86 protein-coding genes, 1 tRNA gene and 1 pseudogene are annotated in these 83,798 nt (G+C 47.5%); 24 read left to right on the plus strand and 64 right to left on the minus strand.

The window, feature by feature from the left end; genetic code table 11:
• Positions 1-165: 165 nt before the first annotated feature.
• On the minus strand, positions 166-312 hold the full coding sequence (locus Q0393_RS03035) for a hypothetical protein (RefSeq protein WP_298977819.1): 147 nt from the start codon (positions 310-312) through the stop codon (positions 166-168).
• A gap of 67 nt (positions 313-379) precedes the next feature.
• Here Q0393_RS03035 and Q0393_RS03040 point away from each other — a divergent pair, with 67 nt between their 5' ends.
• Complete coding sequence (locus Q0393_RS03040; RefSeq protein ID WP_298977820.1) at positions 380-781, plus strand: hypothetical protein; 402 nt, start codon at positions 380-382, stop codon at positions 779-781.
• A gap of 45 nt (positions 782-826) precedes the next feature.
• Here the strand turns inward: Q0393_RS03040 and Q0393_RS03045 are convergent, their stop codons facing one another.
• The 3 genes from Q0393_RS03045 to rplU all read right to left on the minus strand — a co-directional run bounded on the left by Q0393_RS03045 (position 827) and on the right by rplU (position 2,147).
• Positions 827-1,297: a hypothetical protein gene (locus Q0393_RS03045; RefSeq protein ID WP_298977822.1), complete on the minus strand. Its 471-nt coding sequence runs from the start codon at positions 1,295-1,297 to the stop codon at positions 827-829.
• 273 nt (positions 1,298-1,570) lie between these two features.
• On the minus strand, positions 1,571-1,828 hold the full coding sequence (gene rpmA / locus Q0393_RS03050; protein WP_298977824.1) for a 50S ribosomal protein L27: 258 nt from the start codon (positions 1,826-1,828) through the stop codon (positions 1,571-1,573).
• 10 nt (positions 1,829-1,838) lie between these two features.
• A complete protein-coding gene (gene rplU / locus Q0393_RS03055) occupies positions 1,839-2,147 on the minus strand; it encodes a 50S ribosomal protein L21 (protein WP_040303368.1) in 309 nt (102 codons plus the stop codon).
• Between the two features lie 220 nt (positions 2,148-2,367).
• Here rplU and Q0393_RS03060 point away from each other — a divergent pair, with 220 nt between their 5' ends.
• Both Q0393_RS03060 and Q0393_RS03065 read left to right on the plus strand, forming a co-directional pair.
• Positions 2,368-2,796 (plus strand): hypothetical protein, encoded by a 429-nt coding sequence (locus Q0393_RS03060; RefSeq protein ID WP_298977825.1) that lies wholly within the window; start codon positions 2,368-2,370, stop codon positions 2,794-2,796.
• 158 nt (positions 2,797-2,954) lie between these two features.
• A complete protein-coding gene (locus Q0393_RS03065) occupies positions 2,955-3,416 on the plus strand; it encodes a DUF411 domain-containing protein (RefSeq protein WP_297894454.1) in 462 nt (153 codons plus the stop codon).
• Positions 3,417-3,578: 162 nt separating this feature from the next.
• Here Q0393_RS03065 and Q0393_RS03070 read toward each other — a convergent pair.
• The 18 genes from Q0393_RS03070 to Q0393_RS03155 form a co-directional block, all read right to left on the minus strand.
• Positions 3,579-3,652, minus strand: a tRNA-Gln gene (locus Q0393_RS03070).
• 923 nt (positions 3,653-4,575) lie between these two features.
• Positions 4,576-5,634: an HAD family hydrolase gene (locus Q0393_RS03075; protein ID WP_298977826.1), complete on the minus strand. Its 1,059-nt coding sequence runs from the start codon at positions 5,632-5,634 to the stop codon at positions 4,576-4,578.
• 66 nt (positions 5,635-5,700) lie between these two features.
• Positions 5,701-6,723, minus strand: a complete 1,023-nt coding sequence (locus Q0393_RS03080; RefSeq protein ID WP_297941712.1) for an OmpA family protein — start codon at positions 6,721-6,723, stop codon at positions 5,701-5,703.
• Positions 6,724-6,822: 99 nt separating this feature from the next.
• Positions 6,823-7,212 carry a 30S ribosomal protein S9 gene (gene rpsI, locus Q0393_RS03085; RefSeq protein ID WP_005869670.1) on the minus strand — a complete coding sequence of 130 codons (390 nt, stop codon included), beginning with the start codon at positions 7,210-7,212 and terminating at the stop codon, positions 6,823-6,825.
• Between the two features lie 2 nt (positions 7,213-7,214).
• A complete protein-coding gene (gene rplM / locus Q0393_RS03090; protein ID WP_298977829.1) occupies positions 7,215-7,640 on the minus strand; it encodes a 50S ribosomal protein L13 in 426 nt (141 codons plus the stop codon).
• A 115-nt stretch (positions 7,641-7,755) separates the two neighbouring features.
• Positions 7,756-10,674 carry a RecB-like helicase gene (locus tag Q0393_RS03095; protein ID WP_298977831.1) on the minus strand — a complete coding sequence of 973 codons (2,919 nt, stop codon included), beginning with the start codon at positions 10,672-10,674 and terminating at the stop codon, positions 7,756-7,758.
• Positions 10,661-13,573, minus strand: coding sequence for a PD-(D/E)XK nuclease family protein (locus tag Q0393_RS03100; RefSeq protein WP_298977832.1), 2,913 nt, complete (start codon positions 13,571-13,573; stop codon positions 10,661-10,663). The genes Q0393_RS03095 and Q0393_RS03100 overlap by 14 nt, the downstream gene beginning before the upstream one ends.
• 275 nt (positions 13,574-13,848) lie before the next feature.
• On the minus strand, positions 13,849-14,574 hold the full coding sequence (locus Q0393_RS03105; protein WP_298977833.1) for a response regulator transcription factor: 726 nt from the start codon (positions 14,572-14,574) through the stop codon (positions 13,849-13,851).
• Positions 14,575-15,452: 878 nt separating this feature from the next.
• Positions 15,453-16,571 (minus strand): glutamine-hydrolyzing carbamoyl-phosphate synthase small subunit, encoded by a 1,119-nt coding sequence (gene carA / locus Q0393_RS03110; RefSeq protein WP_298977834.1) that lies wholly within the window; start codon positions 16,569-16,571, stop codon positions 15,453-15,455.
• Positions 16,568-17,122, minus strand: a complete 555-nt coding sequence (locus tag Q0393_RS03115; RefSeq protein WP_298977835.1) for a DUF507 family protein — start codon at positions 17,120-17,122, stop codon at positions 16,568-16,570. The genes carA and Q0393_RS03115 overlap by 4 nt, the downstream gene beginning before the upstream one ends.
• 91 nt (positions 17,123-17,213) lie before the next feature.
• Positions 17,214-18,464, minus strand: coding sequence for an adenylosuccinate synthase (locus Q0393_RS03120; protein ID WP_298977836.1), 1,251 nt, complete (start codon positions 18,462-18,464; stop codon positions 17,214-17,216).
• A complete protein-coding gene (locus Q0393_RS03125; protein WP_298977838.1) occupies positions 18,461-19,324 on the minus strand; it encodes an ATP phosphoribosyltransferase regulatory subunit in 864 nt (287 codons plus the stop codon). Before Q0393_RS03125 ends, Q0393_RS03120 begins: the two co-directional genes overlap by 4 nt.
• On the minus strand, positions 19,321-23,388 hold the full coding sequence (locus tag Q0393_RS03130; RefSeq protein ID WP_298977840.1) for a diguanylate cyclase: 4,068 nt from the start codon (positions 23,386-23,388) through the stop codon (positions 19,321-19,323). The genes Q0393_RS03125 and Q0393_RS03130 overlap by 4 nt, the downstream gene beginning before the upstream one ends.
• Positions 23,389-23,439: 51 nt before the next feature.
• Positions 23,440-24,129: a molybdate ABC transporter permease subunit gene (gene modB, locus Q0393_RS03135; protein ID WP_298977842.1), complete on the minus strand. Its 690-nt coding sequence runs from the start codon at positions 24,127-24,129 to the stop codon at positions 23,440-23,442.
• A gap of 1,017 nt (positions 24,130-25,146) precedes the next feature.
• On the minus strand, positions 25,147-25,995 hold the full coding sequence (locus Q0393_RS03140; RefSeq protein WP_298977844.1) for an ABC transporter ATP-binding protein: 849 nt from the start codon (positions 25,993-25,995) through the stop codon (positions 25,147-25,149).
• Positions 25,982-26,374, minus strand: coding sequence for a hypothetical protein (locus Q0393_RS03145; protein WP_298977847.1), 393 nt, complete (start codon positions 26,372-26,374; stop codon positions 25,982-25,984). Before Q0393_RS03145 ends, Q0393_RS03140 begins: the two co-directional genes overlap by 14 nt.
• Complete coding sequence (modA, locus tag Q0393_RS03150; RefSeq protein WP_298977849.1) at positions 26,374-27,141, minus strand: molybdate ABC transporter substrate-binding protein; 768 nt, start codon at positions 27,139-27,141, stop codon at positions 26,374-26,376. Before modA ends, Q0393_RS03145 begins: the two co-directional genes overlap by 1 nt.
• Positions 27,142-27,243: 102 nt before the next feature.
• Positions 27,244-28,032 (minus strand): TOBE domain-containing protein, encoded by a 789-nt coding sequence (locus Q0393_RS03155; protein WP_298977850.1) that lies wholly within the window; start codon positions 28,030-28,032, stop codon positions 27,244-27,246.
• Between the two features lie 183 nt (positions 28,033-28,215).
• Here Q0393_RS03155 and Q0393_RS03160 point away from each other — a divergent pair, with 183 nt between their 5' ends.
• The 4 genes from Q0393_RS03160 (at position 28,216) to Q0393_RS03175 (ending at position 33,345) form a co-directional block, all read left to right on the plus strand.
• The gene (locus Q0393_RS03160; RefSeq protein WP_298977853.1) at positions 28,216-28,935 is read left to right on the plus strand and encodes a VacJ family lipoprotein; all 720 of its coding nucleotides are present in this window, start codon (positions 28,216-28,218) and stop codon (positions 28,933-28,935) included.
• 2 nt (positions 28,936-28,937) lie between these two features.
• The gene (locus Q0393_RS03165; protein ID WP_298703598.1) at positions 28,938-29,522 is read left to right on the plus strand and encodes an ABC transporter substrate-binding protein; all 585 of its coding nucleotides are present in this window, start codon (positions 28,938-28,940) and stop codon (positions 29,520-29,522) included.
• A 23-nt stretch (positions 29,523-29,545) separates the two neighbouring features.
• A complete protein-coding gene (locus Q0393_RS03170; protein WP_298977855.1) occupies positions 29,546-32,353 on the plus strand; it encodes an MMPL family transporter in 2,808 nt (935 codons plus the stop codon).
• A gap of 266 nt (positions 32,354-32,619) precedes the next feature.
• Complete coding sequence (locus Q0393_RS03175; RefSeq protein WP_298977858.1) at positions 32,620-33,345, plus strand: hypothetical protein; 726 nt, start codon at positions 32,620-32,622, stop codon at positions 33,343-33,345.
• 157 nt (positions 33,346-33,502) lie between these two features.
• On the opposite strand, the gene trxB is transcribed toward Q0393_RS03175, so the two are convergent.
• The 19 genes and pseudogenes from trxB to mqnP all read right to left on the minus strand — a co-directional run bounded on the left by trxB (position 33,503) and on the right by mqnP (position 46,935).
• Complete coding sequence (trxB, locus tag Q0393_RS03180; RefSeq protein ID WP_298977860.1) at positions 33,503-34,447, minus strand: thioredoxin-disulfide reductase; 945 nt, start codon at positions 34,445-34,447, stop codon at positions 33,503-33,505.
• A 110-nt stretch (positions 34,448-34,557) separates the two neighbouring features.
• Positions 34,558-34,872 (minus strand): thioredoxin, encoded by a 315-nt coding sequence (gene trxA, locus Q0393_RS03185; RefSeq protein ID WP_005869718.1) that lies wholly within the window; start codon positions 34,870-34,872, stop codon positions 34,558-34,560.
• Positions 34,873-34,942: 70 nt separating this feature from the next.
• Entirely contained in the window at positions 34,943-35,281 is a 339-nt protein-coding gene (locus tag Q0393_RS03190) for a YraN family protein (RefSeq protein ID WP_298082047.1), read from the minus strand.
• 1 nt (position 35,282) lies between these two features.
• A complete protein-coding gene (locus Q0393_RS03195; protein WP_298977863.1) occupies positions 35,283-36,551 on the minus strand; it encodes a homoserine dehydrogenase in 1,269 nt (422 codons plus the stop codon).
• The gene (locus tag Q0393_RS03200; protein ID WP_298977865.1) at positions 36,551-37,756 is read right to left on the minus strand and encodes an LL-diaminopimelate aminotransferase; all 1,206 of its coding nucleotides are present in this window, start codon (positions 37,754-37,756) and stop codon (positions 36,551-36,553) included. The genes Q0393_RS03195 and Q0393_RS03200 overlap by 1 nt, the downstream gene beginning before the upstream one ends.
• Positions 37,757-37,990: 234 nt before the next feature.
• Positions 37,991-38,149, minus strand: coding sequence for a hypothetical protein (locus tag Q0393_RS03205; protein ID WP_298977867.1), 159 nt, complete (start codon positions 38,147-38,149; stop codon positions 37,991-37,993).
• Positions 38,150-38,287: 138 nt separating this feature from the next.
• Positions 38,288-39,310, minus strand: a complete 1,023-nt coding sequence (locus tag Q0393_RS03210; protein WP_298977869.1) for a hypothetical protein — start codon at positions 39,308-39,310, stop codon at positions 38,288-38,290.
• Positions 39,282-39,983, minus strand: a complete 702-nt coding sequence (rlmB, locus tag Q0393_RS03215; RefSeq protein ID WP_298977871.1) for a 23S rRNA (guanosine(2251)-2'-O)-methyltransferase RlmB — start codon at positions 39,981-39,983, stop codon at positions 39,282-39,284. The genes Q0393_RS03210 and rlmB overlap by 29 nt, the downstream gene beginning before the upstream one ends.
• Before the next feature lie 35 nt (positions 39,984-40,018).
• Positions 40,019-40,834 (minus strand): 16S rRNA (cytidine(1402)-2'-O)-methyltransferase, encoded by an 816-nt coding sequence (gene rsmI, locus Q0393_RS03220; protein ID WP_298977873.1) that lies wholly within the window; start codon positions 40,832-40,834, stop codon positions 40,019-40,021.
• A complete protein-coding gene (gene rpmE / locus Q0393_RS03225; RefSeq protein ID WP_177387662.1) occupies positions 40,835-41,035 on the minus strand; it encodes a 50S ribosomal protein L31 in 201 nt (66 codons plus the stop codon).
• Positions 41,036-41,373: 338 nt separating this feature from the next.
• Positions 41,374-42,030, minus strand: coding sequence for a 16S rRNA (uracil(1498)-N(3))-methyltransferase (locus Q0393_RS03230; RefSeq protein ID WP_298977942.1), 657 nt, complete (start codon positions 42,028-42,030; stop codon positions 41,374-41,376).
• Positions 42,030-42,512 carry a hypothetical protein gene (locus Q0393_RS03235; protein ID WP_298977874.1) on the minus strand — a complete coding sequence of 161 codons (483 nt, stop codon included), beginning with the start codon at positions 42,510-42,512 and terminating at the stop codon, positions 42,030-42,032. The genes Q0393_RS03230 and Q0393_RS03235 overlap by 1 nt, the downstream gene beginning before the upstream one ends.
• A 377-nt stretch (positions 42,513-42,889) precedes the next feature.
• Positions 42,890-43,111: a hypothetical protein gene (locus Q0393_RS03240; protein ID WP_298977876.1), complete on the minus strand. Its 222-nt coding sequence runs from the start codon at positions 43,109-43,111 to the stop codon at positions 42,890-42,892.
• Positions 43,111-43,692: a 6-carboxytetrahydropterin synthase gene (locus Q0393_RS03245; RefSeq protein WP_298977878.1), complete on the minus strand. Its 582-nt coding sequence runs from the start codon at positions 43,690-43,692 to the stop codon at positions 43,111-43,113. Before Q0393_RS03245 ends, Q0393_RS03240 begins: the two co-directional genes overlap by 1 nt.
• Positions 43,689-44,432 carry a hypothetical protein gene (locus Q0393_RS03250; RefSeq protein WP_367179168.1) on the minus strand — a complete coding sequence of 248 codons (744 nt, stop codon included), beginning with the start codon at positions 44,430-44,432 and terminating at the stop codon, positions 43,689-43,691. Before Q0393_RS03250 ends, Q0393_RS03245 begins: the two co-directional genes overlap by 4 nt.
• Positions 44,421-44,654 (minus strand): annotated as a pseudogene (locus tag Q0393_RS03255) (7-carboxy-7-deazaguanine synthase QueE); the annotation flags it as partial. The pseudogene Q0393_RS03255 and the gene Q0393_RS03250, both read right to left, overlap by 12 nt.
• On the minus strand, positions 44,651-45,616 hold the full coding sequence (gene moaA / locus Q0393_RS03260; protein WP_298977879.1) for a GTP 3',8-cyclase MoaA: 966 nt from the start codon (positions 45,614-45,616) through the stop codon (positions 44,651-44,653). The gene moaA and the pseudogene Q0393_RS03255, both read right to left, overlap by 4 nt.
• Positions 45,617-45,696: 80 nt before the next feature.
• A complete protein-coding gene (locus Q0393_RS03265) occupies positions 45,697-46,056 on the minus strand; it encodes a hypothetical protein (protein WP_298050929.1) in 360 nt (119 codons plus the stop codon).
• Positions 46,057-46,065: 9 nt separating this feature from the next.
• Positions 46,066-46,935 carry a menaquinone biosynthesis prenyltransferase MqnP gene (gene mqnP / locus Q0393_RS03270; protein WP_298977880.1) on the minus strand — a complete coding sequence of 290 codons (870 nt, stop codon included), beginning with the start codon at positions 46,933-46,935 and terminating at the stop codon, positions 46,066-46,068.
• 96 nt (positions 46,936-47,031) lie between these two features.
• On the opposite strand from mqnP, the gene miaA reads away from it, so the two are divergent.
• On the plus strand, positions 47,032-47,937 hold the full coding sequence (gene miaA / locus Q0393_RS03275) for a tRNA (adenosine(37)-N6)-dimethylallyltransferase MiaA (protein WP_298977881.1): 906 nt from the start codon (positions 47,032-47,034) through the stop codon (positions 47,935-47,937).
• A gap of 147 nt (positions 47,938-48,084) precedes the next feature.
• Here miaA and Q0393_RS03280 read toward each other — a convergent pair whose 3' ends face one another.
• The 15 genes from Q0393_RS03280 to Q0393_RS03350 are packed head-to-tail and all read right to left on the minus strand — an operon-like array spanning position 48,085 to position 63,455.
• A complete protein-coding gene (locus Q0393_RS03280; RefSeq protein WP_298977882.1) occupies positions 48,085-48,687 on the minus strand; it encodes a hypothetical protein in 603 nt (200 codons plus the stop codon).
• Between the two features lie 54 nt (positions 48,688-48,741).
• Positions 48,742-50,532 (minus strand): NADH-quinone oxidoreductase subunit N, encoded by a 1,791-nt coding sequence (locus Q0393_RS03285; protein ID WP_298977884.1) that lies wholly within the window; start codon positions 50,530-50,532, stop codon positions 48,742-48,744.
• On the minus strand, positions 50,522-52,051 hold the full coding sequence (locus tag Q0393_RS03290; RefSeq protein ID WP_298977886.1) for an NADH-quinone oxidoreductase subunit M: 1,530 nt from the start codon (positions 52,049-52,051) through the stop codon (positions 50,522-50,524). The genes Q0393_RS03285 and Q0393_RS03290 overlap by 11 nt, the downstream gene beginning before the upstream one ends.
• A gap of 7 nt (positions 52,052-52,058) precedes the next feature.
• On the minus strand, positions 52,059-53,906 hold the full coding sequence (gene nuoL, locus Q0393_RS03295) for an NADH-quinone oxidoreductase subunit L (RefSeq protein WP_298977889.1): 1,848 nt from the start codon (positions 53,904-53,906) through the stop codon (positions 52,059-52,061).
• Positions 53,899-54,222, minus strand: coding sequence for an NADH-quinone oxidoreductase subunit NuoK (gene nuoK, locus Q0393_RS03300; protein ID WP_298977891.1), 324 nt, complete (start codon positions 54,220-54,222; stop codon positions 53,899-53,901). The genes nuoL and nuoK overlap by 8 nt, the downstream gene beginning before the upstream one ends.
• 1 nt (position 54,223) lies before the next feature.
• The gene (locus Q0393_RS03305; RefSeq protein ID WP_297900582.1) at positions 54,224-54,751 is read right to left on the minus strand and encodes an NADH-quinone oxidoreductase subunit J; all 528 of its coding nucleotides are present in this window, start codon (positions 54,749-54,751) and stop codon (positions 54,224-54,226) included.
• Complete coding sequence (nuoI, locus tag Q0393_RS10740; RefSeq protein WP_367179167.1) at positions 54,748-55,956, minus strand: NADH-quinone oxidoreductase subunit NuoI; 1,209 nt, start codon at positions 55,954-55,956, stop codon at positions 54,748-54,750. Before nuoI ends, Q0393_RS03305 begins: the two co-directional genes overlap by 4 nt.
• Positions 55,957-55,966: 10 nt before the next feature.
• A complete protein-coding gene (gene nuoH, locus Q0393_RS03315; RefSeq protein ID WP_298977893.1) occupies positions 55,967-56,962 on the minus strand; it encodes an NADH-quinone oxidoreductase subunit NuoH in 996 nt (331 codons plus the stop codon).
• Entirely contained in the window at positions 56,959-59,628 is a 2,670-nt protein-coding gene (locus Q0393_RS03320; RefSeq protein WP_298977894.1) for an NADH-quinone oxidoreductase subunit G, read from the minus strand. Before Q0393_RS03320 ends, nuoH begins: the two co-directional genes overlap by 4 nt.
• 1 nt (position 59,629) lies before the next feature.
• Entirely contained in the window at positions 59,630-60,337 is a 708-nt protein-coding gene (locus Q0393_RS03325; protein ID WP_298977895.1) for a hypothetical protein, read from the minus strand.
• Positions 60,334-60,564 carry an NADH-ubiquinone oxidoreductase subunit E family protein gene (locus tag Q0393_RS03330; RefSeq protein ID WP_177386790.1) on the minus strand — a complete coding sequence of 77 codons (231 nt, stop codon included), beginning with the start codon at positions 60,562-60,564 and terminating at the stop codon, positions 60,334-60,336. The genes Q0393_RS03325 and Q0393_RS03330 overlap by 4 nt, the downstream gene beginning before the upstream one ends.
• Positions 60,561-61,787: an NADH dehydrogenase (quinone) subunit D gene (gene nuoD, locus Q0393_RS03335; RefSeq protein ID WP_298977896.1), complete on the minus strand. Its 1,227-nt coding sequence runs from the start codon at positions 61,785-61,787 to the stop codon at positions 60,561-60,563. The genes Q0393_RS03330 and nuoD overlap by 4 nt, the downstream gene beginning before the upstream one ends.
• On the minus strand, positions 61,787-62,575 hold the full coding sequence (locus Q0393_RS03340; protein ID WP_298977897.1) for an NADH-quinone oxidoreductase subunit C: 789 nt from the start codon (positions 62,573-62,575) through the stop codon (positions 61,787-61,789). Before Q0393_RS03340 ends, nuoD begins: the two co-directional genes overlap by 1 nt.
• Entirely contained in the window at positions 62,575-63,084 is a 510-nt protein-coding gene (locus tag Q0393_RS03345) for an NADH-quinone oxidoreductase subunit B family protein (protein ID WP_298977898.1), read from the minus strand. The genes Q0393_RS03340 and Q0393_RS03345 overlap by 1 nt, the downstream gene beginning before the upstream one ends.
• Complete coding sequence (locus Q0393_RS03350) at positions 63,066-63,455, minus strand: NAD(P)H-quinone oxidoreductase subunit 3 (protein ID WP_005869774.1); 390 nt, start codon at positions 63,453-63,455, stop codon at positions 63,066-63,068. The genes Q0393_RS03345 and Q0393_RS03350 overlap by 19 nt, the downstream gene beginning before the upstream one ends.
• Positions 63,456-63,628: 173 nt before the next feature.
• Between Q0393_RS03350 and Q0393_RS03355 the strand changes: the two genes are divergently transcribed.
• The 11 genes from Q0393_RS03355 to Q0393_RS03405 all read left to right on the plus strand — a co-directional run bounded on the left by Q0393_RS03355 (position 63,629) and on the right by Q0393_RS03405 (position 71,523).
• On the plus strand, positions 63,629-65,191 hold the full coding sequence (locus Q0393_RS03355) for an inorganic phosphate transporter (RefSeq protein WP_298977900.1): 1,563 nt from the start codon (positions 63,629-63,631) through the stop codon (positions 65,189-65,191).
• Positions 65,192-65,411: 220 nt separating this feature from the next.
• Entirely contained in the window at positions 65,412-66,170 is a 759-nt protein-coding gene (locus Q0393_RS03360) for an AzlC family ABC transporter permease (RefSeq protein ID WP_298977901.1), read from the plus strand.
• Positions 66,170-66,517 carry an AzlD domain-containing protein gene (locus Q0393_RS03365; protein ID WP_298977903.1) on the plus strand — a complete coding sequence of 116 codons (348 nt, stop codon included), beginning with the start codon at positions 66,170-66,172 and terminating at the stop codon, positions 66,515-66,517. The genes Q0393_RS03360 and Q0393_RS03365 overlap by 1 nt, the downstream gene beginning before the upstream one ends.
• Positions 66,518-66,586: 69 nt before the next feature.
• Complete coding sequence (locus tag Q0393_RS03370) at positions 66,587-67,939, plus strand: coproporphyrinogen III oxidase family protein (RefSeq protein WP_298977905.1); 1,353 nt, start codon at positions 66,587-66,589, stop codon at positions 67,937-67,939.
• Between the two features lie 114 nt (positions 67,940-68,053).
• A complete protein-coding gene (locus tag Q0393_RS03375) occupies positions 68,054-68,407 on the plus strand; it encodes a hypothetical protein (RefSeq protein ID WP_298977907.1) in 354 nt (117 codons plus the stop codon).
• A 91-nt stretch (positions 68,408-68,498) separates the two neighbouring features.
• On the plus strand, positions 68,499-68,774 hold the full coding sequence (locus Q0393_RS03380; RefSeq protein ID WP_177388176.1) for an Imm53 family immunity protein: 276 nt from the start codon (positions 68,499-68,501) through the stop codon (positions 68,772-68,774).
• 17 nt (positions 68,775-68,791) lie between these two features.
• Positions 68,792-69,064, plus strand: a complete 273-nt coding sequence (locus Q0393_RS03385) for a hypothetical protein (protein WP_298977909.1) — start codon at positions 68,792-68,794, stop codon at positions 69,062-69,064.
• Between the two features lie 23 nt (positions 69,065-69,087).
• Positions 69,088-69,624, plus strand: a complete 537-nt coding sequence (locus Q0393_RS03390; protein ID WP_298977911.1) for a hypothetical protein — start codon at positions 69,088-69,090, stop codon at positions 69,622-69,624.
• A 67-nt stretch (positions 69,625-69,691) separates the two neighbouring features.
• Positions 69,692-70,324 (plus strand): hypothetical protein, encoded by a 633-nt coding sequence (locus tag Q0393_RS03395; RefSeq protein ID WP_298977913.1) that lies wholly within the window; start codon positions 69,692-69,694, stop codon positions 70,322-70,324.
• A 67-nt stretch (positions 70,325-70,391) separates the two neighbouring features.
• Positions 70,392-71,087 carry an Imm45 family immunity protein gene (gene imm45, locus Q0393_RS03400; protein WP_298977915.1) on the plus strand — a complete coding sequence of 232 codons (696 nt, stop codon included), beginning with the start codon at positions 70,392-70,394 and terminating at the stop codon, positions 71,085-71,087.
• Between the two features lie 163 nt (positions 71,088-71,250).
• Positions 71,251-71,523, plus strand: a complete 273-nt coding sequence (locus tag Q0393_RS03405) for a hypothetical protein (RefSeq protein ID WP_298977917.1) — start codon at positions 71,251-71,253, stop codon at positions 71,521-71,523.
• A gap of 474 nt (positions 71,524-71,997) precedes the next feature.
• Here Q0393_RS03405 and Q0393_RS03410 read toward each other — a convergent pair whose 3' ends face one another.
• The 7 genes from Q0393_RS03410 to gltX form a co-directional block, all read right to left on the minus strand.
• Positions 71,998-72,729, minus strand: coding sequence for a DUF4197 domain-containing protein (locus tag Q0393_RS03410; protein ID WP_298977919.1), 732 nt, complete (start codon positions 72,727-72,729; stop codon positions 71,998-72,000).
• Positions 72,730-73,220: 491 nt separating this feature from the next.
• Complete coding sequence (gene gdhA / locus Q0393_RS03415; RefSeq protein ID WP_298977921.1) at positions 73,221-74,579, minus strand: NADP-specific glutamate dehydrogenase; 1,359 nt, start codon at positions 74,577-74,579, stop codon at positions 73,221-73,223.
• Positions 74,576-75,268 carry an MqnA/MqnD/SBP family protein gene (locus Q0393_RS03420; RefSeq protein WP_298977923.1) on the minus strand — a complete coding sequence of 231 codons (693 nt, stop codon included), beginning with the start codon at positions 75,266-75,268 and terminating at the stop codon, positions 74,576-74,578. The genes gdhA and Q0393_RS03420 overlap by 4 nt, the downstream gene beginning before the upstream one ends.
• A 76-nt stretch (positions 75,269-75,344) precedes the next feature.
• Complete coding sequence (locus Q0393_RS03425) at positions 75,345-75,716, minus strand: hypothetical protein (RefSeq protein WP_298023340.1); 372 nt, start codon at positions 75,714-75,716, stop codon at positions 75,345-75,347.
• Positions 75,709-77,157, minus strand: a complete 1,449-nt coding sequence (locus Q0393_RS03430) for a nicotinate phosphoribosyltransferase (protein WP_298977925.1) — start codon at positions 77,155-77,157, stop codon at positions 75,709-75,711. Before Q0393_RS03430 ends, Q0393_RS03425 begins: the two co-directional genes overlap by 8 nt.
• 479 nt (positions 77,158-77,636) lie before the next feature.
• A complete protein-coding gene (locus tag Q0393_RS03435; protein ID WP_298977927.1) occupies positions 77,637-78,884 on the minus strand; it encodes a malic enzyme-like NAD(P)-binding protein in 1,248 nt (415 codons plus the stop codon).
• Position 78,885: 1 nt separating this feature from the next.
• A complete protein-coding gene (gene gltX, locus Q0393_RS03440) occupies positions 78,886-80,265 on the minus strand; it encodes a glutamate--tRNA ligase (RefSeq protein ID WP_298977929.1) in 1,380 nt (459 codons plus the stop codon).
• Positions 80,266-80,349: 84 nt separating this feature from the next.
• On the opposite strand from gltX, the gene Q0393_RS03445 reads away from it, so the two are divergent.
• From Q0393_RS03445 to Q0393_RS03460, 4 genes are all read left to right on the plus strand, one after another.
• On the plus strand, positions 80,350-81,243 hold the full coding sequence (locus Q0393_RS03445; RefSeq protein ID WP_298977931.1) for a peptidylprolyl isomerase: 894 nt from the start codon (positions 80,350-80,352) through the stop codon (positions 81,241-81,243).
• A gap of 117 nt (positions 81,244-81,360) precedes the next feature.
• Positions 81,361-81,531: a hypothetical protein gene (locus Q0393_RS03450; protein WP_298977933.1), complete on the plus strand. Its 171-nt coding sequence runs from the start codon at positions 81,361-81,363 to the stop codon at positions 81,529-81,531.
• Between the two features lie 117 nt (positions 81,532-81,648).
• Entirely contained in the window at positions 81,649-82,053 is a 405-nt protein-coding gene (locus Q0393_RS03455) for a hypothetical protein (RefSeq protein ID WP_298977936.1), read from the plus strand.
• Between the two features lie 107 nt (positions 82,054-82,160).
• Positions 82,161-82,568, plus strand: coding sequence for a hypothetical protein (locus Q0393_RS03460; protein WP_298977937.1), 408 nt, complete (start codon positions 82,161-82,163; stop codon positions 82,566-82,568).
• Positions 82,569-82,570: 2 nt separating this feature from the next.
• Here the strand turns inward: Q0393_RS03460 and Q0393_RS03465 are convergent, their stop codons facing one another.
• Complete coding sequence (locus Q0393_RS03465) at positions 82,571-83,137, minus strand: hypothetical protein (protein WP_298977938.1); 567 nt, start codon at positions 83,135-83,137, stop codon at positions 82,571-82,573.
• 413 nt (positions 83,138-83,550) lie between these two features.
• Here Q0393_RS03465 and Q0393_RS03470 point away from each other — a divergent pair.
• Positions 83,551-83,798 (plus strand): hypothetical protein (locus Q0393_RS03470; protein ID WP_298977940.1); only part of this gene is annotated, 248 nt, incomplete at its 3' end.

Genomic DNA, 83,798 nt, shown 5'->3' on the forward strand with positions numbered 1-83,798 from the left:
TTGGCGGATTATTTCCGCGACCTTTACCGCTAGGTTTACCGGTAGTGCTTGGACCATTCGGCGGTCTAACTTCTGATTTTGCCATCTTTTCTCCTTTATAAGCCAAATCTGGCTTTTGATGCAAATTTGGCGACCTAAAAAATTTAACCGGTCGCAACTGTAAAATCACTCATTCTCGTCGTCGACACCCAAATAATCGTCGTTATTTGGGTTATGTGCATCTGCCCAATCGTCCATATCGGCATCATTGTTTGGATTATTTATATCCGACCACAAATCAAGCTCATCTTGGCTCACATCTGACGTATTCATTTTAATCACCTCCTTTCTATGAAATTTGATATAATTAGTGTAATTTTACAATAAGGTTCGGCGACAAATGGCGACAGAAAATTATGATCGTGAATGTAAGGAACTTGTAGAAAGCATACAAAACGGCGTAAGCCAAATAAGACTTGGGCTTACGAATTTTTTAGTTTCTTTTGTGGAAGTTAGTGAGAATTTAGATGACGAAAGCTATTTAAAAACACGAGCAAAAACATACGAAAAACTTATGCAAAGAGTTAAAAACAAAAATTTAAGTTCCCAAAAAGTGGCAGATAAATTAAAAGCGATTTACAAATTCTTGCTTGATCATGATGAATATAAAGAGCTTAAACACTATAAGACGCTTATAGACGATAGCTTCGAGAGAAAAATTTTAGGCGATGAAATTTGCGAAAATATACAAGAGAACTCAAAAATAGTTTTTGGTGATACAAACGAGCCAAGCGATGCATAGTCTATTGAATATGGATATAGCGTGATGGGAAATCGGTTGCCGCTTCTAGTGACCCAACAGTCCGCGAGAACATTCGCCAATCTTTTTATCGTCCTTTAAACACTTTTTTAGTTGCCCAACACAATAGTCTTTTTTATACTTATCGCCCTGTTCGCCGACGCACTCAGAGATAAAAGCGTATTCTTGATCTATCGAATAACGTTCCAAAAACATATCGTATCCACCGCAAGCTATCGCTCCCGTTATGATAACACCAAACCAAAATCCGCCACCCGATTTAGTCGATACTTGATCCTTTTTTACCGCTTCGCTTATCAAGGTTTTAAATTTATCGCTACTTTGTATATCTTTTACAATTTTTTCCGCATCACTCGGACTTATTTTATTACCATCCGTCTCGATTTTTAATGACTTAATACTTTCGTCGATAAAAGCGTTTATGCCTCTTAATAGGTCTTTATCTATTATGTTATTTATGAGATATTTTAGAATTTCGCTTTTGTCTATTTTTATCATAGCCAACCCCGTTAGAATTTAAATAATTCCCCATGCACCGTTATTTACGCAAATAATATTCGGTAAAATTTCAAAATTAGAGCTAAACTTTAAAGCCTGAGGAACGGCGCGCCTATCGTTTCTAACTCGTAATTTTTTGATAAATTTTAGATCTCGTCGTAGCGAGTTTTTATAACGAAATTTTTTCACGCAAGAAAATTCTTTCGATTTCACAGCAATTTTTCGAATTTTTATTTAAAAGAGGGGCTTGCGCCCCCGAAGATTTAGCGATATTTACGCAGCCGGATAAACCGATACTTTTTTGCGATTTTTGTCTTTTCGCTCAAATTTTACGACGCCGTCGATCAGCGCGAAAATCGTATGATCGCTGCCCATGCCTACGTTGCAGCCCGGGTGCATCGCGGTGCCGCGCTGGCGGATGATGATGTTGCCCGCGCGAACGAACTCGCCGCCGAATTTTTTGACGCCCAAGCGGCGTCCGATACTATCTCTATTATTTTGGGTTGAGCCTTGACCTTTTTTGTGTGCCATTTCCTATCCTTTATGCATTAATCGAAACGACTTTGACGCGGGTGTATTGGCGTCTGAAGCCGCGTTTTACTTTTGAATCTTTGCGTCTGCGTTTTTTAAAGATAACGACTTTTTTATCCTTGCCTTCGCAAACGACTTCCAAAACCACCTTGGCACCCTTTACGAACGGTGCTCCTACCTTTAACTCGCCGTCGTTTAGCGCTAAAACTTCGCTAAGCTCGAGCTTTGCTTTCGGCTCAGCATTAAAATGGTCTAAATTTAGGTAGTTACCCTCTTCGACCTTATACTGCTTGCCGCCGTGTTTGATGATAGCATACATCAAAAATCCTTTAAAATTTGGTAGCCAAAAAGGCATTTGCCGTGCAAAATTTAAAAGCCCGTTTGGTATGAAAGGTTGCAATATTATCTCAAATTTTATAAATTCCTACTGAAATGCCTCGCAAAATTCCTGCGAAATTTCAAATTTCAAGGGCTCGGATTTATTTTAAACTAAAGATAAATGTGCTACTATCGCAACGAAATTTTTGAAGGAGAATTTTATGAGAAATTTAATAGCTGCGCTCGTAGCAGCGGTATTTTTTATCGGTTGTTCCAACTGGAATATATCCAACGAACCAAGCGGAGTACGCAATCAAACAAAATCCCAAAACAGCAAAACAAATATCGGCGGCGCAAATGATAAAGTCCAAGAGGTCTCCACCGCAGGCACCACTGATATGGTCGAAACGACCTTGCCCGATAGCACAGGTATGACTAATGCGCCGAAAGATCGCAGCGATGCATTTCATATCAATCAAGTAATTTCTGCGTGGAATAAACAGCCAGACTCCATCAAAACAACCGAAGACAATGGCAACATCTACACCTGGAAAAACTATAAGCCAGGCTGCGACGTATCGCTTACCAGCGACTCGGAAGGCTACGTATCAAAATCCGCTATCAAATCAGCACTGTCTCAGTGTCTATAACCAACTTATCCGCGACACCGAAATTTTAAAATTTCTTAAAATTTCGGCTTACGAGCGGGTCTGCTTCGTCAAATTTAATCCTAGAATTATATGGTTCGCTCTTAAAAATTTACTATTCGTATTGTATAATCGAGGACTTTCAATCACTGGAGCAAAATATGAAGAAAATTTTATTTGCAGGTGCGCTTTTAGCGGCATTAGGTAGCTATGCGGCGGCGGGTGAACACATCAAGGTCTATCACGGCGAGAGCTGCGGCTGTTGTCACAACTGGGCAAAATACATGGAGCAAAACGGATTTGAAGTCGAGATGATTTCACTGGCCGATGAGCCGCTTATTCAGAAGGAGAATGAGCTTGGGCTTCCGCTGGAGCTCGCTAGCTGCCACACCGCGATCATAGACGGATATGTAGTCGAAGGGCATATGCCAGCAAGTGAGATCCGCACGTTATTAAAAAATAAGCCTAAAGACGTCATCGGCATAGCAGTACCTGGCATGCCACTAGAAGCGCCAGGTATGGAGCAGGGCTCTCAGCCCGAGGTCTATGATGTGGTAGCGTTTAAAAAGGATGGCTCGTATCAAAGCATCGCCACTTACAAAGGCAAAGAAAAAATCAAATAATCCGCCGCTTTAAAGCGGCAACTTACTTATTGGCTCGATAAAATTTTGCCTATTTATGGCTTGGCGCAATTTGCTTTAGCCGGCGAATGCTGCCACTATATGCAAAAATGACGCGCAAATTAATTTCAAAAACTAGCATGATAAAGGAAATTAAAATTCGGATGGATGGGCTAATAGGGGTCGAACCTATATTCACAAATCCAGAGTTTGTTGTCCTGCCATTAGACGATAGCCCATTGCGGAAGCGGTATTTTATAGAATTTTGCTTTAAAAAAGCATAAGAGCGGGCGGAATTTTAAAATTTTGCAAAATTTTAATTAAATTTAAAGCCCTGCTGCGCCTAAACGATAAAACTAAAACGCAAAAGCTAACGCTGCTTTCATCGGCTCCGATAAAAGAATATGGCTACTCGCCGCGGAGCTAAATTTTAAAATTTGGCTAGTTTATCCTATATTCGCGCCTTTTGCGAGCTTATTTATTCCGGGATGAAATTTTGACAAATAAGCCTACCACAAAACATATACTATTTAATACTTGCCAAGTGAACGAAGCTTTAAAATAAGTGTCAAATAGACTTGCGGCAAGATCGCACAAAAAGCCTGTCAAATACTTGCCTCAAGCGGAACGTAGAATTTATCGCTACTAAATGGGGTCTAAACTAAAATCAGAATTAAAATTTAGGTGCGAGACGCTTGCATTAAATTTCTTGCAAAATCCGTTCGCAAACTCAAAAGATATTGCGAAATTGCGTAAAATTTGACTGCGGTAAAATTTTCTCATACATTGTGTTAATACAAACCGAAAATGAATAAAACACAATTACTCGAGGTAGCAAAATTTTCCCATACGTCGTTAATACCGAACATTGACGAATCAGATCAAGTACTATGGACAAAGTGAAATATTCCCGTACATTGTTAGTTCGGCACAGGCTATTGCTAGACCAGAGCAGAAATGTGCGAAATTAACTCCGCGTATCGTTTGAACACCTAGAAAGCACCTTGCTTCCCGGCTAAATAGCACGAGCAAATTCATATCACGCGCTGTTTAAAACGCAAAATTCATTGGAATTTCAAATTTTAAATTTCGGGCACGGGTTCGCTTATAAGTATTTGCAAAAATAGTGCATCGAAGCTAGAAAAATTTCGCTCCGTCGCGCCTAAAATTTCGATGAAATTTCGCGTATCAGCTCAACCGCCTCTTTTGCGTCCGCACATACGAACTCGAAATGCGCCCGTAGCTCCGAGGCACTGCCGTAGCCGCAGCTTACGCCCACGCTTCGCACCGCTGCCGACTTTGCCGAGATGGCGTCAAGCGACGTATCACCGATCATAAAGATATTTTGGCTAACAGAAGGCGTGATTTTGTCACTGCAAATTTTGTCATAACAAGGAGTGGAATTTAGCTCATGTGCATCATAAATTTTACCGCCGCGCGCTCCGCCTTTATCGCTCTCGCCCTCGATACTGACACCGCTCTTTTGGCCCTTGTCGCCAACCTCGTGTCTATCGCTCTTTACTTCGCTTAAATTTTTAAACGAAATTCTATCAGAATTTTGACTCGCGATGCTGCTTAAATTTTGCTCGAAAACTTTGCTAGAATCAGGATCAAGCGCAGGAAGGCTCTTTAAATCAGGCGCTGAAATTTCACTCAAAATCGCGTTCCTGCTAGCAACGCTTGTGTTTTTATTGACAGTAGTATAGCAAGCTTTACTGCTAATTGTATTTGAACTTTTGCTAGTGGTCGCGCCGCAAATTCCTAAATTTTCGAGCGCCTTTAAGATCGGTTCGGCGCTTGGTTTGGGATCTTGCACGTCCTCTCGCCCGACGATGGTGCCGAAAAATTCCGCGATACCCAGATGCTGCAATAAAATTTTAGAAAATTTCGACGTTTTAGTGGTTACGACGCCTAAATTTGCAAACTCGCTCGCCGCACGAACCGCCTCATACGCACCGCTTAGCAAAACGGTCTGGTCCAAAAATATCTGCGCGTATCGCTGTTTGTAGGCGAGCACGAAATTCTGCACATCGCGCGTCACACCTAGACGTTCAAACATAACTTCTAACGGATACCCGATAAGCCTTTTAATCGCTTCGTCGCTAGGCTCTGCAGTGCCCAAATGCGCAAACGCGTAGTGAAAGCCGTCCAGTATCGCGGGCGTGGAGTCTATGAGCGTGCCGTCCAGATCGAAAAGCAGTGTAATTTGGAATTTTGGCATTTTAAAATTTAATTTGGATATAAAAAAAGCGGAGCCGAAGCTCCGCTTATGTGGATCTAGAAAAGATTATTTTCTAAATTTAGCATCAACGCGTCTATTTTGAGCGCGGCCTGCTTTAGTAGCGTTTGTAGCGATAGGCTTAGTCTCACCGTATCCTACAGTAGTGATTCTGCTAGCATCTACGCCGAAGCTCTTAAGCGCACCTCCAACTGCAGCAGCTCTGCGCTCGGAAAGCTTTTGATTATATGCATTCGAACCGGTGCTATCGGTATGACCCTCTAGGATTACTTTGTAATCAGGGTGAGCTACTAGCACGTCGCTTACGTTTTTGATCTGGTTCATAAACTCAGGAGAAATTTTTGAGCTATCTGTAGCGAAATTTACGCCCAAATTTAATCTAATAACCTTCTCGCAACCATATTCATCTACAACTACGCCAGCAGGTGTGCCTGGGCATCTATCGACATTATCGCATACGCCGTCGTTATCTGCGTCTTTGCAGCCTGTAGGAGCCGGAGCGGCAGCTGGGGCTGCGTCAGCATATCTCTTGCCAAAATCAACGGCAAAGCCTAGAGTATAGAATAATACGTGATTGCCGTCGTCAAATCTGATAGCATCGCGTGCTTCAAGTTTTGTAGCAAAGTTGTCGGTGATATAGTATTTTAGACCCAAGCCGTATTGACCGAAGCCGCTATCTTGATCGCCATCGTTGTAAACGTCTTTAGTGTAATCCATATAGCCAAGACCTAGCAAGCCGTATAATTTGAAATTATCGGTGAAATTTACCAAGTCTTTTACAGCATTGATGTGATAATATTTAGCGTCAGGCTTATCGTTGCCTACTCTGTGAGCTAAATCCTCTACGCCGATATTGCGAGAGTAATCAAAACCAACCTCTACTTGATCGATAAACGAATCTTGTAGATTTTTGGCAAGACGTAGACCGAACATAAAATTCGAATCCAAATCCATATTGCCTTCATGAGTCATTCCACCAATAGTAGGGGTGATCTCCCAGTGATAATCAGCATCGCTAGCGAACAATGCGCCGGATGCACATAAGCTTAATGCAAGTAGAACTTTCTTCATTAAACATCCTTTCAAATAAAGTTGTAATTCGATATTACCATAAAATTTTTAAAGAATTTACAAATTCGTGACAATTTCGTCACAAATTTGTAAAAAACATTATCTCTTAGAAAACTGCGGACTTCTACGCGCTTTGCGGCGACCGAATTTCTTTCGCTCGACCACGCGGCTATCGCGAGTTAGCAGACCTTTTGGCTTAAGAGCCGCCCTAAAATCTTTGTCCATCGCGGCAAGCGCTTTTGAAATTCCGTGCTTTAGCGCATCTGCTTGAGCCGAATATCCGCCGCCTAAAGTCTGCGCGGTGATATCCATCGAAGTCTCTTGCTTAGTCGCCAAAAGCGGCTGAACAACCCTTAGTTTGATCGCTTCGTGACCGCCTAGCCAGGTGTTTAGATCCATACCGTTTACTACGATCTTGCCGCTTCCAGGTTTTACCCAGACCTTAGCTACGGCAGTTTTTCTCTTTCCGGTTGCATAAATTGTCGCCATGATTATTTTCCTTTTTTAGTTGTTTGCGCAGTATGAGGGTGCTCGCCGCCTTCATATACGAATAGCTTTTTGATCATCGCCTTGCCGAGCTTCGTCTTAGGAAGCATACCGCGAACCGCAAGTCTGTAGAGCTTTGCGGGATTGTTTTTAAGCAGGTCTTGAAATTTCACGCTCTTTACGCTTCCGAAATAGCCCGAGTAGCTGTGATAAAATTTATCGTCGCCTTTGTTATTGCCGGTAAATACGGCTTTTGAAGCGTTGATGATAACGACGTAGTCTCCGCAATCCACGTTTGGAGTGTAGCTTGGTTTGTGTTTGCCGCGTAGCAATACCGCAACTTCGGTAAGCATCCTACCGAATCTTTTGTCGGTCGCGTCGATAACGACCCAGTCGCGCTTAACTTCGCTAGGCTTTGTAATTTCTGTCATGGTTTCCGCCTTATTAAAATTTGAGCTGTGATTATATAGAAATATCCTTACGTATAGCTTAATTTAAGCTATCTTTAATATATCTGCGCTCAAATTTCATCTAAGCTTTAAAATTTTATCCATCCTCATCCACTTCGATCAGCTTAGCGCCCGCAGCTTCGAGAGCCAGCACGAAGGCACGCAGCCGCGCATGCGGATAAAACTCGCGGATCACGCTTTTATATCGCGCCACTTGAGCTTTGTTTTGTGCGAGGTATTTTTCGGAGCTTTTGTAATCAAAAAGCAAAATTTCATCCTGCCTAAAGCACGCCAGATCCACGCGCAAAAGCTCACCCTCCGCGCTTTTGATCGGCATCTCTTTATAAGCTTGAGCGCCCTTTATCAGAGCTAAAAATTCCTCGTTTTTGCTTAGTCCTAGCGCCCGCGCCGCTATATTTTCAAAATCCGCATCGTTTAAAAATTTAGCGTAGCGACCTCTTGCTAAGCTCACTCCTCGTAAAATTTCATCCGCCACAAAGCCTTCGCTCATCTCCAGAGCATAGTGCAGCGCCTCGCCGAAATATATCGCGCTTAGCGCCTCCGTTTCGCCACCGCCTGCTTTTTCTTGCGCGCCTTGAGGCTCGCCCGCTACTAGCGCGATCTTTTTGCGCGGCGGCTGCTCTTCTGATTTTACGGAGCTTGGGATTACGTAGCCGTATTGAAAATCCGGAATATCCAGCCACTCCACGATGCCCGCACCCTTAGTCTTTTTGGCGTAAGGCGAAAAAAAGCTATAATTGTATTGATCTATTTTTGCCTCGGAGCGTTTTACGATGATGAGCGAGCGCTCGGCGCGGGTAAAGGCGACGTAGAGCTTATTTATATCCTCTTCATGCGCAGAGCGATCGTTTTCATCCATTAGCGCCGCAAATTCCGTATCCAGGCTCTTTCTGCTCGCAAATTTATAAAAAATTCTCCACTTATGCGTGGCAAAATCATAGTCCGTCGCGAGCTTTGAGCTCTCGCCCCGATCTTTTCCTCCGATGCGGTCGCAGACGATTACGTGCGGGAACTGAAGCCCCTTGGACTTATGCACGGTCATAATTTTAACGCCACTTTGTTCCTTGGCAAATACCTCCGTTTCGTCGTTTGCAAACAGATACTCGCTAAAACTATTAAATTTTGCCAGCGTCTCAAAAAACAGCAGTAGATCTGGATCGACAAAATTTAATTTCAGCGCACTAGCTATAAATTCTGCCGTTTTTTGCGCATTTTTATGCAGATCGACCGCTATCTTTTTAAGCCGCCTACCCAAAATCGCTTCGGCGTTTCGCAGATAAATTTCATCGCCACCTACGCAAAATTTCGCGTATTGAATTACGGCATTTACCTGCTCGCTGCAACGCAGAGCCTTATTTGAGCCGCTGCAAACCTCGCAAAATTCCGATAGCATCTCTTTTAGCGCGCTTACGTGCTCATTTTTCCAGCATAAAATCGCAATATCATCAGCTCTTACGCCGCACTCCTCAACAAGCCTGCGCGCTTGCTCCGTAGCCCCCTTTAGCACGTCGTCGTATGAAAACGCTGCTACGTAGCCGTAATCGTCGCTTTGTACCTCAAATAGCGGCATTTGCGGATGGGAAAGCGGATAGTCCTTGATTTTTTGCAGCACCGAAGCGGGCAGATCGCTATCTAGCTTATTTGCTGCGATTTGATCTTCATAAGACGCAAATTTATCGCGCAAGATCTCATTTACAAATTTTACGATAAGTTTTAAGCTACGATAATTGCGCGGTAGGCTCTGCGTTTTGATTTGGCTAAACTGCTCGCGCAAAATATCAAAAATTTTTCTCTCCGCGCCGCGAAATTTATAGATGCTTTGTTTTTTATCGCCTACGTAAAAAAAGCTGCCGCAGCGCTCTTCCGCCCCTTTGCCGGCAAGCGCTTCGGAGATTAGCGGCAGCATGATTTCATACTGGCAAATGTCGGTATCTTGGAATTCGTCGATTAAAATATGCGTGATTTTAGAATCGAGCCTGAAATACAAAAGCTCGCGGTTGCCCCGCAACGTCTCTGCGCTTGGATTTAGCAGCGAGTGCACGGCTGCAGTGACATCACCGAACGTGAGCTTGCCGCTTTTGCGCTGCACCGATTTAAGCGCTTCGGCATAAATTTTAATTAGTCCTGCCAGCTTAGCCGCATATGTCGCATCCATCCACGCTATTTCGCGAGCTATGGCGTCTTTTAGCCTTGCTAACTCGCCGTCAAGATGCGAAATTTTTTTAAGCTGCGAGCGCGAATAATCAAAACTACCGTTAGCAAGAGCCGAAAGAATGAAGCCCGAAGATAATTTTGACAGATCACTAACAGGGCTTAGCCCATTTACGGCTCCAGCGCTTACGCCCGCATCTCTCGTCGCTTTTTGCAAGCAGGATAAAATTTCATTTATCTCCGCTAGCGCCGAGCTTGCAGGAAGCGTGGGCGGATTTATGCTTATATCGCCTCTCCAAATGCTTTGCAAGCTATTTAAAAACTCGCTCTTTGTCATTCCTGAGTCGCTTACATAATCCACGACCTCTCTTAATAGCGCTTCGTTTTTACAAATCGCGCCTAAAAACGCCGCCTGCTGCACACTCAAAATCCCTTCATCGTTTTCAAAACCGGGATCGATGCCGCTGTTTAGCGCAAAGGAGCGCAGAGCCTTTGCAAAAAACGCATCAAAGGTAAAGACGTTTAGGCTCTCGCTTAAAAATTTAGGCAGTAGGCGCTGCTGCGCCGCCAAAACCTCATCCGCGCTCATATTTAGATCCTCGCAAATTTGCGCTAGCTCGGGGCTTGGCACAAGAGCGCCGTCGCGCGCGATAAGCAAATTTTGAAATTTCTCCACGATGCGCGTTTTCATCTCGGCGGCCGCTTTTTTGGTGAAGGTAAGCGCTAAAATTTCATTGATCGGCTCGCCCTTCAGCACCAGCTCGATGAACCTGACCGCGAGATTGAAGGTCTTGCCGCTGCCTGCGCTTGCTTCAAGCGCCAGATAATTTTCAAATTTTGCCATCGATCTGCCCCTTGCAAATGATTTTATAATCGCAGTATTCACAGCTTTGCACCGCCTCCGTGCGCGTAAAAGCAACCTCGCTTGCAAATTCCTTGCCGATAGAGCTTAGCGTCTCGCGTAGGTTTTCTAAGCTAGGCGTTTTGTCGCCAGGAGTTGCAAACGCGCAATCTTTTAGCGATAGATAGGCGCATTCGCACTCCTGGGCTAAAAGCGCGCGATAAAACGTAAGCTGGAATTTTTCCATATGCTTTTTAGCTGAACCACGTTTGTAATCGATGATAAACTTCCGCCCTGCCTTATCTTCGTCGATGCGGTCGATCCGCCCGCTCAGTCGCACCCCGTCAAGCTCGCCTTTTAGCGATACTTCACTACCGCTAAAGCTCCAAATTCGCTCATGCTCTTCTAAAAGCTTAGCTAGCTTTTCTACAGCTTTTAGCTCAAGCTCCGCATCAAAGCGCGCGGTGCCCGCTTCTCGCGCAAGCTGCGAATAAATAGGGCGAAATTTTTCCATGCTAAATTTAATCCCCGCTCGCTCGTATAAACGCTGAAAACTCGTATGTAAAATTTTGCCCAAAAGCGCATTATCCTCGCCAAATTTTAGCCCCTCTTTTAGCCCGAAAACGTAGCGGTAATAATACTTCCTCTTGCATTCTAAAAACGTATCCAACCGCGAAAACGACAGCTCCTCGGCAAAAAAATCATGGCGAGCCACGGGATCTTCTTGTCCGCATAAGGCGAGCTTAAATTCCTCTCTCCCAAAAAGCCGCAAATAATCCTCCTGCGAAAATTCCGCGTCTTGTTGCACTTCAAAGCTTTTCAAAAACCGCGAAGGCAATTTCTCGACGCTTTGCAGATAGCAAATCGCGCTTTTTTTAGCGCCTCTTAGCAAGCCGTCGTAGTAAAATCTTTGTAAATTTTCGCGATCTGCGTGGCTGATGAGCCCTGCTCTAGCGCGCAAAGCAGAGTTTAAAAACATCTCTCCGCTACTGCGCTTAGGCACCAGATCATCGTTAAAATCGGGGATTATCACGCCGTCAAATTGTAGCCCACGGCTCTCTAAAAGCCCAATTACCGTGACCTTTCCGCCACGAACATCATCGAGCTTGATGCGCGAAATTTCTAACAAAAAAAGATCGATCAGATTGCCCAAGCTTAGGTTTTCGTCCTTAAATTTTCGAAGCAAAATTTTAATTAGATATAGCGGCTCTTTTAGCTTTTCTTGCAGCAGCGCATCGCTAATTTTGGGTAAACAGGCAAGCTTTACAATTAGCGCCTCGAAATGCTCGAAGCTTACTTGCTTTGCAAAATCGCATGCGAACTCACCAAAAAGTGCCTCATCCACGCCCACACTCGCAAAAAACAGATCAAGCTCCTGTGGGTTTGGGCGCTGCGGATACTCATCTGCGTCCTCGCGCATTTTAGAGTGCCTAAAACGATCGCGCTGCTCAGGGCTTTTTGAATACCCATCTTCTTCCTCAAGCTCTATATGCTCCCGCTGCATAGAGTCTCGTAGGCTCCCTTGCTGCTTCCTTGAAGGCTCCTGCCGTTTTGCACTAACCGAATAATCGCGCTGCTGCGCACACTCCAAGGGCTCTTGAAACTCTGCAAGATCTAGCGAAAAGCTTTGCTTCTCCGCGCTATTCGCGCGTTCCGCCGAAATTTCGTGCAGAATTTCAAAATTTTCCGTATTTTCAAACTCTCGCGCAGACATAAAATTTAAATCCGCTTTAGAATTTGAAAAAATTTCGAAATCAAACGCGGAATTTTGCTGTGCGAAATTTTGCGAAATAGAATTCTCCGAAGCGAAATTCCCTAGCGCTAAATTTTGCTGTACCGCGAAATCCTCCGCATTCAAAAATCCTCCATCCGGACTTTTGAATGCGTGGTAATCTACGCCAAATTTCGGCGTGCGCGCTTCTTTTAAGCACTGCGAAATTTTCTCTAGCGTTACATAAAATAGGCTATCTTTAAGCTTCTCTCCCATCGCAAAATTTAGCAGCCTGTGCGAACCGCGAGCCCTTGCGATGCGCTCGTCGTAAAGCCGCAGTGTGCCGGCAAAGCTCTCGTCGGGCAAAATTACTGCGATGCGCTCCGGCGCGATTCCCGCGCGCACGAAGGATGAAATTTTTTCAAAAACATAGCTCGCCTGCAAGCTTCGCAACTCAAAGCCTCTACACACAACCGCTCCGCCCACGCTTAGCAACTCTCGGCTTAGAATTTCACCCGTACCAAGATTTACGCGGTATGCAAAACCTGGCTCTAGGCTTATGCCGCAAAGCTCCTCCACCGCGCGCACGGGCTTGGAATTTAAAGTCGTGGCTCTAAAGCTCAACACAACCTCGCTAAGCTCTGCAGCGCGTTTAAAAATCTCGAACTCAAATGCGCTAGGATTGCCGTCGATGTTGATTTCTATCCGCTCAAATCCGCGCAGATAGGATTCGTTTAGTTCATAAAGCGCGGGCAGCGTGATCTCGTCGTAAAATCCATGCTCACGCAAAATCCTTGCATACGCCCCTGCTAGCTCTCGCAGAATTTCAAAATGCTCGGCGTACCACGCGTAGGTGTCGCTAAGATCGAGCGCATCGATACTCACGCGCTCCGTCGCAAGCTCCTTGAAAAAACCAAAAAGATACTCGCGGTTGCGCATAAACTCGTAAAGCTCGCTAGGGAATTTAAGCCTCTCGCCTGCGCGCTTGCTCTCGTTTACCGCTTGTTTCATAAAAAGCGCGCGGTCTATCTCACCGCAAGCGACAAGATCCGGCACAAAAAGCGCCTTTTCGTAGAATTCCGCCAACGTAATCCTAGGCGCCAGCACGCCGCCGCTCTCGCTTTGCAGCGCCGCGCGTAGCGCACGCGAGCTAGTGTAGACAAAGAGATTTTTAGAGGGCAAATTTTTCAAAACAAATCCTTTAGAGCGATTCGCAGAACGCGGAATTTTGCGATATTTTAGCAAGAAATTTTTAGTTTGGGCTTTTAAGCAAAGAAGTTTTTGAAAAGCTTGAGAGGCTAAATTTTATCAAGTCAAATTTAGCAAGTTGGATGAGCGTAAAATTTTAATCTGCGGCGCTTTGAGCGCGGAATTCTACCTCGCTCCGCATTAATTGCAGCATATTTAAACGCAAAATTTTACGAGTGGATTCCGTAAATTACAAAGCGGCAAAAACGCGATCAAATTTAAGCTGGCTCAGGCTCGATCTTGTATCCCAGGCTCGGGACGTTTTTTATGATTTCGCCACCCACTTTATCGCGGATACGCTTGACGAAAGTGCGAAGCGCCGTATCACTCACGGCTCCTTCGGTCCAGACGTAACGCTTGATCTCCTCGTAAAGCACCAGCTCGCCCACGCGACTGGCTAGCAGCGAGACAAAAGAAAGCTCCTTTTTAGTAAGCACGATCTGCTCGCCATCCTTCAGTAAAATACGGCGAAGCCCGTCAAATACGTAGCCTGCGCCCATATTTACGACTCGCACAGAGTCCAGCTTAGACTTCATCAGCGCACTTATCTCTAGCACAAATGCGGCGATATCTACCGGCTTAAAGTAATACCGCTCGACGCCAATCTCCATAACGCCTTTTAGCTGCTCCTCCCTACTGAAGCCGCTAAGCACCACGATAGGGGCATGCGGAAAGATCTGCTTAATCTGACGTATCATCGCTAGCCCATCTTCAATCGGCATTAAAATGTCGGTAATGACGAGATTAGGACTAAATTTTTTGAATTTTTTCACACCTTCAAGCCCGTTTTGGGCATTATAAACGTTGTTAAAAATACCCTCAAACGCCTTATGCAGCGAGGCTAGCAATTTAGTATCATCCTCGACTAGCAAGACGTCCAGCTCTTTTAAAGCGCAGCTCATAGCAGACCCCTCAAGGCGAAATTTCAAATGAAATTCTTTCAAATTTTCTCTTTTATTGAGCTTAAAACAATGTTAAGTTAAAAATTTAATTTCATAAAGTAACACAACTCTTATTTTAGGTGCAAATATGGGCGGGATTAAAAAAACAAGCGTAAGTAAAAACCGCAGCCTAGGAATGGAGTAGAAATTTAAAGTAACGCGAATTAAATTTATCGGTGCGAAAGAGATTTATAACGGCTGAAAGTAAAATTTTAAAGCTAGCGCAGGTAAAATTTCACTACGCGGCGGAGTGGAATTTTATTTTAGGCAAATGGCTTTTAGAGGGAAATGAAACGGCGCCGATAAGGTTTGAAGGGCAGGTATAATTTATCAAAAACTAGGGCATAACTGGCAAAATTGCGTCAATAAGACTTTAACGGGCGGGCGACGTTAGATAAAATTTTACGGGCGACAGGGCAGCTTACTAGCGCAACTTTTGACGGCAACAAAACGGTTCGTAAAATTTAAAGGGCTTGAAGCTATGAGAAATGTGCCGCAGGATCTGTTTTTTGAAAGGACTAAGCGCGCCAAGCCCAATTTTTAAATTTAAAACGCATAAAATTTATCCGCGCGTGCGCTTAAAAGCTAAGCGGATGCAAAAATCTCACGAATGAAAAGCATGCGGTGCGCAGCCGGTTTAAATTTAAAATCGCAACTAGCACAGATCGCTTCATCCAAAAAGCTGCTTAATCCAAAATCACCGCGGCAATCCTTAGTTCGCAAAAGCGCGCTTTGCGTACTGCTCCAGCCTGCAATTATCCAGGCTGCGACGGGCTTTAAATTTACAATGCAAAGACCGCGTTAGAATTTAAAGCCTTCCGCAAATTTAAAATTTTACCGCACGACCGCGGTAAAATTTCATACAGACAAAATTTCAAAAATCATAAAATTTCAAGAAATTCTTTGAATATATATTTGCTCTCCGTAGGCCCTGCGCTTGCTTCGGGGTGGTGCTGCACCGAAAATACGGGATACTCCTTGTAGCGCACGCCCTCGATCGTGCCGTCGAAAAGGTTTCGGTGCGTGATCTCGCAGATCTGCGCGATGGTCTCTGGAACGTTGTAGTTGTGGTTTTGCGCGGTGATCTCGATCGATTTGGTGCGCAGGTTTTGCACGGGGTGGTTTGCGCCGTGCTGGCCGAATTTCAGCTTGTAGGTCTCATATCCCATCGCGTTGCTTAGCAGCTGATGACCCAGACAAATTCCAAAAATCGGCACGCGCGCTTCGACCATCTTTTTGATCTGCGCGATCTCCTCTTTAAGCATGCGCGGCTCGCCCGGGCCGTTTGATAAAAACACGCCGTCGATCTGCCCCTCTTTAAATTTGGCGATCAAGCTCTCCGCTTTAACGTCGTGCGGGAAAACCTCTACTCCGAGCCCTAGATCGCAAAGCTCGTTTAGGATGTTTCGCTTTACGCCGTAATCGATCACGGCTATCTTTTTGCCGCAGCTTGCGGGCTGAGCGTAGCTTCCGCGCGTGGCGTCCCAGCGACCAGATGTGTGCTTATACGGCGCCTTCGTGCTTACGATGCTTACGTAGTTGATCTCCTCTATGCGTGCAGATTCGCTAAGCGCCTTTTTAAGAGCCGCCTTATCGCTGATCTCGGTAGAGACGAAGGCGCGCAGACTGCCCTGATCGCGCAGCATCTTGGTTAAAAATCTAGTGTCAATGTCGTAAACGCCGAATTTTCCGTTTTGCAGAAAATAATCCTCCAAGCTCATCTGCGAGCGGAAATTTGAAGGCTCGTTGTTAAAATTTCTTACGAAAATTCCGCTGGCATGGATTTTGGAGCTTTCTTTGTCGTTTTCGTTGATCCCTACGATGCCGATTTCAGGCATAGTGAAAATAATAAACTGCCCCGCGTAGCTGGGATCCGAGATGATCTCCTCGTAGCCCGTGGCGGAGGTGTTAAACACGAGCTCGCCGAATGCGCTGCCGCCCTTGCCGAACGCCTTGGCTTGCAGGTAGATGCCGTTTTCTATGTAGATATACGCATTCATTGCAGCATGCCCCGTTTTCTTAGCTCCTCTTCGTAGAGCTTTTCAAACACCAGCTCGTATTCTTCGGTACCTGGGATCAATTTTTGCTTGTAGCCATCGATCTTTTCATAGACCGCATCCTCAATCTTTTGATAATTTTTAAGATATTCGTCGATCGCGTTATAAATTATCGTCTTTAGCCTGTTTTCGGAGACTTTGTAATCGATCAAATTTTTCTTCCAAACGGTTTCTAAAATTTTATGCGATATGGTGCCGTAGCGATCCTCGAAATTTAGCTCAAAATTCTCGTCGTTTGCGATGTGGCGTTTGATGAGCCAAAACATATCTTTTTTATTCACGCTCATCTCATCAAGCTCGCTTATGCGCTCATCTATCAGCTCGTTTGCGCGCTCGTCTATCGCTCTTTCTTTTTGCAGATCGGCCCTTATGATCTCGTCCGCTTCCTTGGCGACGGGCTCTATACCCGCACCGAGCGTAACGCAACCAGAGTTTAGCAGATCCAGCGCTATTTTATGCGCGATATATGGCACGTGTGGTAGTCGTATTCGCATGATCGTTCCTTTAAATTCAGTTCTACGAGCGGTCGCGCCGCCCGCGTTTGCAAACGGCGGAATTTTAAAATTCTTAAAATTCCGCCCGATTTTATAAAATTATCGTGTCGCTTCTTTCGGGACTAGTGGAGATAAAGCCCACTTTCGCGCCGCTTAGCTCCTCTATTTTGCGGATATAATTTTGCGCGTTTTGCGGCAGATCTTCAAATTTTGAAATTCCTTTGACGCTGTCCCAGCCAGGCATCTGCTCATAAACCGGCTCGGCAGCTTCCAAATCGATCGGGAAATAATCGATCTCCTCCCCCTTGTAGCGATATGCACGGCAAATTTTAATACTCTCAAAGCCGTCTAAGACGTCAAGTTTCATAAGCGCGAGCTTGTCGATGCCGCTAAGGCGCACGGCGTATTTCGTAGCCACTCCGTCGAACCAACCGCAGCGGCGCGCCCGTCCCGTCGTAGTACCGTACTCTTTGCCGATCTCGCGCATCGCCTCGCCTTGCGGACCCTTATCCTCGGTAGGAAACGCGCCGTTGCCCACACGGGTGGTGTAGGCTTTTAAAATTCCCATCACCGTGCCGATATCTTTCGGCGCGAGCCCAAGCCCGCTGCAAGCCCCGCCCGCGATAGTCGTCGAGCTCGTGACGTAAGGATAAGTGCCGTGATCGATATCAAGCAGGCTTCCTTGTGCCCCCTCTACGAGCACGCGCTTGTCGTAATCAAGCGCCTTCCACAGCATGTGCGTGGTATCGGCGATGTATGGCTCGAGCGCGCTTTTATAGCGCTTTAGCTCGTCATAAATTTCAAGCTTGCTAGGAATTTTAACCCCCGCTTTTTCAAAAACGCTCTCATGCGAAGCAAAATCGCGCGATAGCGCCTCGGCAAGCCTTTCAGGCTCTAAAAGCTCCGCTACGCGGTGTCCCGTGCGCGCGATCTTATCGGCATACGCAGGCCCTATACCCTTGCCGGTGGTGCCGATCGCGAGCTCGCCCTTGCTCTTTTCGCGCGCCTGATCGATCAGCGAGTGGTACTGTAAATTTAAAAACGCCTTTTCGCTTATGAAAAATCTGCCCTTTAAATTTTCAAACTGCGCCATCTCGGTAATCAGCACGTCGGGATTGATCACGACGCCGTTTCCGATGATGTTGATGATATTTTTGTGAAGCACGCCGCTAGGAACTAGATGTAGCGCAAATTTCTCGCCGTTTATGACGATGGTGTGGCCTGCGTTGTGCCCGCCGCTACTGCGACATACGAAATCGTAATTCGCGCTTATCATATCTACGATCTTGCCCTTGCCCTCATCGCCCCATTGGGCGCCGATTACTACGTTGGCTTTACTCATTTCTCATCCTTTTGCATAATTTTTTCTATCAAAGCATCCACTAGCAGCGCAAAGCCGCTGGATTTTAGCCCGTCAATCTCGTAATTTCCGCCGTTACAATACACCGCGCCCGCGTCTAAAAATCTAAAAAATAGCGCGTCGTAATAGCGCATTTTAGAGTAATATAGCAGCGAAACACAGATACGCTCGTAATCCACGCCTAGGCTTAAAATTTCATCTAGGCACGGCACGAGCTCTTCAGGCACCTGCGCGCGCAGAGCCTGCACGTCCTTTAGCGACGTGGCGCGAGCCGTAGCATCCAGCCAAGGCAAATTTTGCTCAAGCAGCGTCTCGATCTTGCCCTTTTCAAAAATTTCAAGCGGCAAATTTAAAATTTCGCAGATTTTTTTCGGAATTTCTATGTTGCTTAGCTGAAGCGCGGGCACAAGATCAAATTCTTTAAAAAATTCCTGCGCGATTTTGATCGCAAGCGGCAAATTTTTCTCCCCGATCAGCTCCGCGCCGATCTGATAAAACTCGTCGCTTGGGTATTTGAAGGTCGGCTGCACATAAAATAGCCGCCTTAGCTTATCGTCTTTCAGCCGCTTACGCACGATACGCACAACGTCCACGGTGCTGTCTGCGCGAAGCGCTAGCTCGTGGTTTGTGGGATCGGAGAGCTTAAGAAGCTTTTGCGGCGCGACGCTTAGGTGTTGATGATATGAAAAATATGGCGTTAAAATTTCGCTAAAGCCGTTTTTAACGAGGATTTCGCTCGCTTTATTTTCCAGTTCGCGCTTGAGCTGCGCGCTCTTTCCGAAATAAAGCCTCGAGCCGTTGGGTATCTCGTGATCGAAATCGGCGCTAACGCTATCTATCATACTGCCTCCAAATCGCTTATGAACTGATTTAGCCGCGTTTTAAAGCTCTGAATGAAGCTTGCCAAAGCGCGATAATCAAGCGAAAGAATATCTAAAATTTGCTTACGTATTTCTGTATTTAGCGCAAATTTTTCGCTGCCGGCGTTTTGAGTTTTATTTAAAATTTCGCCGAATTTCGCCCTAAAGCCTTCAAACTCTCCCGGGCTCAAATCGCCCGCATCGGCGCGCGAAACGAAGCTTAAAGCAAGCTCTTTGTAATCAAGCGCATTTAAGAAGCTGATAAGCTCATCTTTGTCGATGGCTGCGAGCTTGGGCGTATCTTTAAATCGCGCGATGAAAGCGTCTATCTCTCTGCGATCCAGCGCTTTTGCGATAAAATTTCCCTGCAGATAGTTAAATTTTAGATTATTTAAAAGCCGCAGCGATAGCGCGTTTTCGACCCCTTGAGCACCGAGAGCAAAACCAAACTCCCGCTTTAGCTTACCCGTGATCTCCACCATCGTTCGGATAGCATTTTTTTTCTTGCCTATGTCAAGGCAGAGCTCGCGGTCGATTTTAACGACATCGAAAGGCTGGGCATTCAGGAATGGGATATTGCTTTTATTTGCACTATTAAGAGCAAATTTAACCCCAAGATCTGCATAACGCCCACGTGCAGGGGCGAATTCCTTAAAATTTTGCTCGCTAAAATCGGTTATCTCAAACATCAACTCGCCTTTTGCATTAGCCCTATCTCGCAAGCTATGAGCTACGAAATCGTAAAATTCGTCGTTTGTAAGCACGGCTAGACTTACGTTTATAGAGCAGTTTGCGCCCGTTTGAGCGTTAAATTCCATCATCTTTGAAAACGCAAATTTTGAGATTAGCAACTCAAATCGCGGCTCGCTTAATATCTGCGCAAAATCCTGCGGGGCAAGAATTCCGTGTTTTCCGCGATCCCAGCGTAAAAGCAGCTCATATCCGTAAATCTGCGCGCCGCTAATGATCGGCTGATAGAGCACGAAAAACTCCCCCTCTTCGATCGCCGCAGCAATCCCTTCCTCGCTAGGTTCGTCTGCTTCGGCGCGCTCAAAGATGCAGTAGCGGTTTTTACCACTCGTTTTAGCGCGATACATCGCCCTATCCGCGCGCGATAAAAGTCCTGGAAAATCGATCTTTTCGCTGCCGTCGTAAAACGCTGCGCCAACGCTGATGCTTGCGCTAATTTCGTTGCCTTTAAGATTAAATTTCATCTTTGAAATTCCAAGCAGACGATCTAATAGCACATGCGCGGCATCCTTGCTTTGCAGATCGCCGATGATGGCGCCAAACTCATCGCCGCCTAAGCGCGCTAAGGTATCACCTTTACGCAATAGCCCGCTCATCGCCTTTGAGATCGCTTGTAAAAACATATCGCCGACCTCGTGCCCGTAGGTGTCATTGATCGCCTTAAAGCCGTCAAAATCGATGAAAAGCACCGCCATAAGCTTGGAGTTTTCGCCCGAGTTTGCGGTAAATCTCTGCGCAGCCTTCATAAAATACACTCTATTTGGAAGCCCGGTAAGCGCGTCGTGATGGGCGATCTTGGCTAGCTCGCTCTCTTTTTGCTTGATCTGCGAAATTTCGGTAAACATCAAAATGAAATTTGAGGTAAGCGAAAAATCATCCTTTATCGCAATTGCCGTAAATAGCGCAGGAAAGGTGCCACCACCTCTTTTTAGTCCGTAAATTTCATCTTTGTAAGAGGTCTGTTTGCCGACGAGATTTTTTCTAATCCTCTCCATCACGTCTGCTCCGCCCTCCGTAGGAGCGAAGAAATTTGGAATTTTGCCGATAGTTTGGCTTTCGCTATAGCCGGTGATTTCGTAAAAAGCGTTATTAGCGCGCAGCACGCGACCGCTCTCATCTGTGATTAAGATCGCCTCTAGCGAGCGCGAAAAGACGTTGGCGTTTAAATTTAACTCCAGCTCCGTCTGTTTGCGCGAGCTGATATCTTCGAGCGTAGTTTTTACAAGGCGAGAGCGAGAGTCGTGCTTTTCGGTGACGTAGCCTTGCATACTGATCCAAGTATAGGCATTAGCGGCGTTTCGCAGACGGAATTCGCAGCTAAAATCGCTCCTAAGCCCGGCGGTGCATTCGCGGATCATTTTATTGAAATTCTCTAAATCCGCGAAGTAAATTTCATAACTAAACTCCCCAAAGCTCATCTCAGTATTTAGCCTTTTGCCGCGATATTTTAAAATTTTAAAGTAATTTTTATCAAACGACAGCGTCTGCGCATCAAGATCGATTAAGCAGGTACAAAAATTCCTAGTCTCGATTACGGTGCGATAAAAGTCCAAATCCTCCTGCAAGCCGCGGATCGCCTTAACATCGTCATCAATATTTTGAAAATAAAACGCAGCCCTGGCGGCGGACTTTTTGACATAGATGCTCACTTCGTAGCTATAGCGGATATTGTCGTTGTGGCGAATTTTATAGCTTTGAGAAAAGCTTAGCTCTTCTGAAGGCATATCGGCTAAGCGGTTTAAAATTTCATTTTTAGCCTCATTCGCATCCTTTTCATCCAGCAAATCCCATAGCCTTATCTCGCCGCTTAAAAACTGCGCCGCTTCGTAACCCCAAAGCTCTTTTATATTTTTACTAGCATCTACGATCTTGCCCGAAGTGTAGTCAAACACGAGTGTAACGATAGGCGCGTGATTTAAATACTCATATTTTTGCTTAGTTTCATCGTAAAATCTGCGATATTTTGACGCATCCAGTACCACAAAAAGGGTTGAAATTTTACTTCCGTCGCGGATATAAGATTTTTTAACATAAAGGTCTTTGACGCCATTTTTGGTCTCTTGGCGGGTTACGACATAGTTTTCTTTGACATAGTTTGCGCGCTGGGTTTGATAGGCGTGATCGTAAAACGAGCCTGCTTGCAGCGCGAATATATTCCGTCCTACGACGTCATCGCCGTAAAGCTCGCGTGCGCCGTTGCTAGCGCTTTCGATCGTGCCTGCTACGTTATCGATGCTAAGAACTGAAAGGGAGCTATATTTTAGCGCATCTTTAAAGCTGAGGCTAAAATCTCCGTGGCGCAAATTAGACTTCAAGACCTCGTCTATGGATTTAGAAATTTCTAAGACGGAGCTTAGCGGATTTAGCGCTTCTATGTCGCGGATTTTGGAGTGATAATCCCCTTGGCGCAGCGCGTTTTGAACTGCCGCAAGCGGGATAAAAATGCGCTTTTTTAAAAACGTAAAATTTGAAATTAGAAGGATTAAATAAGCTAAAATAGCCGCCGCTAGCGCTACGACGATAAAATCGTCCGCGCCTAAAAAATAGCCGGCTCGTTCGCGAGCCATTACGAAATTATCTCCAAATTTCGCAAGATAAGCAAAGCCTAGCCCAGATTCGTCTTCGAAGCTTACCACTTCGCCTAGGCGCGAAAAATCAAAATCCTGCCCCAATATATCGGTTACACTGCCAGGAGTGTTAAAAAATTTACCTTCGGCGTTAAAGACCAAAATATCACCCAGCGAAGAAAGCCTGGCAATCGGCCTAGCGGTGTTGGCAAAGCCTAGCAGATACGAATCGGCATTTACGCGCTTGATCAAAAAATACCGCCACGCCCCATCCATCATCATATAGCGCGATACCCATTCATCCTTTTTTAGCTCGCTTGTGATATCCGCAAGCCGTATCTCGCCAAGATCCGAAATACGCGCATCCGATGAAAAATGCGCCAAGCTCTCCTGCTCCGCGCCGCGGGCGCGCAGATAAAAAATAGCGTCAAATCTATGAGAAGATTTTACGACATTACGGATCAAATCCGCATAAAGCTTGCTTTGTGCAGCTTCGTGCCTTGCGTCTAAAGAAAGGATATTTTCTTTTAGAATTTCAAGCTCGCTAAAAAGCGACTCGTCGGTATTTTTAAGTAAAGTAATCGCTGTGCGCGTCCGCAAATCAAGCTGCGTAGCGATCCTAGTACGCAAAAAGCTAATCTCGCAAACTACTACAAGCGTAAGTAGTGCAGCGCCTAGAATCAAGGCGGCGTTAAATCTTTCGGTAACGAAGTCTTTTTTGTTTTTCATGCCAAATTCCAAATTTTGCGGGATTTTAGCAAATTTCGTTTTAAAGCCTATTTAAGCTTTGATTTTTGAGCCGCGCGCACTCAAAAAATGCATGATCAAAAGCACTGCGAAGCTAAAGATAAGCATCAGTGCCGAATACGCGTGAGCCTGCGCAAAATCGAGCGTTTCGGTTGCTTCGTAGATCGCGATGGAAGCGACCTTGGTCTGCTCGCTCACGCTGCCGCCGATCATCAGCACGACGCCGAACTCGCCCATCGTATGCGCAAAGCAGATCACCAAGGCGCTAAGCAGGGAGTGGCGTATCGCAGGCAACGCGACGCGAAACAGCTTGGAAAAATAGCCCTTGCCGAGCGAGTCGCACGCCCAAAAAAGCGAGCGCGGAAGCGAGCGAAAGCCCGAAACCAGCGGTGAAAACATAAACGGCAGCGAGTAGATACAGCTCGCGATCACTAGCCCGCTGAAATTAAATACGAGCCGAAGTCCGAAGTGTTTGTCAAAAAACTCCCCTAGCACCGAATACGGCGATAAAAAAACGAGTAGGTAAAAGCCTAGCACCGATGGCGGCAGCACGAGCGGAAGCGAGATAATCGATTCGATCACGCTTTTGCCGCGGAAATTTTTTCTCGCCATAAAAAATGCGAGCGGCACGCAGATGATAAACAACGCGAGCGTCGTCAAGCTCGCAAGCTTTAATGAGACGAGAAACGGCGTGTAATCGAGCCCCTTTAGAATTTCAAACATTTATCCTCCGAGCCGAGCCACTGGGCCCAAACTATAAAATCTTAAAAGCCTAGCCCTACTTTAAAATTTAGAGGCAAAGCTAGATAGAATTTGCGCAAACCTCATAGTCATAAGGTCTTGCAAAATGAAATTTTGAAAAATTCTGCGCAGACCTAGCTGCGCAAGAGCTTTAGCCAAATGAAATTTTGGAAATTCCGCGCAAGCCAAACTGGGCGGAATTTTATAAATTGCTTGGCTAATAAATTCCTTCAAGCGTGCAAATTCCGTCAGGCATTTAAACTCTACTAAGCTGGCAAATTTTTAAGGTCACGAATTTTGCTGAGCTAAATTTCAAAAAGCTTAGCTTAGCTTTAAAACTTGAGCGGGCAGGATTTATCTGAGCGCAAATTTCACGAAAGATAGGCTAAACGGCACCTTCCGAACGACCTAGTGAAATTACATTGAGCCTGACAAAACAAAATTTTAAAATTTCGCATAAATCTAGAAAACCGGGTTAATGAAAACCTGCCATAGCTCATTAAGCGAGTTTAACGCGCAAGCTTCGAGCCGTTAAAGCTTTTAAAATTTCAAAGCCACAAAATCTAGGCAAAATTCCAAATCTAAACTTTTAAGTTTTTACGAAGCTTCACATTAAATTTTTACCAAGATCGCATGATAGAATTCACGCAACTCCTGCCAAAAAAAGTAAATCAAAAGTCGCTAAATTTAAAAATAAACCTACCGCGCCAATCAATAAATTCAAAGAAGGAATTTAGTGGCGCATGCCCGCGCAAAATCTAAAATTTAAAGCTTAACTTCCCCACGCTATCTAGTCTTACATTGCAATTTTGCTCTAGCCTGCGTTTAAATTTTGTGTTTCATTAAAATCTAAGCGCGATGCGAATGAAATTTTAAAACCTCCCCGTATTTTGCGGACAAATCTAGCTAAAATTTCGCAAAATTCCATAAGAGCCTGTATTTAAATCTCTAATCTAGTTGAAGTTTCTCACTTATGCGAGCCCAAGCTTGCCTGCAAGTTTAAATTTTACGCAGAGTGATATTAAAGGCTTTGGCGCCTGTTTTGACCTCGTCGCCTACTTGCAAGCCCTCGGCTTCTGCACCGCTTAGCACCACTTCGCACAGCTGGCTGCCGATCGCTACGACAGCCACTTTGACCCCGTCGCGTGCTTGCAAATCGACAACCTTGCCCACGAAAGAAAACTTCTGTGAGCCGCTAGTTTTAAGAAAAATTTCCTCCGGCGTACCGGTGCGAACGATCCTGCCGTCCTTCATCTCATAAACTCGCTTGCAAAGCCTATAGATCTCGCTTACGTCGTGGCTTACTAAAATTATGGTCTGATGAAACTGCTCGTGGATCTTTATCAAATACTCTTGGATTTTTTCGCGCATCGTAAAATCAAGCGCCGAAAGCGGCTCGTCAAGTAGCAAAATTTCAGGCTCTTGCATCAGTGCGCGAGCAAGCGCTACGCGCTGCTTCTGTCCGCCGCTAAGACCCTCGACGCCGGATTTCACAAACTCGCTAAGCTCTAAAATTTCAAGCAGCATCGCAGCTTTTTGCGGATCGTTTCTGGCAAAAAGTAGATTACCCGTCACGCTCATGTTTTCAAAAAGTGCGTAGTCTTGAAATAAAAAGCCGATCCTGCGCTTGCCCGCACTTAAGAATTCATTGCCTTCTTGCAGCACACGATCGCCGTCCTTTATGCTACCACTATCTGCGCGCAAAAATCCAGCCAAAATGCGCAGCAGTGTAGTCTTACCGCTGCCGCTGCGCCCATATAGGCACACAAACGAGCCCTTGTTAATCTCTAAGCGAGCATCAATCGAGAAATCATCACTGATTTTTTTCTTACAATCAATCGTTATCATATTTTTCTATATATATCGCAGTGGCGCTAACGTATGCGAAAACCTCGTCGCCCTCGCGTAAAGCAAGCTCCTGCGCAGAATGCGCGCTAATGAGCACATCAAAGCTTATCTTGCCTTCAAACCTGAGCGTGCATAGAATTTCACCTAAGCTTAGGCTCATAATCTTGCCGTGAATTTCATTTTCGCTAGATATACCACTTAGGGCTTCGCGAGATAAAAGCACATCGGTGCTTTTAAAGCCCACGTAAACTTCGCTACCCACCTTAAGCTCGCTACTTAGCTGCAGAAATACGCCACGTAGCTTGATGCCGCCCGCGATAAATCCTACAGAATGGATGCCGTCTTTTTGTAAAATTTCGTTGATTCTCGCTCTAATCATTAAAACTCGTATCCGTATTTAGCAAAGATCGCTCTGCCCTTATCGCTTAGGATAAAATCATAAAACGCCTTGGCTTCGGCATTGTCTTTGGCGCGGTTTAGCACGACCATGCCTTGAGCTATCGGCTCGTAGAGTTTGGTATCGACCAAGACGAAATTTTCGCCCTGCTTGCAAGGCTTATCGTTGCAGCCGTCCTTCGCCATCTTAGGCGCATACATCGCGCTAGCCGCGATAAATCCGACGTCGGAAGCTTTAAGCGCTTGCGAAAGAGCCTCGCCGATCGATTTTGCTTCTACGATTTTACCTTTAATCTCATCGTAAACTCCCGCTTTTTGGAAGGCCTGTACGCTTGCGGTGCCGTAAGGAGCGGTCTTTGGATTTGCTATGGAAATCATTTTAACGCTAGGGTCTTTTAAAATTTCAAGCCCCTTGCTAAGATCTACGCCACGCACGCTGAACATCGCCACTTTGCCTTTGGCGTAAGTTTTGGCAGGCGCCGTCGCAAAGCCATCTTTATGTAGATCGTCTGCAAATTTCATATCAGCCGCCATAAAAATATCAAACGGAGCGCCGTTTTTGATCTGCGTGCTAAGCGCACCGCTAGCGCCCAAGCTCACATTTAGCGTAGTTTGCGGATGCAGCTTGGCAAATTCCGCCTTGATCTCGTCAAACGCATACGTCGTGTTCGCAGCGGCAGCTACGCTGACCTCACCCGCGTTAAGCGCGCCTGCGGTTAAAATTCCTAAAAGCACTGCTTTCAACTTCATTTTATGCCTTTCGTTTCGGCTCTCGCCGAGAATTGAATTCTATCTAAAATTTTAAATTTGCGCCTTAAATTTTAAAATTTTGTGCACCCAATTTTCACCCTATTACGCGCCAATAATGATCTCGCTAGGCTCGATGATCGCCGTTACCTCATCTCCTACTCCTAGAGCCATCGCGGTGGCAGATTCTCGCGTGATGATCGCGGTGATGTTTTGATGCGAGCTTGTGCCTAGACAGATCTCTGCGTTTACCGCGCCGATTTTGACCTCGCTAATCGTGCCCTTGATTTGATTCGCCGTACTAAGTTTTAGCTTCTCCGAGGCTCCTTTAGCGATGATGACGCTTGGAGCCTTAAATAAAAACAGCACATCCTTGCCCACCTTTAGCCCTAAATTTTTTTCGCTCTCTACGGTTACCGTCGCGCATAAAATTTCGCCACCTGCGAGTTTAGCCGTGATTTGAGAATTTACAGCGCCTGTTTGAACATCCGTAATCTCAACACTTAGCTGATTGCGCGCAGAAAGCTTCATACCGATTTTCTCTAAGCTTAAAAGGCTCTCTTCGGTGATCTCGTCAAGCTTTAAAATTTCGCTCAAAAACGTCTCGCCTGCATGGCTGATAGCATCATAGGCGCGGATCAGCTTGTGAGCATAAGGGGTGAGCTCGGAGCCGCTATTTTTCTTTGTGCCTTGAGTGCGAACGATGAGTGGCTTTTTGCTCGCGTTGTTAATTAAATTTAGCGCGTCCCAGCCGTTTTTATACGACACTCCTACGATCTCTGCGGCCTTTGTAATACTTTTAGTTTCGTCCACGGCCTTAAGTAGCTTAATATGCTTAGCTAAAAGCGATGCTTCGTTGCCGAGTAGAAATTCCAGAGCAAATTTTGCATCCATTTTCATCCTTTCTTGTTTACTTTCACGTGATTTTATAATATATCCTCTGATATATTTCTTAAACGGCTACAGGCTTTATTCTGCGATATAAAGAGGAAAATTATATACGAAATTTTACCCTTATTGACAAAATTTCTTTAAACTTGTAAAATCGCCACTTTGATTTATATAGAAGGGTCGCATTTGAAATTTATAAAAATTCTATTCTTAACCGCAGCATTGGCACTTTGCGGTTGCTCGCAAAAGCAAGACGTAGCGCCTAGCGATACGGATGGTTTTGACGAGGAGTTCGCCAAGCGTGAGGTTTTCGATCCGCTTAGCGGCTATAACCGCGTTATGACGAGCTTCAACGACGTATTTTACTCATATATACTAACCCCCGTAGCCAGCGGTTACGACTATGTAATGCCCGATCCGATCCAGGGCGCGTTTTCAAATTTTTTCTATAATATTTTATATCCGATGAGGCTCGTAAACAACCTGATGCAGGGTAAATTTGAAAATTCTTGGGACGAGACGAAACGGTTTTTGATCAATTCGACCGTCGGCTTCGGCGGGCTTAATGATATGGCAGGCAAATACTACGGAATTCCGCGCCACGACGAGGATTTCGGGCAGACACTCGGGTATTGGGGCGTGCCGGCAGGTCCGCATATCGTCTGGCCGATTTTGGGGCAAAGCAATCTACGCGATACTTTCGGAATGGTGGGGGATTATTTTACAAATCCGATAAGCTATATCGAAGACGGTACGGTGCGAAACTCCGTCAACGGATTTAGAATATTTAATGACTACTCGCGCGATCCGAAATTTTATGAAAAAATGACCAAAGATGCGGTGGATCTGTATCCATTTTTACGCGATGCTTACGAGCAAAATCGCAAGAAACTAATAAAGGAATAAAAATGAAAATTTTAAAAGTTCTAGCGCTTTGCGGAGCGCTTTTGATTTCGGCGCACGCTATTAGCGATGCGGATATCGAGCCTGTGATGAGCCAAAAGGTCGCCGAGGCCGTAGGTATTATGCGAAGCGGCGCACCCAAAGATGCAAAGCCCGCGAAAATCTTTGCGCTTTTCGACGGCTACTTCGATTACAAGATGATGGCAAAGCTCTCCCTTGCTAAACATTACGCGAGCCTTAGCCCTGCGCAGATCGCGGAATTTAATAAAGCTTTCGAGGCGCATCTAAAGCGCTCCTTTATCGAAAAGCTTTCGCTTTATACCGATCAGGATATGAAGGTGCTAAGCAAACAAAGCCCGAGCGATAAGCGCCGCGTGCTAAAAACACAGGTCATCGGCGAGCAGAAAAACTACGACATAGATTTTAAATTTTATCCTAACGGCTCTGATTGGCGCATCTACGATGTCGATATCGTGGGCGTTAGCCTAATCCAAACCTATCGCTCGCAGCTAGGCGACGTAACGCAAAATTTGGGCTTTGACGAGCTCATAAAGCGGCTAAATTCCACCGTCATCAATAGCGGCGAATAGCAACGCGCCTAAAAGAGCGGTATTTGAAAAAAATTTTTCGCCTAATCGTCGCGTTTCCGAAAATCACGCTCGCGCTGTTTACGGCGCTGGCGCTCTTTTTCGGATATTACTCCACAAAGCTCGAGATCGACGCTTCGACCCAGACGCTACTGCTTGATAACGACGAGGATCTTCAAATTTGGCGCGAAGTATCCAAGCGCTACGAAACGCCAAATTTCTTAGTCGTCGCCTACACTCCTGCAGGCGATCTTTTAGCGCCCGAGACGATCCGCAAGATAGCGCAGATGGATGCCGCTTTTTCTAAGCTGGATTTCGTCGCTAGCGTCACGGACATCACGAATGTGCCGCTTTTGCTAAACAAAAGCGAGGGCATGAGCGAGCTGCTTAAGCACATACCCACTCTTACCGACGCAGACGTAAATTTAACCGCGGCTAGACGCGAGCTTTCTACGAGCCCCTTTTATGCGTCAAATTTAGTAAGCGCCGATCTTCGCACTACCGCAATTTTAATAAATTTAAAACCGCAGACCCGCTACGAGGAGCTTTTGCGCCTAAGAGACGGAGCCAAAAGCGCTCTAAAGCAAGCGGAGCATGAGGGCAACCGCTCAAAGGTCCAAATTTCACAGCTCAAAGATGCGCTTAAAGCTTCGGAGCAAAATTTCAAATCCTACCGCGACGAGCTGCGCGAAAAGGATCACCGCGACATTGTGGCTTTGCGTGCGCTGATCGCGGGCTTTGAGAAGGAATTTGCGGGCGATCGGCTATTTTTGGGCGGACTAAATATGATCGCCGACGATATGGTAGGCTACGTCCGCTCGGATCTAACGACATACGGACTCGGCGCCTTGGTGCTTCTGTTAGCTTGCTTTTGGCTCTTTTTTAGACAGGCGAAATTTATACTGCTGCCGCTCATCATCTGCGCGTATTCGGTCGTGCTTGCAGCGGGATTATTCGGCTTTTTGAGCTTTGAGGTCACGGTGATTAGCTCAAATTTCATAGCGCTTCAACTCATCATAACGGTTTCGGTCTGTATCCACCTAATCGTCGCCTACCGCGAGTTTAGCGCGCGCTTTCACACATTTTCGCAACGCCAGCTCGTTTACGCGGTGCTGCGCGAGCGCGCAAGACCCTGCTTTTTCGCAATCTTTACGACCGTTATCGGTTTTATGTCGCTAATTTTTTGCGACATAAAACCCGTAATTTCTCTGGGAATTATGATGAGCGTAGGCATCAGTATCTCGCTAGTTACGGCATTTGGAGTATTCGGCGCGGTTATGTCGCTTCTGCCGCGTACGCACAATAATCGCAGCTTCGAGCAACACTTTAAATTTACCCTTTGGTGCGCTGAAACAGCGCTGCGTAGCAGAGGCGTGGTCTACGGCGTGTGTGCTGCAGCGGTGATCTTTGGGCTATACGGTATCTCGCAGCTGCGCGTCGAAAATAGCTTCATCGGCTACTTCAAAAAAAGCACCGACATCCGCGCAGGTATGGAGGTCATCGATACCAATCTGGGCGGAACGATCCCGCTTGATATCGTCGTTAAATTTAAAAGTGCAGGCGGCGCAGATACTGCTAGCGGGAGTGAAAATTCCGCAAGCGGTAGCGCAAATTTTAAGAGCGGCGAAAATTCCAATCCTGCGGGGCAAAATTTTACCGCGCATAATTCCGCTACTCAGAATTCTACCGCCACAGCGCAAAATTCTATTGCAGGAAATTCCATACCTCAAAGTTCTCTTGCCGTGGCGCAAAATTTCAATGATCAAAATTTTATCGCGCAAAGCTCCGTCACGACATCGCAACCAAGCGGCACCGTAAATTTAGATCAAACCCATGCCGCAAATTTAGAGCATAATTCCACCGCGAGCGACGATTTTGGCGATTTTGAAGCCGAATACGCCGCCAACGAAAACAAGCCGCAGTATTGGTTCACATCCGAAAAGATGCGTATCATCGGCAAAATAGATGATTTTTTGAAGGACAAAAACGTCACGGGGCACGAGTTTATCGGCAACGTAAGCTCGCTTGCGTCGCTTTTGAAGCTCGGCAAGCAGATTAATCAGGGGCGCGATCTGGACGATCTGAGCCTTGCTCTAATCTACTCTGAAATGCCGGCAAACTACCGTGAATTGGTGCTTTCGCCCTTTGTAAATATCGAAGCGAACGAGGCGCACTTTAGCGTCCGCACGATAGACAGCGATCCGAATCTTCGCAGGGCGCAATTCCTAGCCGATCTTAAGCGCGATCTGGACTCCCTGCTCGCTAAAGATAATGTCACGGTGCAGATTAGCGGCATAATGGTGCTTTACAACAATATGCTTCAAAGCCTGATGAGCTCGCAGATAGACACCCTGGGTATCACCGTGCTCGTGCTTTTCGTGCTTTTCGTGATCATCTTTCGCTCGTTTTCATACGCGCTTATCGCGATCGTCGTAAATTTAATCCCGCTTTGCGCTTGCTTCGGCATCATGGGCGTTGCGGGCATTCCGCTGGATATCATGAGTATTACGATAGCGGCGATTAGCATCGGTATCGGCGTGGATGATGTTATCCACTATATCTATCGCTACAAGCGCGAGTTTGCGCGCCTTGGCGACGAGGCCGCGGCGATCCGCGCGAGCCACGCAAGTATCGGATACGCGATGTATTATACGTCGTTTGCGATCATTTTAGGTTTTAGCGTGATGATGATGAGCAATTTCTGGCCTACGATCTACTTTGGGATGTTAATATGTCTGGTGATGAGCCTGCTTCTTTTGGGTGCGCTCATAATCCTACCGTCGCTAATAATGAGCCGAAAGGGCTTAAAATTTAGCCTCTTTAAAGCTAAATAAATTTTATCTCGCTATAATTCCCGCATTTGGAGAGGATGGCGACCTGGCGGCGTCTGCGGACTTCAAATCCGATAGGAGGGCGGTTGACCGTTTTCCGGGGGGTTCGATTCCCTCCCTCTCTCGCCGAATTCTTTCATCAAATTTCACTTTTACGATTCTTGATCTCTAGTTCTTCTCGAATTTATCTCAAATTTCAGCTCTAAATTTATCCATTATTAAACAGAGGCGGGTAGCATTGCTCGTTAACTTTTCTTGAAGGAGCGAGTATGAAATACGCATTAGGTGCTGCGCTTGCGGCGTTGATTTTTGCAGGATGCGGCGATGACGATGTAGAGCTTGTCAAAAACTACACCTTGCCAGATTTTAAATCTATGAGTATCGGCGCGGCGATCGAGGGCTCGAAAATCTGCAAAAATATCACGTGGAGCAAAGAGGAAAACGGCGGATTAAAGACGGTTAAAATGGTCTGCGATGTGGATGTAGAGCAGAGGCTTAAATCATATAAACAAGAGATGTTGGACTCGTCTTTAAAAAGAGTTATGACTTTTTATGAGGGCAAGGCTTACGACGCGCAAGGCTTGCTTAAGCTGGCAAAAGAACACTGCAAGTTAAACGAAGCCAAATTCCAAGAAACGCTTAAAACCAAAGGCAAAATAGAATTTGAAGAAGAATGGAAGTCGGTTGATTGCGACAATAAACTAAAAGGGGAGATACTAAAAGAAAGCAATACCGAAATATACATAGACTCTATTGTGGAGCGCTTAAAAGCAGCCGCTTATTACTCGCAAATAACCGCAGAGCAATTGGACGCGAGCTTCGGACATAAAGAAGATGGGTTATCAAAGTTTGCTATCGAGCTAAATTTTATCGTAAATGAGGGTAAAAGCGTAAGTCTGTCTGATAAATTTAAACTTATCACGAACGGCGAAGAAGATCCCGTAAATAAAACGAAGTCAAAAGATGTCATAGCAGGCTTCTACGAAAGGCAATAAGCGCCTCATCTCGCGGCTAAATTTTATGAAATTTTAAAATTTAGCCGCTTTTTTTATATCAAAATTTCATTCAAAATTTCAGGTGCGGTTTTAAATTTAAAGCGCGGCGGAAGCAGTTTCTCCCGCCGCGCCGTGAAATTTTACGCCGAATATAGGCCTATTTATCGTGTCCTTGCAGATACGCGATCGCACTAAGTGCGGCAACCGCGCCGTCGCCTGCCGCGCAAACGACCTGCTTAGGCGCATCTTGCCTCATATCGCCCGCCGCGAATAGTCCGTGTACGCTTGTTTGCATCTTTAAATTTACCGCGACCTGTCCGCCCGGCGTGATATCGCAGATGAACTTGCCGCTTTCGCCTTTTAACACCTCGTTTCGCACGTCAAGCCCCACGAATACGAAGATCCCCGGCAGCTGCAGCTCGCGCGTGGCGCCGCTGGTTTTATCCTTGACTACGACGCCCGTTACGCCGCTTGCATCACCCTTGATCTGCTCTACAAGCGCGTTTGTGATGAGCTCGATATTCTCACTTTTGCGCACCTTTTGCACGGTCGAAGGCGCAGCGCGAAACTCATCGCGGCGATGGATCAGATAGACTTTGGAGCAAATTTTAGCTAGATACAGAGCCTCCTCTAGCGCCGTATCGCCACCGCCGAGGACGGCAACCTCTTTGCCCTTGTAAAAAAACCCGTCGCAGGTCGCGCAGGTACTGACGCCGCGACCGAAAAACTCATCCTCGCCCTCGATCCCCGCGCGGCGCGGAGTAGAGCCCGTAGCGACGATAACGGCACGCGCGCGTCGTGTTTGATCGCCCTCGAGATAGATCGTAAAATTTCCATCGCCGTCTTTTGAGATGCGTAGCACGCGCACCATCTCATGCTTCAGCCCGAAGCGGAAGCACTGCTCCTGCCAAGGCGCCATAAAGCTCATCCCGTCGGTTACTGCGGCGACGCCCGGATAGTTTTCCATCTCGGAGCTTGAGGTGATCTGCCCGCCGGGCATCCCCATCTCAAACATCACGACATCCTTTAAACCGCCTCTTGTAGCATAAAGCCCCGCCGCTAGCCCCGCAGGGCCGCCGCCGATAATTGCTAAATCTAACATTTTTTCTCCTTAATTATTTTATTAAGTAAAGCCGCGAGCGTTAAATTTACGAATTTAATTAATAAAACGATGAGTGGGAGAAAAAAGGGCGAAAGCCGCCCTTTTAAAATTTACAGAAGCGAGTTTAACTTGTCGGCTATGATCTGCTTAGATTGCGCGCCGATGAGCTGAGCTTTTAGCTCGCCGTCTTTGAAAAATAGTATCGTTGGGATCGAGCGAACACCGAACTGCACCGCAAGATCCTGCGCTTCGTCGGTATTTACTTTGCAAATTTTAGCCTTGCCGTCGTAATCGTTCGCAAGCTCCTCGATGATCGGGGCGATCATACGGCACGGTCCGCACCAAGGCGCCCAAAAATCGACTAGCGCGACACCCTCTTTAGTAACATCGAAATTCTCCGAAGTAAGCTCTATATACTTTCCCATAATGTTCTCCTTGTGTTAAAATTCCGCGGATTATAGTTCATTATCTTAAATAAATAATAAAAATTCTAATTTAAAAAGATATGTTGGCGATAAATTTTATCTGCTTTGGATAAACTTCCACGACGTCGATCTGCCACGGCTCGTCTGTATCGCAGCTCATCAGATAAAATTCCGCCGCCTTTAAAATTTTAGCCATCTTGGCGCCCGTCACGCGCTCTGCGGCGTCATAATCGCCGCTCGTGGCCTTTACTTCGACGAAGTGCAAAATCCCGTCTTTGCGCGCGATGATGTCGATCTCGCCGAAGCGGCAGCGGAAATTTCGCTTTAAAATTTCAAACCCTTCGCCGCGTAAAAATTCTGCCGCACGGTCCTCGCAAGCAAAGCCGAAAAGATATTCTTTTAAGCTCAAGTTAGCTTTCTATCCTGATCATAAAAGGCTTTTGCGTGATAAAATTTTCGCCGCTAATTACGCTTATTGCGCGCTTGATATTCTTCTCGCAGCACGTATGCGTCGTAAAAAACAGCGTCACCTCCTCGTCCGTTTTGAGTTTCGGCTTTTGCAAAAAACTATCGATCGAAAGATCGTTTAAGCTCATAATGTTCGTAAGTTTCGCGAGTACGCCCTTCTCATCGCGCACGCGCAGCCTGAAATAATACTTCGTGCGGATCTGCTCGCTAGGCAAAATTTGCATAAAATTTTCGCTCGGCAAAATTTTATATCCCAGCATCGGATTTTTGTTATCGCGCGCAATGTCGATGAGATCGCTTATAACCGCACTTGCCGTAGCGCTTCCGCCCGCGCCGGGGCCGTAATACATACTCTCGCCGACGCAGTCTCCGTAGATGCTCACGCCGTTCATTACGCCATCGACTTTTGAGAGCATTTGATCCTTTGAAATGAGCGCTGGATGGACGCGCAGCTCGACTTTGTTATCGCGCGCGCGCTTAGCTACCGCAAGCAGCTTGATTATGAAATCAAATTCGCGCGCAAAATAGATATCCTCCTGCGTGATCTCTTCGATCCCCTCGATTAGGATATCTTCGGGATCGCCGTGCACGCCGTATGCGATGCTAGCTAAGATCAAAAGCTTATGCGCTGCGTCGAATCCGCCGATGTCAAAGCTTGGATCGGCTTCGGCGTAACCAAGCTCTTGAGCTCGCTTTAGCGCGTCCTCAAATTTCTCGTTTTTTTGCATCATATTCGTAAGGATAAAGTTGCTCGTGCCGTTTACGATGCCGATTATCTTTTCGATAAGATTGGCGCTTAGTCCCTCGCGCAGGGTTTTGATGATCGGAATTCCGCCCGCTACGCTCGCCTCAAAGCCAAAAGGCGTATCGCCCGCCAAAGCCTGAAGCTTGTAGCGATGATAAGCCAAAAGTGCCTTATTTGCGGTAACGACCGCCTTTTTGCGCTTTAAAATTTCACTTACGATCTCATAGGGCTTTTCTACCCCGCCCATAAGCTCTACAAAAACGTCGATATCATCGCGCTCGATAATGCTTTTTGCGTCGCTGCTAAGCGGAATTTGCACGCCTCTTTTTTTATTCGTATCGCGCACGAGCCCGATTACGGGCTCTATGCTAACGCCCGCGCGCGCAAGGATGATATCTTTGTTTTTTATCAAAATGTTTGCAACTTCGCTACCTACGGTGCCGACGCCTAAAATCGCTACCTTCATCAGATCTCTTTCAAATATTTTTTTATATTTCTAGCGGCCTGGCGGATCCTGTTTTCGTTTTCGATAAAAGCGATCCGCACATAATCGTCTCCCGCCGCACCAAAGCCCACGCCTGGGCTTACGGCGACGCGCGCCTTGGTAAGAAGCTGTTTGGAAAACTCCATACTCCTTAGATGAGCCGCCGCGGGCGGTAATTTCGCCCATGCAAACATCGATGCGCTAGGTTTTGCGATCTGCCAACCCGCATCCGCAAAAGTATCGATCAAAAAATTTCTACGCTTCTCATAGCTCGCGCGGATCTGCTCTACGCACTCCTGCGGTCCATCCAGTGCGATCGTAGCGGCTACTTGGATCGGCGTAAACATGCCGTAATCAAACCACGACTTGATCTTTTTAAGCGCGGCTACGAGCTTTTTGTTGCCGCTAACAAAACCCACGCGCCAGCCCGCCATATTGTAGGTTTTAGAGAGCGTGTATGCCTCGACGGCGACGTCTTTTGCACCCTGAACCTCAAAGATCGACGGCGTTTTATAACCCTCAAAAGCGATCTCCGCGTAAGCGATGTCGCTGATGATATAAAACCGCTCCTGCCGCGCCATCGCCACGAGCCGCTCGTAGAAGCTCTTTTGCACGACGACCGTGGTGGGGTTGTGCGGGAAATTTACGACGACGTATTTTGGGCGCGGAATGCTCTCGTCGAAGGTTTTTTGCAGATCGATGAAAAATTTATTCTCATTAAAATTTAAATTCTCATCATAGGCAAGCGGGATTTTAACGACGTTGCCGCCCGCGATGATGAAAGCTTGAGTATGTATCGGATACGCGGGATCAGGCACCACCGCGACATCGCCAGGATTTACGATCGCGCTAGTTAGATGCACGAAGCCCTCTTTAGAGCCCATCACGGCGACGATCTCGCTTTCAGGGTCCAAGATCACGCCGTATTTGCGCTTATACCAATTCGCGCAGGCAAGTCGCAGCTTGTAGATGCCCTGGCTTACGGAGTAGCCGTGCGTCTTGTCCTTTTGCGCGCTTTCGCAAAGCTTGTCTATTATATGCTGCGGCGTCCTGCCGTCGGGATTGCCCATCGAAAAATCGATTATATCCTCGCCGGCTCTGCGTGCAGCCATTTTTATGGCGTTAACCTCGGCAAAAACGTAATTGGGCAAACGCTCGATCTTTGAAAAACGGATTTCGTCAAACATCTCAAACCTCTTATTTTAAAGTAATTTTCAAGCCATATTTAAAATTTCGCGCCTTAAGCGCAGCGATCTGCCCATGCTGTACGGAGGCTAAATTTCAAGCCTTAGCGGCGATACGGCGGCGCTTTTTATATTGCTCGGGCAATTTAAACTTTTACCTCGCTAAAATTTTAAAACCGCGGGGGCATTGATCGTTTAAATTTAGAGCATCACGACCCTTTGCGGCGCTGTTTAAATTTACGTCAGCTCAAAACGATAACGATCAAAGCTGCCGTTTTTACGCCATGTCCTCGAACGATAACCCTTTAAATTTATCGCGCTACCGCAAGCGCCCGCAACGCTTGAAATTTTATCCGCACCGTTAATTTTACCTGCGCCGTTTAAAATTTTATCCAAGGCGGCGCAGTTCAAACCTTTTAAATTTACACTCGCGAATTTAAATTTAAACTGCGTACCATAGCGAGCTAAAATTTTACCCTCTGTCCTCTGCAGAAAAATTCTACGAGCAAAAAACCTCGCACGAGAGCGGATGTTTTACCACTTCTTGCCCTTGTTTAGGCGCAGAAACTCGTCGGCTGAAATTTTAGTGATATTGCCATCTTTAACGTGAAATTTTTGAGTGTTTCTTTCGCTGAAAGTTACGTTGCCATCGGCTTTGCCGAGCTCAAACATCCCGTGACCGGTAGAGATTAGCAGCTCCTCATCCCCTTGCGAAGCGACTACGTAAGGGGCATTGATGACCATCTCACGCTTCTTGCCGTTTTTTAGATCAATGATCCCGATCCACATCTTGCCGCGCGGATTAAGCACGATATCTTTGCTGGGTGCAGGTACGCTTTGCGTGGCGTTTTCGTCGGTGGAATTTTCCTCCGTTTTGGCACTCGCGCGCTCGATTCTTATGGAGCGGTCCAGCGCATTTAGAGAGCTTAAATTTTCATCCGCCGCCAAAGCCGCATTTACATCCGTTTTGATGGCGAATTTATCCTCCGTAACATTATGCGAAACGACGTCTATACCAATATTTTCAAGCTTTTTTTGGGTGTTATTTACGATCGGAGCATCCGAGTAGGTAGTTTTATTCTGCTCGCTGAAAACCGAGCTCCAAAATTCGTTGAAGCCTTTGTAAAGTCCGAAATAAAAGATTGCCGCGATCAGCAAAACCGTGATCAGCAGCCACACGAACCAACTGCTGCTACCGCCTCGCTCGGGGCTTATTTTTCTAGTATAGACCTGCTCGACTTTGGCCTTTTTAACGGGCGCGAAGCTCACTTTGGCGCTCTCAAACTCGCTAAGCCAGTCCGATAGATCCAGCCCGAACTCGCGCTCTAAAATTTTAATGTAACCCCTAACATTAAAATTTGCCAGCTTCTCGAAGTCTTTGTTTATGATGTATTCTAAATTTTGCGCGTCGATGCGCGTCGTGCGCGCAATCTCGATCAGATCCATAGATTTTAATTTATCTAGATCGCTGCTTTTTGGCTGCTGTGTTTGCTCCGGCTTCTCGATTTGTTCCGCCTGCTCGTCCGTATTATTTAACTTCTCTTCTATTTCTTCCATTTAAAATTCCATCGCATAGTATCGCAAATGCCGCGCTTACGTTAAGCGAGTCCCAGCCTTCGCGCATCTTTATCGATACCGCGCAGTCGCATTTTTTAAGCGCCCTAGCAGGTATCCCCTCTTCTTCATTCCCCATTACGAGTGCGTTTTTCGCGCCGAGCTTTAACTCCTTAAAGTTCGTCCCGTCCGCACTCGCGGCGTAAATTTCAAAGCCGCTTTGTTTAAGCTCGTTTAACACGCTAAGCCCGTCTGCGACCTTAACGACGTTTAGCTCATACGCTGCTCCCGAGCTTGCGCGCACTACGCCCGCCATATTTAGATTATTTGCGACGACGATCACGCTGTCCGCGCCCAAAGCATAGGCGCTACGCATTATCGCGCCGATGTTTCCGACGTCGGTAAGCCCATAAAGGATCGGCACGAATTTATCGTCTTTGACGCTAGCAAGATCGCCGAAGCTAAACTCCTCCACCTCGGCCAAGAAGCCTTGATGGTTGCCGCCGCGAGCGAGGGCTTGAGCTTTTTTCGCATCTGCGCGCTCGATTTTTACGCCAGTCGCGGCGATCTTTTTAAAAATTTCTTTCTCGCACTCCTTTGCAAGGATGATGCGGATAAATTTCTGCGGATGCCGGTTCAAAAGGTGCAAAAACAGCTGCTTGCCGTAAATAATCATTTTGGGATTTTAGCGAAAAACGGTTAAAATATGACTTAGCGTATCAAATTTTTATATATTTCTTTGGCGGGTTCGCCGCTGATTTTTGAGAGTAGTTTTGCTTTTATTTTCGGCGCGATCTCAAGCGACAGAATATCTTCCTGAGTGATTTTTTCAAAGCTTTTCTCGCCCGCGCCGTCAATCACTACGCACCATTCGCCGTTTAAATTTGCGCCGTTTAGGCTGGATAGAATCTCTGCGGCGCTACCGAAAAATTTTGTTTCAAATTTTTTCGTAGCTTCTTTGATCGCAAAAATTTTGCGCTGCGCATCGATCCTCGCGATCTGCTCTATTAGCTTTACCACGCGCCTTGGGGATTCGTAGAGTACGCACGGATAGGGGCTTTGCATTAAATTTAGGATCTGGGCTTTGCGCTGCGTGCCGTCATTATTCAAAAAACCTAAAAAGCTAAATTCTTTCTCCACCAGCCCGCTTGCGGCGGCTGCGAGTAGCAGAGCGTTTGCTCCGCTCAGCACCTCGTAAGCTACGCCGCTTCGCTGCGCAAATTTAACGAGCGCAATTCCCGGATCGCTAATGCAGGGCATGCCCGCATCGCTTACGTATGCGCAAGCTTTTTCGCGCAGAAGCGCCGGATCAAAGCTCGCGAAAAACTCCGCTTCGTTGTGCGTGTGCAGAGAGTAAAACTGTGAAATTTTAAATGAAATTTGAAATTTATCGGATAATAAGTTTAGAAGTTTTTTTGAAACCCTCGTATCCTCGCAGATTAGGATTTCGCAGCTTTGCAATACCTCAAGCGCGCGGCTCGAGATATCGCTTAGATTTCCTATCGGCGTAGGAATGAGATATAGCAACTATTTCATTCCGTATTTTTGTTTAAATTTCTCGACGCGGCCCGCGCTATCTACGATCTTCTCGCTGCCGGTGAAAAACGGATGGCAGTTAGAGCAGATGTCGACGCGGATTTCAGGCTTGTTCGAGCGCGTTTTAAAAGTATTGCCGCAAGCGCAGGTAACGGTCGTTTCGACAAAGTTTGGATGGATATCTTTTTTCATTTTTGATCCTTTTTGATGATTTTAAAAGGCAGCGATTATACAACTTTTTTATCTAAAAAGCAAATTTAAAGGGTTTTAAAAAAACTCTCGGCAAAGCGTGGATTTTCTTTTTGAATATGCTTTTTTGGACGCAAAATTTTAAAATTTAGCGCATTTTGCAAGTAAAATTTTGATTTGTTGCAGCCTGCTATGCGTGCAAAATACAGCGCGCGAAGATGCGTCGCGGCAATACGCGCCGCGCGTTAAGCCGCAGATAAAACACAGAGATAGCGCATGCGAAATTTTAAATTCCAAAATTTAAAGCGCGTGGCTTTTAAATTTTAAAATTTTCCGAGCGTTTAAAACATCAGCTTCGCGCAAGTTGCGATCAGCGCTGTGTTTGAGCGCAAAATATAAGGGCTATTAAGCGCATAGGCGTTTTTAAATTTCTCCCTTTCGCGCGGCGAAAATCCGCCCTCGGGGCCTACGAACGCGATCTCATCGCCGCCGAAAATGTCGATGTTCTTGCCGCCAAAATCGATCAGGCTTACGTTTTCATATCTTTGCGCTAGCTCGTCCGAGCCGCTCAAAACCTCGATCTGCATGATGGAATTTCGCCCGCATTGTTGAGACGAGTTGATCAAAATCCGCTCCATTCTCTGCAGATCGAGCCGCACGTTTTTCTGCGACAGATCGGCATAGACCAAAACAAGCCGCCCGACGCCCATCTCGTTTAGCGCAGGCAGGCTCTTTTCGATCACGGCGCTCTCGACGACCGCCCAAGCGACGCAAAAATCGTGGCTCGGCGTAAAAACGGAGCTTTTAAAAACCAAATTTAAAGCCGCACCTTTACGCGAAATTTCGGCGATCTCGTATAGATAACTCGCCCCATCCTTTAGATTTCGCACGTCTATGCGCTCGCCCGCCCTTGCTCGTCTGGCCTTTAGGTGTAAAAACTGATCATTCTGCAAAACTAGGCTCTGTTCGCCTGCAAGCTTATCGTAAAAATATACCATCAAATAACACTCGCTATCAAAATTATCGCTAAGCTTAGCCCCAAAATCACTCGCATTTTGCGCTGATACGGCGCAAAGTTTTGACTTAGATACGCTATTTTCAGCCGTTTGTACGATACCGCGCTAAGCGCGATCATCGCTAGCGATCCGACCGCCATAAAGTAAATTTTAAAGCTCAGATCAAAGCGCAGCACCGCTAGCATCACGCTTCCGCTGATAATCAGCGCCGCGATGCACGAATAATAGATCGGCAAAAACAGCCTGATGCGCCTAAGAAATCTAAGCCCAGATCTGCTCTTTTGCTTTAAATTTTCAGCTTGCGGCGCGGAAGCGGCGGGATTTAAACCCTTGCCGCGAGGGCAAAATTCCGCCGCCGCATCTATTTTAAGCTGAGTAAAAATCAGATAAATTATCGTTAAAATCGCCGCAGCTAGCGCGAAAAACTTATGAAAACCCAGGGCGCTTTGATACAGATAATCCATCACTTCCGCCAGGGGGTTAAATTTGGAGGATAAAATTTTGCGCAGCTAGAGCCGAAAGTACCGAATTTCAACGCAAATTTTTTCGGCGCGAGATAAAACAGACCTGCTCCGCGCTTTTGAAATTCTAAAAACCTTTCAAAGCGGCTGCGGCTATTTATTGCGCCAAAATTTACCGCGCGCGCTCTCAACTCCGGTTTCGAGCCGTATATCTCGCGCCAAGAATAAAATTTCGCAATTAGAGCTTTATAAAATTTAAAATTTCTCTGCGCAGATCGCATAGGCAAAAAAGACGCTAAAATCGCGCTCGCACGCCGCATACAAACTACGCAAATTTTAAAAATTTTCAAATTTAGGCGCAGATTTTTCAATGCTCCGCCCTATTCGGTCACCGGAAGCGGCGGCATATCGGCGTTTATATCGACTTTGGGCTCGCTAGGCGCGATAGGCACGTCCTTTGGCACCTCGCTATCTACCGGCGGCTTTTGCAAAGTGTTTTTTTTCTCATCGTCGCAACCGCCCAAGGCAAGCGCGCAGGCAAAGATCGCGCACGCGGCAAGAACGCGCATAAACCCCGCGCCAAATTTAAAGAAATTTCTCATCAGCAATCCTTTGGATAGATGATTTTTTCGCCACGCAGAAGCTTTCGCCAAAGCTCCGGATGCTTCCACTCCTCGCGCACGGCGGGCGAGAATTCTATCTCATCCAGCGCGATCTTTCCCATCTGCGCGTTATAGGCATCCTCGCGGAAGCACTGCGCGTAGCCGGTGGCCGTTTCGTGCACGATGACGCTGTGAAGTTTTACTTCGCGCTCGCCGTTTTGCATCTGAGTTAGGCTCAAAAGTCGGTCGATTAGAACGAAAAAAATTCTACAAAACTGCTCCGCGCTCGGATTTAGCGGTATCTGCACCCAGCGCGCGCTGTGTTTTTTAAGATCCGCGATGTAGCTCGCATCATCACGCGCGTAGATCGTAGTGGCGTGGTCAAAACTATCGATAAGCTCGCGGATACCGAGCTTCATGTAGCCGAAGTCGTAAACCATCCCCGCTTCGTCTAAAAAATTTGAGCTAAGCAAAATTTCGCATCTGTAGGAGTGACCGTGGATGCTCGTGCGACACCGCTTCGAACCGCACAGGCGCACGATGTGAGCGTTTTCGAATTCGTATAATTTCCTAATTATCATACTCCGTCCTTCTCGCCCCAAATTCTAATATGCAGGCGATCGGAGTAATTATAGCCGTTTTTTAGGCAAAAATCCACGCAAAATTGCGCGGCGCTTTCCAGTTCGCGACGATCTGCGCCGCGCGGCATGCAATAAACCTCGCCGCCGCACGCCGCTAAAATTTCGCTGATCTCGGGCTGCGCGTCAAACTCGGGCGAGATCACGAACTTGTAAAAGCTATCTTTTGCGTTTTGTTTTAAGCTTCGTAGCGCGGCGAAGTTTAACCTGCGTTCGCGCGGCTCGGCGGAGTTTGAGAGCTTGGGCGAGATTCCGAAGACGCAGCTTTTGTAGGCGGGAAATTTTTTAAAATCCACTAAAATCGTGCCGTTGGTTTCGAAGTGCACCGCGTGTCCGCGCGCGAGCAGCTCGCAGACGAACTCGTAAAATAGCGCCTCTTTGTAATGCAACATCGGCTCGCCGCCGGTGATAACGATGATCGGCTTTTGATAAAGCTTAGTGCTCTGCGGTGATGCGGAGCTTTGCGGATTTAAATTTGAGGAATTCTGCACTGCGAAATTTAAAGAATTTTCGCTCGTTAAATTTAAAGATTTTTCTGCGTTACCGTTTGGACGGGGAGGCTTTTGCGCGGCGGCGGAATTTAACGTACCGCTTTCGAAAAAAGCCTCGGCGGCGCAAAAACCAGGCGCAGAGCGTGCAGGTGCAGAACAGGACGAAGCGGATAAATTTGGAATTTTATTCAAAAGTTGCGTTAAATTTAAAATTTCTTCGTGCTGGAAGTGATTTGTAAAAACCGCGCGGATCGTATCGCAGCCGCGCAAGATCTCGCCGGTCTTTGGCGAAATGCGCGCACCGCCGAAGCCCTCGCAGCGCAGATTACAGCCCGCAAAGCGAAAGAAAAACGCGAGCCTGCCCGCATATTTGCCCTCGCCTTGGATACTTAAAAAGCTCTCTACGAGCCTCATCCGCCCGTCTCGTAAAATGCGCGGCTTGAAATTTCATTCGAAGCGTCCGTTTGCCAGCGATTTTTTTCGGGCTTATTCGCTAAAATTTTAGCCAAAATTTCGGCGGCTGCGGCGATGTCGCCCTCTTTGACCGCCTTTTTGATACTTAGCGCGTCCTCGAAGTAAAGACAAGGGATCAAAAGCCCCTCGGCACTTAGTCTGATACGGTTGCAGCTCTCGCAAAAATCGTGCTTGTGCGGATCGATGATACCGAAAGTATAGCCGTCCCCAAGCGCGTAAAGCGACGCGGGCGAGCTCTGCAATTTCGGCAGAGCGGTAAAGATAAATTTACGTCTTAAAATATCTAAAATTTCGTTTGATTTTAAGCCTGTAAGATCGCCGGCATGGGTGTTTTCCATAAATTCTATGAAGCGGATCTGACAATCCTTTTCGCGGGCAAATTCCAGCAAATAAATAAGCTCGTCGTCGTTGATGCCTTTTAGCGCGACGGTGTTTAGCTTGACCTTTAGTCCCGCTTCAAGCGCGGCGTCAAGACCCTCTAGGACGTTATAAAGCACGCCGCGCTGAGCTATAAATTTAGCCCGCTCCGGACGCAGCGAGTCAAGCGACATATTAATTCGCTTTAGCCCGGCGTCTTTCAGGGCGCGCGCGTAGTTTTTGAGATAATATCCGTTGGTAGTAAGCGCAAGATCGATACCCGGAGCGTAATCCGCGATCATTTTTATAAAATCCTCGATCCCCTTTCGCACCAGCGGTTCGCCGCCGGTGATACGGATCTTTTTTACGCCGCCGTCGATCGCAACTTTGACAAATAAAAACATCTCCTCAAAGCTTAAAATATTCTCTCGCGGCACCCAGTTAAACGGCGTAGTAGGCATGCAATATCTGCATCTGAAATTGCACCTCTGCGTAACCGAAATGCGCAAATAATCGATCGTTCGTCCAAATTTATCAATTAGCATATTTTGCCTTAATATCAATTTGCGGCGATTATATAAAAAACAAAGCGATTTTGCAAAATTTTATTTTTATATTACTCCGGCTATTTTCTTACCGAGCCGATGAGCTCTTTAAGCTGATCCAGAAGCGGTCTGATCTGCTTTTCTACCCGCTCGTCGATCATCGTAGGCACTACATCTAGTCTCTGCTCTATCGTCTCGTCGATTACGTCGGCAATCGCGTTTATATCGATATTAGGAGCGACTTTGCCGCCCGAATCAATCATCTCTTTTAGCTCCTCGACCTTCTTTTTAAGCAGATAATTTTCCTGCATAGCGTCGGTCAGAACCTGATCGAAGCGCTCGAATTTTTTATCCGCTTGCTTATCCTTAAAATATATGACGAAAAACATCAAAAATATAACGACGCAAAGTCCTAAAATGATGAGAGTGTTAAGATCCATAGGGGTTCCTTAAAATAAATTTACAAAAACAAAAGCAAAAAAGGCGATGCCCAAGTAGCCATTGAGCGTGAAAAACGCGCGATCAATCTTGCTAAAATCTTTCTGCACGATCCTATGCTCGAAGTACAGGATCGCCGCGCACGCAGCCACACCAAGATAGGCAAAAAAGCCTAAATTTGCCGCCACGCAAAACAGCAGCCAAAAAAGTACCGCCACGGTATGAAAAATTTTAGAGATAAACATCGACGCTTCCTTGCCGTAAAGCGCAGGGATGCTGTAAAGCCCGTTGCTGCGGTCAAATTCCATATCTTGAAGCGAATACAGCACGTCAAAGCCGCCTACCCAAAATACTACCCCGAGGCATAGCAGCACCGACCATAGCGGAATTTCGCCGCTAACAGCGATTGAGCCCGCAATCGGCGCAAGCCCTAAGCAAAAGCCTAGCATTAAATGCGCCGTTTCGCTAAAGCGCTTAAAATACGAATACCCGCCCAATGCCGCTAAAATCGGCACCGAAAGCTTAAGTGCCAAAGGATTTATAAACGCCGAAACCGCTATGAAAACCACCGCGTTTGCGATGATAAAAAGCAGCAAATTCCCGCGCCCGATCCGTCCATCCACGCTGGGACGCGAAGCGCAGCGCGGATTGGCGCGGTCGATGTCCTCGTCCAAGTAGCGATTTAGCGCCATTGCAAAGCTTCTCGCGCTCACCGCGCATAAAATCCCCAGAAAAAGCAGCTTCCAGCCGAACCATACCGAGCCGTTTTGCAGCTTGCTTGCAGTAACCATCGCCGTAAAGATAAACGGCAGCGCGAAAACCGAGTGTTTAAAAACTATTAATTCGTTGATATCGGATAAAATTTCTTTAAATTTAGCCATTTCGCCCCTTATTTTGGGCACCATTGTATCAAAAAAAAGTAAGAATAGCTCTAAATTTGATATAATTTGAACGAAAAATTTACGAAAGGAAACGCCTTGAGCCAAAATCAAAACCCGCATGCAAGCCCGCAGATCGCGATCATCGGCACCACCGCAAGCGGCAAAAGCGATCTTGCGCTAAGCCTCGCGCGCGAAATGGACGCCGTGATTTTGAGCCTGGATTCGCTCTGCATTTACCATGGGATCGACATCGCAAGCGCCAAGCCAAGCGAGGAGCAGCTGCGCGAGATCAGGCACTTCGGCGTAAATTTAATCTATCCAAACGAATACTTTAGTGTCGGCGAGTTTATCAAAGAGTACACAGCCGCGCGGGCTTTTGCAGGGCGTAGCGGCGCGCCTTTGATAATCACGGGCGGCAGCGGATTTTATCTAAAGGCGATGCTAAGCGGGCTGGCGCCGAAGGTTCCCGATTTTAAAAGTAAAATTTCAAACGATGAAATTTACGCTCTAGCGCAGCGGATCGATCCGGAATTTGCCGCAAAGCTTAGCGCGGCGGACAGCTTTCGTTTAAAAAAATGGCTAAGCATTTATAAATTTTGCGGCGAAGCGCCGAGTAAATTTTTGCACGAAAACACCGCCCCACCCGTGATTTCGGATATTAAAATTTTTGAGATCGACGCGCCTAAACAGTGGCTCGCAGGGCGCATCGAAGCGCGCACGAAGGCGATGTTTGAGCGAGGGCTTTTGGAGGAGGCGGAGTTTTTATTCGCCCGCTACGGCTCAGAGTGCAGGGCGCTAGGCTGCATCGGCCTGAAGGAATGCGGGCAGCTTTTGCGCGGGCAGATCTCGCGAGCGCAGTGCGAGCAGCTCGTGAGCCTACACACGATACAGCTCGCAAAGCGCCAACGCACCTTCAACCGCTCGCAGTTTGCGGATAAAATTTCAGCGCCGCCGCAAGAGCTGGAGCGTGAAATTTTAAAGCTCCTTCGCCGCGAGATTTAAAATCGAAATTTATCAAAATTTGCGCGTTTGCTAAAAAACAACGGAGCAAGGGAGTAAAATTTAGATTTAATTTACCGCGCTGAATCGCGTCTTTGAAATTTTGCAGGTCGCGCCAAGGTCTCGTGCGGCGCGGAATTTCGATTAAATTTAATCGCCTTCGCAAATATCAAAGCTAAATTTATCGTTGTCAAGCCTACTGAAATTTTGATTTTCCGCGCTTGGGTTGCGCTTGAAAATAAAGGCGTAGCCGTATTTCTCGAAGTGCTGCGAGCTGTTTTTTAGCCCAACGACGCAAAGCTCGTAAGTGCCGCTTTGCAAGCCAAGCTTGAGCGTGGAATTAAATTTTCGTATCTTGCCCGCAACGCCGCTTTGACACTCATAGCCTAGCTCGAGTTCGCCGCTTTTTAGCTTATCGAAACGATGCTGCAAAGCATCGAAGCTCGCTAGGATCGCGGAGTCGCTTTGCGGGGCGAAATACAGCCTATCGCGCTTGAAAGCTACTTCGTAGCCCGCAGATGGCGCAAACTCCTCGTCAATGCAAACGAAGATCTCATAGCTGCGCACCGTAAGCGGGTAGAAGTGTAAAGCTTTAGCGCCCTTTACGGCGTCATAAAACAGCTGCTTGTGCGCGTCCCAGTAGCCTAGAAGCTTTTTTACTCTGCATTTTCGCTCCTTTAAGAACTCACTCAAATCGCGCACATCAAGCAGCGCAAAACCGTAGCCGTCAGCACTTAGCTCGCCCAAAAACATATCTCTCCTTGTTGGCAAAGCGCGATGGGTTCAATTCGCGCTTAAAATTTTAGCTCAATACCCGCTTAAAAAGACGAAATTGTTTACCGCGCCGGTTAGAAATTTTACCAAAAACGGCGCCAGCACGCATGCCACGCTAGCTAGCACGACGGCAAATTTTATCTGCACCGAGACCGCGCTCAGCGAGCCATTAAGCTCCGCGTCCTTTCGCGGCTCGTGCAAAAACATACGCACGATAAGGCGCAGGTAGTAGTACAGCGCGAGCGCGCTATTTGCCGCCATGATGACGGCGAGAGCAAAGTAGCCCGAATTGACCGCGGCGCTTAGCAGATACATCTTGCCCCAAAACACGCTAAACGGCGGAATGCCCGCAAGCGAGAGCATAAAAATCGCTGCGCATAGCGCAAAGAGTGGATGGGTGCGGATCAGCCCGTCAAATTTCTCAAACGGATGCTCAAAGCGAGCCGCGAACTTGGAGCTTTGCTCGCAAATTTCGGCGCCTGGCCTATCGGCACGGCTCCTAGCCTGCGCGTCGCGGTCGATTTTAATACCTCCGCCTCGCTCGCCGCCGTCAAATTTAAAATTTTTTTCAAACCTCTCGGTTTTGAAATTTCCTTCGCCAGCCTCATCCTCGAGCTTAAAATTTCTCTCGTCCGCTTCGGCTTTAAAATTTAGCCCGTCGTCGCGCGCGTAAGCAGGCTCCGTCTTAAAATTTTGCCCGTTTGACGCGCTGTTTTCGCAGCACAATTTCAAACCCGCCGCGCCAAATTCGGGCCCAGACTCAAAGCTGCGAGCGCGCCTTTGCCGCACGCACCAGATGAACGCAAACGCCCCGAGGTTCGCCACGGCATATAATATCCAGTAGGTGAAAAGTGCGGCGTTTGCCTGCGTCGAGCCGATCACGATCGCGCAGAGCACGAAGCCCGCGTGCGAAACGGAGCTGAAAGCGAGCATCCGTTTGACGTCGCGCTGTACGAGCGCCATAAGGTTCGCTAAGCTCATCGTAAGCACCGCTACGGCGTAGAGCACGATGTTTAGCCACTGCACGCCGATGCTTTGCAGCGCTTCAAACAGCCTGATCGCCACGACAAAGCCCGCGATCTTGGGCACGACGGACAAAAAGCCCGCCATAGCGGAGCTCGCACCCTCGTAAACGTCGGGCGTCCAGGTGTGAAACGGAATCAGCGAGAGCTTAAATCCTATCGAGACGATCATAAATGAGCAGGCGGCGAAAAGCAGGGCATTGGTTTGTAAATTTGAACTCTTGGCGATCTGCGCGATGTTTGAAATTTCCATAGAGCCGGTCGATAGAAAAAACATCGCCGCGCCGAATGCGAAAAAGCCCGATCCCAGCGCGCCCATTATGAAGTATTTTAGCGCCGCTTCGACCGATCTGGCGCGGTTATGAAGCGCGATTAGCGTATAAAGCGCCAGCGAGCCCGTCTCAAGCCCAACGAGGATCATCATTAAATTTTCGCTCGCGACCATAAACTCATAGCCCACGAGCACGAATAAAAACAGCACGAAAAACTCCGCCGTGTGGTACTCGTGCGCGCTTCTTGCGCCCAAAGATAGAAAGATGAAAAATATCGAGCCTGCGAGCATGATAAGCATCGATAGCGTCGCGATTCCGTCCACCAGCATCACGTCAAAAAGCCCGCGTATGCCGCTGTTGTATCCAAAAACGAGCCCGAAGCCCAGAGCTAGCGCCAGTATCGTGATGACGGCGTAAAATTTATACGATAGTGTGCGCGCAAAAAGCGAAACCGCGAGCATCAGCAGGGCAAATCCTCCAAGTATCGCCATAGGCGCGATCGAGGCTAAATTTAAAAGATTATTTTGCATCGCTTCTTACCTTAAAATTTGCTTTTTCCATATAAGCGCGAGTCGCGGTCTGAGAGGCTTTGTTAAACATCAGCTCAAGGCTTTGCGTCACGCTGGGCTCGATGCTCTTTAGCATCAGATTCGGCGCGACGCCCAGCACCACCACTAGCAAGCAGATCGGGATAATAGAGCAAAGCTCGGTTCTGTTTAGATCGCTTAGCTTTTTATTCTCATCATGCACGAGCGCGCCGAAAAAGGTCTTTTTATAAAGATTCATCGAATAGATCGCGCCCATTATGATGCCAAGCCCACCCAAAAGCGCATAGCTAAAGCTGATCTTAAAAATCCCCGCAAGACTTAGGAATTCTCCCACGAAGCCGATGGTAAGCGGAAGGCCTATTGAGCCTAGCAGCACGATGCAAAAACAAAACGCATAAAGCGGCATCACCCGCGCAAGCCCGCCGAATTCGCTAAAAAGCTTCGTGTGCCTGCGGTCGTATAAAAAGCCTACGAGCATAAAAAGCCCGCCGCTTACGATACCGTGGCTTATCATCAAAAATACCGCGCCGCTCACCCCTTCTGCGCTCATCGAAAAAATTCCTAGCATTATGACGCCCATATGCGCGATCGAGCTATACGCGATAACCTGCTTGATGTCCTTTTGCGCAAAGGCGATGAAGCTCGCATAGATGATCATAACGATCGCTAGGGCGCACATCATCCCGCTAAAATGCACGCTCGCGTCGGGAAATAGCGGCAGCGAAAATCGCACAAAGCCGTAGGTGCCCATCTTAAGAAGCACCGCGGCAAGCAGAACCGAGCCTATCGTAGGGGCCTGCCCGTGCGCGTACGGAAGCCAGGTATGAAAAGGAAAGCAAGGCGTCTTGATCGCAAAAGCGACCGAAAATGCCAAAAATAGAGGAATTTGCGTGCTAAGCGGCAGCGATAGGCTCTGCCAGTTTAGGATATTAAAGCTATACTCGCCCGTAGCCTCGTGATAGAAATAGCTCATCGCCACGAGTCCTACAAGAAGAAACATCGAGCCTAGGAAGGTGTAGATGAAAAATTTTACAGCGGCGTAAATTCTCTTGCCGCTGCCCCACGCGCCGATAATATAGAGCATCGGAATAAGCGAAAGCTCCCAAAAGATGTAAAACAAAATCGCATCCAGCGCCACGAAAACGCCCACCATCGTCATCTCTAAAAACAGAATGCAGATGATTAAATTTTTGGCGCGCTCTTTAATGCTTAGACTAAGCAGCGCCAAAAATGTAACCAGCGTGCTTAGGATCACTAAAAACAGCGAAATTCCGTCCACGCCGATGAAGTAGTTGATGCCATATTCGCTTATGAAAGGATGCAGCACGCTAAACGCGATGCCATCCACCGGCTCGTAGAGTATCCACAAAACGAGCGAAAGCACGAACTCTATAAAGCTCATCGTAACGGCGTAGGTCTTGATGCTCGCTTCGTCGATCAAAAAGCCTAAAACCGCAGCTACCGCCGGAAAAAATATAACCAAACTTAAAAAGTATTCCATGCCCACCTCACAGCGCAAACGCCAAAATCAGCAAAATGAAAGATCCCAAAACCATCCACCTTAAATTTGCGCTCAAATCTCCGCTATTGCTTACGCGATCCGCTCCTTCGCCGCTTTTTACCGCGATGCGAGCGATCAGATCGACGCTGGCGTCTATGATCGCGCCGTCGCATTTAGCGCAGATCTCGCTAAGCTTAGCGTATCCGCGCACGATCACGCGCTCGTAAATTTGCGGGATAAAATACTGAGCGATCAAAATTTTATAAAATTTGCAGTTCTTTAAATTTTGGCTAAATTTGCCCTTGCCGTATGTCCAAATCGTGCCGACCGCCACCGCGCTTATCATCGCTAGCGTTATGGCGATCAAAATTACCTCCACGCCGTGCGGGATCGAAGCTTTAAAGCCCGGCAGTATGCTAAGCACGAACTCAGCAAAATCGTGCTCGAAAAAGCCCGCGATCACTGCAGGCACGGCTAGCACGCCCATCGCGATGAGGGCAAAGCCTTTCGCCTCGTGCGGATGGTGGGTAAATTTTTGCTTACCGAAAAACACGAGCATTATCAGACGCACGCTGTAAAACGTCGTCATCGCAGCGCCCGCAAACAGCAGCGCCCAGATAAAATACGCGTCCGCGCTCCACGCCGCTTCTAAAATTTTATCTTTTGAGAAAAAGCCCGCAAACGGATAAAATCCGCAAAGCGCAAGCGAGCCTATGCACATTAAAATCGCCGTAGGTCGCATAAACTTATATAATCCGCCCATATTTTGGATATTTAGATCGTCTTTCATCGCGTGCATTACGTTGCCCGCTCCCAAAAATAGAAGCGCCTTGAAAAACGCATGCGTCGCCAGATGAAACAGCGCGATCCAATACGCCCCGAGCCCCGCAGCTACGAACATATAGCCAAGCTGCGAAAGCGTGGAGTAAGCGATGATCTTTTTAAGATCGTTATGAACCAGCGCCATCGACGCCGCAAAGACCGCCACGAAAGCGCCCAAGCAGACGATAAAGCCGCCTACTTCGGGCGCGAGCGCGAAAATCGCGTTTGCGCGGATCACCAGATAAACGCCCGCCGTAACCATCGTCGCTGCGTGAATAAGCGCAGATACGGGCGTCGGACCCGCCATCGCGTCGGCAAGCCAAGTATGGAACGGAAACTGCGCGCTTTTGCCCATCGCGCCGATAAATAAAAGCGCGGCGATCAGAGTTAAAATTTCAGGCTCCAAGCCCGCTGCGTTCGCAAACACCACTTCGTACCGCAACGAGCCGAAATTTAAATAGATCAGAAAAATTCCAAGCAACATCCCAAGGTCTGCGATGCGGTTCATTATGAAAGCTTCGTTGGCGCACCAGCTGTAATTGCTCCTGTCGTACCAAAAGCCGATCAGCAGCCACGAGCAGAGTCCGACCCCCTCCCAGCCGATGAAAAGTCCTAAAAAATTATCGCTCGTTACCAAAACCAGCATCGAAAAAACGAAAAGCCCCAGGAAGCTGAAAAATTTAGCGAAGTTTTCATCATCCCACATATAGTAGATCGAGTACACGTGCACGACGCTGGATACGATACCTACGACCACCATCATCACCGCACTTACGCTATCGATAAGAAAGCTAAATTTTGCGTCCAAAAATCCCGTGCTTATGAAATCGGCTAAATTTACGCTGATTAGGCGGTTGTCAGAGACGAGCTCCATCAAAGCAAGCGACGCGATAGTACTTAAAATCACCAGCGCCGAGCAGACTACGCCAATAAACATCTTATCTTTGGCGCGAATGAAAACGCCTGCGAAGATCGCCGAGGCAAGCGGTGCGAAAAGGGCGATTAAGAGCCATACAAAAACGGTATCAAGCATCCGGCCCGTCCTTAGAAGGATTTTTAAAATTTACGAAACTGTCAAGTTCGATGCTGCCTGTTTTCTTATACCACAAGATGAGCAGCCCAAGTCCCACGGCCATCTCGCTCGCGGCGATCGCTACGATGAAAAGCGCAAAAATTTCGCCGTTTATATTGTCGTAAAATTTCGCCACGGCGACGAGGACTAAATTTGCGGCGTTTAATAAAATTTCGCTCGAAAAAAAGAGCATTATCAAATTTCTTCGCTTCATCATACCCGCAAGCCCGAGCCCAAACATCATCGCAGCGACGATCAGATAGTGATTTAGACCCATTTTATCCCTCGCTCTCTTCGTAGCTTAGGCTCGCGTCCATCTGCTTATGCGCAAGCACGATAGCGCAGATCATCGCCACGAGCAGCATCACGGCAGCAAGCTCGAAAATCGCCAGATATTTCGTAAAGATAATCATCCCAAGCGCCTCGGTATCGTCGGTGTTTAAAATTTTAAGTGTTTCTACGTTGTTTGCGACTACCGCGCCGAGCACGATAATCACGAGCAAAAATGCGATCACGCCGCTAAGCGCGAAAAATAGCCTTGCCCCCTTTTTCGGCTCGCTTACGTTTTTATCCGCGCCCAAAAACATCAGGGCAAAGCCGTAAAGCACGATCACGGCGCCAGTGTAGACTATGATCTGCACTACGCCCAAAAACTCCGCATCCAGCAAAAAGAAAAATCCGCTCATAAAGACCATGCCGCCGGCCAGCGCGCTAAGGGCGTAAAGGACGTTTTTGCTAAAAACGCTAATGCCGAAAAGCGCCAGGCAAACCGCGCTGAAAAAATAAAATGCAAGCGTTTGTATCATTGCTCCTCCCCCTGCGCTGAGGAATCCGGCGCGGAGCTTTGCGTGGAATTCTCGGCGTCCGCGGCGGAATTCTTTTTGGAATTTGTCTTAGATTTTTTACCTCGCGCGGCGGAACTCCCCGCGTCTTGTATGGCGGAATTTTCTTTAGAATTTTCCGCAGAATCGCCGTCCGTAGCAAGACCGCCCGTGGAATTCTCGACGTGCGGCGCAACCGAATTATCTTTAAAATTTTTACTTTGAGCGGCGGAATCGTCGGCGCTCTGCGGAGCGAAATTTTCTTTAGAATTCTCCGCCAAATTTTTACTATCCATAGCGGAATCTTCGGCGCTTTGAGAAGCGGGGTTTTCTTTGGAATTCCGCTGCGAATCAGGCGCGGAATTTTGAGCGTCCGTAACGGAATTTTCTTTAGAATTTTCGGCGTCCGCGGCGGAGCTTTCCTTTAAGCTTGCCCGCCCAACGTCTTGCCGCTCGATTAAAATTTCGCCGCTTAAGCCCGCGCCCTTTGAAAATAGAATTTTATCACTAGCGGCACCCTCTTTTTTAGAGCTTTCCGCGGCGCTTTTTAAATTTAAATCCGCGCTCTTTAAGTTTGGCTCGTCGCTTGCGGCGTCGCTTTTTATATAGGCGTTCGGCGTCACCTTGATCCGCGCGCCTGCGTTTTCATCCAAGCTGCCGTAGCCCGCAAACTCCTGCGCCGCGCCGTTTAAGCATAAATTTTCGCCTCGGATCAAAAGATCCTCTTTGAAGCCGTAATACGCTCGCTGTTCGCTCGCAAGCTCATATTCGCAGCCGTGCACGATAGCGATCTCGGGGCAGACGTCCGCGCAGAGCCCGCAATAGACGCAGCGCCCTAAATTTATCGAGTAGTTATCTACCTTTTTGCGGCCGTCGGCGCCGAGGCTGGTCTCCATCGCGATACAGTTTGCCACGCAGATCTTCTCGCACAAGCCACATCCGATGCAGCGTTCGCTGCCGCTTTCAAGCAGGCGCATAAGCTTGTGCACGCCGCGGTATCTAGGCGGCATGACAAATTTTTCCATAGGATATCGAAGCGTATGCGAGCCGCCGCGCTTAAACATATTTTTTAGAACAACCCACAGCCCCACGAAAAGCTCGCCGCTAAAGGTGCGGGCTAGGAATCTGCGAAGCTTATCGCCGCCGGATTTAATAGGGGCTCGTTTATCGATCTGGGCGTATCTTGCCATCGTACCCTCCTTAAACGATCGCTAGCGCGGTAATTAGCACGCAAGCAAGAGCTAACGGCATGCAGACTTTCCAGCAAAGCCCCATCAGCTGATCGGGGCGTAGATGCGGCCACGCCGCGCGCGCCCATAGGAAGCAGAAAAACACGAGGCTTGATTTTAACACCATCATAACACCGCCGGGGATAAACCAAAACGCGTTAAATCCGCCCAAAAACAGTAGCGTCGTAACGACGGAGTAGGTTATGATATTGGCGTACTCGCCGATAAAAAACATACCCCAACGCATGCCAGAATACGCCGTACCGGCGCCCGCTACGATCTCGGTTTCGTTTTCGGTAAGGCACAGCGGCGTGCGGTTACACTCGACGAAAGCGGCGATCAGAAATAGCGCGAAGCAGACGGGCTCTTTCCAGATAAACCACTTGTCAATACCGCCGCTTTGCGCGCTTACGATGTCTATAAGCGAGAGTGAGCCCGTGATCATCACGATAGGGATCAGGCTAAGCCCGTTTATCACCTCAAAGCAGGTAATCTGCAAAAACGCGCGAAACGCGCCTATAGTGCCCCATTTATTGTAGCTCGCGAGCCCTCCGATCAGCAGTCCGTAAACGCAGGTGCCGCTAGCTCCGAGTAGGAATAAAATTCCCACATTTATATCGCTTAAAATCGGCTGTATCGTCCGCCCGCCGATCGTAAACTCCGGTAGCAGCGGCACTACCGAAAGTGCCACGAAAGCTCCCGTAGCCGAGATTATCGGCGCGATTTTAAAAAGAAGCTTATTCGCCCGCGCAGGGATAGCGTCCTCTTTGGTAAAAAGCTTTATCATATCCGCGCCCACCTGCAAAAGTCCCGCAGGCCCGACCATAGAGGGTCCGATCCTGCGCTGCATAAAGGCAAGCACCTTACGCTCGGCATAGGTCGCAAGCCCTGAGAGCAGCGCGATGACGGCTAAAATCACGAGCGCCTTTAAGATGGTGGCTACGAAATAAAATGCACTATCGCTCATCTGCCCTCTCCTTTGGAATTTGAAATTTTCTCGATTTTTACGCTGACGTAGCGCGAGGTTTTGAAAAATATCTCGCCGCGCAATTTCTCATCAAAATACGGCAGATACGCCCCGCTAAAGCCTGGATCGATCTTTACGCTAGCGACGATTTCGCGCTTTAAGCTTACGAGCCCCTCTGCGCCGCTTTCGCTATTTTTATTACCGGAGGCATCGGCTTTACGAGCACCGTTTGCACGATCCGCTTTTTTTGCATGGCTAGCGCCGCTTTTATCGTTAGCGGCACTCATTTTGCCCGCGCCGTCTGATTGATAAATTTTAACGACGTCGCCTGCGCTCACGCCCAAGCTTTCGGCGATGCTAGGGCTTAGATACAGTGCGCCCGCTTCGCCCAGAGCGCTGCTTGCACCGCTAAATTTATTGAATTGATGCAGCGGATTTGCCTCATAGATTAAAATTTCGCCCTCGCCTGCTTTAAGCGGCACGGAAGGCGAAATTTCAAACTCCTCCTCGCTAGCGGCGAGCTCCTCGTTTCGCAGCTCATATCCGCGGTGGTTTGCGCCGCCGTTGTCGTAAAAATTTTCTAAATCGTCAAATTTAACCTGCTCAAAATCTGCGCCCAGGCTCGGCGTATAGCTGATCGCGTGTTCCGCGCAAATTCCCAGCGCACAGGCGATGTCGTTTAGCTCATATCCGCCGTAATCAAGCGCCGCATTCGTAGGCACTACGCGCTTGTCGTAGTTCGTAAACGTGCCCTCCTGCTGCACCAAGCTAGGCGCGTCCAGATCGGCTTCCAACACGCCGAAACTAATATCGCCCGCTTCGTTGTAGCCTAGCGTCTCGCCCGCACTCATTTGCGCACTAAGCTCACAGATGAGAGCGACGCCAAGGCTGTTCGTGCGCGGCGGCACCACTAGCACTTTTAGCGGCGTGTAGCGCTGCACCAAACCCGCTAGGCGCGCGAGCGCGGCGCTATTTGGCGTGCGGATAAAATCCTCGCCGATGATGAGCGAAAAACTCTCCTTTTTAGCCAAAAGCTCATCCACTTTCTGCTCGTCCAGCCCGAGCGCGCTGGCAAAATTTGAAATTTTACTTTCCGCGGGATTCTCGGAATTCTGTGTGGAATTTTTTGCGGGATTTTCAGCGCCATCCGCACTCGCTGAATCTTCGTCACCGCTGGCACTCGCAACGTTCTCGGCACCATTTGCCTCCGTAGAATTCCCATGATTTCGCGAACCCGCGGATTTCTCGTCTAAATTTTCCTTCGCCGCGGCGCGCGAAATTTCAAATTCCGCCGCGAGTTTCGCATCCAACCACCCAGGCAGATCGCGTCCGAATTTTTGCAAGATCCAAAGCAGGATCTGCGCCTCCAAGCCCGCGGCATGCGGTTGATGGATGAAATTTTTACTAAAGCCCTTAATGCCCTCGTCGCAAAACGGATGAAAATAGATCCCGCTTGCTTTATTTAGCTTGCAGGCGCTGTTTACCGCATAGCCTAGATTTGGAGCGTCGCTGCGCAAAAACGTGCCGCAAACGACGATGAAATCGCTGTTTTTAATCGTCTGTGAATCCGCATTATAAAATTTCGTGCCGCTAAGCTTAGAAAATTCGCGCAGGAATTTTTGATACGCAAGAGCTTCATCGTTAATCAGAGCGAGCTTAAATTTTTGCCGCAAAAGCTCTAAAATCCGCGCTTCTTCGTTGGTGATGAAGCTATTAAATTTGATATTTTTGATCTCGCCGTCCTCGATGCCGCGCACGATGCGGTTAAAAACCGCTTCGTTTTTGCTCGCTCGCTCGTTTGAAAAATCCCAGCCGAAGCGCGCTCCTGCATGCAGAACGCTAAAATTTATGTCGCTGCTAACGCGATAAATTTTTTCACGCGGCTCGCCTATGCCGCGGCGCTTCACCTCGTAATAAAGCAGTTCGCAGTCGCTGCTGTGCGGATTGGAAGCGGGGATTTGGCGCAGCTCCCAGGCGTTTGAAACGTATTTAAACGCGCGCTCTACCAGAGCCCCAGTCGGGCAGACCGCCGCGCTCTCGCCGTAGTTTACGCAATCATCATTTTCATTTACCCGCGCGATTAGGCTTTTTTGTAGCTTGTTCCACACGGCGTAGGCGTCTTTGGGCATCGCGTCCTTTTGCTCCTTGCTCGGCGCGTCTCCGCCGCGCGGGACGAGCTTAAACGCATCTACGCCCAGGCGGTCTTTCGCGGCGGTGATACAGCGCTCGCAAACGATGCAAAGGCTAGGATCGTAGCTCAAATAACCCCAATCCTGCACCTCGCGCGCCGTATCGCGGATAGCGTAGCTTTGAGCATTTGTGCGCATCAGATGGGCTAAATTTTGAAGCTCGCACTCGCCGCTTTGATCGCAAACCCCGCACGCCATCGGATGGTTGATACAATAAACCTGCGTAATCGCCTCGCGTTCGGCGTCGATCTCGGGGCTATGGCTGTAAACGACCATGCCGTCTTTGGCTTTGGCGTTGCAGCTATAGACGCGCTTGCTGTCCGCTTCGACCATACAAAGCCTGCATGCGAGCGTCGGCGTACCGCCGCTTAGATAACAAAGCGCAGGGATAAAAACGCCGCAGCGACGCGCGACCTGCAAGATGTACTCACCCTCGTCGCACTCGCAAGCTTTACCGTCGATCGTGATCTTTGCCATTTTAAACCTTAGAAATTTCTGCGAGTTCGAAATTATAACCGCCAAAGCCCTGCCCGCCCGAGCCCAAAAGCGCAATCGTGCCCTTTAGCTCCTCATCCAAAATAAATTCTTTTTCCAAATTTAAATGCGGCGTTTTGATGCGGACGCGATCGCCACCCTTGATCTTTGCGACCATGCAAAAATACCTTCCGCCGATGAGCCGCTCGTCCGCATCGTGTTTGAAAACCACGGCGCCGTCGAAATTCTCAGGCTCTTTAAGCGGGCTTAAATTTAACCGCTCTTGTGCGCCCAAGTCCGCTCGCTCGCCGCGTAAGCTTAAAATTTTAATCTCGAACTTCGCCGCTATGAGAGATATAAAGGCTTTGATATTTTCGGCATCGGGGTGAGTTTTAATGAGCGCATCGTCGATCAAAAGCGCGTCGCAGCCGCTTTGCAGAAACTCCGCGATCTGCTCGATCTCCTCCTCGCCCACGCTGCTTTCGCCGCTTAGATACTCTAGATCCAGATCCGCAAAATATGGCTCGTCGCAAAAACTAGCGCAGATTAACGCCAGCACGAAGCTTTGCGCGCCGATCTCGCATTTTATCAGCTCGCCTGGAAGATGCGGATCTTGCAGCGGCGATACGCTTAAAATTTCAGCGCTCTTAAAACCTTCTGCAAGCGCGGGATTTTGCAAGCTAAGCAGCGACGCGAAATTTAAAATTTTCATCCTCTCCCCTTTTTGGCGACGACCATCCAATCGACTTGGTTATATCGGATCGAGCTTAAAAGCGTGGAATTTAGCCCCTCCACCAGATCGGCGCTCTTTTGAACCGCGCTGAAATCGCCCATCTCAAACATAAAGATCATCGTCTCGCCGCGAGCGGAATTTTTTAAAATTTCGCCCATGCGGTTTAAAAATTTATCGCCCAGATGCCTCAAATCATAGCGCTTCATCGATCCACCTCGCCTAAGATAATATTAGTGCTGCCGATGATCGCCGCGGCGTCGGCAAGATACTGCCCCGGTAAAATTTCCTCATAGACCGCGCAATGCCAAAAGCTCGGCGTGCGGATCTTAAGGCGGTACGGGCGGCTTTCGCCCATCGAGCGGATATAAAATCCAAGCTCGCCCTTAGGACTCTCGCTCGCGGCGTAAATTTCGCCCACAGGCGGGCGCAAACCCTGCGTAACCAGCACGAAATGCTGCATCAGCGAGTAGTTTTGCGTCATGATCTGCTCTTTGCTAGGATTTACGTAAGCAGGGTCGATCGCTAAAATTTGCGGATCGCTCAGCGGATAGTGCTTCGCGCACTGGCGCAAAATTTTAAGGCTCTCGCGCATCTCCGCCATATAGCATTTATAACGCGCGTAGCAGTCGCCCTCGCTCGCATACGGCACGTCGAAATCAAGCTCGTCGTAGATGAGATAGGGCTCTTCTTTTCGGATATCCCACGCATGTCCGCTAGCGCGCAAGCTCACGCCGCTACAGCCGCAGCTAAGGGCATCTTCGTACGAGATCACGCCCACGCCCTCGGTTCGCATCAGCCAAATTCTATTGGTATCGAGCATATCTTCAAATTCTTTAATGTCGCTTGGGAATTCGTCGCAAAATTTCAACATCTCTTCTAGCCAACCGTTAGGCAGGTCCAAAAACACGCCGCCGATTTTGATATTATTGTGCGTAAGGCGCGCGCCGCAGTATTTTTCTATGAGATCAAGTATGTATTCGCGCGAGCGAAAACAGTAGAGAAATACCGTCATCGCACCGATATCAAGCGCGTGCGTCCCCAAAAACAGAAGGTGCGAGCTGATGCGATTAAGCTCAAGCAAGATTGTGCGGATGATCTGCGCACGGCGCGGCACTTCGATGCCGCAAAGCTTCTCGACCGCGGCGCAAAAGCCGTAGTTGTTCGAGCCCGATGCGACGTAATCGATGCGATCTGTTACGGGGACGAACTCCGCGTAGATCATATTTTCTGCCATCTTTTCGATGCCTCGGTGCATGTAGCCCACGCCGGGGCGGGCTCGCACGATGCGCTCGCCGTCAAGCTCCAGCACGAGCTTTAGCTGGCCGTGCGCGCTTGGATGCTGTGGACCGAAATTTAAGATCATATTCGCGCCCTCGCGCTCGTACTCGATGTTTTCGAAAAACGGTCTTAGCTTGCTTGGATTTTGCATTATTTTCTCTTTGTGATGATCTTGTAAATTCCGCGTTTAGCGCGTTTTACGAAGCGCACGCCGCCATCTTCTTGATATTCTTGTAAAATTTTCTCTTGCGGCCTAGGCTCGCCGTAACCGCTCTCGTGATAGAGCCGCGCGAAGTTAAAGGTATCTTTTTCGTTCACGAATGCGGAATTTCGGTTCTCTTCGCCGATCCGCTCGCGCGCGTCAGATCCAAAAATTTTATCCACCTCGTACCACTTGGCAAACTCGTCTCCTTGCAGCGGATAGGATTTTAAAAGCGGATGTCCGAACCAATCATCGGGCATTATTAGGCGCGCTAAATTTGGATGATTTTCAATCCAAACGCCCATCATATCGTATAGCTCGCGCTCCGCCCAGTTCGCGCTTTTGTAGATGCCCGCAGCGCTTTGTAAAAAGCTCTCGTTTGACACGAAGCACTTTAGCCGCGCACGGCGCGCTCTTTTGATATCCAAAAGCTGATAAAAAACCTCGATGCCGCCGCGAGCCTCGGTAAAATCCACGCCGCTTAGCTCGCATAAAATTTCATATCCCGCGCCCTTAAGCGTATGCAGCGCCGCTAAATTTTGCGCGGGCTCCACGTAGAGTACGAGAGTGTTAAATTCCACGTATGAGTTTAAAATTTGGACGCCTTCAAGCGCGTCTAGATCGTCTTCAAAATCGCTTTTGGCTACCTCCAACTTCGGCGTTTCTTCGGGAACGAAAAATCTGTCTTTGTAGTAATTTTTTTTACTCTGATCGCCTTTGGGATTAAATTTTCTCATCAGATCAGCCTTTTTGCCTTTTGTGCGCGGCGCGGGCTTTGAGAGCGGATCTTTTTTTGCAACACCATCATCGCAAACTGTAGCGTCTCGGGGCGAGGCGCGCATCCAGGCAGATAGATATCCACGGGCACTATGCGGTCGCAGCCTTGCACCGTCGCGTAGGTATTAAACATCCCTCCGGTATTGGCGCAGCTGCCCATGCTGATGACCCATTTGGGCTCGGGCATCGCGTCGTATAGGCGGCGCGTAAACTCGGCGTGCTTTTTGCTAAGCGTGCCTGCGATTATCATCACATCCGATTGCTTGGCGCTTGCGCGAAATATCGTGCCGAAGCGGTCAAAGTCAAATCTGCCCGCGCCCGCCGCCATCATCTCGATCGCACAGCAAGCAAGCCCGTACGTCATCGCCCACAAAGAGTTGCTCCTACCCCACGCAATTAGCTTATCGACGGTGGTAAGAACTACTGGAAGCCCGTTTTCGCGCGCATAGTTTATCTTATGCTCTGCCAATTTAGCGCTCCTTTTTTCCAGGCGTAGATGAAACCGATGCCTAATAATACGATGAAAAACGCCATCTCTACAAGCCCGAACACACCTAAAATTTTAAAATTTACCGCCCACGGAAACATAAAGATAATCTCGACGTCAAAAAGTATGAAAAGTACGGCTATCAAAAAAAAGTGGGAGTTCATTCGGTTGGGCTGCTTGACGGCTTCGGGGCCGCTTTCGTAAATTTCGCCCTTTAGCCGCTCGTCGCGCCTATCTGCTAAACGCGAGCCTACCAAAGAGGATAATTTAACGATGAGCGAAAAGACGCAAAAAGCCAGGATTAGCATTACGAATATTCCGAAATACGGGCTTTGCAGCGGAATTCTAGACATTTTTCGCCTCGATTTTAAAATTTAATGTGGATTGTAACGAAGTATTGATTTAATAAAGCTTAGCGCGCGCCACTAAATTCGCTTTTAAAATTAAAATTTATATACCTCGCCCGTACGATTTAGTGGGGATTAAGGCGCGTGTGGTAAAATTTCGCGGATTTTAAGGGAGAGCTATGAAATCTAGCAAGATAAGTCTCATTTTCTACGGCATATTCTGCGGCGTAACAATCTATTTTCTTATCTGGGGATTCGGTTTTATAGGAAGCGGCGATAAAACGCTATTTTTAGTTTCGGTATTTTTGGGCATCTTTATGGCCTTTAATATCGGCGGAAACGACGTGGCAAATTCCTTTGGCACCAGCGTCGGAAGCGGCACCCTTAGTATCGCGCAAGCCCTTTGTATCGCGGCGGTATTTGAAGCAAGCGGCGCGGTAATCGCAGGCGGCGAAGTAACTTCGACGATCCGCAGCGGCATAATCGATCTTAGCAAAATGGATGTGCATCCGAGAGACTTTATCTACGTAATGATGAGCGCGCTTTTTGCGGCAGGCGCGTGGCTGCTTTTTGCCAGCAGAAAGGGTTTGCCCGTATCCACTACTCATGCGATCATCGGCGGTATCGTGGGCTCGGGGCTTACGCTAGGCGCCCTGCTTAATACCGCAGAGGCTTCCGCATTGTGGCTCGTGCAGTGGGATAAGATCGGCAAAATAGCGATCTCTTGGGTGCTCTCGCCGATTTTGGGCGGAGTGATCTCCTTTGGAATTTTCTGGCTAATCAAACATTATATTTTGGATTACAACCGCTACGCTCAAATAAAGATCGACCGCATAAAGCGCGAAAAAAAATCTCTCCGCAAATTGCACAAAAAAACCTTCGAGACCCTGGACGACATTCAAAAGATCGCCTATGCAGAAGCGCTAAATCACGATATCTACGCTATGCGCGATCCAGATTTCGACCCAAGCGAGCTGGATAGCGAGTATTATAAAAAGGTGATCGAGCTTGACGCTAAAAAAGAGAAGCTCAAATCCCACAAGGCCCTAGAGTACGGGATCCCCGCCGTAGCCGGTATCGGAGCCTTCGTAATCTCGGCGATGCTGATATTTAAGGGGCTACATAATCTAAATTTCGGGCTTACGAATTTTTACAACTACCTCATCATCGGTATGTCGACGCTAATTACCTGGCTTTTGATGTTTATTTTCGCTAAAACCCTGCGCCGCTCAAATTTAAACAAATCCGCGTTTTTGATGTTTAGCTGGCTGCAGGTGCTCACCGCTAGCGGCTTTGCGTTTTCGCACGGCAGCAACGACATCGCAAACGCCGTGGGTCCGTTCGCCGCCATCATCGATACAATGGCTACGAATAGTATCAATCCCTCCACTCCCGTGCCGCAGCAGATTATGATAATGTTCGCAGTAGCCCTCATAGCGGGGCTTTGGTTCATCGGCAAAGAGGTAATCGCCACCGTAGGCACCAATCTTACAAAAATCCACCCCGCCTCTGGCTTTAGCGCCGAGCTCGCAAGCGCCATCGTCGTCATGGCGGCATCGGTGCTGGGGCTTCCGATCTCCTCGACCCACGTGCTAATCGGCGCGATTTTAGGAATCGGCTTGGTAAATCACAGCACGAACTGGTCGCTGATGAAGCCGATTGGGCTAGCGTGGATCATCACTCTGCCCGTCTCGGCGCTGCTTTCGGCGTTTGCATTCGTGCTTTTGCGCCACGTATTTTAGGCTAAATTTAAAGATCCGCTCCCCGAAATTTTAAAATTTCGCAAAATTCTACGCAGGCTAAATTTTAAAATTTTACGGTGCCGAAGCGAGTAAATTTTACAGCTCCTCTTGCGACGCGCTACAGCGCAAAACCAGCTCGTAGCGGCGCAGATCCCGCCTGCCGCCCTGTAAAATTTAATAAAATTTTAGCTACAATCGCCCTTTTAAATTTAGGAAAGCTATGAGTAAAATCGAAATTTTAAAATCGACTCTCCCCGTGATGATGGGCTACGTGCCGCTGGGGCTGGCGTTTGGCATCTACGGCATCAGCCAGGATCTGCCCGTATGGGCTCTGACGCTAACCTCGCTGCTTATATACGCAGGTAGCGTGGAGTTCGTGCTGATCGCATTCATCGCAACCCACGCCTCGCTCGTAGATACCTTCGTCGTGGCGTTTTTGCTAAATTTTCGCCATTTTTTCTACACGATGTCGCTGCTTGAGGAGCTGCGCTTCGTGCGTCATAAAATTTACGCCGTGTATGCCCTTACCGACGAAACCTTTGCGCTGCTAAAAGCGCGCGCGTTTTTGCGCCCCGAGGAGCTTAGCGGCGAGCGGCCCGTAACGCCGCAAAGACTAAAAGAGCTTGATCTGCTCTATAATCTAACGGCAGTTTTAAATCAATCCTACTGGGTTGCGGGCGTCGTTACGGGGGCTGTTTTGGGGGCAAGCTTAAAGCTTGATTTTAGCGGGGTCGAGTTTAGCCTGACGGCGCTTTTTGCGATGCTAACCTATGAGGTTTTCAAAGCAAATCCGCAATACAAAGTGCTATTTCTTGGCTTTGGTTGCGCGTTTGTGGGGCTTTTTATCTTTCCTGCAAAATACTTTTTATTCGGCACTCTGATTTTTGGCACTGCGGTATTGCTGCTCTTTCGTAAATACTTCGAGCGGTCTTCGCGCGCGGGACGCAAGCTGCAAAAATTCCTAAAAAGGGGTAGGTAGTGGAAATTTTACCCTATATCTTTCTAGCCTCGATCGCTACGATTTTGACGCGATTTTTACCGCTGCTTCTTTTTAAGAAGAAGACCGCGAGTTCAAATCTGGCGTATTTGCAAAAAAACTCCGGACTTTTGATAATGGTCGTTTTGACGATCTATGCACTTAAAACTATGCTGCCTAGCTTTTCGGGCGAGCGGGCTTTTAGCGCGGACGTGCTGCAAACGGCGGCGCTGCTACTTTGCCTGATTATGGCGTTTGGCGTACATGCTAAATTCCGCAACTCGCTCGTTACGATAGCACTTCCTACGCTAAGCTATATGGCGGTACTGCGCTTTTTATTGAATTATTGATAAATTTATAAGTTAGTTTTTGATAAACTTCAAAAGTTAATTTTTAAGTTTAAAAAAGGTTAAAGTTTTATGAATTTTATCAGTCAAATGGTGCATAGCTTCGCTAAAAAATATGCCGCCGAAACTATGCAAAAATCCCTATACAACTCCCTTAGAATCGACATCACGCAGGAAAATATCGCCAAAATTCCAAACCCAGATAAAAAATATATGCTCTACATGCATGTGCCCTTTTGCCACACGTTTTGCCCGTACTGCTCCTTTCACAAATACGCCTACGAGCGCGGTGCGTGCAAGGCATATTTCAGCGCGCTACGCACCGAGATGCAGCGCACGAAAGACGCGGGCTACGACTTTGAGACGCTTTACGTCGGCGGCGGCACGACGCTCATCGACGAAGAGGAGCTAGCGCGTACGCTGGAGCTTGCCAAGTCGCTTTTTAGCATTAAAGAGGTTTCGTGTGAGAGCGATCCCAACCACATCGAGCCTGAGAGCTTGCTGCGATTTCGCGGGCTCATAGACCGCCTAAGCGTGGGGGTTCAGAGCTTTGATGACGATATTTTACGCAAAGCTTCGCGCTACGACAAATTCGGCTCGGGCGAAATTCTGCAAGAAAAGCTATCCCGAGCGGTCGGAATTTTACCGATTTTAAGCCTGGATCTGATCTTTAACTTTCCGTTTCAAACGCGCGAAATTTTACTTCGCGACATTGAAGCAGCAAAGGCGGTAAAACCGGAGCAGATCACGCTGTATCCGCTGATGAAATCCCCTTTGATGCGCGATCAAATAGCACGAAGTCTCGGCGTTAGCAACATAGACCGCGAGGAGGAGTTCTACTCCATCATCTGCAAGGAATTTTCTAGCTGGCACCGCAGCAACGCATGGGCTTTCGCTCGCGAAAAATCAAATATCAACGACGAGTACGTAGGCACAAATCACGAATACGTAGGCATCGGAAGCGGTGCGTTTAGCTTTTTGGACGGCAGGCTGCTCGTAAATGCGTTCAACCTCGAAGAGTACGCAAGCAGAGTGCATAAAAACGAAAGCACCGTCATCGCTACCTGCGATTTTAGCAGATCCGAGCGCGCAAAATACCTCTTTTTGACCGAGCTTTTTAACGGCGAGATCAACATCGCTAAATTTAACGCCGCAAACGATTTAAGCCTGCGCCGCGAACTGGGCAGAGAGCTTAGCCTGCTAAGGCTAGCAGGAGCCGTGCGGATCGAGGGCGAGATCATCCGCACGACGGAATTCGGCGCGTATCTGTGCCTTGTTTTGATGAAGGAATTTTACACCGGCATGGACAAGGTGCGTGCGGCGTTCCGCGACGATGCCAAGATTAAGCGCGCAAAACAGCTCATCATTATGGACGAAAGCGAATCCGCCGCAACCGGCGCAGCAAAAGGCGAGATAGCGTCGTAAATTTTGTGCCAGACCGCTACTAGCGCTTGGACGCACCCGCGACTTAAGCGCAAATACCGTCTGGCATTTAAAACACAAACGAATTTTTGATTTCAAAATTTAGGAAACGCCGCAATGAAACGCAGAATGATCAAGCTATTCATTTTATTTCTGTTTTTTGTCCTTGTATTTGAGCTCGTCGGCAATCTTTTTAACTTCGGTCGCTTCCCATTTCATAAGAGCTGCGAGGCGTTTATGATGATAAACCGCCATATAACCGGTGATTCAAACGATAGGTGCATAATTCAGCTTATGGAGCAGGACAACAAAAGAGATCTTTCGCTATATTACTATAAAACTAAATTTAATCTTGAGGAGCCATTGTCTGAACTGGACGAAAAAGCTATAAAATTTTTAAATATTCCGAACTCGAAGATAATCACCGTAAATAAAGACGGCGTAGAAAAGAAATTTCTAATAAGCGATTAAATTTAAATAGCAAAGAAGCCCTGCTTCAATTGCAATATCAAAGCCTAACAAATCGAGAATTTTAAAATTTATAAAATTAAAGGAGGAAACAATGAGTAATCTAAAACTCATACAAAACTGGTACGCTTCCAAATGCGACGGAGAATGGGAGCATGAATATGGCCTTACGCTGGAGACGGTCGATAACCCGGGCTGGTGGATCGAAATCGATGGCGAGAGCGGGAAAAAGCCGATCAAAATAAATATCGATAGAGATGACGAGGATTGGTTTTTCATCAATGCCACGGAAAACGAACTCAAAGGAAGTTGCGGAGCCGAGAATTTAGAGGAATTATTGGAATACGTGGTAAAATGGCTAACGGATTAAAATTTGGCGGGAGTATTATGAAAGAGCTATATAAAATTTATCTGAAAGATAGTAAAAAGAGCTTCGTAGCTACCGGAAATACTACTCATTACGATGGCAATAAAATTCTGCCGCAGCCGTTTGCTTTAAGCATTGTTCAATATAACGGCGGCAGCGGATTTTATCTGTTCTATCTCGACGAATCGGGGAAAGAGCAAACCGATACCTATCATGAAAGTATAGAGGATGCGTTTAAGCAGGCTGAATTTGAATTCGGCGTAAAGAAAGAGGATTGGAAAAATTTAAATTAAGCAAGGCAGATAAAGGAGCTCAGATGATCGAAGTCGAGATAAAAAACGAATCTTGCAAAAAGACCGAAGTTACGCTTGCAAATATCGAAATTGTTAAGGATGCCGTAAAGGAATTCGCCTATAAAAGCTTTAAGGGCAGCTATCTGTTTTTTGATATTTACGGCGAGATAGACAGGGATTTTCGCGTGCTTGGAGCAATCGGTGAAGGAGATGAAAACAATATCCGAAAAATAGATCTTAAAAAATATGAAAAAAGCTCCGTAGGCGCCACCAACATATCGCAAGATATACAGGGCGCGAAATTCTGCACCTACTTCAAGCTGGATCAAAGTGAAATTTTAAAGCAAATATTATATTATATAGCCTATGAAAGATTTGAAGGCGGCTATTACGCAAAGGGTAAATTTATAGGCAAAAACAGCGGCGATCTTGTTTTTATAGGCATCTGCGGCGATGTAAAAAATTGCGCCGAAATAAAGAGCGTCGATTTAGATGAAATAATAAAAAGTATGCCTAAACTCTCGGAATCAAATAATTTTTATATTAGCGAGTTTATATGAGATCAATTAAACAGATCGATGAGGTAAATTTATATCGCCAACCGATTAAATTTAAAAAGGAGATACTATGAAATTTAAAATTTTAAAACCGAATGAACTATACGGCTGGGTTTTTAACAAAGATGAAGAACTTTATAAGGCTTTAGGATTTGATTGCTGGATGGATTCGTTTATTCGCATATTAGCTCAAATTCCCGGTACCAGAAAAAAAGATATTTTGGATTACATTGAATATGAAATCTTTGATTGGTACGAATGGTTTGAACTACATTGGATTATCCAAAGCGACTATAAGCTAGCGGACGAAGATAATCCTGAAATTTCAGCCTATCCGACATACGCGGGAGAGTATTTCGGAGTAATGGGTCAGCTGTTTTTAGGGGGTATGATAGACTTCGGCATAGAGGGCGAAAATTTAAGAAAGAAATGGGCTGACTTCGATACGAATTTATCCAAGATCGATCTAGGTATGTCGCTTTATGAGAAGTGGGTCTATTTTAGAGATAATTTCTTTTTTGGGTATAAATTTTTAGAGGAGGAGAACATAACTCCCAAAGCAGAGATAACTTGGAAGAATCCCGATACCTGGAGTAGATTTAGCCACTGGATATGTATGACTAAGGCGGGCAAAGAGTATCGTGATAAAATTTTAAAGCCGAGGCTTTATGAGAAGTATAAGGATGTGGTTATAGAGGTGTAATTTAGTGATTACAAATAACGAAAATTTATTATGGACATATTTAATCTAGCAAGCAAAAGGGGCTTATATGACTATCTTACCAATATCAACCTTCGACAATGATTTACAAAGAGGCGATATTATAAAATTTAACGACGATGAGCTTATGGTCTGCGATGAGCGATGTTTCTGGACAAAAAATCCTTGCCTTTTAAATTTAAAAGATACCAGATATTTTGAGCTTTCGGATGAGATGCTATCAAGCAAAGCGGGATTTGTCGTGGACAAGGAGCAATTGATTCGTAATTTAGCAAATTTCGGTATCAATGCAAGCCCCCAGGAGGTATTTATATGCTCCGATAATTACCTTAGTAGCGATGAATTAGAAGATTACAAAGAAGATTGCGACGAAACAATCCCTGGTTTCAGACTGACAAAACCTAGGGATAAATTCGGACGCAATAGACGCATAAAGACAAATTTGATAGAAAAGCTTAGTATTCCTCTCTTGAAATTCCTCGGAAAGATAAAGGTCGGAGATATTATCGAATGTAGAAAATCCTGCTATCCATACGAGAAAAATGTAAGCTTTATCGTAGTAAAAGCAAAAGACGATGATGGAGTAAATTTTATAAAATTGATCGTAATTAGCGGCTACAAGGCGGGCTTATGGGTTTTGCCGTTTTTATTTAAAACAGATAAAAATATGGTAGAAGCAGACTGGCTAATTAAAAATTGGAAATATATTTTTTATAGATGCTGTGATATAAGGCACACTACGTAAATTTGCAAAACCGAAAAGAAATTTTAAATTTTACCGATAAGCAGTTGGAAAATTTTATAAAAATTAAGCGAAAGAGATTTAAATTTAAAAATAAGAAGTGATATAATGCCTCGCCAATCGATATTATCAATATATACGGGAAGAATACACACAAGGAGAAAATATGGTTAAAGTATTAAAATTTATAATTTGTGCCGTAGTAGTTTTGTTATTATTTATAATTTATAAAAGTACTTTGTGTGCAAAGTGCGATTATACGTTTTTTGTAGAGGAAAGGCTTATGGGTAGATTATTGATAGCAATCGATACAAATGATATAAATTTAGTAAGATATATTGCTGCTGAAGGTAGAGTTTGCAAGCAAGCCAATGTCCATAATAGAGCGCTTAAAGAATTAAGAAGAATGGAATCGGAAAATAATAGAACTAATGAGTAAACCGAGTTTTGCGGAACATAAAAAGAGATATGAAAGAAGCGAAATTTACAAGACGGCTTTCTTGCTTTACTTTTACGCGCTCATCTGTTACCACTCTACTTCCCGATACTTCGCCGTTTTGTAAAATTTCAGACGTAGCGCTAATTTATGCGCGCATCTAAATACCGCATGGAATTCTAAAACTCCGCGTAAAATTTTAAAATTTCAAATCCTTTACATCTTGCTAAATTTCTAAATTTTACAGTTTCAAATTTCGCAGACTAAACTCCGCATAAGATTATCGTATAAAGCCAACATGCCGAGCGCGTGACAAACAAACCTCTAAATTCCGTCGCGCGCCCGCTTTGGTGCAAGCAGCTGTCTTGCACGAGAGGGCGCTTTGCGCGCAGCTTTAGACTACGCAGGCGGCAGCGCGAAGCAACAGGAAGCAGCTAGCTATGCGGCGAAATTTACGCCAAAGTCTCGCCGCGAGCTTTATTTAAGCACCTTACCCAAAATCCCCGCACCTTTGCCGACGGCGCTGCCGCGAAGCGCGCTTTCTTTTTCCCTCATCACCGCAAATAGCCCGTCCAGCGTCTTTTGCGTTATGTAATCATTCAAATCCTCGCCCTGCTTAGGCAGATACTCGCTCGCGCCCAGCCCGCGCGCGATGTTTTGCACCGCTTCATTGCCCGCGATCTTGTTTTGCGCGAAGGAATTTAGACCGTTATACGCCGTCGCAAAGCTGTTTTTGCTCATCATGTCGCTTACGATCGGTCTGAAAACCGCCCGCAGCTTCGCGCCAGATTTGCTCTGCAAATACTCGCTAAGCGCGGTATTTCCGCCGCCGATGAGCTTTTTAACGTCGGCATCGCTCATAGATTTCAGATCTTGCAAAAATATCTTGCTCGCACCGCTAACCGCCTTGGTAGCGGCATCGTTCATACTCATGACGAGCTGCTGCTCCCATTTATCGCCGCCCACCTTTTTCGCAAGCTTCGCAGCTGCCTTCAGTGAAGCAGGAAGCTCGATTTTAGCGGTCTTGCTGTGGATGTAGCCCTTGGCGAGCTCGCTTGCGGCGCGATTCGTAGCCGAGGCAAGCAGGTCTTTATAGTTTTCGCTCCTAGTCACACCGAGCGCGTCCGCGCCCTGCTTTAGGATATCCGTTACGTCCGCATGCGCGAGCGACAGCGATGCGGCGGCGAGTAAAACCATAAATTTTTTCATATTGCAACCTTTGGATAAAATTTGCGCCATTATGCCAAACTGCGGTAAACGCTCAGCCCGTGCTCGGTTTAAATTTTCGCGCTGCACGAGCGATTTAAGATAAAATTTTAGGTTAAATTTGAAAGCGGATTCGAGGCTAAATTTAAACGCAGAATTTCAAAGCTAAATTTAACGGGCGGAATTTACCTGCCAATTTAAAGATAAAATTTGAATGCGGCGGTCTTTGTCGTGCTTGCGACTAAATTTTAAAAGTAGCACTACGACGACGAGCTAAAATTTTAAAACCGCATTGCGCCTGAGTGCCATTTAAAATTTACACAGCGCGCAAGATACCAACGCAAACCGCGCAGAGCGAATTATGTCGAGAAGCTCGCATATCCTATCCTCCGTGCAAACGATTGGAATTTTATCAAAGCAGCCAAAAAGCTCGCCGCAAATTTAAAGAGTTTAAATTTAAAAGCGAGCTCCCGTTTTAGGCAAGATAAGCAAGCTTAAACCAGACCTTGATCCAGCATCGCGTCGGCTACGCGGCGAAAGCCCGCGATATTAGAGCCCAGCACGAGATTGCCCTCCGCGCCGAATTCCTTCGAGGTCTCGTAGCTGGTGCGAAATATGTGACGCATGATCTCGCGCAGCTTGCTATCGACCTCCTCGAAGCTCCACGACGCCATCTGCGCGTTTTGCGCCATCTCAAGCCCGCTCGTAGCCACGCCGCCCGCATTCGCTGCCTTCGCAGGACCGAAAAGAAGGTCCTTTTGTGCGAGCATAAAATCGACCGCCTCGAGCGTGCTGGGCATATTCGCGCCCTCGCAAACCATGCGGCATCCGTTGGCGTAAAGAGTTCGCGCATCGTCCAGATTAAGCTCGTTTTGCGTAGCGCTCGGAAATGCCGCGTCGCACGGCACGCTCCACACGCCGTTGCGGCCTGCGGGATAGGCGCTTACGGGGGTAAATTTTGCGCCGGGGCGCTCCTTGGTATATTCGCAAAGCCCTACGCGCAGCTGCTCTTTTAGTTTTTTAAGAAGCGCCACGTCTATTCCATCGGCGTCATAGATAAAGCCCGTAGAATCGCTTACTGTAACGGGCTTAGCCTGCATCTGATAGAGCTTTTCGGCGGTGTAGATCGCGACATTGCCGGCGCCCGAGATCGTGCAAATTTTGCCGTGCAGAGAATTACCTCTGGTAGCGAGCATCTCGTTTGCAAAATACACGGAGCCGTAGCCCGTAGCTTCAGTGCGCGCAAGGCTGCCGCCCCAACTTAGCCCCTTGCCCGTAAGCGCGCCGTCGAATCTGCGGGTGAGCTTTTTATACGCGCCGTACATATAGCCGATCTCGCGACCGCCCACGCCGATGTCGCCTGCGGGCACGTCGGTATTGGAGCTGATTAGGCGGTGAAGTTCCAACATAAAAGCTTGGCAAAATCTCATAATCTCGCCGTCGCTCTTGCCCTTGGGATCGAAATTTGCGCCCCCTTTTGCGCCGCCGATATTAAGGCCGGTGAGGGAATTTTTAAAAATTTGCTCAAACCCTAAAAATTTTAAAACGCCCAAATTTACGCTCGGATGAAAGCGCAGGCCGCCTTTGTAAGGGCCCAGAGCGGAGTTGAACTCTATGCGATATCCCGTATGCACGCAAGGCTCGCCGCCGTCGCTCATATAGACGACGCGAAACATCATCGTGCGCTCGGGCGCCAAAATGCGCTCTAAAATTTTATTTTTCACATACCTCTCATCGCGCTTTAGAAGCGGTATGAGCGAGTATAAAATTTCGGTCGATGCCTGGATAAAGACCTCCTGACCGGGATTGGCACGCTTTAAATTTAGCAGCAAGCCGTCGATGTAAGATTTCATAGTTCCTCCTTTTGAACCGGATTAAATTTTAATTTTTTGGCTTTGGCGATAAATTTTTTCAGCGCCAGCTCCTCGCGGACGCCGATCTTATAACCAATAAATTTCAGATAATTTAAAATTTCGCGCTCTTTTATGCCGCGCGAAAGGGCGTAGCTTTGCAGGATATATCTTGGAATTTTAATGCGCGAACATAAAAATTTCGTCGCCATGCGTGAGTAGGCTTTATCATTTTTCACGCAGCACAGCCGCCCGAAAACGAAAGGTAGGCCCGTGCGCTGCTGCCAAATTTCGCCCAGATCGTAGAATTTATCCCTGCCTTGCGAAAGCAGCGCCTTTAGAGCGTTATCGCCGATCAGCACCTCGCCGCTAAGATCCAGTACGCGGGCTAGCATATTTGAGCTCATCGACGCGGGATCGAGCCTGAGTGCCGAGTTTTTGCGCACGAGCACGCTTAGCACTTCCCGCTTTGCGACGATTCCAAGAGGCAGCCTGCGGTATTTTGCGCGGCGGCTTTCGATGCTCGAGATCACCGCGGCATCTATGCGCCTATAATAAAGATCGGCGCAAAGTTTGCTCGGCACCCCTTTTTTTAATTCTATCGATTTTTTAACGTAAGACGGCAGCGGAAGGGATTTTAAAAATACGTGAAAAGGGAGCAAATTTAGATAATCGATTTTGCCTAATAACATGACTTTCTCCGAATTTAGCGCAAAAAAGAGGTCAAATTCCGGCGCTAAATCGGAATTTGACCAAAAATTTTAAAGTTTATTTGACCTCGGTGATCGGGATGGATTTGTATTTGCTAAACTCCACTATGCCCTCACCTTTTTTGAAGTGGATGCTCACTCCGTCTTTGTTCTCCATATAGATGCCGTCGGCGGCGCGTTCGCGCTTGAGGTTGTAGCTTTTGCCGCTATCGTCCTCTAGCACGGCGGTATTGAAATCGTCGTTTGAACTAAGCGATAGTTTTTTGCCCTGCTCATCGACAAAATAGAAGGTCTTTGCGTTCTCTTTGGTTATGGTTTTTTCGCTCTGTGCTTGCTTATTCATAGCGCTGTCCGGGGATTGGCGGAGCTGGTTTGAGCCGCATCCTAGCAAAACTAACGCCAAAGCGGCGCACGATAGAACTTTAAACATATTTTTCCTTTAAATTGAGGTTGCACTCGTTGATGAGTGATTTTCGGATATCCCAAAGCTTTTGAGAGAGGTCCACTTTGTAGCTCTGCGGATGGACGTTGCGAAGGTGCTCAAGCCAAAATTTACTCTTCTGCTCCTTGCTAAAACGCGCTATCTCGCTTACCGTGCGGCGCATACCTACGAATTTGCCCTCCTTGAAAACGGGGCGTAAGAGCTTATGCGCGCTGAAATTCGTTAAAATTTTGCGTTTGTAGGTGTAAAGCGGATGGAAAATTTCAAGCGGCGCGCTCTCGTCTATACTCTCGCCCTCAAGCGTGATCAGATCGGCAAGCGCCATGCCGTTATCTTTGTCGTAGAGTCTAAAGACCTGTTTGTAGCCAGGATTATTGATCTTGCGCGGATCGTTTGAAATTTTGATCTTAGCCACGATCTCGCCATCTTTTTCGATACCGCTTAGCTTATACACGCCGCCTAAACTCGAACTGTCTCCGCCGGTAATAAGCCTCGTGCCGATCCCCCAGCTATCGATTTTAGCCTCAAAAAGCTTGAGCTGATCGATCGCGTATTCGTCTAGATCATTCGACGCGGTGATCTTTGCGTCATTAAAGCCCGCCGCATCGAGCATCTTACGCGCCTGCTTGGTTAGATACTCCAGATCGCCCGAATCGATGCGGATTCCAAGCGGCTTATGACCGCTTGCGCGCAGCTCTTCAAAAACCTTGATCGCATTCGGCACGCCGCTTGCAAGAGTATCGTAGGTATCGACGAGCAGAAGCGTGCTGTTTGGATAAATTTTAGCGTAAGCGCGAAACGCCTCCAGCTCGCTATCAAAGCTCTGAATCCACGAGTGCGAGTGAGTGCCGATCGCAGGCACGCCGAATTTCTTTGCAGCGAGCACGTTTGACGTAGCGCTGCAGCCGCCTATAATCGCGGCCTTTGCGCCGTAGATGCCCGCACTTCGCCCCTGCGCGCGGCGCAAGCCAAACTCCATCACCAAATCACCTTTGGCGCTAAAGTTTATACGCGAGCTTTTCGTGGCGACTAGAGTTTGAAAATTTATAGTGTTTAAAATCGCCGTCTCGATTAGCTGTGCCTCCATGATATTGGCCTTCACGCGGATTAGCGGCTCATGCGCGAACACCACTTCGCCCTCGTCCATCGCGTAAATTTCTCCGCTAAATTTAAAGCCTCTTAAAAATTCTAAAAATTCTGGCCTGAAAAAATTTAGACTTTTTAGATATGCGATGTCGTCGTCGCTAAATTTAAGATTTTCGATATAATCCACGACCTCGCTTAGGCCGCAAAATATCGCGTAACCGCCGCCGCTTGGAGGCTTGCGAAAATACACGTCGAATACCGCGACTTCGTCTTTTTTGGCGAAAAAATATCCTTGCATCATGCTAAGTTGGTAAAAATCTGTAAGAAGGGCTAGGTTTTGCATAAAAATCCTCGATAAATTTATCTAGCCGCCCCGCGTCAGAGGCGGACTGAAATTTCAAGCGGCGCTTCCGTCCTCTCCGCCGTCAGCAGCGGAGCGTATCGAGCGCTTCGCCGATACTTCCAAACGGACGCGCGCTAAAACACGGCGTGCGGTAAAATTTTACCGAGCCGCGGTGCGCCGTGACGAGCCGTCATCTTCAAGGACGATAAGAGCTACGGCCTAAAAAGCGTTTCGGCGCCGAGCGCGGGCGGGCATTACGACGCTACCGGCCGCCTACCGCGCCCGATAATACGGCACCGTATCCAAGCATCGCGCAAACGGCACACTCGCATCGCAAAGAATCGCGCCGCAAGGAGCCGCGACTAGGCTAGATCGCGCCTCAAAAATCTCGCGATGACAAAATTTCGCGGCTTTAATTTAACAGGCCTCTTAGTCGCGACGGCCCGCCGCGCAAACCGTTAAATTTAGCCGCGTTTAGCCTATCGCTGTAGGCTCTTTTCGTAGGCCTCGGCGTCAAAGTCCTTCACGCGAGCGACGCCGTCATCTACCGCAGCCTGCGCCACCGCAGCAGATACTACCGCCAAAGCCCGCTTGTCGAACGGATTTGGGATGACGTAATCCTTTCCGAATTTAAGCTCTTTGACGCCAAGCATCTCGCAAATCTCCTCGGGCGCGCCCTTGCGAGCTAGGTTTGCTAGCGCGCGCGCCGCAGCCATTTTCATATTTTCGGTGATCTTTTTAGCTCTTACGTCAAGTGCGCCGCGGAAGATATACGGGAAGCCCAGGACGTTGTTGATCTGATTTGGATAGTCGCTTCTGCCGGTGCCGATCATCGCGTCGCTTCTGACCTCTTTGATCTCTTCGGGGTAAATTTCAGGTACCGGATTTGCGAGCGCGAAGATGATCGGATGCGGCGCCATCGACGCTACCATTGCTTTACTTACGATACCCGGTTTGCTAAGGCCCAAAAACATATCCGCGCCCTTCATCGCATCTTCCAAGCTCCTAGCCTGCGTATCTAGAGCAAATTCCGCTTTCTCTTTCGTAAGATCGGTTCGCGCCGTATGGATTACGCCTTTTGAATCGATCATGACGATATGTTTGGCGCCTAGCGCCTTATACATCTTAGCGCATGCGATGCCCGCAGCGCCCGAGCCGCTTACGACGATCTTCATATCCTCGATCTTTTTGCCGCTAATTTCAAGCGCGTTTATCAACCCCGCCGTAGTGATCATCGCCGTGCCGTGCTGATCGTCGTGCATGACGGGTATATCGAGCGCGGCCTGTAGGTTTTGCTCGATCTCGAAGCACTCGGGAGCTTTGATGTCTTCTAGATTTATACCGCCGAAAGTAGGCCCCAAGGCTTTGCAAATTTCTACGATCTTTTTTGGATCCTTCTCGTCGATCTCGATATCAAACGCATCGACGCCCGCAAATTTTTTAAATAAAACCGCCTTGCCCTCCATGACGGGCTTTCCGGCGATCGCGCCGATGTCTCCGAGCCCCAAAACGGCCGTACCGTTGGTGATGACGGCTACGAGATTGGCCTTATTCGTGTATTTAAACGCGGCCTCGTGATCATTTTCGATCACCTTACAAGGCTCCGCGACGCCCGGCGTGTATGCAAGCGCCAAATCCGCCGCCGTAGCGCACGGTTTTTTCACGTTCGTTCCGATTTTGCCGCCTAGATGGTACTCCAAAGCCGCCTCAACATTCACTTTAGCCATTTTACAATCCTTTTTCAATCAAATTTGAAATTCTAATCTTAACTTCGTCGCTTCCTAAAATTTCACAAATTTCAAAAATCGACGGACTAACGCTTCCTCCCGTGATCGCAACGCGCAGCGGCTGAGCTAGGTCTTTTAGCTTGACGCCGTTTGCGTCCAAAAATTTCATCGTCTCCTCCTCGCACTCCTTTGCGCTCAAATTTACGCCTAAAATTTCTTTAAATTTTGCCAACAAGCTTAGCGAATTTTCCGTTATGAATTTCTTATGCGCCTTCTCGTCGTAGCAGCTCGGGCGGTTTAGAAGAGCCCTAATGCCCTCAGCCATCTCCGCTAGCGTCTTTGCGCGCTGTTTGTACTGCTGCGCGATGAGATGTTTTTTCGCGTGCGAGCGGATATCGACGCCGAATTCTACAAGCTGCGCGGCAAGCTCGTCGTCGCCCGAGTTTTTAATATAATGCGCGTTTAACCACTCGAGCTTGGTTTGGTTGAAAGTACTGGAGCTCTTGTTGATATGGTTGGGATCAAAGTAGCGCTTCATCTCCTCCATGCTAAAAATTTCATCGTCTCCGTGGCTCCAGCCCAGGCGCACTAAAAAATTTAGCAGAGCTTGCGGCAGATAGCCCATACGTTTGTATTCCATCACGTCGGTAGCGCCGTGACGTTTGCTCAGCTTGCTGCCGTCGGCGCCGTTGATCATCGCGACGTGGTAAAATTTCGGGATTTTAAAGCCTAGCGCGTTATACAGCACGATCTGCTTCGGGGTGTTGCTTAGATGATCGTCGCCGCGGATCACGTCCGTGACGCCCATCAGCGCATCGTCGATCACGACCGTGAAGTTATACGTAGGCGTGCCGTCGCTTCTGGCGATGATGAAATCGTCCAAAATGTCCTCTACGTTAAATTTAATATCGCCCTTGATGCCGTCTTTGAATTCTACCGTGCCGCTAAGCGGGGATTTGATGCGGATTACGGGCTCGATGCCTCCAGGCGGCGTGCCGGTAAAATCGCGATAGCGATTATCGTAGCGCGGGCGCTCTTTGCGAGCTTCCTGCTGCGCGCGCAGCTCGTCCAGCGCATCCTTGCTCATATAGCATCTGTATGCCTTGCCCTCATCTAGCAGCTTTTGGACGTATTGTCTGTAAAGATCGAAGCGTAAGCTTTGATACACTACCTCTCCGTCGTAATCCAAGCTGCACCACTTAAAGGCCTCCTCGATCGCCTGCGCGGCCTCCTGCGAATTGCGCTTCAGATCGGTATCCTCGATGCGCAGCAGAAATTTTCCGCCGTTTGCTCTAGCGTAGAGGTAATTAAAAAGCGCCGTTCTAAGTCCGCCGATATGCAAATATCCGGTGGGGCTCGGCGCGAAACGAGTGACTATCATAAAATTCCTTTGCAAAAATTACCATTTAATGTTATAATCGCGGTTTCGTAATTATAAAGTAAAAAGATTAAATAAAGGTTGAAAATGATAAAAAAACTACTTTTTTCTGCGATGATCTGCGTCGCTTACGCAGGCGCCGAGGTAGTAAACGGCGTCATCGCCGTGGTAGATAACGAGCCCATCACGAACTACGAGCTGGTGAAGGTCCAAAAATTAACCGGCGCTTCACCGCAAGCCGCGATGGAAATTTTAATCGGACAGAAGCTTCAACAATCCGAAATCAAACGCCGCGGCATCGCGGTAAATGACGCAGAGATCGGCGCGAGATTTAAAGCGATCGCCGATCAAAACAAACTAAGCGTCGATCAGCTAAAAACCGCGATCCAAAGAGAGGGCATGGACTACGAGGACTTCAAAACGAATATCCGTCGCGCCCTGCTAGAAGAAAAGCTCTACGGTTCGATCTTTTCTGAAGTGCAGCGCAAAACCACCCCCGAAAACGTCAAAAAATTCTACACGCAAAATAGCTCTTTATTTACGACCTTCGATAGCATCACTCTCACCCGCTACATCGCAAAATCGCAAGCTCAGCTCGATAAGATCCGCGCAAATCCCAAACTCCGTCCGGGCGACGTGTATGTGATGAAGGGAACCCTCAAGGCCAACCAAATGGACGAGGGGCTAAAATACATCGTCACGAACGTCGAACAGGGCAAATTTTCGCCGATCATCCCTACGCGCAACGGCTACGAGATGTTTTATGTAAACGACAAAAAAGGGCTTCGTACGCTTGATTTTGACAGCGTGCAAGATAGAGCGATCGAAGGCTACGTGACCTCCGAACGCAAAAAGGCGGTCGCCGAGTTCAACGACAGGCTCCGCTCAAACGCCAATATCCGCATCATCGAGCGTCCGCAGACAAAAACACAAAAGAGCGCCAAAAATAGCTCTAAGGTAAAGGTGCAAAAAAGGCAGTAAATTTTAAAATCTGCCGCCGCGCATTAAATTTTATAGAATTTAACGCCGATAGCGCAAGGGCAAGCGTGCAGCTTGTCCGCTCGCGCGTAAAATTTTGATAAAATTTAAAGGCTTTGCGTGATAGTAATCAACGATTTTACCGAACTTAAGAGCGATCCTAGAAGCGGCGGCATAAGCGCTGCGGACTTCGGCGCGAGCAAATTTTGTTTTGGCGTCGATACGGCCTTTAAACTCGTTGCCGTTTGGAGCGACGAATATGACGGCGAGGAGCTAAATTTTAAAATTTAAGACTTTGATCGCGAGCTTAAATTTAGCCTTCGAGAGCCGATCATCTACGCAAAATTCGAACCCCGCGCGGCTCAAATTTGGCTGGCGCGCCGCGACGGCGAGGGGCAAATCACGATATTGATTTATGGCTACGGCGGCGAGTTAAAGTCGAATTTAGCTCTGCCCGATGAACTTAGAAACTCGGACGTGTGGATGGATGAGCTGCCGCAAATAGGCGGCATGGCGATAGGTCTCGGCGCGAGACAGGACGGCAGCAGATCGTTTCTGCTGCGTGCGGACGGAAGCGAGCTAAATTTGACCGCCGAGCTCGAAGAGGATTTTAGTTTTTTGTTTGCGCTAGAGGGCGGGCACGCAAACGAGCGGGAAAGCAAACTAGGAAGCGTGCCGCAGCAGGCTCATAAACAAAACGGCGCCAATGGGCAATGCGAACGGATGCTCGAACGAGAGTGCCTGCGCGATCAGAAAGACACGCTAGATAGTAAATGCTACGACGAAAAAAGCGCGAGCAAAAATATGCTTTGAAGAGCGGGCGCGAAAATGTGCAAAAAATCGAGCAACCGCGCGAGCGGAAAAATAACCGACCGCGCGAAGCGGTGTTGCTAAATTTATACGAGTAAGAGATTGCTATCGTGAGCTACCCGCAACTAGAGCCGCTGCGCAAATTTTGCTTCCCCGATGAGCTCGCGCTGGACGGCGAAACGCGGGAATTTATGCTCGGCGGTATGGTGCCGCTAAATGAAAAAATTTGGCTCGTGCGCGACGACGACTACTTTCGCCGCTATCTTTTTGACGCGATAAAATTTGAGTTCATCGCCGAGATCGCTCTGGCGGGCTTTGAACCCAAAGCAGGCTCGCTCGGCGAGATCGCCTCATCGATCTGCGATATAGACTGCCGCGAGGACAAATTGATCTTCACCCACTACGAGCTGGCAGGCGAGGGCGAGCAAACGCGCGAGATAAATCGCTATTTTGAGGCGGACGCCGCAGCGCTAGGGCAAATTTTTACTACAAAACGGGCTTGCCCGCTTAAAATTTAATATTATCCGTTTTTATTGCATAGTTTAAAATATATATCTTTTATCTTTTCCGCTTGAAATATGAGCGGAATATCGTCCGTTGCTAACAGTAGCGGCCAGCGCCCGACGACGCCGCCGACAATTAAATCTGTTTTGTAAAAAGTATTGTTCTTTAACCGATCCTCGTCAAGTATCTTTATCGGTAAAACACACGAAACTTCCCTATATTGCCCACACTCGGTACATAATTGACGGCGTATCAAGTTAGGGTTATTGCCGTAATCGTATCTTACCTCGATATCGCATTGTAGAAGATAAAAATTCTTTGAACGCGGAAGTTTGATAAATGATAATCCGCTTAAACTATATTTATTGTATATATCGACAAATCTTTGCGACACGACAGTCTCTCCGTCCCAGCAAGAAGAATAATCGCATCTCTTTTTTAGCACAAATGTTTCCGCAGCCGCCATTGCCGCTTCATAGCGATTGACGATTAGTTTACATTTGGAGCAAAATTTCAATAACTCTTTTTCGTCGCCGTAAAAACAGGCATTGTTATCAACGCCGCTTACTCTATAGTATTTCACCGTACCCTTCCCCAAAAGCATTATTAATACAAAAATTTTAATCTTCGGCGATTTTTATTTACAAAAGCTTTTTGCCGTATCTTCATCTGCAACTCCCTGTTAAATGCTTGAACTGCGGCGTTTCTCGAAAGATTCACTTCTCGCAGCTATCGATAGTAGCGTCTTTGCCATTATCAAGCCATAAAAACTTTAGGTTTTTACATGTATGAATATCTGTTATATTTTTATATTCGTCCAGCAAATCAAAAGTTCTTCCTAAAAATAAAAGCGCTATTGTATTACCACGATTCGCCATGTTTAAATTTCTTAATGATCCTACGCGTTAAATTTACTCGCGCCCCGTTTAATCGTATTGCCTAAAAGCAAATTAAAATTTTAAAATTTCATCGCGGCACGGCGCTAACGGAGGCTGCTTGCGCTACTTGCCGCCTAGATACTCCTGTAGCGTTTTAACTTCAAGCGCGGATTCGTCCTTTATCGAGCAGATCGAGCGCGTAGCGGCGATCGCCGCCTTCATCGTCGTAAAATACGGTAGTCTAAAACGCGGTACGCACGCAAAAAATCGCAAGCGATGCTGGGCGGCGAGTATAAATTCAAACGGTGCGCGGCGACGTAATGCTAAAGCCGCACGAATGTCAAGCGGCGCAGAAATTTCAAGCGA

It is taken from the genome of uncultured Campylobacter sp. (genome assembly GCF_938015785.1).
GTDB lineage: Bacteria > Campylobacterota > Campylobacteria > Campylobacterales > Campylobacteraceae > Campylobacter_B.

Bases quoted from the DNA above. Each gene is read 5' to 3' on its own strand.
- Q0393_RS03165 (WP_298703598.1), top strand. From the start codon at position 28,938: ATGAAAATTTTAAAAGTTCTAGCGCTTTGCGGAGCGCTTTTGATTTCG.
- Q0393_RS03290 (WP_298977886.1), bottom strand. From the start codon at position 52,051: ATGGAATACTTTTTAAGTTTGGTTATATTTTTTCCGGCGGTAGCTGCG.
- Q0393_RS03155 (WP_298977850.1), bottom strand. From the start codon at position 28,032: ATGGATGCAAAATTTGCTCTGGAATTTCTACTCGGCAACGAAGCATCG.
- nuoL (WP_298977889.1), bottom strand. From the start codon at position 53,906: ATGCTTGATACCGTTTTTGTATGGCTCTTAATCGCCCTTTTCGCACCG.
- Q0393_RS03285 (WP_298977884.1), bottom strand. From the start codon at position 50,532: ATGCAAAATAATCTTTTAAATTTAGCCTCGATCGCGCCTATGGCGATA.
- Q0393_RS03130 (WP_298977840.1), bottom strand. From the start codon at position 23,388: ATGAAAAACAAAAAAGACTTCGTTACCGAAAGATTTAACGCCGCCTTG.
- Q0393_RS03065 (WP_297894454.1), top strand. From the start codon at position 2,955: ATGAAGAAAATTTTATTTGCAGGTGCGCTTTTAGCGGCATTAGGTAGC.
- Q0393_RS03425 (WP_298023340.1), bottom strand. From the start codon at position 75,716: ATGTTTAAAGTTCTATCGTGCGCCGCTTTGGCGTTAGTTTTGCTAGGA.
- Q0393_RS03420 (WP_298977923.1), bottom strand. From the start codon at position 75,268: ATGTTATTAGGCAAAATCGATTATCTAAATTTGCTCCCTTTTCACGTA.
- Q0393_RS03125 (WP_298977838.1), bottom strand. From the start codon at position 19,324: ATGATAGATAGCGTTAGCGCCGATTTCGATCACGAGATACCCAACGGC.
- carA (WP_298977834.1), bottom strand. From the start codon at position 16,571: ATGAATGCGTATATCTACATAGAAAACGGCATCTACCTGCAAGCCAAG.
- imm45 (WP_298977915.1), top strand. From the start codon at position 70,392: ATGACTATCTTACCAATATCAACCTTCGACAATGATTTACAAAGAGGC.
- Q0393_RS03045 (WP_298977822.1), bottom strand. From the start codon at position 1,297: ATGATAAAAATAGACAAAAGCGAAATTCTAAAATATCTCATAAATAAC.
- Q0393_RS03445 (WP_298977931.1), top strand. From the start codon at position 80,350: ATGATAAAAAAACTACTTTTTTCTGCGATGATCTGCGTCGCTTACGCA.
- Q0393_RS03175 (WP_298977858.1), top strand. From the start codon at position 32,620: ATGAAATACGCATTAGGTGCTGCGCTTGCGGCGTTGATTTTTGCAGGA.
- modA (WP_298977849.1), bottom strand. From the start codon at position 27,141: ATGAAGTTGAAAGCAGTGCTTTTAGGAATTTTAACCGCAGGCGCGCTT.
- Q0393_RS03340 (WP_298977897.1), bottom strand. From the start codon at position 62,575: ATGAGAAAATTTAATCCCAAAGGCGATCAGAGTAAAAAAAATTACTAC.
- Q0393_RS03060 (WP_298977825.1), top strand. From the start codon at position 2,368: ATGAGAAATTTAATAGCTGCGCTCGTAGCAGCGGTATTTTTTATCGGT.
- Q0393_RS03035 (WP_298977819.1), bottom strand. From the start codon at position 312: ATGAATACGTCAGATGTGAGCCAAGATGAGCTTGATTTGTGGTCGGAT.
- Q0393_RS03280 (WP_298977882.1), bottom strand. From the start codon at position 48,687: ATGTTTTTGGGCGAGCTAAGTGCTGACGGCTACGGTTTTGCGCTGCTT.
- Q0393_RS03435 (WP_298977927.1), bottom strand. From the start codon at position 78,884: ATGGCTAAAGTGAATGTTGAGGCGGCTTTGGAGTACCATCTAGGCGGC.
- modB (WP_298977842.1), bottom strand. From the start codon at position 24,129: ATGTTTGAAATTCTAAAGGGGCTCGATTACACGCCGTTTCTCGTCTCA.
- Q0393_RS03080 (WP_297941712.1), bottom strand. From the start codon at position 6,723: ATGAAGAAAGTTCTACTTGCATTAAGCTTATGTGCATCCGGCGCATTG.
- gltX (WP_298977929.1), bottom strand. From the start codon at position 80,265: ATGATAGTCACTCGTTTCGCGCCGAGCCCCACCGGATATTTGCATATC.
- nuoK (WP_298977891.1), bottom strand. From the start codon at position 54,222: ATGGGTCTAAATCACTATCTGATCGTCGCTGCGATGATGTTTGGGCTC.
- Q0393_RS03140 (WP_298977844.1), bottom strand. From the start codon at position 25,995: ATGATAACGATTGATTGTAAGAAAAAAATCAGTGATGATTTCTCGATT.
- Q0393_RS03385 (WP_298977909.1), top strand. From the start codon at position 68,792: ATGAAAGAGCTATATAAAATTTATCTGAAAGATAGTAAAAAGAGCTTC.
- rpmE (WP_177387662.1), bottom strand. From the start codon at position 41,035: ATGAAAAAAGATATCCATCCAAACTTTGTCGAAACGACCGTTACCTGC.
- Q0393_RS03430 (WP_298977925.1), bottom strand. From the start codon at position 77,157: ATGCAAAACCTAGCCCTTCTTACAGATTTTTACCAACTTAGCATGATG.
- rplM (WP_298977829.1), bottom strand. From the start codon at position 7,640: ATGACAGAAATTACAAAGCCTAGCGAAGTTAAGCGCGACTGGGTCGTT.
- Q0393_RS03075 (WP_298977826.1), bottom strand. From the start codon at position 5,634: ATGCCAAAATTCCAAATTACACTGCTTTTCGATCTGGACGGCACGCTC.
- Q0393_RS03380 (WP_177388176.1), top strand. From the start codon at position 68,499: ATGAGTAATCTAAAACTCATACAAAACTGGTACGCTTCCAAATGCGAC.
- Q0393_RS03360 (WP_298977901.1), top strand. From the start codon at position 65,412: ATGAGTAAAATCGAAATTTTAAAATCGACTCTCCCCGTGATGATGGGC.
- Q0393_RS03145 (WP_298977847.1), bottom strand. From the start codon at position 26,374: ATGATTAGAGCGAGAATCAACGAAATTTTACAAAAAGACGGCATCCAT.
- Q0393_RS03375 (WP_298977907.1), top strand. From the start codon at position 68,054: ATGAAACGCAGAATGATCAAGCTATTCATTTTATTTCTGTTTTTTGTC.
- trxA (WP_005869718.1), bottom strand. From the start codon at position 34,872: ATGGGAAAGTATATAGAGCTTACTTCGGAGAATTTCGATGTTACTAAA.
- rlmB (WP_298977871.1), bottom strand. From the start codon at position 39,983: ATGATTATTTACGGCAAGCAGCTGTTTTTGCACCTTTTGAACCGGCAT.
- rplU (WP_040303368.1), bottom strand. From the start codon at position 2,147: ATGTATGCTATCATCAAACACGGCGGCAAGCAGTATAAGGTCGAAGAG.
- mqnP (WP_298977880.1), bottom strand. From the start codon at position 46,935: ATGGCTAAATTTAAAGAAATTTTATCCGATATCAACGAATTAATAGTT.
- Q0393_RS03210 (WP_298977869.1), bottom strand. From the start codon at position 39,310: ATGGAAGAAATAGAAGAGAAGTTAAATAATACGGACGAGCAGGCGGAA.
- Q0393_RS03040 (WP_298977820.1), top strand. From the start codon at position 380: ATGGCGACAGAAAATTATGATCGTGAATGTAAGGAACTTGTAGAAAGC.
- Q0393_RS03355 (WP_298977900.1), top strand. From the start codon at position 63,629: ATGAAATCTAGCAAGATAAGTCTCATTTTCTACGGCATATTCTGCGGC.
- Q0393_RS03120 (WP_298977836.1), bottom strand. From the start codon at position 18,464: ATGAGTAAAGCCAACGTAGTAATCGGCGCCCAATGGGGCGATGAGGGC.
- nuoD (WP_298977896.1), bottom strand. From the start codon at position 61,787: ATGCAAAATCCAAGCAAGCTAAGACCGTTTTTCGAAAACATCGAGTAC.
- gdhA (WP_298977921.1), bottom strand. From the start codon at position 74,579: ATGAAATCTTACATCGACGGCTTGCTGCTAAATTTAAAGCGTGCCAAT.
- nuoH (WP_298977893.1), bottom strand. From the start codon at position 56,962: ATGAGCGATAGTGCATTTTATTTCGTAGCCACCATCTTAAAGGCGCTC.
- moaA (WP_298977879.1), bottom strand. From the start codon at position 45,616: ATGCTAATTGATAAATTTGGACGAACGATCGATTATTTGCGCATTTCG.
- rpmA (WP_298977824.1), bottom strand. From the start codon at position 1,828: ATGGCACACAAAAAAGGTCAAGGCTCAACCCAAAATAATAGAGATAGT.
- Q0393_RS03245 (WP_298977878.1), bottom strand. From the start codon at position 43,692: ATGATAATTAGGAAATTATACGAATTCGAAAACGCTCACATCGTGCGC.
- Q0393_RS03320 (WP_298977894.1), bottom strand. From the start codon at position 59,628: ATGGCAAAGATCACGATCGACGGTAAAGCTTGCGAGTGCGACGAGGGT.
- Q0393_RS03115 (WP_298977835.1), bottom strand. From the start codon at position 17,122: ATGCGAATACGACTACCACACGTGCCATATATCGCGCATAAAATAGCG.
- Q0393_RS03305 (WP_297900582.1), bottom strand. From the start codon at position 54,751: ATGATACAAACGCTTGCATTTTATTTTTTCAGCGCGGTTTGCCTGGCG.
- Q0393_RS03195 (WP_298977863.1), bottom strand. From the start codon at position 36,551: ATGAAGGTAGCGATTTTAGGCGTCGGCACCGTAGGTAGCGAAGTTGCA.
- Q0393_RS03200 (WP_298977865.1), bottom strand. From the start codon at position 37,756: ATGTTTGACGAAATCCGTTTTTCAAAGATCGAGCGTTTGCCCAATTAC.
- Q0393_RS03330 (WP_177386790.1), bottom strand. From the start codon at position 60,564: ATGAAGCGCTATGATTTGAGGCATCTGGGCGATAAATTTTTAAACCGC.
- Q0393_RS03230 (WP_298977942.1), bottom strand. From the start codon at position 42,030: ATGGTATATTTTTACGATAAGCTTGCAGGCGAACAGAGCCTAGTTTTG.
- Q0393_RS03235 (WP_298977874.1), bottom strand. From the start codon at position 42,512: ATGGATTATCTGTATCAAAGCGCCCTGGGTTTTCATAAGTTTTTCGCG.
- rpsI (WP_005869670.1), bottom strand. From the start codon at position 7,212: ATGGCGACAATTTATGCAACCGGAAAGAGAAAAACTGCCGTAGCTAAG.
- Q0393_RS03095 (WP_298977831.1), bottom strand. From the start codon at position 10,674: ATGGCAAAATTTGAAAATTATCTGGCGCTTGAAGCAAGCGCAGGCAGC.
- Q0393_RS03370 (WP_298977905.1), top strand. From the start codon at position 66,587: ATGAATTTTATCAGTCAAATGGTGCATAGCTTCGCTAAAAAATATGCC.
- Q0393_RS03265 (WP_298050929.1), bottom strand. From the start codon at position 46,056: ATGGATCTTAACACTCTCATCATTTTAGGACTTTGCGTCGTTATATTT.
- Q0393_RS03405 (WP_298977917.1), top strand. From the start codon at position 71,251: ATGGTTAAAGTATTAAAATTTATAATTTGTGCCGTAGTAGTTTTGTTA.
- Q0393_RS03390 (WP_298977911.1), top strand. From the start codon at position 69,088: ATGATCGAAGTCGAGATAAAAAACGAATCTTGCAAAAAGACCGAAGTT.
- Q0393_RS03350 (WP_005869774.1), bottom strand. From the start codon at position 63,455: ATGTCTAGAATTCCGCTGCAAAGCCCGTATTTCGGAATATTCGTAATG.
- trxB (WP_298977860.1), bottom strand. From the start codon at position 34,447: ATGTTAGATTTAGCAATTATCGGCGGCGGCCCTGCGGGGCTAGCGGCG.
- nuoI (WP_367179167.1), bottom strand. From the start codon at position 55,956: ATGGCAAGATACGCCCAGATCGATAAACGAGCCCCTATTAAATCCGGC.
- Q0393_RS03325 (WP_298977895.1), bottom strand. From the start codon at position 60,337: ATGAAAATTTTAAATTTCGCGTCGCTGCTTAGCTTGCAAAATCCCGCG.
- Q0393_RS03240 (WP_298977876.1), bottom strand. From the start codon at position 43,111: ATGAGAAATTTCTTTAAATTTGGCGCGGGGTTTATGCGCGTTCTTGCC.
- Q0393_RS03395 (WP_298977913.1), top strand. From the start codon at position 69,692: ATGAAATTTAAAATTTTAAAACCGAATGAACTATACGGCTGGGTTTTT.
- Q0393_RS03410 (WP_298977919.1), bottom strand. From the start codon at position 72,729: ATGAAAAAATTTATGGTTTTACTCGCCGCCGCATCGCTGTCGCTCGCG.